The following is an 88,656-nucleotide window of genomic DNA, read 5'->3' on the forward strand; positions in this document are numbered from 1 at the left end:
CTGAAAAGCACCATGAACAACAAATAAGAGATAAAACGCACCCGCTCAGCGAAAGAACCTGTGATCAGTGCGGGAGTAATAACGGCAAATTTCATCTGAAAAAGGGCAAAAAGGACGAAAGGAATGGTGGAAGCCATCATTTTGTGAGGTAACACTCCTACATGGCTGAAGAATGGATAGCTTAAGGGATTTCCAATGATTCCGTAATGTATACCATTGATCTCAAAACCTAATGAATCCCCAAACGATAAGGAAAATCCTACAACGACCCATAAAATAGAAATAACCCCGAGCGCAATAAAGCTTTGCAGCATCGTGGAGATCACATTTTTCTTTCCTACCATGCCTCCATAAAAGAACGACAGTCCGGGTGTCATCAAGAGTACAAGCCCTGCTGCTGCAAGAATCCATGCTACATCTGCCCCTACGATTTTATCTTCACTGAGAAATTCTCCGGTATTGGGAAGATCAACAACCGGACTCCAAAATAATCCTCCGAATGCCACCAGGGTAATGACCGAGAATGAGACGATCCATTTTAAACCAATTTTCATACAATTTACATTTAACCCTATCAAAATTAAATATAAATTTTATAAAAACATATATTTTAATCAAATAACCCTTAAATATTACACCTAAATTAAAATGCAAGCAGTTTTAAATAAAAATCTCCTTTAATATTTTAGATACTTCTTTGTGTTTTGTAGCAGGAAAAAGATGGGTTCCTCCTTTGATCACATAATCCGGTTTTGAATATTTAATAGGAAAAACAATGTCTTTATCTCCCAATATCTGAATAACTTCCGGAGTTTCTTCAAATTTCCATTCCGAAACTTTTTCTACAGACCATTTGAGGTAATAGGGATCTCTGACTCTGAAATATTCAAGGATTTTAGGATTTTTAGGGTCGAAAAGTTTTCTGACTACAGAATACACATTGGCAGCTTTGTCATTAAACATCCCGACAGGAAGTATTCTTGGAATCTTTGTAATCTCACCGGTCCTGATAAATTTAGATTTTTCTTTATCTGATTTAATGCTTCCCATGATGACTACTTTTTGTGCAGGCTTCAGCTTATTGATCTCCTGCACCATAATGCCGCCAAAAGAATATCCAAGCAGGCAGAACGGCTCAGAATCATCTACTTTTTCTGCCATTCTTTGGACATAGGAATGAAAAGGCTCGTTTTTTTCGGGAATGAGCCAGTCTATAAAAATTAATTCACAGTTCTCGGGAAATTCCAGTCTTTCCAATACTTTAAAATCGGCCCCGAGACCGCTTACTACATAAATTTTCATAGTACTAATTTATGAAAAATGGAGGAAAAGACAGTGATTAAATTTTGTTTGTGCATTATTGGAACCATTAAGTTTATTGAGGGTTTTTAGAATGTCAGATTTGGTACATATGAAGTTTTTAACGTGAAGCCTTTATTCATCCTTTTATTTAAGAGAGGCAAAGGATCGTGCCTACGCCACTGAATAAACGGTCGAATTGCAAACCGAATTAAAGAATAATTAATCTCGACACCCTGTTTATACCACCAAAAAAGGGCAGTTTATAAAAACCGCCCTTTTTAATATTTGAAGTATATTGTACTTATTTCTTTTTCTTTACAGGAACCCTGTTTTCGTTATCAAGCTTTTCTGTAGAAACCCTGAACTGGATATCCATTTCGTTCTTGATGAAGTAATCTTTCAGCGAAGACTGGTAGAATACTTTAAAATCTCTTCTGTTCAGAGAGAACTTGGCAGACTCTACCACTACTGTAAACTGGGTTACATATACATTGGCAGGGAAAGTAATTGTTTTTCTTACTCCTTTGATGGTAACATCACCATAAACTGTTGAATTGTACTCACTGTTTGCTAAAGGAATGATTTTAGTCAAGTGAAATTTTGCGATCGGGAATTTTTTAACTTCAAAGAAATTGGTGCTTTTCAGATCATTGGTAAGCTTAATCTGATCTTCATCGGAAACATCTCCCGCCATTATGCTTCTCATATCTATAATGAACTCTCCATCTACAAGGACTGTTTTATCAAAATTGAATTTCCCGCTTTTCAGCTTTACCGTCCCTGAATGCGAAGAAGCTTCAGTTTTTACAACTTTATATCCCCACCACCTGATCTCTGATGAAGTCACTTTTGAAACCTTATCAAATTTCTTCTGTGCAGAAACAAATGATATGCTCACACACATCATAGCAAACAATAGTAATCTTTTCATTCTTTTTTATTTACAATTCAACAAAAATAAAAAAAAGTGTAGAACTTCTACACTTTTAATAATCTTTTTTTGATTAAATTATTTAGCAGTCACCTTTACAAGCATTTCGATGTCATCTTTCACAAAAACATCCTGCATTGTAGATTTGTAAGCCACATCAAATTTCTGTCTGTCGAAAGAGAATTTTTCAGAAACCAGACTTACCACTCCTTTGCTGTAAGCAATTTTTGCAGGGAAAGTAATAGGATTTGTCTTTCCTTTAACGGTAAGGTTTCCAGTTACTAAAGAATTATAGATCTTATCGCTGTTTTTCTTTACAGAAGTGATTTTGAAAGAAGCAGTTGGGAATTTTTCAACCTCAAAAAAGTCACCGTTCTTAAGATGTCCGTTTAATTTCTGCTGGTATTCTCCGGTAAGGTCGGTTGAGTTGATGGAAGTCATATCCAGTACAAAGCTTCCTCCTACAAGGTTATTCCCCTTCATGATCATGTCTCCGGATTTTACTTTCACTGTACCGTCATGAGAACTTGCCTCAGATTTTGCTACTTTGTATCCCCACCAGTGAACATCAGATGCCACTACTTTTTTTGACTGTCCTAATGCAAGGCCACCAGCTAAAACCGCTAATAAGAATATTTTTTTCATTTTGAATAAGTTATTTACTTGTTTAATGGTGCAAATGTAGCCAACTTATCTGATAGATTTCATTGATGTATATCAATAAAATCAATTATTTTTATGAATAATATCAGTCCATAAAAAACTCCGAAAGTTTCGGAGTTTTGTATGTTAATTTTGATAGTAGGCAGTGTACAGAGCGGCTCCTTTTAATGCCGTATGATTCTGTTTAATCAGATAAATGGGTGTGCTTTTCAGTAATGCTTCCATCTTGTCGCTGATCTTGAACTTATCATAGAATTTACCCTTGTCGATATATTCTCTGATCACCTGCGGGATATCTCCTGCGATCAGAAGTCCTCCGGTAGCCTTAAGTTTCAGTACAAGGTTATTGGCTTCTCTTGCAAGGAATTCCACGAAGGTGTCTAAAGCAATTTTACAAATCAGCACATCATCTTCCACCGCAGCTTTGTAAATTTCCTCTACAAAGTTTCCTCCGTTAAGACGTTCTGCAAGCCATTCCGGTTCCGGATGTCTTTTTACGTCTCTCAAGAATCTGTAGATATTGAAAAGACCGGTTTTAGAGAGTACATTTTCCCAGCTTACAATACCATAGATATTATTTAAGAACTGATAAAATTCTACCTCAACATTTGTTCTTGGTGAGAATTCTGAGTGTCCTCCTTCTGTTGCAAAAGGTCTCAGGTTTTTTCCGTCAAAGAAATATCCGGCTTCACCCAGTCCGTTTCCGGGAGCAAGGATCGCTACATTTCCTTTTTCAAGATGTCCGCCGGTATAAATAGGATCCAGATCGCTGTCCTCAAGAAGTCCCATTCCATAGGCTGACGCTTCAAGGTCATTCAGCATATCCCCTTTCTCGAATCCGAAATCTCTGGTATATTCTTCAATATCCAGATCCCAGCCCAATCGTGCAGGGCTACTTTTGCCATTAATTACAGGTCCCGGTACAGCCACTGCCAGACGCTTCACATTGTCCAGTTGGTTATCTTGTATGAATTTTCTTAGTATGTCAGAAAATGAAGTGTAATCTTTAGTGTTATACTCATTCTGAATTTTAATCTCAAGGCCTCCGTTACTGGAAACAAAATAGCCTAAGATTGTTATATCTTCACGGAGACTTGCTCCAATGATAGTGACATTATCATTATTACTGTTCTCTACTCCTGGTAAATAAAGCGGAAATTTTGGATTCAAAATCATAACCTCAAATTTTATCAAATATAATAATAGTTTTCGTAAATCTTGCAGGGAAGCAAAAAACCTTTTCATTTTCATAAAAAGGTTTTGGCTAATAATTGTTTATATAAAAATCTAACTACTTTCCTAATGGAATATTGTATCCGAATCCTACTCCGATATTCCCCACATTATAATCCTGTCCTGCAATATCTCCTTTATCTCCTACAAAAACCTTCTGATACTGTACGAAGAAATTCCAGTCTCTGTTGTGGTATCCGATCTCCGGCTTGATGTAAAAACCTCCGTCCGGTCTGTCAGCAGAACTGTTGGAAGCTACTTTATCATCTCCTACAAGAAAACCATATCCTAAGTCTGTTCCAAAATAGAAACCAGTCTGTTTAGGATAAATTCTTATTAAAGCTCCTACAGGAATTACTCCTACATCGTTGTTATCATAACCGTTGTTGCTTTTTCCGAAATAGTGAGTATACCCTGTTGCAATACCTAATCCAAATCCTGGAGTGATCAAATTCTGGTAAGATACATCTACACCTGCTGCTGCAGATAGATTATCCGCAGGCACTGCTAAACCAACATTCGCACCTACTTTGATCATATTATTCATCTTTGAGTTCTGTGCGCTTGCGATACCTGCTGTTAAGATTCCAGCCAGTACTATTGCTTGTTTTAACATTTTCATAACTCTAATTTTAATTTTACTATTCCAATAAGCTGTAAAAATCATGCCAAGGGAGGCCTTTTTTTCGACTTTAACACTCAATCGCATTACAATATAATGATTATCAATATGTTAATTTATAATAAATTCAAATGATTGTTTAAATTAAATCTTAAAAAAAGATAATATTAAGAAATCTTAACCGTTATTATTTTAACCTTTTCCGTTCTATTTAATCAAAAAATTAAATCTCCACCATGCCCGATTCATTATTACATAATAAACATCTTCTCTGGCGTGCCGGTTTCGGAGTCGGAATCAACCAGATCGGTGATCTTAAAAACAAGAGCATAAAAGTGCTGACTGATGATTTATTTAAAGAAGAAAACTTTACAGAAGTTAATTATGATACTCCTGACACTTTTATTCAAGAGGATATGATGGTCGCTAAAACCCCTGCAGAACAAAGAAAAGAAATGCAGCGCATCAGCAGGCAGCAAAATAATGAACTGAACCTTAATTTTCTGGACAGAATGGTGAACAGCAGGGAGCAGATGAGAGAAAAAATGTCATTTTTCTGGCATGGACATTTTGCAGCAAGAATCAATAATTCAAAATTCAATAAACAGCTCCTTAATACGATCAGGAAGAATGCGTTGGGCAATTTTAAAGATCTTCTCTTTGAAGTAAGCCAGTCGCCGGCAATGCTGAATTTCCTCAACAATCAGCAAAACAAGAAAGGCCACCCGAACGAAAACTTTGCCCGTGAAGTGATGGAATTATTTACCATGGGAAGGGGAAATTACACTGAAAAAGATATCAGGGAAGGCGCAAGAGCATTTACAGGATGGGGTTATGACAAAGAAGGCTATTTTAAAGAAAGAAAAAACCTGCATGATGAAGGTTCTAAAATATTTTTAGGGAAAACCGGAAATTTCACCGGAACTGACATTTTAAATATTATCCTTGAACAGAAAGCCACAGCCAGATTTATTACCACAAAAATATATAAGTTCTTCGTTAATGAAAATGTAGACAGTCCTATTGTGGATCAGTTAAGTGCAGACTTTTACAATTCCGGATATGATATCAAAAAGCTTATGACTGAAATTTTCTCAAGTTCATGGTTCTACGCGCAAAAGAATATCGGAAACAGAATAAAATCTCCCGTAGAACTGATGGCCGGAATAATGCGGATGCTTCCCATGAACATTCAGAATCCGGAAAATCTCATCGTTTACCAGAAATTGCTGGGGCAAATGCTACTCTACCCTCCCAACGTAGCCGGATGGCCCAGCGGAAGGTCATGGATAGACAGCTCTACCCTGATGCTGAGATTGCAGATTCCACAGATATGGTCCGGATTGCGCCCTTTAGAATACAGCCCCCGACAGGATGACGATATTGACATGGGCATGAAATCCCGTGAAACCGCTTTGAACAAATCATTTAAGAATCCCAACATCACGATAGACTGGAACAGGCTGGAAAAAGTATTTGCTGATAAAAAATGTGAAGATTATCTGATTCAGAATGCCCAAACACTGGATATGGATTCTGTGAAAAACTTTTCTGATAAAAGTATAAAAATGAATATCATCAATCTGATGTCTACCCCGGAATACCAATTATGTTAAGTGTAGATAGTAGGTTGCAGATAAAAGGTTGCAGTAATAGTAACCGCCGTTTGGCTCTGCAGCCTTTGATTTATTATTTGTCACTTTAAAATATTAATAAAGCTTCCAATATTAGTAAAATCAAGATTCAGTCCTGCTACCCGTCATCTATTATCTGCTACCTTTTACCTAAAAAAACAAAATTATGTTAATCAAGAGAAGAGAATTCCTCAAAATAAGTTCATTAGCTACCGCATCGTTCATGATGCCCAATTTTCTGAAAGCAATGGCGCTGGATGAAGCCTTAGTGACTAATCAGAAGATTCTTGTGGTGCTGCAGTTTACGGGCGGAAATGATGGACTGAATACAATCATTCCTATAAAAAACGATGTTTATTTTAAAGAAAGAAACAGTATCGCCATCAAAGATTCTTTACCGCTTAATGATGAAACGGGAATCAATCCGGCACTGTCCTTTTTTAAAGAACTTTTCGATAACGGTGAGTTGTCGGTGATGAATAATGTAGGATACCCGGATCCTGACAAATCGCATTTCAGAAGTATGGATATCTGGCACTCTGCCAGCCGCAGCGACGAATTCCTGGAAACAGGCTGGCTGGGTCGTTTTCTGGATGAAGAATGCTACCGCTGCGAACATCCCACACAAGCTCTTGAAGTTGATGATATGCTGAGTCTTGCATTGAAAGGGGAAAACAATAAAGCATTTGCTTTCAAAGACCCGAAAAGACTTTACCAAACAAGCCAGGAGAAGTATTTTAAATCTCTCTACGATCATCATCATGAAGATGAAACAGTTTCTTATTTATATCAGACTTTGGGTTCTACCATTAATAATGCTGATTATATTTTTGAAAAAAGTAAGTCTAAAAAAACAGAGCAGACTTATCCAAACTCCCAGCTGGGAAAGGATTTTAAAACTGTCGCCTCCTTGATTAAATCTGATATCAATACTCAGGTTTATTATCTTTCGGTAGGAAGCTTTGATACGCACGTCAATCAGAATGACAGGCAGAAAAAGCTCTTCAGCGACATCAATGAAGCAGTAAAATCTTTTGTAACCGACCTGAAAAGCAATGGAATTTTTGAAAATGTGCTGTTAATGACTTTTTCAGAATTTGGAAGAAGGGTTGCCCAAAATGCCAGCAATGGAACCGATCACGGGACAGCTAACCAAATGTTTTTTATAAGCGGAGGTCTTAAAAAGAAAGGCCTTCTGAACGCACTTCCTGATCTGCAAAAGCTGAATGAAGGCGATCTGATCTATACCGAAGACTTCAGAAAAGTTTATGCTACTGTTCTTAAAAACTGGCTTAAAGCAGATTCTTCAAAAGTTCTGGGCTGGAAGAACGGGATCTATGATTTTATATAATTGAATCTAAATAAAACGGCCACCCTGATTGTATTAATCAAAATGGCAGTTGATTAAATTTTACAGGTTTTTATGTCTGTAAAATTTGAACATCGTAATGTTTTTTTTATTATTTTGAAATCTCTCGCAGATTTTGCTGATGCCGCAGATGTTTACGCTTTATTTTATATCTATTTAAAAATCTTTATGAAGCTATCTTTTTCAAGCGTTTCCAGTGAGAAATCGAAATCAGCTTCCGCTTTTTCTGTTGTAATCTCTGCTCCAAGCTCTTTTACAAGCTCATTGAAAGACATGGCTTCGTACCATTGCTGATACAATGCAGTTGTTGCCATCGTGGAAACCTGATTATTTCCTGAAACATGAGAATGTCCGGCTCCGAAATTCAACAGTACGAAACATTGCTTTTCGTTTTTTGCCACCAGCATTCCCAGAATCATTTGCTTCTGAACAGAGTTACATCTGGCTTCAGCAAAGAGATTGTTAGGATTCATCATATAATCGTAGGAAATGTTGTCTCCTTTTCCGACAACGATTTTATATCCGCAATCTGCATTTCCGCTGAAAACATTATTCATAACAAGTGTTGGAGTACACAGTCCTTTATTGGCATAAAGATATTCAACGGCACCGTTAGGAGCGGAAGTCATATCTCCTGAATACATCAATTGTCCGTCACCATGATTATAAGCGGCATTCCAACCTATTTTCCCGGAGATATTTAATCCTGAAAGATCAAGGTCACGGGCACCCCATAGATCTTCCCAATAAATACCTACAGCCAGTCTGTCGCCATAAAAACGGGTTCCGGTAGGAATATTTCCAACAAACATTTTTTCAGAAGTGGGTAATGCAAATTCTACATTCTCCGGGAAATAGAATTTCTTTCCGGATAAGTTATCATATTTCAGTTTCAGATAATCCAGAATAAAATCATAGTTGAATTGATTCACATAAGTTTCCTTACCTTTTTTCACCCAGGATTTTCCGTTTCGGACTCTGTAAACAAAAGTATCCTGGCCATACATTCTAGAATAACATGCTGACAATGCTTTGAATAGTGCAAACGGTGTTGCATTTTCCAGCCAGTGCCAATCACTGTTTTCCAGCATTGTATTCGTAGCATCATTCAAAGGATTTGAAATCAATGGTTTATGATGTACTTTAGACAGCTTCGAAATTTTATTGATGGCTTTCGGAGCTCTGTTTTTATAGGCAAGAAATAACGGCTTGAACCTGTTAAAAATTTCCGCCAGTTTTTCCAGCCCGAAGCTTTCAAACAGATAACTTGGATTGAATTTACTTTGCTTGATTAAATCCATAAGATCATCACTTTTGATTAAAAGCGTAGTATTGGTCGTTTTATAAATAACATAACGGAAAAACTCAACAGGATTTTCAGGATATACATCATACAGATCGGCTATTTTTATAACAGCTTCCTTATTTCTGATGTTTTCTTTTCCCGTAAAATCATATTCCAGCTCCGTATGTAAAATATAAAGCAATTCATCAATAGTTTCTTCTTTTAAAGCAATTCCTGATCTCAAAAGAGAAAGGCACTTTTCCTGCATCTCTTCTACAGTATAGGCTTTGATTACTTTAAAAACCAGCTTCATATCCGGAACATTCAGTATTTCAGCAGGAATATAGATTTCATTCTGGAAATCGCTTCCATATGTTGAAATATAATGTTGAATCTGTTCAAAAAACAAATCAATTCTGGAGGTATTTTTTATTTTCTCCCAGGATTTATGAAAGGTTTTATTCAAATCATTTCCATTTAATTTTTCCTTTGCATAATAAGAAATGATCTCATTTTTTGCCCATAGTGCATCAGGTTCAATGATAAAACCGTCATTGGAAACAAATAGCTCTGCATTCGATTCCTTAGCTAATACTGCATTGAATAATTTTAGTGTTTTCATTGTTTTTAATTTTAAAAATAAGTGAGGAGTAGGTTCATTAAAAGTGAAGTGTATAGGAACTCCTTTTACCTATAGTTTATAAAAAGCGGGGAGTAATTTACCGAAAATATAGGAACTCCCTTTGCCTTATAATTTGTAAAAAGGCGGAAAGTAATTCTAACTTATAGGAACTTTCTTTGCCTTATTTTTTATTTTGAGGAGCAGACAGGACTCGAACCTGTGACCCACAAACCTGGTGATTTATAGGAACTTTATGTGCCTGCAGCGAAAAGTAATTTTTGTTGCTCTACCATCTGAGCTACTGCCCCTGCCTTATGAAAAAAGTTTTCATTAACCTTACAGGCTTTTATACCCGCAAGGTTTGGTTATTAGTTCTTATAAACCTTATAGGTTTTGAAAACCTATAAGGTTTGAATATTATATTAATAATTATGCTTTTCTGAATTTCTTTTTTTTCTTCCACGGCGCATTTTTTCCTACATCACCTGCCATGATACATCCGTAAGGCGTCACCTCATCCAGAACTTCGCAAAGTCCATATTCTTCAATCTGAGCTCTTACGTTTTTGGCACTTTTATAAGCGCTTGGCAGCTCAGAAATATCAATTTCATTGGAGAAAAAACGGATATCTAATCCTTGAGTTTCCTCATCGAAGATTTCTTCAACCGTTTTATGGGCTAATGATCTTTTATGCTGTGTTCTGCTGAAATTTCTTCCGGCTCCGTGAGGGGCAAAACCCAGATTTCTCTCGTTAGTTTTTCCCTGAACAATTAAAACTGGTTCTGACATATTCAAAGGAATCAGTCTTGGTCCTGTGATATCCGGCATAAATTTATCATCCAGCGGAGTGGCTCCTTTAGCATGATAAAACAGATCACCGTCTCTGAAAACAAAATTATGTTCGTTCCAGTATCTATCCTGTTTTTCTCTCCCGAGCTTATTTAAAACCGCATCATGAATATTCGTATGATTTTCCTTCGTCCATGTTCTGATCAACTGTAGAGCTTCCCAATAGGCTTGCCCTTCTTCCGTATCGAAAGGAATCCATGCATTTTCTCTCAATGTTTCAGGGGAAATATCCTGTCTGAAACGGTTGGCCACCTTCATTCCTTTATCGTAAAGTGCCGCACCCGGAGCTCTTGATCCGTGATGGGTAACCAGCATGGTATTTCCTGTATTTTTGGACTTCCCGACAAACAGGAAATGGTTTCCGTCTCCCTGGGTTCCCATATGAGAACGGGCAATGCTGATTAATTTTTCATCATTTAGGAAATAGTTTTCTCTGAACGCATCCATCAGTTCCTGGGACATCGGCATCTGCTCACCTCTTGGTCTTCCTCCGTATCCGAAATGCGTCACTGAATGGGCAGCATCCAACACTTCTTTAGGATCGGCATCACCAAAATCTGTCAGCATTACAGAACAACAGATATCTGCGCTATGAAATCCAGGGTGGATGGCATTTTTGGCGACCACCACTCCCCCTACCGGGATCAACCCTTCAGGTCCTGTAGGACATGCATCGGGCATCAATGCTCCGGCAGTAAGCGTAGGTGTTTTCATCAGAACTTTCATTGTGTTGATCACTTTCTCTACATTGTCATTTTCACTTTCATGCTCTGCTCTGATGTTGATGATAAAATCTTTAGCCGTTTCATGAAGAGGGATAATATCCGGCCGTTTGAACTGATCCAGATATTCTCTGATCTGAACTTCATCCAGATTGTTTTCGTTGATATGTGTAATGGCATCTTTAAACCATTTGGCTGGTCTGTATCCTAATTCAATTAAGTGATTTCCGTTAAATTCCATTTGTCTTTTGATTTTGATAGTGCAAAGTAAGACCACAAGTGCGCAATAATTCTGCGCAGATAAAAATATTTTAATTATTTTTGTAAAAAAGGTCAAAAGACCTGTTTATTTTCATTTGATTAAAATTTAGAATATGTTATTAGAACAATTAAAAAACAATCCTGAAACCATTCAGTTCAAAGAAGTTATTGCTTATATTGATGAGCATCACGATTTTATACCTACTTCTTTTAAAAACGGCAATACCGTCAATGAAGCTGGTCAGAATAATGATTCGTGCAAAGTTTTCAGTTTTGCAAAACTTCAGGGATTGTCAAAGGAGCAGACACTTCCTCTTTTTGGAGAATTTTACAGGGAAGATGTATTAAAAAACCCGGAAGGAACAGATCACCAGAACATCAGAAACTTTATGAAATACGGATGGGAAGGGATTTCCTTTGAAGGGGAAGCGTTGAAACAGAAGTAATTATACGGGTCAATTGTGAATTTTGCTTCGCAAGTGAATCATTTTATAAGTCAATGGTCAATTTTGCCTTGCAAGTGAATGATTAGTTTGAAAAAAAGAATTGACACATTAAAAATTGAATTGCGAAGCAAAAATTGACCTTTCACCATTCACCTTTTCACTCTCTCTATAAAAAATCACAAAAAATGTCATCCAATAAAAATGCCCTGATCCGTTACAAAACATTAGATAAATGTCTTAAAAACAAGTACCGGAAGTATACACTGGACGATCTTATCGATGCCTGCTCGGACGCCCTTTTTGAATTTGAAGGAAAGGAATCCTTTGTAAGCAGACGTACCGTCCAGCTGGATCTGCAGAATATGCGAAGTGAAAAATTCGGGTATGAAGCACCCATTGAAGTATACGATAGAAAATACTACCGCTACAGCGATCCTGAGTACAGCATCCATAATATTTCTGTGAATGAGAGCGACCTGAAAGCGATGAATAATGCGGTTCAGATCCTGAAACAGTTTAAGGATTTTTCTATGTTCAAAGAGATGAACGGAGTCATTCAGAAGCTGGAGGATTCCATCCATTCTACCGGACAAAAATCCATTATTCATCTGGATAAAAATGAACAGCTGAAAGGGCTAGAATATATTGATGTCCTTTATGAAAGCATATCCAACAAAAAGGTACTGAATATTCTGTACCGCAGCTTTACCGCCAGGGAATCCAGCAATTATGTGGTTCATCCGCAACTTCTGAAGGAATTTAATAACAGGTGGTTCCTGATCTGTCAACATAAAGGTAAAATGTACAATTTAGCCCTGGATAGAATGGAAAAGATTGATGTGGAGGAAAGCATACAGTATATCGACAAAGATCTGGACGGCGATGAATATTTTAAAGATATTGTAGGGGTTACAGTTTCCGATACGATGGCTCCCAGAAATGTTGTTTTCTTTGTAGATTCTTCCAATGCGCCTTATGTAAAAACAAAACCACTTCATAGAAGCCAGGAAATTATAAGCGAAACGGAAGATGGCACATTATTTAAGATCTGTGTACAAATTAATTTTGAACTCGAAAGGCTTCTGCTGGGTTTTGGAGAATGCCTGGTTGTCCATCAGCCTAAAAAACTAAGGCTGAAGCTTCAGGACAAATTTAAAGCAGGATTAAAAAACTATGAGAATTTAGTAATTCCTGATGAGAACTGATCTTTTTCAACCATAAAAGCTGCAAATTTTTTTGAACACTTTAGTTATTTTTAAGCTTAATAATGTTGAAAAAAAGATCACTTAAGTTTTGTGAAAATCTTTGATTTTCATGATGATTAAATTCGTAGGATCAGAATTCCCCTCCTCTGGAGGGGTGGCAAGTCCAAGATTTGACGGGGTGGTAAATAATCACTCCATACCCTCTACAATATTGATCAATCCCGACATTTTTAAAATGGCTCAGAAATTGTATTAATTTACACATTAAAAAATCTTACTATGAAATCAAGAATATTTAAAGCATTGATTGCCATTATAGCACCTATTGCGATAGAGTATATCGTAAAAAAAATATCTGAGAAATTAGATAAAAAAGAAGAAGATAAAGGAAAAGGACCTAAGCAGATTACTGCTTAAACGTAGAAGTAGTTAGAATTTAATTTTATTGAAAAGAGACTGTACATGATTAATGACAGTCTCTTTTTTTGTTCAACAGCTTCAAAATAAAACTTCCAGCGGAAAATCTACGCAAAAACACTGCGCACTACTGCTTTTACTTTGCTTTAAAATTGAATACAATGACACCAAAAATACTAGAGAAAATAAAAGAAATAGAGAAAACACACGGTGTAGAAGTCCTTTTGGCCGTAGAATCCGGAAGCCGGGCATGGGGTTTTGCCTCTCCGGACAGTGATTATGATATACGCTTTATCTACCGTCATGAAAAAGACTGGTATCTTTCTCCCTGGGATAAGGATGAAACGATAGAGTTTATGACGGAGGACGATCTGGACGGTTCCGGATGGGATTTACGAAAGACTTTTCATTTGTTACTGAAGTCGAATGCAGCTTTACTGAGCTGGTTTTATTCTCCCATCGTTTACAAAAAGGACGACAAGTTTGTGGAGCTGTTCAGGCCTTTGGCTGATGTCTGCTTTTCACCGATAGCGGTTTCCTATCACTATTTGAGCATGAGCAAAAAGTATCTGGAAGCCTGCAGAAACGAAGAAATAAAACTGAAAAGATATTTTTACTGCTTAAGAACTGCACTGACCGGTAAATGGATCATAGAAAAAGGAACGGTTCCTCCAGTTTTATTCAGCGAATTGTTAGTTTTGGTTGATGATTATACCCGAAAAAAGATAGAAGACCTTATCGCATTAAAAGCTACTAAAGGAGAATCCTATTACCACCCGAATGACTGGGAGCTTTTTGGGTTTTTAGAGAAAACAATACTCGATAATGAAGAAAGAGCAAAGAGTTTGACCGGAGGAAAATCTGATAAAAATGAAATGGAAAGGGTTTTTAGGGAGATATTAAAGGCCTAGAAACTACTACAATGTTTAACTTTAAAGAAAAGGAAGAAACTCATGTATCCAAAGAAAAAAAACAAATTATGACTATTGAATTTCTAAAAACTAATAACTTCATCCTCTTTGAAGCCATCTCCGGAAGCCGCTCTTTCGGGCTGGCCACTGAAAACTCTGACACAGATATCCGTGGGATATATTATCTACCAAAAGAAGACTTCTTCGGTCTGAACTATATTCCTCAGATCTCCAATGAAACGAATGATATCATTTATTATGAGATAGGGAGATTTGTAGAGCTTCTTCAAAAGAATAATCCCAATATTATGGAAGTTCTGGCAAGCCCGGAAGACTGTATTCTGCAAAAACATCCGCTGATGGATCTTCTCCGTCCGGAAGATTTTCTTTCCAAATTGTGTAAGGACACTTTTGCCGGTTATGCCGTTTCTCAGATTAAAAAAGCAAAGGGACTGAATAAAAAAATCCTCAATCCTGTAGAAAAGGAAAGAAAGTCTATTCTTGATTTCTGCTATATCCTTCAGAACGATACTTCTGTTCCATTGAAAAAATGGCTTTCAGATAACGGAAAAATTCAGGAAAAATGTGGATTGGTAAGCATTGATCATACAAAAGGCATGTTTGCTCTTTTTTATGATGAATCGGGAAGTTCAGGTTACAGAGGAATTATTCAGAATGAAGAAGCCAATCAGGTATCCGTATCTTCAATCCCGAAAGGAGAACAGTCTGTTGCCTATTTATTTTGCAATCTGGATGCCTATTCTACGTACTGTAAAGATTACAGGGAATACTGGAAATGGGTTTCCGAACGCAATGAAGACCGTTATAACGTTAATCAGGAACACGGCCAGAATTATGACAGTAAGAATATGATGCACACCATCCGTTTATTACAGTCCTGCGAGCATATATTCAAAACAAATTCGTTAAATATCCGTGTAGACAACAGAGAGGAATTGCTTGATATCAAAGCCGGAAACTGGTCCTATGAAGCAGTTATGCAAAAAGCAGAAGATCTGATAAAGTCTATAGAACGTCATCACACAGTTTCTACTCTTCCTGATTACCCGGATGTAAAAAAGACGGAGAAAATCTTAATAGAAATACGCGAAAACTTATACGTTTAAATCTTAATATTCTTAACAACTAAACTTTACCTTAATGGTTAAATTTTAAAATGTCAGGAATATTAAGGTTATTTTTTCTTTGAAGCTTTGGCTATCGAATTATACTCCAGGCATATTTTAATCCAGTATTCAAAATCATCAGGTTTTTGAAAACCTGCAGGTTCCACGTAACAATATCCTTTAAGCTGCTTTCCTTTCATCATCATCGGAAGAAAGCCGGTTCTTTCCGAAACCTCCTCTTCCAGATCAGGATGATAACGGCACATCAGATTATCATGGCTTACATTAATGCACATTTTACCATTCACCAAAAATGATAATCCACTGAACATTTTCTTTTCGCTGACCTCAATTTCGGCCACTTCAGAAAGCCTTTCCCGGATTCTGTCTGCAAGATCTGTACTGTAAGCCATAAAATAATTTTTAGAATTAAATTTAGCAAAAAACGCCTTAAGAAGGCTTATTTTCATTGTTAATAAACTTAATCAGATCTATATAAATAAAATTTTATTTAAAATAATTATTGTTTTACGATAATTAATTATACATTTGCAATAGTTAAATAATTATTGCCATGAACCAGACCAAAATTATTTCGAAGGTACTTTACTATATCTGCATCCTATTGTCTGCAGGGTATCTGATCACTTTAGCCTACTCGGTTTTTTGCCTGACTACAGGTTTTGCTGTTACACCTTACAAGAATGATCAGTATCTTCATATCAACTACCCTTTTACAGAAAATCCGTTTATGAATATTGAAAATAATAATTCGTATATCATCTTCTCTTTTTTGTTGGTTTTAGTTTCTTACGGAATTTTTTTCTGGCTTTCAGCTTTAGTTTTCAGAGTATTTTTTCAGTCAAAACTGTTTACAAAGGAAAATATACTTCACCTTAAGAGATTTTACATGTATAATATTTTTATACCACTGCCTGTGGTCATTACGGCAAGCTTTTTTGTGGAGGTCGAAAGTATTGTCTGGGGATTGGTTTTTATCCATTTCATGTTGGGAATTTTCTGTCTGTTTCTTGCAAATATCTTTAAGCAAGGACTACATTTGCAAAACGAACAAGATCTATTTATATAAAATGCCAATTATAGTCAACTTAGATGTCATGCTGGCCAAACGAAAAATGCAGAGTAAGGAATTGGCAGAAAAACTGGGAATCACCCCCGTTAATCTTTCCATTCTTAAAACCGGCAAGGCAAAAGGGGTCCGTTTTGATACCCTGGAAGCCATCTGCAAAATTCTGGAATGCCAACCCGGCGATATTCTTGAGTACCGGGAATAGGGTTCGAGTTGCGAGGTTTGAGAGTAAAAAAGTCTTAAATAATCTCTTAATCTTAAAAAAAATCTTGATTCTTGGCTCTTGATTCTTGGCTCTTGATTCTTGACTCTTGACTCTTGATTCTTGACTCTCTCGATAACGTCCCCCTCCATCTTCCTTTTTCATCTTTTTAAGCAACCGTACAGGTCTGCTCTACCCTTCTTTTATCTAAACCTTAACCTATGAATACCTTAACAATCAACAATCTAAGCCTTATCTACAAAAATGGGTATCAGGCAGTTAAAAACCTATCGCTTGAAATATCAAACGGAATGTTCGGTCTGCTTGGACCCAATGGCGCCGGAAAATCATCTTTGATGAAAGCTATTGTAGGATTGCAAAAACCTACTTCCGGAAATATTATTTTTAATGGGACGGATGTTTTAAAAGATCCTGATCATATTAAGCGAAATCTGGGTTTCCTTCCACAGGATTTTGGGGTTTATCCAAAAGTGTCAGCTTATGATCTCCTGGAACATATTGCCATATTAAAGGGAATCACGAACAGTGCAGAACGTAAAAAACAGATCCTGAGCCTGCTTGAAAAAGTTAACCTTTCAGAATTCAGGAAGAAGGAGGTCCATACTTTTTCCGGAGGCATGAAGCAGCGTTTCGGGGTGGCCCAGGCTCTATTGGGAAATCCGAAGATTATTATCGTGGATGAACCTACCGCTGGTCTAGATCCTGAGGAGCGCAACCGTTTCAATGCTCTACTGAATGAAATCAGCCAGGATGTTATTGTAATTCTTTCCACCCATTTGGTGGAGGACGTCAGAAACCTCTGCTCGGAGATGGCAGTCATGAACAAAGGTCAGATTCTCCGGAAAGGAAAACCGGCAGTATTGATTTCCGAACTGGAAAACAGGATCTGGTCGAAACCGATCAGCAAAGATGAGCTGGAAAGTTACTATTCCAGCCATGAGATCATCAGCAGGCAGCTGATTGAAAGAGAACTCCACATCACCATATTTTCAGAAGAAAAACCTGAAGATTTTGATCCCGTAAATCCACTACTGGAACACGTTTACTTCCATACCCTTACCCAAAAACCTTAACTATGAATGCTTTATTTTTATTCGAAGCCGGACGCATTTCCAAGCACTGGCCAGCCTATCTTATAGCCCTGATCCTGGTAAGTACAGGTATATTCTGCGGTAACAAATTCAACCTTACCGTTGGAGACGGGATATACCTGAATTCACCCTATACCATCGGTTTTATGACAGGAATGCTGAGCCTATCCATCCTGTTTATGGCTGTAATTTATGCTGTTCAGTTTCTTTTTAAGGATTATGATTCAAAATTTGATCTTGTATTATTTTCATTTCCTTTTTCCAGATGGACTTATCTGAGTGGAAAATTCTTTGTCTATTTTCTGCAGACTTTCCTTAGTTTTTCTTTTTTAATGACAGGCTTTCTCATAGGCCAGGTTATGCGGACCGGAAGTGAGATGCAGACTTACTTTAATATAGGATATTATCTTTACCCCATGCTGATTTTCGGGTTTATCAACTGTTTTTTTGTATGCAGCTTTCTGTTTTTTGTTTCATTTGCGGCTAAGAAAAAACTGCTGGTCGTTGTAGGCGGACTGCTTTTATATGTACTGTATATGGTTGTTTTGGTCTTTTCCAATTCTCCGTTTATGGCAGGAAGCCTACCCCAGTCAATAGAAACACAACATCTTTCATCCATTTTGGACCCATTCGGATTATCGTCTTATTTCTTTGAAGCAGGAACATTCTCTTTTCATCAGAAAAACACGTTAATTGTTCCTCTTTCGGGATATTTATTACTTAACAGGGTAATTTACCTGATCACTTCTGCAGTATTTCTTTTGCTCACTTACCGTTTATTTTCTTTCTCAGATCATTCAAAACAAAAAGTAAAAAAAGCATTACCGGAATCCGAAATCACAAACAGGCCAACATTTTCTTATATGACATCGCAAACAGATTTCGGCCGGAAAAACGCTCTCAGATCGATGCTGTCCTTTGCAAAGATTGATCTGCTCTACCTTTTCAGAGGCATTATCATTCCTTCTGCCTCCATACTTCTGCTTTTCTTTATCGGGATGGAAATGTATGCTGAGATTGAAAAGGGCATCCGCCTTCCACAGAAATATGCCGGATCAGGTCTTATGGCAACAACCATTTCAGAAAATTTTCCTCTGTTCGGCTTTCTCCTTGCAGCTTATTTTATCAATGATTTGTACTGGAGAAGTCACTCATCAGGTTTTTCACCCATCGAAAACACAACATTTTTTTCGGAAAGCAAACTTATGGGCCATTTTATTTCCATGAGTATTCTTCTTTTTTTCTTTACCGGAATCTTAATAACCGAAGGCATCTTATTCCAGACATCGTATCATTACCTTCATATCGATTGGAATGCCTATCTGTGTGTTTTTCTTTTTAATACTTTTCCGTTAATGCTTTTTTCAGGATTGATCCTTTTGGTTAATGCTTGTATCAGAAATAAGTTTATTGCTTTGGGTGTTTCCGTTTTAGCAGTATTCCTTCTGACCGGTCCCGTTTCCGGTAAAATACTTCCTTATCCTCTTTTCAGAATATTTTCAGATTTTAAAGGGACTTACAGTGATTTTAACGGATATGGACCTTACGTTCTTGCTTTTGTAGAAAGACTTTTATTCGGTGCCGGAGTTATTGCATTTCTTTGGATGATCAATAGAATTTTCAGGACTAAAAAGCTCAGCGCTATTGTTCTTATTGCCAGTATTCTATTGCTTTCGTCAGGGATTTTTTCCGGTATATTTTTCATGAAAGGTTATATTCCGGAAAATGAAGAAAAAGCATTAACAGAATCTATCCGGTACGAAAAAGCGTTTAAGAAATATGAAAACCTGCCACAGCCTGAAATTTCAGATGTCATCACCGAAATCAGGTTGTATCCTTCAGAAAATGCATACGAGATCATTGGAAAATATACTTTGGTCAACTTTACCGATCAGCAGATCAATAAAATCCTCATCAATTTTAACCCTGATCTCAAATTAGAATCCGCTGTTTTTCAATCCGGATCCGAATCTCTGAGAATTAATAAAAATATATCGGAAGTTGAATTAAACCAACCAATGAAACCCAATGGAACCGCCCATCTTGAATTCAAACTATCTTATAAATGGTATGCCGTAAACGGGCATCAGTCTTTCAATGCAATCATAGGTAACGGTTCTTTTATGAGGATCAGCAGATATTATCCGATGATCGGATACCAGAAATCAGAGGAAATTCAGGATGAAAAGCTAAGAAAAGAAAATCATCTCGGAAAACTGGAAGCATTGAAAAAACCAGAAGCCCCTGAAGTCTTTAAAAAGGATTTTATTAATTTAAATATGATCATTTCTACAGAAGGAAGCCAGACCGCAATAGGCACAGGAGATCTGGTTAGAAAATGGACAAAATCAGGACGCAGCTATTTTCAGTACAAAGCAGAAAATATTCCGTTCCGGTTTGCCGTCTCTTCGGCAGATTATAACATGAAAAGTGTTTTATACAAAGGAATTACAGTGAATATATTTTATCAGAAAAACCATTTTGAAAATACAGATCATCTCCTTGAAAATGCAAAAATTACGTTGGATTACTGTACAAAGAACTTTGGAAAATATCCGTTCAAAACAGTCAGTTTTGCTGAAATTTCATCTTTTACCAGAGGATTTGCAGCTACCGCTTATCCGTCTGCTGTTTTTATGCCTGAGGATATGATTTTCCATGCTAATATTCATGCAGATAAGAAGCAGGATGTGATCAACGAACTTGCCGGGCACGAGCTTTCCCATCTGTGGTGGGGAAATAACCAGATTGATCCTGATGACAGGGAAGGCGCAGTAATGCTTACCGAAACACTCGCTATGTACACCGAAATGATGCTCTACAAAAAAATGCACGGCAGAGAAAAAATGTTGGAAAGAATAAAAATGCACCAGCAGATCTACGACAGTGAAAAAGGTTTTTCTGAAAATATTCCGATTTATAAAGTAACGGGAGACGCCACTCATATATCTTATTCAAAAGGGGCTGTGGCCATGGTAAAATTAAGTGAACTGATCGGGGAAGAAAAAGTAAATAAAGCGTTAAAGAATTTTCTACAGAACAATCAGTACCCTAAAAAGCCTTCTTCTCTGGATCTACTCAATGAATTTTATAAGGTCTGCCCTGATGAAGCCACAAGAAAGCAGGTTGACCTATTATTTAAAACCATATAAATCATTCACCAACAAAACTTTACACAAACATCTGCTTAATCTGCGAGAGATTAAAATATTTTTTCGCAGATTGAGCAGATTTCTTTTTTCTACTATTCAAACTGTATGACTTCAAGTTTCTTCAACCTAAATTTTTTCAATCAGGGAATATCAACTGAAGAAAAATAGAACAATTCAGCTCCGCTCCGCCGAGCGAAATCCTCATTAATTAATCGTAGGAATATGAGTTGTAATGATATACGTGTAATGCAAAAAAAATCCCTCAAAAAATTGAGGGATTCATTATATATAAGATTTAGTCTTAAGCTTCAGAAGAAGGATTTTGATCTCCGGCAGGTTTTTCCCCTTCCGGTCTTGTATTCTCTTCTCTTCTTGCCGGTCTGTCAGGTCTACCCTGTCCTTCCGGTCTTCTGTCACCTTGTGGTCTGTCCTGTCCTTCTGGTCTTGGTTTAGATTCAGGTCTTGCAGGTCTTGGTAAAAGAACTTTTCTTGAAAGTTTCATTTTCTTACGGTCATCGTAACCCATGAACTTCACTTCTACTTCGTCACCTTCGTTATAAGGTACCTTATCCAGACGAGCCCACTCAATTTCAGAAATATGAAGAAGTCCTTCAGTTCCTTTTGCAATGGCTACGAAAGCTCCGAAATCCATTACTTTTACCACTTTTCCTTGGTACACTTCACCTACTACAGGTACAAATGTAATCTCGTTGATTCTTGCGATTGCCGCATTGATTTTCTCTCTGCTTACACCAGAAATCTCAATTCTTCCGATTTCTCCTACTTCTTCAATAGCAATAACAGTATCTGTATCTTTTTGAAGTTGTTGAATGATTTTTCCACCAGGTCCGATCACAGCACCAATGAAATCTTTAGAGATCTCAAGCATTACCATTTTCGGAGCGTGTGGTTTCACATCTTCTCTTGGAGCAGAAATAGTTTCATTTAATTTATCTAAGATATGAAGTCTTCCGTTTCTTGCCTGTAGAAGAGCTTTTTCCATGATATCCATAGAAAGCCCCTGGATCTTGATATCCATCTGACAAGCCGTGATACCGTCTGCAGTACCTGTAACTTTAAAGTCCATGTCTCCCAGGTGATCTTCATCTCCTAAGATATCAGAAAGAACAGTGAATTTTCCGGTTTTAACGTCTGTTACCAATCCCATTGCAATCCCGGAAACAGGTTTTGCAATCTGAATACCAGCATCCATCAATGCTAAAGTTCCTGCACAAACAGTTGCCATAGAAGATGAACCGTTTGATTCTAAAATATCAGAAACGATACGGATCGTGTAAGGATTTTCTTCAGGGATCATGTTTGCTAAAGCTCTCTGAGCCAGGTTTCCATGTCCTACTTCTCTTCTTGAAGTTCCTCTTAAAGGTCTTGCTTCACCTGTTGAGAACGGCGGGAAGTTATAATGTAAGAAAAATCTTTCGTCATAGTTTACCATCACGCTGTCTACCATGTTCGCATCTTTCACTGAACCTAACGTTACCGCTGTTAAAGACTGAGTTTCACCTCTTGTAAAGATTGCAGAACCGTGAGCTCCCGGTAAATAATCAATTTCGCTCCAGATTGGACGAATCGTTTCAGGATCACGACCATCAAGACGGATTTTATCATTCAAAATCATCTGACGCATCGCTTCTTTTTCCACATCGTGGTAATATACTTTAGCGAAAGGTGTTACTCTTTCTAATTCTTCAGCATTATCAACATATTGAGCTAAAAATTCATCCAGAACAGCTTTGAATTTTTCACCTCTTTCTTCTTTTCCTGAAGGAGTTTTCGCTACCTCGTATACTTTATCATATGTTTCTTTCCACACTTTCTCACGGATAGCTTCATCGTGATTTTCGTGGCTGTATTCTCTTTTTGGGAATGATTTACCTACCTTTTCAGCTAATCTTTCCTGAGCTTCAACTTGTTTTTTGATTTCTACGTGAGCGAATTGGATAGCTTCAAGCATTTCCTGCTCAGAGATTTCTTTCATTTCCCCTTCTACCATTACGATAGAATCTTTAGTTGCTCCCACCATGATGTCAAGGTCAGCAATTTTAAGATCTTCAAATTTAGGGTTGATAGAAAGCTCACCGTTGATTCTTACGACTCTTACTTCAGACATTGGCCCGTTGAAAGGGATATCTGTAATAGCAATCGCTGCAGATGCCGCAAGACCTGCTAAATCGTCAGGAATCGACTGTCCGTCATAAGAAATTAATGAAATCATTACCTGAACTTCAGCATGGAAATCTTCTGGGAATAATGGTCTAAGAACTCTGTCTACCAAACGCATTGTTAAGATCTCCTGATCTGACGGTCTGGCCTCTCTTCTAAAAAAGTTTCCAGGAATTTTTCCTCCTGCGTAGAATTTTTCTCTGTAATCTACAGTTAAGGGTAGAAAATCTACTCCGTCTTTTGCTTCTTTACTGGCTACAACAGTTGCTAAAAGCATTGTTCCACCCATTTTTACGACTACAGAACCATCAGCCTGTTTTGCTAATTTTCCTGTTTCAATTGTGATTTCTCTGCCGTCTGCAAGAATAATCGTTTCTGTAATTGCTTGAGGTATACTCATAAATTGTTTTGTGTTGCACTCCGTATTGAGTGCTTTAATTATTGATATTTCGTCTAAATTTTCGTGTGCAAATATACCATATAATAATGAGATATTAAATTTTCAGTCTCAGAAATACAACTCAGAATCGTAAGATTTCCCTTCCTTTTTTGTCAAAGATGTAAAAATTACTGACAGTATATTGAACCTATTCATGATTCAGAATGATAAAAAATGTTTTTTTAAAGAAAATTGATTATTAAATCCTGTTGTTTTCGTATTATTGTCTCAAAAAGTGTAAATAATATTTTCATATCGGAAAAGTTGATTTATTTACATAAAAAACATTGAAAAAGTTGCAGAAAAACACTTTGCTAGCTTATATTTGTCCTGCTTCTCAAATATAGATGTACGAGGAAAATCAACTGAGAGAATTTAATTCTTTTCAAATTAAATAAATGTTTATGATCAATAAAGAAGTAAAAACACAGAGCAGGAATTACACCATTCCTTTAATTACAATTACTTTGCTCTTTTTTATGTGGGGATTCATTACCTGTATGAATGATATCCTGATCCCCTATCTGAAACAGCTTTTCAAGCTCACCTTTTTCGAATCGATGCTGGTACAGTTCTGTTTTTTCGGAGCGTATTTTATTGGTTCTCTGATCTATTTTCTAATCTCCATTTCAAAGGGAGACCCTATTAATAAAGCAGGCTACAAGAAAGGAATCATGTTCGGTATTTTTCTGGCCGCCTTTGGATGTGTCTTATTTTATCCGGCTGCGACTTTTTCTTATTATCCTTTATTTCTTGGAGCTTTATTTATTCTGGGACTAGGCTTTACCGTGCTTCAGATCACGGCTAATGCTTATGTTTCGTTACTCGGCAGCGAAGAATCTGCTTCCAGCCGACTGAATATGACCCAGGCTTTCAATGCTTTCGGAACCACGATTGCACCGGTACTTGGGGGCCATCTGATCTTTGAATTTTTCTCGGCTCCGGACGGCTCATTCAGTGCTGTGGCGACAAGAATTCCTTACCTGATCTTTGCAGGAATCCTGTTATTGGTCGCATTACTGATTTCCCGAGTGAAGCTGCCTTCTTTCCAGACCCAGGAAGAAGAGATCGTAAAAGGCTGGGGTGCTCTTCAGTTCAGCCATCTGAAATTCGGAGTTTTTGCCATGTTCTGCTATGTAGGGGGAGAAGTAGCAGTGGGAAGCTTTATCATCAGCTTTCTGGAACAGCCTCAGATCATGGGCTTTAATGAGATCATCAGCAAAAATTATCTTTCTCTTTATTGGGGCGGAGCGATGATCGGGCGTTTTCTAGGGGCAATTTCTTTAAATCAATCATTAAGCCAGGGGAAAAAAGCAGTCTATATGCTGGGTGCAGCTGCTGCTGTTTTCCTGGTTATTTTCAGTATTGTGGACCTAAGCTTTGCACAAATCAGCTTTTTCCTTGTATTTATTATACTTAACTTTATTGCTTTCTTTATTGGTAAAGCAGCTCCGGCAAGGACATTATCTATTTTTGCCGGCATTAATGTCATTCTTCTTATCTCTGCAATGGTTAATCATGGTGAATTGGCAATGTACAGCATTTTGGGAATCGGGATCTTTAACTCAATTATGTTTTCCAATATTTATACTCTGGCTATTTCAGGTTTGGGTAAATATACCAGCCAGGGATCATCTTTGGTGGTAATGGCTATATTGGGTGGTGCTATCGTTCCTATTTTCCAGGGCTACCTTGCCGATCAGTTGGGAGTGCAGCATTCATTTATCATTCCGGTATTCTGTTATCTGGTAATTCTTGTATTTGGGGCTTATTGCAGCAAATATTTAGGGCATGTGGAAAGCACTGAAGCAAAATCGGGACATTAAACAATTTTTTTATACAGAATTTTAATTCATAATTTAAAGTGAGATGTTTAAAAACGTCTCACTTTTGTTTTTAAATACAATTTAAGCTGTAACTTTTACATTGAATCAGACACCTATCAAATAATCAATATTTTTGTCATGAGGATTCAATTACAGCTGGAATATTTTGCTTTTTTAATGCTGGGAATATTTGCTTTTAGCCTGACTGGCCTTTCCTGGTGGTGGTTTGCCGGACTATTCCTGGCTCCGGACATTTCCATGCTGGGATATACTGTAAACAATAAAATTGGTGCTTTTTGCTATAATCTTTTCCATCATTTGGGTGTTGCTCTTATGGTATACCTTGTGGGAACAGCATTAACACTTCCCTATTTGCAGATGATTGGGGCTATTTTATTTGCGCATTCAGCCTTCGACAGAATATTAGGCTATGGACTGAAGTATCCTGACAGTTTCCAAAATACACATTTGGGAAAAATCGGAAAAGACAAAAAATAAGAACACAAAAAAGCAACTCCTTTCGAAGTTGCTTTTATTTGAAAATCTCTGTAGATTATTTTCTTAAACCTAGTTCAGCAATGATAGCTCTGTATCTTGTAATATCCTTTTTCTTAAGATAATCCAATAAGCTTTTTCTTTTACCTACCAATTTCACTAGAGATCTCTCTGTGTTGAAATCGTGACGGTTAGCTTTTAGGTGCTGAGATAAGTGGTTGATTCTGAAAGTGAAAAGAGCTACTTGTCCTTCAGCACTTCCTGTGTCCTGTGCAGATTTTCCATGTTTTGCGAAAATTTCTGCTTTTTTTTCTGTTGTTAAGTACATTCCAATATTGTTTAATGATTATTATGTAACGGGTGCAAAATTACGACTATTTTTTGATTCTGCAAACATTATCGATTTCATTTATTGAATTTGATAGAAAAAAATGTTAAAAATTTCTTAATAAATTGTATGTCATCCGGTGAAAAGGCAGTAATTTTGCATACGAATTACACAATGAGAAAATTTATATTCTTTACAGCTCTTGGAACTTTTTTATTGGTCGGTGTTATTTCGGTAAAAGCGCAGAAAAATGCTGACAACAAGACAAAAAAAATCCTATACTTCAATCCCGAGGTAGAACCTGATATTGAGGAAATCAAAGAGCCTACAAACCTGGCGTTCTTCAGTGCTGTTTCCGATAATTTCAGCGGGAGAAAGAATAAAGTACTCAGAGCCGAGGTGCAGATCCCTTTTGACAGCGTTGAAAAACAAACCATCACCGATTACTGTGTCAATAACGACGCTGATTTTGCTATTGTTCCTAAAGTAAGGTATTTCAAAGTAGGCATCGGTAAATATGTGTTTTCCAACCAGGTTGTAGTAAGCATGAAGCTTTTTGATGCAGGAGGAAATCTGGTTACAGAAACCGATTATGACACTTACCGGAAGAATATGCGCCTTCTAGGTTCTACCGAAAATTCTATTAAAATAGGAACTGATGGTGCGATCAAGGGGATTTTGAAAAAACTCAGAAAACTTAAATCCGGGGCTGGAGCAGAGCTTTAAAGTGAATGGTGAATTTTGCTTCACAAGTCAATTGTTAATGGATAAGCTAAGCAGTTGAATTTCACCATTGACGATTCACTATTCACAAATCAATCACTATTTTTAATGGTCATTGGTCAATTTGCTCCGCTATCAATTTTTAGCACATAATTAATTTCAGAACTAACGATTCATTTGCACAGCAAAACTCACCATTCACCATTCACTTCCCCAACGTTTTTTTCTATTTACATTTTTTAATAAAAACTGAGAAACATCCAGAACAAACTGATTACTAGATAAATATTTTCACCAATAGATGAATAATTAAATATTTTTTACTATTTTAGTTTTACAAATTAAAACTTATATAATATGAAAAATTTAAAGAAGCTCAACAGAGAGCAACAAAAACAAATTAATGGAGGAGCTATTAACAGATGTAACAATACCAACAGACCCTGCTCCATAGGATGGTGCTGCAACGGAGTATGCTCACCTTATGCATGTATTGATCCTGAGCTATAAGTATTAGATCTTTTATCTTAATGATTAAATCTATTGATATGAAAAATCTAAAGAAATTAAACAGAGAGCAGCAAAGCCAGATCAATGGCGGGACTATCGCAAGATGCAGTTTAACCAGACCATGCACCGTTGGATGGTGTTGTGATGGAGTATGTAGCCCACAGGCATGTATTGAATTCTAAAAGCCTTATCTTTTATTGAACTAAAAAATATTTATCATGAAAAATTTAAAGAAACTCAACAGAGAACAGCAAAGAAAAATCAACGGAGGAGCTATTGAAAGATGCAGCGCAACCAGACCATGTTTTATTGGTTTCTGCTGCCGGGGAGTGTGCATGGAATACGACTGTATTGAAGAATAAATCCGTTTTTTACTTAATACAAGATATCCATGAAGAATATAAAAAAGCTCACCAGAAAAGAACAGCTGACGATCAACGGCAGCGGACTGGGCAAAAAATGCCAGGACCACACTCAGTGTGGATTTGGGGAATGCTGTGACGGAGGCATGTGTATGCCTTCTCCATACCCTTTATGCGGACCTATTCTTGAATAATATAGGTATTTATGAATTAAATTTAATTTTTGAACATCCGCTCCGGCGGGTGTTTTTTGTTTCTAAAAAACATTCTAATTCATTTTAAGCTTTAATTAATCCTTAATTTTGCAGCTTTCCTTCATAGTCTTAAATTTTTGAATTATTTTTGCATATCCAAAAAATTCACGTTTTGAATTCCAGAGACGAACTTATCTTTAATCCTGCCGATATCGCCGAAACTCTCAGCAACCTTCCTGCTGACGAGAGGCTTTTGGCATTTTTAAAAGTTCCGAAAGAATATAAAGCGGAAGTTTTTTCCCATCTTGATCCTGATTTCCAGGAAGAAACGATCAGAAGTATCGGAAGCGAAGAAGTTTCAGAAATCCTGAACGGAATGACTCCGGATGACAGAACCTCTCTTTTTGAGGACTTTCCGGATGAGCTGATCAAGTACTCCATCAATCACCTTAATCCCCAGGAAAGAAGGATTGCCCTGAAGCTTCTTGGCTATGACTCAGACTCTATCGCCCGTCTGATGACCCCTTATTACATCCAGATCCGTAAAGAATGGACGGTAAAAAGATGTCTTCAGCAGATTAAAAAGGTCGGTAAAAGAGTGGAAACCATGAACCATCTGTATGTAGTGGATGAAAGAAACCGACTGATTGATGATATTGCTTTAGGAAGCCTTCTTTTGGCTGAGGAAGACACTTTGATCTCGGACTTGACCGACAATCATTTCGTTGCGATAACTACCGTTACTTCGAAAGAAGATGCGGTAACGTATTTTGAAAAATATGACCGGACTGCTCTTCCCATCATTACAGAAGCCGGCGTTCTCGTAGGTATTGTAACGATTGATGATATCCTCGACCAGATCGAACAGCAGAATACGGAAGATATCCAGAAATTCGGGGGTCTTGAAGCTTTGGATGATCCTTATACGCAAACTTCTCTGGTGGAGATGATCAAAAAAAGAGGAACGTGGCTGATCATTCTTTTCTTCTCAGAAATGCTGACTGCTTCTGCGATGGGTTATTTTGAGGATGAGATTCAGAAAGCTGTTGTATTGGCTTTATTTGTTCCGCTAATTATTTCCAGTGGAGGAAATTCCGGCTCTCAGGCAGCAACTCTTATTATCCGGGCTATGGCTCTTCAGGAAATAGGTCTGAAAGACTGGTGGTATGTCATGAAAAAAGAAATCTTTACAGGGCTCGCTCTGGGTGGTATTCTTGGTGTGATCGGCTTTTTAAGGATTATGGTGTGGCATGAAGCAGGATTCTTCAATTATGGAATGTATTGGCCATACGTAGGTTTAAGTGTTGGTGTTTCTCTCGTGATGATTGTTCTTTGGGGAACACTCTCAGGATCTATGGTTCCTTTTATCCTGAAAAAGCTGAACCTAGACCCCGCTACTTCTTCCGCTCCATTTGTCGCCACTCTGGTAGATGTTACCGGGCTTATTATTTATTTTTCTGTAGCCGGGCTTTTCCTGACAGGAAAACTTTTGTAATTTAGGCAGAGAAAGTCTGAATATGAAAGTTGTTTCTTTAGTTCCCTCTATTACAGAGGCATTATTTGATCTTGGTCTTAGTGAAAATGAAGTGATCGGGAGAACAAAATTCTGTATCCACCCTGAAAAAAAAGTAAAAAATGTTCCGGTTATTGGCGGAACAAAAAATATCAATATTGATAAGATCAGGGCATTGCAGCCGGATCTCATCCTGGCCAATAAAGAGGAAAATATCAAAGAGCAGGTAGAAGCACTGATGGACGATTTTAAAGTCATCGTGACTAATGTGGAGACCATTGAAGATAATTATTACCTTCTTAAAACACTCGGGAATCTTTTTAATAAAGAAGAAAGGGCACAACAGTTCAATCTTAAGATTTATGAGGTCCTGGAACAAGCAAAACTCAATTCAACAATAAAAGCAGCTTATCTTATCTGGAAAAATCCTTATATGACCATTGGTTCGGATACTTTTATACACAGAATTCTGTCAGAGATTGGTTTTGAAAATATTTTTAAGAACAGAACCCGTTATCCTGAGATTCAAATGGAAAATCTTGCCGAAGCGGAAGTCATTATGCTTTCTTCGGAACCTTTCCCTTTCAAAGAAAAACATATTGAGGAGATGAAGGCTTTTTATCCTGACAAAAAGATCATGATCGTGGATGGAGAGGCATTTTCATGGTACGGAACACATATTGCAAAATGCGGGGATTATTTTAAAGAATTACTAGCTGAAATCCATGCAATGCAGCGTTAATTTTAACCACAAAAGGGGTAAAAGTTTTAAACACTTAAGTTTTTTATAAGTTGTAATAAAAGCTGCATAGAAGAGCACTTAAGTTCTCTGAAAATCTTGATTTTCATACGGGGCGAAAATTCGTCTGAGGGTTCAGAATTCCCCTACTCTGGAGGGGTGGCGAAAATTCAAATAATTTTTGACGGGTGGTCAAAAAGAATATCCACATTTCTCAGCAATCTCTTGAACCAATCGATTTGATGGCTTCGGGAACCTCAGCCACCAATTGTATTTAAATGCAACAAAAAAGCCCCAATTTACACCGGAGCTTGTATTTTATCTGTAGAATTGAAATTTCAATTACAAAATCTTTGACACCTCATTACAAAGCCATTCCAAAAGTTCACGGTCCTGAGCAGTAAATGGGTCTACAGTATGGGAATCGATATCAATCTGACCCACATTCTGACCATCTTTGAAAATCGGTACCACAATCTCAGCTTTCGTATCAATAGAGCAGCTCAGATAATTGCTTTCCTGATGAACATCCGGAACTACGAATGTCTCATTGGAAACAGCAACCTGTCCGCAGATCCCTTTTCCGTAAGGAATGATAGTATGATCGGTAGGTGCTCCTACGTAAGGACCGAGTTTTAGCTCATCTTTATCCCCGTTTTTAAAGTAGAATCCTGTCCAGTTGAAGTAGGAGATTTCCTGATCCAGCAGGTGACATACCTTCTCAAGCTTTTCTTCTGTATTATGTTTTGGACTTTCAAGAATGGAAGAAAGTCTTTTCTTTATTTCTGACATTTTATTTTGTTTTAGGAGAATTGTTTGAAGGAAAGCTCTTCTTTATAGCCGAACATTCCGCGTTCTTTTATCATTTCTGCCACACCATCAGGAACCTGGTTTTCCCAGCCTTTAACACAGCATGCAATTTTTCTTAATATTTCTCTGGAATAAATCTCCAGGAACTCCGGATTATGATTTGTAATATCTACAATACGGTTATTGTGCTTGAAATATTTGTAAAGCTCTTTTAAATTTTCTTCTACTTTAAGATTTGAAGAATCCAGCAATTCATGAGTTTCGGGGTCTTTGTAAGGATAAAGGTACACCCTCATTCCGTTTCTGAAGAACTTCCCGAATGCTTCAAGAATTCCACCTGAAAGATCTTTGTAATATTTCTCGTCAAATACCATCAGAAGGTTATTCACACCCATTGCAACACCAATATCTCCGCTCGTATAGGAAGCAAAATAATCGATCAGCCTATAGTATTCCGAGAAGTTGGAAATAATAACGGTATATCCCAGTTTACCGAGAATATCCACCCTGTCCATAAAATCTCTCTCATCAATATCACCATCTGCCCGAAGGTTTGAAATGGTGATCTCAATAAGGACTTCTGTTTCTTCATGGGTACAGGTTGCATCTTTCTGGAACATCTCAAGGCCGTTTTTAAGCATATCAATGTTCACTTTCGTTACGGGCCTGAAGCTTCCTCTTACCGCGAATATATTTTTCTTGTATAAAACATCGGCAGGCAGCATATTGCTCCCCTGGGAATTGAAAATCACCGCATCTGTCATTCCGTGCTTCACAAGCTGCAATGACATTAGCCTGTTATCAACATAGTCAAAGGCAGGACCACTGAAATCGATCATATCAATTTCAAGACCATCTTTTGCAATGTCATCGTATAAAGATTCGATTAAATTTCTTGGATTGTCGTAATAATGGAAAGCTCCGAAAATAAGGTTTACTCCCAGGTTTCCTAAAGTTTCCTGCTGTAAGGTAGCATCATTTTCCTTAAATTTTACGTGGATCACGATCTCATTATAATCTTCGTTTTCCTTTGTCTGGAATCGGATTCCAACCCAGCCGTGGCCTTTAAGTGTTTTATCGAAATTAATGGTAGTTACCGTGTTTGCATAAGAGAAAAATTTTCTGTTGGGGTTATTTTCCCTTGAAATCCTTTCTTCAATTAACGCAACTTCATAACGGAGCATTTTACGAAGTCTGTTCTGAGTAACATACCTGTTTTTTGCTTCTTTTCCGTAAATGGCATCACTAAAATCTTTGTCATAAGCAGACATCGCCTTAGCAATTGTACCCGAAGCCCCTCCTGCTCTAAAAAAGTGACGAACAGTCTCCTGCCCTGCTCCAATCTCTGCGAAAGTACCATAAATAGTAGGATCTAGATTAATTGTTAATGCTTTTTGTTTAGGAGTTAGTTTCTGATACATTAGGACGTGAAATTTTTCGTAAATTTACCAAAATTAAACCAACCTCAAAAGAAAATGAAGTTGAAATTTTTAGGAACCGGTACTTCCCAGGGTGTGCCCGTTATAGGCTGTACATGCGAGGTATGTACTTCCAAAAATCCCAAAGACAGGCGTTTCCGCTCTTCAGTAATGATTACTACTGAGGAAAGTAAAAAAATACTCATCGACTGCGGTCCGGATTTCAGGGAACAGATGCTTCTCAACCACGAAAACACTGTAGATATTGCTCTTCTTACCCATGAACATAATGACCATGTGATCGGGCTTGATGATATGCGTCCGCTGATCTTTAAAAGCGGAAAAAACATGCCTATTTACTGCTTCCACAGAGTTGGACATGAGATTAAAAACCGTTTTCCTTATGCCTTCGCTGATATAAGATATCCGGGAGCGCCGGCTTTTGATCTCCACGAAATTGAAAATAAACCTTTCCACGTTTTAGATACCGAAATCACGCCTGTTGAAGTAATTCATTATGAAATTACGGTCTTCGGATATAAATTTAAAAACCTTGCCTACATTACGGATGCCAATTTTATTTCGGATATAGAAAAGGAGAAACTGCAGAATCTGGATGTGCTGGTTTTAAATTGCATCAGAAAATTCGATCCGCATCCAGCTCATTTTATCCTTCCTGACGTCATTGCCCTGTTTAAGGAGCTTAAGCCTAAAAAATTATTTTTAACTCACATCAGCCATCATCTTGGGCTGCATGATATTGAAGATAAGGATCTTCCGGAGGGAATGCATCTGGCCTATGATGGTTTGGAAATAGAATTTTAAAATTTTTCTCTTAAAAAGCTTTTGAACATTAAAAAAAGTTTCTATATTTGCACACCAATTTAACACTTGCCCAGGTGGCGGAATTGGTAGACGCGCTGGTCTCAAACACCAGTTCTTAGGAGTACCGGTTCGATCCCGGTCCTGGGTACAAAAAACCCCTGAAATCATTTGATTTTCAGGGGTTTTTTTTTATTAAGTTTTAATAATAAACTCTTTCAGGAGCTACCATTTTATTTTCGGCAGTACTTTTTTTATTTCTTTTGCAATATTATTTCCTGCTTTTCCCAGCTCGTTTCCGACATTGGTAAAGACCTTTACCGCTTCATGGTTTTTACCCGGACCATACTGAATGTCGTGGACAGTATTGTTCCATGTTTTCACGATGTCATTATTAGGACCAAATTGATTCTGTAGCTCTAAACCAATTTTATTCAAACCTTTTACAATGTCATTATTTTTACCAAAGCAACCGGAATCTCCGCCTACTCCATTGGTAAGGCATTTATCCAGCTCTCTTGACATCAGCTGCCCACCGGCACAACCGGCAAAAACATAAGGCTGCCCGCCTGACGTTACAGCACACTGCACTACGATCTGAGATTCTGTATTCATATTAAGCCTGCTGGCTCCATAACACATGGCTGTATTCATAAAGTTCACCTGTCCAAAACTGCCCTGCTGCTGCACGCAGGAAAGAAGCTTTTGAAGCTCAGGATCCGAGGATTCATCTGCCAGGCATAGCGGATATTTACTATAGTCGTTTCCATACTGCTTATAACATTTCAGCAGAGAGCCAGATATTCTTCTTTCATTTGTACCTCCCATAGTACCAACAAGACATAAAGCCTGCTCTTCCGGTGTTGAAGCATTTTTAACACAGTTATAAATTTCATTCTCCTTTTTTCCGGCCATATTTTCAATCATGCAATCGCCAAATTTCTGTTGGTCCAGGGTACCATTAAAACTAACTGACCGGTCGTAACAGTTTTTAGCAGTCTGCTCGTTTGTGATCATCAGATTACCATACGGATTGTTGATGTCTATAATCTGCTCCGGTAAAGGCTGGAAACCGTTCGCTGTCTGAATACCGACATTAGGGTTGTATACCGGCGGAACGTAATTAATCATCGGATTGGGTGGTGGCTGAATGTCTGAATAACCAATAATCCTGGCCCCCTGGATATAATCAATCTCAATAACATTCCTGTTGTAATCCAGGAAAAATGCTTTTTGGTACGGATTGGCAGCCGGCAGTCTTAAATACATCATTCCGGACGGATCACGATACGCCATGCCTCTATTCATGGGATTGCCATCTTGCACCGTCATTCCGTCACTATATAAAACAAAGCTCTGCTGGTGCGCCTGGTCATAAATACGGCCAACAGGAGCCGGCTGTGAATACAGGCTGGTAAACAGAACAAGCAAGAAAAAGCTCACGAGAATCTTCAGACTTTTTAAATGTAGTGTTTTCATGGTAATTTTGTTTTTATTAGCAGTAATTATTTACAGACTCAAATTTCTACAGTAGAGTTTCCGGCTCTAATGCCTCAGTTCACTATTTTATTACTTATTAATTTCACAGTAAAACTGGTGATAAAAACAAAATAAATCAATTACACTTTTGGGTACTTTTATCACTGACAGGAAGTACTTTTCTTATAACGAACATTTAAGTTGAAATAAATTATATGGTTATTGACCTCTTGTTAATCACAGGAGGTTTTAATTAAAGCCATTGATAAGGAATTTTGGTAATATTTTTGAGGAAATACAGAAGTTAATTATCCTGTCTTTTATCAATTTTCAGCTCTCTTTCTACTTCATCTATGTTCGGTAAAGGAAGATCGTAGCTTTCTTCAATATATTTCACAACTTCTTCTTCTGTTTTTTCATTTATTTTCCTGATGAAAAGGTGGTTCGTAGCTTTCAGAAAAAGAATAAGCTCATCTGGTGTCTGTTTCTTACCGAATATTGGTTTTTCTATGACGGCTCTTTTATCATCATTTACAATAAGATCGTTAAAAGAAGTATTCATAAGAACAGTCTGGAAAAATGATTCTGCGGGCAGAAATGTATGAAGGTAATAATCTTCAAAATTCATTACTCTTTTATTATTGGCAAGAAAAGCACAGGTATCTCTGGTAAAAATAACCCACTTCCCTCCTATATAAGGCGTAACTCCTTTCATAAATTCTCTTTTGTACATAAGAGACGAAATCTTATAAGAAAGCTCCGTAAAATGGTTCTGTATTCTCTTAAGAGTATCCGGACGGTAAAACTTCTGATCATAATAGAAAAGATAATTCCTTCCATTATTCGCTGTAAGGAACTTCCTGATGATATTCTGAGATTTCAAAGGGTAATCTTCACCGCTCAGATTAACAAAATAATCCCATTCCTGGTTGACGTTAAGCAGAAATTCCATGGCATCAAGTTCAGCCTGGATCATACTGAAGCCTCCGGAAACAATATTGATGCTTTCCAGAATATAAACATTGGGAAACTTGATGAGATACATCTGGATCTCATCGGTAAACTCCTCCTTAGCTTTACGGTCTATGTGGATGAGGTAAAATTGATCTCTTGTATAGATCTTCTGAAACATTGCTTTGAATACTTCCGGCTTATGATGAAGCATAATGAAGTATGCAATTCTCACATGCTGGTCTGTGTGGGATTGTAAAGTTTGGGGTTGGGGGCTGGTTGTAGGAACAGAGGTCTGCATAAGTACGGATTTAAAATCATCCGCTTGGGTGCAAACAATTCAGTTAACGTGCGAAAGCTACGAATAATTTTTTGATAATCAATCATTTAAATCAATTAATATTCAATTTCTTTATTGTAGCTTTGCAAAGCATTTATAAAAACAGGTCTCTGCCTTTTGCTATTCTGTAATAGTTTAAAATCTTCATTTTTCTCTTTCAGTTTTGCTTTTTCAGCTGCCCAATTAAAACTTATTTTTAAATAATTTTTAATACTGCTTCCTTGGTTTTCAGGTTAGAAGTAGTTATAAAGCTCAGAACGGTACGGATTTAAAATCTTGCCCCTGAGAATAAGAACGATATGATATTGCAAAGCTCAGCAAATATATTCCCAACTGAATTTATTGTCAAAGTTAATGCAAAGTAAATAATAATTAAAAATAGTGCTTTATCAGAGCTGATATTCATTATTTTGATACAAGACAACAATTCAGATCTTAACCGATTTGGCCACTCAGAACCGGATGTTCCGGTAGAATATGATGAGTTTTAAAAATTTAAATTTAATAAATCCTATAGTCCGTGCCGTTACAGAAGCCGGATATTCCAAACCTACAGAGATACAGTATACTGCTGTTCCCCATATTTTAGCAGGAAGGGATATTATAGGCTATGCCCATTCCGGCACTGGAAAAACGGCGGCATTTGCCATGCCCATTCTCCAGTTATTAAAAAGAAACACACCAGATCATAAAGAAATACGAACTTTAATCTTAACACCAACCCGGGAATTAGTCCTGCAGCTGGAAGAAAGTTTTAAAGTCTACAGTAAATATTTACCATTATCACAGCTTTCCATTTTTGGAGGTGTATTATCCGGAAGCCAGCTTGCTGCTCTCAGAAAAAGAGTGGATATTCTTATTGCCACTCCCGAAAGGCTACTGGATTTGGTAAGCCAACGATATATTGATCTCTCTAAAATTGAAATACTGGTCCTTGATGAAGCTGACAGAATGCTTGATATGGGATTTGCAGAGGATGTAAAAAAGATCCTGAAACTGGTTTCACAAAAACGACAGACCTTGTTCTTTTCTGCAACTTTACCGCCGGAAGTCCAAAAATTTGCAGATGCCATGCTGAAGAACCCTGTAGAAATTACAGTAAATCCGGTTCCATCATCAATGCATACCATTAACCAGTCCGTTTATTTCGTTGAAAAGACCCAAAAAGCTGATCTGCTTATCAATATACTGCAGGATGTATCTATTTTACGTTCACTGGTTTTTACACGTACCAAGCAGGGAGCCGACAGACTCGTGAAACAATTGGAGCGTACAGGAATTTTTGCAGCAGCGATCCATGGAAACAAATCTCAGATGGCAAGACAACAGGCCGTGGAAGATTTCAGAAACAGTAAGATCCGTGTTCTGGTTGCCACTGATATTGCCGCCAGAGGAATTGACATTGAGGAACTTCCTTATGTAGTTAACTATGAACTTCCGGATGTACCAGAGACTTATGTTAACCGTATTGGAAAAACAGGAAGAGCAGGAACCCAGGGAACAGCCGTTTCTTTCTGTGATGAAGGACAACGTTCCGACTTAACGAATATTCAGAAGCTGATAGGATTTATCATGCCTGTTGAAAAATTCCAATATATACATTAAATCACAATAAAATAGATGGATGGTTTCCCTAAGAAATTTAAGAAAAAAATCCTCAAAATAATTAATACAACAATTTTTAATACCCATTACAATGCAAGAAGGCACAGTAAAATTTTTCAATGAAGCAAAAGGCTTCGGATTTATTTCTCCATCAGATGGAGGTAAGGACATTTTTGTACACTCTTCAGGTTTAGATTCAAGATCTATCCGTGAAAACGATAAAGTAGTTTTCGAAGTACAAAAAAGCGACAAAGGTTTAAATGCAGTTAACGTAAAGTTAGCATAATTTGAATATAACGTTTAAACGAACATTGACTGATAAGTAGCAATACTTTTATTTGATGTCCGTTAAAACCTCTTACTTAATGTGAGAGGTTTTTTTGTATCCTTAAAAACATGATATATTCCCCCAAAATATCCTAAAGTCTCACTTATGTTCCTTAAAAACGGCTATATCCTGCTATATTTGTCCCCTAAAAAATAATTTCACAACCATCATCAATGAATTTGCTATACGTTAACTGGGATGTAAGTCCTGAAATCTTCAATATTTCCGGATTTCCCCTTAAATATTATGGGGTGCTATTTCTGGCTGGACTTGTTCTGTGCTACACAATCCTAAAAACCATTTATAAAAAAGAAAATCTAAGTCAGCAGGCACATGAAGCACTTTTCTCTTATGCATTTATAGGAATTTTAGTAGGTGCCAGATTAGGGCACTGTCTGTTTTATGATTTTGATTATTACTCCCAGCATCCTATTGAGATATTCCTGCCGATCCAAAAAGGAGCTGACGGAGCCTACCATTTCTCAGGATATGCAGGATTGGCAAGCCACGGCGGCGGAATTGGACTTATAATTATGCTTCTCATCTATGCAAGAAAATTTTCCATTAAGTTTATGACTGTTCTGGATGTAATCGCTATTGCTACTCCTCTGGCTGGAGCATTTATCCGGTTGGGCAATCTGATGAACTCTGAAATTATAGGTACGCCTTCCAATGCACCATGGGCTTTTATATTCAAACAGATAGATAACATTCCGAGACATCCTGCACAGCTGTATGAGGCGGTCTGCTATCTGATGATCTTCCTTCTGGTGTATTTCATTTATACCAAAAATATCTTTAAGGTCGGGAAGGGCTTTTATTTCGGCATCACTACTCTACTCATCTTTATCGTGAGGTTCTTTGTAGAATTTATAAAAGTAGACCAGGTTGATTTTGAAAAAGGAATGAGCCTGAATATGGGACAAATTTTAAGCATTCCGTTTCTGTTCCTGGGGCTTTTCTTTATTATTAAAAGTATCCGGGACAAAAAAGAAATGAAAGTTTCATAGTCCTTAAAATATAACCAAAACCTCCGTTACCAATTGTAATACCGGAGGTTTTTTTTCGGATCATTCCAAATAAAAAATTGGCCTAATATAATTAAGCCAATCCGTATTCCTCAGAATACTAACATCCACATATATTCTAATTATTGCAATCGGTTTTCCTCTTAAAATCTTTATTTACTGCTATTTAACAGTTCAAAGTTGCTCAAAATAAAAGTAAAAGAAAAGAAACAGCTATCAAATAAAGCTTTAAGTCTATGAAGGCTTATAACTCAATGGAAGGCTTGTATGTCCTACCAATCGGAAGTTTTTTGCCCATCACCTGTATCATGCTGGCAGAACGTACCTCAATTTTAGACTTGGAAATAATGTAAGATTTGTGAATCCTCACGAATATTTTAGGATCCAGATTTTCTTCTATCCTGCTGATCGGCATTTTCACTGTGATCGTTCCTGCTTTGGTGTGAATGTGAATATATTCCCGTAGGCTTTCAATAAAAAAGATGTCATGAAGAACAATTTTAATTTGCTTTTTTCCACTACTGATAAAAATATGTTCCCGGTCCGCTGCCTCCAATAAAGCTTCCTCAGCATTCATCAGGTATTTAAACTTTTCAATTGCTTTGGTAAACCTCTCGTAAGGAACAGGCTTCATCAGATAATCTACAATATCAAGCTCATAGCCTTCTACCGCATATTGGTGATAAGCAGTAGTCACGATAACAAGAGGCGGATTTTTTAGTTTTTTCAGGAAATCAAAGCCTTTTACCACCGGAAGATGAAGGTCCAGAAACATCAGATCAATATCATGCCTGTTTAAAAGGGTTCCGGCATAAACAGCATCGGAACATTTTGCCACCAGCTGAAATTCTTCATCCCTTGAAACAAAATTTTCCAGAATTTCTGCGGCTATCGGCTCATCTTCCACGATGAGGCAGCTGTATTTTTTAGAAGCGGAATGTATCATTAAGGTCAATAATTAAGGTTACAATAAAGCGTTCACTGGTGCTTTCAACAGTGAGAATGTGCTTTGGATAAAGCAGTTCAAGCTGTCTTCGGATATTTTTCAGTCCTATTTTTGTAGAATTTCCGTGGGGTTTTTCTTCTTTTGAATTTTCAATATGATAATGAAGAACACCATTGTTCAGCTGGATATCAATATGAATAAAGCTCTTTCCAAGGGTTTCTGAAACACCATGCTTAAAAGCATTTTCAACGAACTGGATCAAAATAAGCGGCGAAATCTCCTGGGAAGGATTATCTACATTCTCATTAAAACGGATGACAAGGCCATGGTGCCGGATCTTCTGGATCTGGAGGAAATCTTTGATATTCTCTACATCTTTTTCTATAGAAATATACCGTTCAGCTGCTTCATAAATATTATACCGCATCACTTTGGAAAGCTGTAAGATCACATCAGGTGTTTCATCAGCTTTTTTAAGGGCCATTCCGTAAATATTATTCAGTGTATTGAACAAAAAATGGGGATTGATCTGGGCCTTCAGCATGGTAAGTTCCTGATCCAGCTTTTCTGATTTCAGCTTTGAGATTTGTTCTTTCAGCAGATTCTTCTGCCTTGTAATTTCAACGCCGAATATAAGGCCTGCCATAAAGATCAGATCCATAAAGGAGTTAAAAGCCACGAGTCCGTTGATAAATCCTGAAGGCTGTTTGCCATCCAATGTTTCAACAATTCCATAAATATGGGGATAAATGATATAATGGGTAAAAAACCTGTGGGCAAGAACCGCCGCAATAAGAATAATAACAGAGAGAATGCAGGCAAGAAATCTTTTGAGACCGGTTCTTTCGTACACATACAGAAGAGCATAACCCAACGGAATTTTAATCAGAAGATATCCAAGTTCCAGAATAATAGTATTCTGAAGCCTTATCTGCCATTTTGCATCAGGAAACTGGTATCTTGACCAGTAAAAGTCCAGATAAACTTCCAGAATATAGTACAGTATCCAAAAGAGTAAATGGATATATAATTTTGATTTTCTGCCTGGCATTGAGTGTGATAGGATTTACTATGCAAAATACCATCTTTCAGCGGAAAATAAAAATTTAAACATTTAACCCACAGCAATGGTCTATGAACTGCAGTTTTCTTCCTTTCTGGTAAAAATAAGCTGTAAAAAACAGCAAATTAAAAGAATATTGAACTCAATTCCATTGGTTCCGCCGCCTACAACATACCACCCATTTTGCCAATGCACAAAATAAATTCCAAAAATCAGGATAATCATATTGCAAATAGAAACTGCCTTTACATAACGTTCCGACCAGATCAGAAATACTGAGAAAAGATGGATCAGCTTCACAGCCCAAGCCAGATAAAGTCCAAAAGGACTGAAGCCTATGGTATCAAGGTAAAGACGTCCAAAATTATTAACATCGCCACTGAAAATAGATACTACACTGTGCATCAGTAAAATAACCGACAAAGCTGCGCGGAGATAGAAGTTTTTTTTCATGAATCTAAATTAAAAAAGCACAAAAAACAATGATGAACATCAGGTACCAACAGCTTAAAAGTGCATATAAAAGTTAGATTAGACAATGAATTCCGAATTTACCATATCTAATGCATTATACATGAATTATTAAAAATATTACTCATGTAAAGGATATATCACATTACATACCAACCGGATACGCTCTTCAACTGCTCTAAAATTGAGCTTCCACACAAAAAAAATCCAAAATATGTGATTTTTAGGCACAACATTTGCTGCTGTATGAACATATTATACACCACTTCATTTTTATAATATATTATTTTCCACAATCCTCAGCATGCTGAGGATTTTTATTGCTACTCAATAGTGCAATCAGTTCTCGTTTTTAAATGAGAAAATACATTTTTGATAATCAATGATTTAAAATAGGTTTATTCAGTTAATTATCGTATATTTGTATATTAATTAATAGGCCGCTGCCTTTGCCCTCTGTTACAGTATAGAAATTCTTTCTTTTCAGTTCCCGCTTTTCAGATGCCTCATTTTTTAAAAATCACTTCTTTTACTGATGAACGCCCAAACAAACTGCTTTCGACGTTTCGTTTCATAAAGAAGAACAGACGGACGACTGCAGCTTTATAAGACTTGGCAGATCAGGTAAACAAATACAATATAAAATTTAAATACTAGAATAATTTATGGCAGACTCTTTTTCTAAAAAAGAAAATTTCAAGAAAAAAATTCAAAAGCAAAAAGAAAAAGCGCTGAGACGCGAAGATCGTAAAACGAATAACAACAAGGGTGCAGAAGATGTTTTCATGTATGTAGATGAATTCGGAAGACTTACCTCTACACCTCCTGAAGACAGAGAAAGACAGGAAGTAAACATTGATGAGATCCAGCTTGGTGCCGCTCCTATTATGGCAGAAGAAATCAGAAAAACTGGGATCATCACTTTCCACAGTGAGAAAGGCTATGGCTTCATTACTGAAGACAACAGCAAAGAAAATGTTTTCTTTCACAACAACAGCTGTGCACATCCAGTAAAAAAGGGGAACAAAGTATCTTTCGAGAAAGAAAAATCTCCAAAAGGATTCTCTGCTGTTAATATCGAATTGGTTAAATAAATAACATTCTGCTTTATCTGCAGATGTTGTCAGATAATAATAAAAGCCGCTCCACAGAGCGGCTTTTATCATATTTTACACTTTATTGAACATTTTTTCCAGGACTTCGTAGCGGTAGTCGAAAATATGTTCCAGTTTCTTTTTAACGAAAAGTGGATGGGCTATTTCACCCAAAAACCCCATTGGAAGTTCATAATCAATGGTATCTTTCATGAGTACGCCCTTTTCGTTGGAAATGAATTCATGATGATGGTGCCATAGCTTATAGGGTCCTTTTTTCTGAAAGTCTATAAAGCTTTTCTGAAAATCAACTTTAATAATTTCTGTCTGCCATTTCATTTTTATTCCGAATAAAGGTGAAACGTAATAATCGATGAGCATTCCTTCATAAATTTCATCATTTTCCATTGTAGTCAGGACGATAAAATTCATGTCTTTCGGTGTGATCTCGGAAAGATTATTAGCTGAGGAAAAAAATCCCCAGGCGGTTTCTATATTGCAGTTGAGCTGCTGTTCCCGGACAAGGCGGTGCTTCATAATTTTCCTGTATATTATTGATAGATCCACATCAGAACCGGTTCCCCGGTCTTTTGAATCATAGGATCTATTTCTTTCATTGCGTTGTTAGAAACAGTAGGACACCCCCAGCCTTCGGGAGAACCTTTTGGAAAAACTTCGTCGTCGCTCATCTGATCCCATGAATGGAAAACGATATATCTTTTTAAAGCATTAGTATTTGTTTCTTCCAGACCGTGCATCAGATACTTGATATTGATTCCCCAATCACTATATCCTCTTCCCTGTACCTTATATTTTCCAAAAGATGAAAGATGGCTTCCGTCTTCGTTGCTGAACTGTGGACTGTCTTTTGAACCATCTGCACTCCAGAGATTTGAGCCACAGCCATGACCCACAAGATATTTCCTGGCCACTGATTTCGTTTTAAAATCCCAGACAAAAAATCTTTTAATTCCCGAATGAAGGCTCATATCGATTAGGATACAAAAATCTGTATTTAACTTTTTTGAAACACAGAATTTCAAAGCTTCTTCAGCCTTTGCTGTAATTTTAGACAGATCCGCTTCCGTGTTGTCTTCTTTAATGAAAGAATTTGCTATAACGGAATAGTCTCTTTTAGATTCATTAGTACATGAAAATATAAGATGTAAAACAAAAATTACAGCAAAAATCTTCATTGAAAAATTATTTATAGTGTCTAAAAATTCCAAAATCGGAAGGTGTCCATAGGGCAGCCTTCTGTCCTGCGGCTTTCAGTGCATCATTTGCCCAGGTATTACAGGTATTCAGGAAGCTGTACTTTCCTTTGGCATCATAAAAAGCATCGTTTACATCATAAACAGCATTGGTAGGAATCAGGATAAAGTTTCCGTTCTGATCCCTGTCAAATTTTTCTTCTATAAATTTGACCAGATTCGTATATTGATTTCTGCTGATCATGATCTTTTTGCAGTCTTCGCCTTCTTTCATGCTGTTGTAATAGGAACAGTGCATGGCTGAATCGCTGAGCCAGAAGGCAGCTTTAAAAGCAGTGGAAAACTTCAGATCTGCCCACGTCGGAGTATCCAGATAAAATCCTTTGTCTCCCCATCCTATTCCTATATAATTGTAATCTGTTCTTTTCGATTTTGTATTGGAAAACGGAACTTTTGCGCTCCAATCCTGAAGGTCATTTTTTACAGGCATTACAATATCTGTATGCACACCGTTGGTATAAATATAAATCGGAATATCTTTCGGTTGTCCGTCATTATCTGCAGAAACTTCTATAAGCGGAAGTAAAAGGCCCAGAATAACATACAAAGCAACAATTCCTAAAATAATTCCTATGGTTTTCAGGACATACAGCAATACAATTTTCACACTCATGTTTTAATAAAATTTAATCTTCAATTTTCTGTAAAAGTATTTGTTTTAATCGAAAAAATGATTAAATTTAGTTACGAAATATTCACAAATATGCGTAAAAATACAAAATCACAAAAAAGATTTAAAGTACGGGTAAAAACAGCTCCAAAAAGAGTACAAAAAAAGCGTTGATTTTCTGTGGGACATTGGTCTCCTGAAAGTCAATTTTCTTTTTAGGAAAAGTTTTTCAGAGATTCTTACTGAATTAAATCTTAACCTCCTTAAGACCGGCAGCTTAAGGGATGGTCATTTATCCTCCTCAACTTTGGGACCCAAAATTCCAGACCAGGATCTGTCACCAAAAATTTATCCTAAAGTTTATCTGAAGAACGTTCCAAAAATTCAATATTCCGCTTCAGGCCGGCAAATTTGGTTCTCTTTACAGGGGATTTTCTGAAGATCTCAGAGAATATTTCCTGGGTAATTTCTCTCCACTCTTCTTTTTTGAAATTTTTCAGGGATTCATTCGGAGCAAAACGACTCTGAAGGTTAGGTGAAGAAAATCTATTCCAGGGACATACATCCTGGCAGATATCACATCCGAACATCCAGTCTTCCATTTTATCTTTAAAATGATCGGGAATTTCGTTTTTGAGCTCTATAGTTGCGTAAGAGATGCAGCGGCTTCCGTCAATAATTTTTTCTGAAACAATAGCATCCGTAGGACATGCATCAATACACTTCCTGCAGGTACCGCAATGATCTGTAGTGGCATGATCGGGGATTAATTCAAGATCACAGATGATTTCCGCCAAAAAATAGAAGGAGCCATTTTGCTTTGTGATGAGGTTGGCATTTTTCCCTACCCAGCCTATTCCTGACTTTCTGGCCCAGCTTCTTTCCAAAACGGGTGCAGAATCCACAAAAACACGGAACCCGAACTCTCCTATCTCCTGCTGCAGTTCTGAAACCATCTCGCGGAGAATTTCTTTTACCACTTCATGATAATCTTCTGCGTAAGCATATTTTGAGATCTTATAATTTTCCAGGGTAGAGATTTCTTCTTTTGGAAAGTAATTGTAAGAAAGTGAAATAACAGATTTTGAGCCTTCTACAAGCAGCCTGGGATCCAATCTTTTATCAAAATGGTTTTCCATGTACTTCATTTCGCCATGAAAATTGTTTTTAAGCCATTTTTCAAGGTTCGGAGCATCTTCTTCTAAGAAATCCGCCTTTGAGATCCCGCAACTCTGAAATCCAAAACGTTCTGCTTTAGATTTTATAAGTTGGGAATATTTTTCGGCACCGCCATTCAGGATTTCCATTCTGCAAAATTAAGCTTAATTTATGAATCTTACGGTCTTTGGTAAGAAGTGAATGAGCCTTAAGTTTTAAGCATTTTTGGGAAAATTTAAGTTTAGATAAAGAGTTTTTTCAGGAAAAAATTGCGTATTTTCGTTCTTATTTTTAATCTTAAATTACACAGTTATGTCTTTAATAGAAGTTATACAGTCTGGAAATTATGAATTAATTGATGTTCGTGAGCCTATGGAGCTTGAAATGGACGGAAATATAGACGGAGCCCAAAATATCCCTCTTGGTGAAGTAGAAGACAGAAAGGAAGAGATCTTATCTATCGAAAAACCTGTGATCTTATTTTGCAGAAGCGGAAACAGAAGCGGAAAAGCATTGGAATATCTTAATGGGCAGGGCCTGAAGGATGGTTATAACGGCGGAGGCTGGGCTGATCTGAAAGCAGTGTTGGAAGCAAATCAGGGAACTTTTTAAAGTTCCTTTTTTTATACTCATTCATCATGCATCTGAAAGGAAACTTCACAGATCTTTGTCTTCATTTTACAGAAGACAGGAGTCTTATTGAAAATCTGTGGCAAGAAATTGAAACCCAATATTCCGGAAAAGGCAGGTATTATCATGATCTTTTTCACCTTGAGAATATGTTCATAGAACTGGAAAGTGTAAAAAAACTTATTGATGATTTTTCTACTGTTTCATTTTCCGTTTTTTACCATGATGTTATTTATGATGCTTCTTCAAAGTCCAATGAAGAAAAAAGTGCATCGTATGCTGCAGAACGGCTTCATAAAATGGGATTGCCTCAAACTATAATTTTAAAAACAGAAAATCATATCTTAGCTACAAAATCCCATCAAAAGTCTGATGATGCGGATACAAACTATCTTCTGGATGCAGACCTTTCTATCTTGGGAAAAGATTCTGCAATATATTTTGATTATACCCGGAAGATCCGGAAGGAATATGCTCTTTATCCTGACCTTCTGTACAAACCGGGAAGAAAGAAGGTATTGAAACATTTCCTGGAACTGGAAAGTATTTTTAAAACAGAGCATTTCAGGGACAAATATGAGCAGCAGGCAAGAGAAAATATAGCTGCAGAAATTCGGCTTCTATAACTGTAATAATAAAGGAGATGCGGCTTTGCCGCATCTCCTTTATTAAACCACTCATTCAAACACAACTCATCAATTTGTACAGAAAATATAAATAGACAATTTAAATCAGATATTGTTTAATTACATGACTGAAAATAAAAAGCACCTTGTACCACAAGATGCTCTTATTACTGATTATGCTTACAGCTATATTTTTTCTATAAATTCTGATACCTTAGCCAAAACAAGCTCTGGATTTTCTTTATGCGGCGTATGCCCTATTCCCGAAATAATATATTTTTCTGCAGAACCGCTTACCTGAGAAACTGTTTTTTCAACCTGATCCAGGGTGCCATATTCATCAGCATCCCCCTGAATAAAAAGTAAAGGGCATTGAATATCTTTTAAAAGGTATTCAATATTCCAGTTTCTATAATCTTCACGGGTCCATGTTTCCGTCCAGGCCCTGAAAAGCATTTCCACTTTTTCTCCATGGTATTTGGCAAGACGTTCGGCAAGATTGGTCGTTTTATAAGCGTCCCAGGCTTCGTAAATTCCTTTTAAAGTAACTTCTTCTACAAAAATATGTCCTGCTTCACAGATTATGCCTTTTATTCTTTCGGGATATTTTGCAGCTGTAATGAGGGCAATGGTTCCTCCGTCGCTGTGCCCGAATAGGATGGCATTGTTGATATTAAGCTCTGTCAGCAGCTCATTCAGTAAATCTGCTTCCAGTTCCATATAATTAACCGGCCTTTCGTGGGTCGGCATAGGTCCGGATTTCCCATAGCCTAGTCTGTCATACATAAGAATATTACAGTCCGCAATTTCAAACAGTTTTGTCGGAAGATCTCTCCAAAGTTGTGCGCAACCCAAGGAATCGTGAAGAAAAATAATAACAGGTTTTTCTTCGACTATGTTATTGTATGTGATATAAAGTTTCTGACTTCTTACTTCTATTATCCTCTCTTCCATTCATTCGGTTCTATAAGCCTGGAACTTTTGCTGCTTCAAATTCCTTTAGTAAATTACTGAAAACGGTTTCTACCGGTAATATATCGTTGATCAAAGCAGAAACCTGTCCAATCTCCAGCTCACCGTCTTCCATATCTCCTTCGAACATTCCACGCTTTGCTCTTGCACGTCCCAATGAAGCTATTAAAGCTTCTTTATTTCTTCCTGACTGGTAGATGTCTTCCAGCTCACCAAAGAACTTATTTTTCACCATCCTTACAGGCGCCAGTTCTTTTAAAGTAAGGTGGGTATCGCCTTCATTCAGTTCTGTAATTTTCTTTTTCCAGTTTTCGTGAGCACTTGCTTCAACGGTAGCAGCGAACCGGGAACCGATTTGTACACCGTCTGCACCGAGGATCATGGCAGCTTTCATCTGAGAGCCCAATGCAATTCCTCCGGCAGCAATCAATGGTTTGGAAATATGTTTCTTTACATTCGGGATCAGACAGAAAGTGGTGGTCTCGTCTCTTCCGTTGTGTCCTCCTGCTTCAAAACCTTCGGCCACTACAGCATCTACTCCTGCTTCTTCGCATTTTACAGCAAATTTAGTAGATGAAACAACGTGGGCAACTTTTATTCCTTCTTTTTGAAGCGTTTCCGTATAAGTTTTAGGATTCCCGGCTGAAGTAAAAACAATCTTCACATCCTCTTCCAGAATGATCTGGATGATCTCTTCAAGGTTAGGATACAGCATAGGCACATTAACACCAAAAGGCTTATCTGTAGCCAATTTACATTTCTGAATATTTTCTCTCAGGATATCAGGGTACATGCTTCCCGCTCCTATGATTCCCAAACCTCCACAGTTGGAAACCGCCGAAGCCAGCCTCCATCCTGAATGCCAGATCATCCCAGCCTGAATAATAGGATATTGTATGTTAAAAAGCCTTGTAATTCTATTTTGATCTGCCTTCATTTCCTGAAGTTTTTTTGCTGAATTGAAATCTATAAAATTGCTCATGCGTAAAAATAATAAAAAACGTGGGTTCTAAAGGAAATATCCTGACTTTTTGGTATAAAAAAACCTTCAGAATTTCTGAAGGTTATATTTTATTTTTTGATCGATTCTTTTTTCCAGTTGGCTTTGAATTTACAGTTATCATAGCGTCCGTCAATTGATATAAAGGTTGTCGGTAATTTAGAGTTGACAAACTTCTCAATCATTTCGTTACGCTTCTTGTTGAGCGCCATCTGCTTGATTCTGTTATAATCTGTTTCCAGTGTGATCTGGTGGGCAGGAATAACATCTTCTAATTTGATGATCTTCACTACTTTTCTTTTATTGTCTTCATCCTCGAAAGCAGAAGTAATATCTCCTTTGTTCAGACCTGCCAATTCATAAGTGATAGATCCGGGAATACTTTCTCTTTCAATTTTATCAGAACCGTCTGCACCTGAAATAATTCCGGCATTGAATTTCGTTCTTTTATCATCTGAAAATTTAAAAGCAGCATCTTTAAATGTTATTTTCCCATCAAGAACAAGTTTTTTGATACTGTCCAGTTTTGCTTTTGCTGTCTTTATTTCATCGTCTGTAGGAGTTGCTTTCAATAAGATATGTCTTGCGTCGTATACTTTTCCTGATTTTTTGATCAGCTGTATGATATGGTATCCAAACTCGGATTCAATGGGATCTGAGATCTCATTTTCCTGAAGGTTCAGTGCAGCCGCTTCAAACGGTTTTACCATTTGTCCTTTGTTTATATTTTTATAAAGTCCTCCATTCGCAGCAGATCCTTCATCTTCAGAATAAATTCTTGCCTGGCTTTCAAAAGTCTCTCCGGCGGCAATATCCTGCTTAATTTTATTTAATCTTTTGATAAGATCTTCTTTATGCGCATCGGTCAGTTTAGGGTATATCATGATCTGTGCTAAAGAGATTTCATCCTTTACTTCCGGAAGCTGCATTTTGTACAGGTTATAGAAGTCTGTAACCTCATTTGGGGTTACGTCTGCCTTTTCAGTGATACGCTGATATTTTGCCTGCCCGTAATATTGGTCTACATCTATCTTTTCAATAGCGTTTTTCATTTCATACCCATTTCTGAATTTATATGCAGCAAGCATCGTTTTTTCGTCAGGGAACTGAGAAAGCAATTGACGGTATTTTGCATTGGCCTGCTCTTTAATGGCAGCAGAACGGTTTTCAATTAATGTATCTTTTTTGGCTTCGTATACAAGAAGCTTGTTGCTGATCAGGTTTTCAAGGAAGTCACATTTGTCAGTCTCAGAGGCTCCCTGTTGTTTGGCATAGTTCATCTGCTCATTCACATCCGATTCCAAAACAATTTCATCACCGATAACAGCAGCAATACCATCCACTAGTTCTCCCGGTTTTAGCTGAGCATTCATGTTTGAAGAGAATATCATCATGAAAATCCCAAGAAGAAAAGTGATTTTTAGTTTATTTGTCATTTTACTATTTTAAACAAGTTGCAAATTTAGAATACTTAACGAATTAGTCTAAATTTTTTATTATAAATATTTCTTAAAAAGACTTATTTATTGCAGTTCAACATCGAATGTCGTTAATTCTTTGAATTGTCTTAATCTGCTGAACATATCCGCTTCATTTACTTCCTGGATTCTTTCTGTTCCGAATTTCTCAACCGTGAAGGAAGCCATAGCCGAACCTACGATTAAAGCAGACTTCATGGTCTCAAAATCAAACTTACCTTTTTTGGCAAGATAAGCTGCAAAACCTCCTGCAAAAGTATCTCCTGCCCCGGTTGGATCAAAAACCTCTTCTAATGGAAGTGCAGGGATAGCGAATACTTTATTGTCGTGGAAAAGTAAAGCTCCGTGCTCTCCTTTTTTAATGATTACATAGTCAGGACCCATGGTGTGGATCTTTTTAGCTGCTTTTACTAAAGAATATTCTCCTGAAAGCTGTCTTGCCTCTTCATCATTGATGGTAATAACATCTGTTTTAGCAATCATATCCATCAGGATATCCCATGCTGAATCCATCCAAAAGTTCATAGTATCAAGGATAACAAGTTTTGGACGTTTGTTCATTTTTTCCAGTACGGACAGCTGAACACCAGGGTGCAGGTTACCAAGCAGAAGAATCTCTGCATCTTGCATAGAATCTGGAATTTTAGGATCAAAATTCTCCAAAACATTCACTTCTGTAGCCAAAGTATCTCTGGTATTCAGATCATTATGATATTTCCCGGACCAGAAGAATGTTTTTCCTTCTTTTACGATCTCAATTCCTTCAATATTTACATCTCTGTCTGTGAACATATCAAGGTGCTCCTGTGGGAAATCTCCTCCAACAACGGAAACAATACCAGATTTAACGCCTAAAACGGATGAAGTGATGCTGATATAAGTAGCTGCCCCTCCTAAAATTTTATCAGTTTTACCAAATGGCGTTTCGATTGCATCAAATGCAACGCTTCCTACAACTAAAAGTTTCATATATTTTTCAATGTATTTTAAAGTCAATTATTTTTTCCATTCAAAAGTGTCCAGCAGATGCTTCATATCATCTTTGATATAGTTCACTGCCGGGGCCAAAGAATCAGGTTTTGGCCTTGTATTAAAGTATAAATAAGCAGTCACAAAATGTTTTGTGCTGTCTGTAATGTAAAATTGAAGATTAGAAGCGCTCTGCCCCTTAAGCTCATAGAAGTTTCCGTACACTTTTTTGTCCGGGTATTCAAATGATTTGGTATCGATGGAACTTGCTTTAATGGTATGCTCATAAACCATTTTCTCAGCTTCTTTGATATGATCTGCAAAATCATTCTGTATCGGATAATAGGTCACAAAGACCTTGGCTTTCATTTTTGGGTAATTTATATAATACCAGCAAGGCTTTTTAGCATCAGAAATCGATGCAAAGTCTGAATATTCAAAAGTATAGGCACAGTTATTCTCAAATTTCTGATATTTGGGTGCCGGATACTCCAGGCGGAGTTCCCCGTAAGGTTTTGGAACATGATCTTTTCCGCAAGAAATTAAAAGCAGTGATACAAAAATAAAAATGACGTTTTTTATCATTTTGCAAAAGTACAAATTAGATTTTAGATTTTGGGAGACAAATTTCAGTCTTTCAGTGAGTTTTGGATGTAGTTTTCCAAAGGTTTGGGAAAAGATTTGTCGTGAGAAGCTTCAAAGTCTGTAATGAGGTACTGATTTTCGGCTATAAAACTATCCCAAACCGCTTCTGAATCGACCTCAACATTAGAAATTTCAATGGTGAGATTCTTATGGGTAAGCTTATGGGTAATGGTTTTTACATTCCTGATAAACGGTTCCAAATCGGCAGAAATTACCGGTGGAAACTCAAATAATTTCTTCCAGATGAAATCGTCTTTTCTCTGCCGGATCAGAAACTGTCCGTTTCTGTGCACAAAATAATATTTCAGGGCAAGATCTTCTGTTTTTATCTTTTTTGTCTTGACAGGGTACTCTGATGTTTTCTGCATAGAAAATGCAAGACAGTCATCATTTACCGGACATTCGCCACAGAGAGGATTTTTAGGCTTACAGATTTCTGAACCGAGATCCATCATAGCCTGATTAAAATCGCCTACATTCTCTGGCATGACCAATGTTGCCAATTGAGAAAAATAGGAAAAGGCCTTTGAATTGGAAATATCAAAGTCATCGGCAAAAATACGGCTCAAAACCCTGTAAAAATTACCATCAACAGCCGGCATTCTACCTCCAAAACAGATGCTTGAAATTGCCGCAGCGGTATATTTCCCGACTCCTTTTAATTTTAAAATCTCTTCATAATCAGCAGGAAAAACACCCTGATAATCATTCATGATCTGCTGTGAAGCTTTATGGATATTAATGGCTCTTGAATAATATCCAAGCCCTTTCCAATAGAGCAGCACTTCATTTTCGTCAGCTTCAGCCAGTGTCTTTACATCTGGAAATCTTTTAATGAAATTATTGTAATGATTGAGCCCCTGACTGATCCTCGTCTGCTGAAAAACAATTTCGCAGATCCAGATTTTATAAGGATCTTTTGTCTGTCTGAAAGGCAGATCTCTTGCATTTTTCCCGTACCAGCTCAGTAATTTATTTCCAACATGGAGAAATTCTGAACTTTTATTATTTTTTTCCAAAAACCTTTGTCTGTTTAAATGATTTGAGGGAATTCTTAACTGCAACTATTTTTATGATGCTTCGACTTCGCTCAGCGTGACACCTCTAATGCCATATAGCTGCAGATTGTCATGCTGAGCAGAGTCGAAGCATATTTTGCAACCTCTTTTTTAAAAAGCTTAAAATGCTGTCGGTTCCCGTTCTGCAAAGATAAAATTATTTATCCTTTTTAATGGAATATACGGGAGCAGCTTTCAGCCATTGATATTTGAGATTTCTTTCTGCAGCAATAAACCGGTAGCCTTCAAGTTTTTTCAGGTAAAGGTAGATTGAATCTGGCTTAAGCTTCAGTCTTTGATCAGAAAGAAACATGAACGGATAATCCATCACTGAATCTCTTATTGTTTTCAGTACTTTTCCGGATCTTACTTTGTAAAGAAAGAATGTTTTCCCTCTTCCTTTTGAACTGTCAGTCAGTTTCACATTGGAACTTGCAATAACCAGCTCGCTACCGTCAAAGCATTCTTCTTCGTTCATAATATAGGCTTTTCCCTGCTGCCGTTCGTCTTTAAAAAGATCTACTGCATAATGGTCCGGCGCCTGGTATTTTTTCTCACATCCCGACAATATAATCAGCAGGAGTACAGGCAGAAAGAGGCTTAAACTATTTTTGATCACATTAATTTTCATATGAATTGGCAGTAAAAAACCGATGTAAAAATGCATCGGTTTTGTTATTAAAATTGGGTTGTTGTTATTCCTGAGTATATTGTGCATCCCACTCGTTACCATCATCTCCTTTATGCCCGTCCAATTTAATAACGAAACTTTTTGTAGGGAAATAAGGGGTCATACGGATATCAAGCCATACTCTGTCTTTATTGACTCTGTCCTGCTCGAAACGAACAATTTTGAACTTTTCAATCAATTTGTCAGGACCTTTGATATTGTCAAGGAAGGTTACAATCTGCCTTCTCAAATCGTCTTCGTTCTTTGCATTCCAGTTTTCGAAGGCTCTTCTGTTCAGGAAGTCAAGTAAAACTTTAGTTACGTAGTCGAATACACGTACTACTGAATAGGTCTGAAGACCGATGTTATCTCCTGTAAACAGTGTTTTAGCAGAGAATGCCATGATCTTACCATATTCGTTCACCATTGGAACAAGACCCATTTTTTCTAACTGAGAAATTTCACTTTTCTTCAATTCGAATTTTACGGCATCTACTTCGTTGATATTACCATGCTTTTTACCTGCTGCCACCTGAGACATCAAAGTTTTGTGGATTTTTCCAGCTAATGAAGTGGAAGGCGGAAGCTCTACATTCTCTTCTTCTCCTACTTCTTCAGCTCTTCCTCTGCCCACAAGCCAGTTGCACGTCATAATAACGTTACTTCTGTGAAGCTCGCCTCCCGTAAGGTTTGCAGAGTGGAATAAGTCGACTACGTCATCCGGTTTATCCAGATTGGCAAAGTCGGTGACCATCATTACTTTGTTTTCATTACAGATCTTTGCCCATTTTTCAATGACTTTGTTTGAGCCTAAATATCCAGGTATTGCCAGGATAGAATAGTTGTCTCTAAGATCTAAACGGTCGTAATAGTTTTTAAATTCTTCGGAAATAGCATCAATGAATAAAGGATTATCCAGATCTGAAACCTGCTCAAGGCTTGCATTAACGATGCTTACATTATCCACTTTATCCAGTTCTGTATTTTTATAGAACTGAGCTACAGTTCTGTAGTTGGTTTCCAACAGACGTACTGCATCAAGTGTATTTTTCAGGTTGGTCTTTAGATTCTGATCTGCTGCCTGCGCTTTGGTTTTGCAGGTATCTGCCATTTTATCTGCAGACTCATTTCCTTCTAAAAGACTCACCCAAAGGTTTATTTTTTGAAGAAGCTCTTTTCTTTCGTCTGATTTATTGGTGTCCGTCAGGAAAATTTCTTTCCTGGCTTTTCTTGTAGGGTTCATATTGGCGATACCGTCTACAACGGATTCAACAAAGCCAAAACCTCCTATTTTATTAAGCTCCGCAAGCGGGTTACCTTTCGGCTGCCCTGAGTGCTGCTGCTGACTCTGCTGTTGGCTTTCTTGTGCCTGTAATTTGCTATCCATGATTTGATTTAGTGTAAATAATTATTTTTCAAGTTCTTGTGCCACATCTTTCAATACTTCGATGAATGCAGCTCTGGTCTGTTCATTCTCAAGCATATTACGCAGAATCTTATTGGTCTTCAGCTGGCGTACGATTTTATTGTACTGCTCCTGTTCCATGCTAAGCTGCTGTAAATAGTCTGATTTCTGAGTAAGATTTCTAGGGGTAAAGTCTGCAAGATTCTGAAAACGGAATTCCTCCTCTACTACTCCACCATCTTCCGTCTCGTGCTGTACAGCTACGGATGGTTGAAAATGTCTGAAGACGTCGTCTACAGTTTTTAATCCTGTTACGATTTCAGGGGTATAAGATTCTTCTGTAGTAAGCTGGCTCACTATCAGCGATTTGTTTTCCTGTATTTCCTGAATAGCTTCATTAGCGTCTACTTTTACCTCGTTGCCGCCAACACCATAATTAAACATTGCCATATTATTGTTATTTTGAGATTTCTGATTTTGGTTTGGATCTGTCTTTGAGTAATTTACTGATGAATCAAATAAATTACCAATCCAATGTTTAAATTTAAAAAAAAACTGTAACATACAAAATTTTGTAAAGATTTTTCTTGAAATATTTAATTTAAGCTAATTTATATTTAACGTAAAATCATGACTTTACGATATCACTAAACTATGAAAAATAAATAAAATAAGCTGTGGGAAAATAAAAATAAATCTTTGTATGCTTTGCATTTATAAAAAAGCATCAACCACGTATTAAAATAGGAATTCTTCCGGTATGAGGAAAAAAATTCTTTATATTTAAACAAAGTAACAGAGTCATGAAAGATGTAAAGATCGCGTTTAGAAAACCAATATATCCTGTTTCAGAAGCATTAAATCAGTATTTGGAAAGACATAACAGAACGACTAAGATCCAGTTTTTATATGAAGATCTGCTGAGATTCAGCGACAGTGTAAATATTCTGGATAAGGAGGGCAAAGATACTTTGTGGCTTGGTGTATTGTATTCTGAGCATGAATTTAAAGAAATAGAGGCTAATTTAAATAAGATTTACACCCTTCTTCATTCCGATGGAGACGAGGCAACCTTGCCTTATCTGAAAGTGGATACGATCGACTTTTGCACTTTCGGAAACTCTAAGCCTTTTCGGATTCGGGTGAGAAATATTCTCAATGACAATCATACTAATTTTTATATTAAACAGGCTGATGCTTCCCGTATCTATGGGCTGGAAATTGAAGATCTGCTTTCTCCCAACCGAATTAATTTCCTTATCCACAAAAATACCCTGATCGAAGAACACATCTTAGGAATTCCCGGAGATATTTTTATCCAGAAACATTTACAGAACTGTACAGAACTGGAAAAAGCCCAGATTTCCAAGGAGTTTGTAAAATTCAATGAACGTTGCCTCATAGGACTGCTGGGTGACATGCGCTCTTATAATTATGTTATTATTCCCATTCACGATTTCGACCAGGTTATTTACAAGATTCGCCCCATCGATTTTGACCAGCAAAGCTATGAAGGGAATTTGAAAGTTTATCTTCCCCAATATTTTAAAGAAAACAACGCGATGGTTAGCATGGTACTGGAAAAACTGAAGCCTAATTCTATAGAGCAGTATCGTAAAGAAGTACGTTCACAAATTGTAAAAAGAGTGACCAGCAGCAAAAGCAGATTCAATGAACTTATTGCCATTATGAAAAAAGAAGATATTGCGCCGGAAGCCAATGTTACAGAGCTGAAAACAGCTTTGCAAAAACTTACCTACGACGTCAACTTCAAGTATTGTAAAACCATGGGGGACATTATTGAAACCGGAATAAATTTTGTCCTCCGGAATTATAAGAAAGCATATTAAAAAAAGAATCCATCTCACATTTAATGGGGATGGATTCTTTCTTTTCTAACAATTTTTGGTTATTCTACCAAATTTTTATTCTGTCCTGAGGTGCTTTATACATTTTGTCCCCAGGTTTAATATCAAATGCTTTGTTGAATGCGTCCTGATTGACCAGCGGCCCGAATGCCCTGAACACTCCCGGAGAGTGCGGATCGGTCTTCACCTGGTTAATCATATACTGATCGGTAGATTTTGTTCTCCATACGGTTGCCCAGCTCATGAAGAATCTCTGATCCTGTGTAAATCCACTGATTTTCCCAGGATTTCCTTTGTCTTTCAGATACATCTGAAGAGCATCATAGGCTACTGCTACTCCACCAAGGTCACCAATGTTTTCACCACTTGTAAATTTACCGTTTACAAAGCTTCCTTTTACCGGTTCGTAGGCGCTGTACTGAGCCGCCAGCTGTGCTACTTTCGCATCAAAATTCTTACGGTCTTCATCCGTCCACCAGTTGTTGAGGTTTCCGTCCCCGTCGAAACGTGAACCACTGTCATCGAATCCATGAGAGATCTCGTGTCCGATAACAGCACCGATTCCTCCGAAGTTTACGGCAGCATCAGCTTTAGGGTTATAGAAAGGAGGCTGAAGAATGGCCGCCGGGAAAACAATCTCATTGTTTGATCCGCTGTAGTAAGCATTTACAGTTTGCGGAGACATTCCCCATTCTGTTTTATCAACCGGTTTTCCTACTTTATCAAGGCTTCTCTGATATTGCCACGCAGCTACGTTCTGAAGATTGGAGTATAGTGTTGCACCCTGTTTTGGAGATTCCACCTTTAACTGGGTATAATCTTTCCATTTGTCGGGATAAGCAATTTTCACAGTAAATTTAGACAGTTTTTCCTGAGCTTTCACTTTAGTGGCCGGAGACATCCAGTCCATATCGTTGATATGTGTTTTGAATGATTTTAAAATATAGTCAATATACATCTCCATCTGAGCTTTTGCTTCAGGAGTAAAATATTTTTCAACGTATAATTTTCCGAAAGCTTCACCAAGAACTCCATTCACAAGACTAAGCCCTCTTTTGTCCATCGGGCGCTGCTCTTTCTGGCCCTGAAGATACTTTGAATAGAAATCGAATCTGATCTGCTCAAGCTTATCATCAAGATTGCTGGCATTCCCGTTAATTAAATGGTATTTCAGATAATCTTTTAACAGAGGAAGATTTTTTTCAGTGATGAACTGATCCATATTCTGATAATATTTCAGTTCTCCGATGATTACTTTGTCGGTATTTACACCTGCATCCTTCAGATATTTAGCCAGGTTGACATTTTTAACCAGTCCTGGAAGTTCAGCTACATTTTTAGGGTTATATCTCAGGTTGGCATCTCTGTTCTGCTCCAGAGTCAACAGGTAGTTGGCTAGCTGCTTTTCAAATGCCACTACATTCTGCGCAGCCTGTGCTGAATTTTTATTTCCTAAAACATCGAATAATTTCCCGACATACATCTGGTATTCTGCTAAGGTTTTAGTATTGGCATCATTTACTTTCTGATAGTAATCTCTTCCTAATCCAAGATCCGGACCGCCAAGATATACTGCATTCATTTTAGAGTTCTTCATGTCTGCGCTTACCCTCCAGCCGTAAAAGGAATTGTCTCCTAACTTTGTGGCTTCAAGAAGGTATTTCTGCAGGTCATTAAGGTTTTTGATCGCCTCAATTTTTGATAAATCTCCTTTGATTGGAGCCAATCCATCTGCATTCCTTTTGTTTACATCCATGAAAGATGCGTATAGATTCTGAATTTTCTGGCCTTCTGAACCTTCAGAATATGTTTCGGATAAAATTTTATTCAGAATATCCAGAGAAGCATCATCTACATTTTCTCTCAATGCATTGAAAGAACCCCAGCTCGCTTTATCGGAAGGAATCTGGGTAGTCTTCACCCAATTTCCGTTCACATAGCTAAAAAAGTCATCCTGCGGGCGGACGCTTTTATCCATATAAGATAAATTGATTCCTTCTTCTTTTAATTCATCTTTCACAGGCTCTGCAACAGCAACCGTAGTTTCAGTTTTTGTAGCAGCAGTTTTAGCCGTTCCGCATGAGTTTAAAAATACAATGCCGGAAAGAGCAAGTATTCCAATATTTAGCTTTTTCATTAAAGATAATTTTTGATTTAACACAAACTTACCAAATATACAAACTTTAATGATAGCTAATTAATGATAATCGATAAATGATGAGAAGTTGGTGATTTGGGTTGTGATTCGAGTTGCTGGGTACGGGTGAGAGTTTGAGAGTATCAGTGACAGTGTTTTAGAGTGGAGATTATTGTTAAAAATGATATTTTTATGATGTTATCTGTAACCTGAAAAAAAATAATCCATTATAATGCGAAATCAAAAATTTGCAACTCTCACTCGGAGCTTGAACCCTACCCCACAAATCAACCAAACAAAAACCGCTCATTGCTGAGCGGCTTGTTATTTTACCAGATTTTGATTCTGTCTTCCGGAGTTTTGTATAGTTTGTCTCCTTTTTTCACATCAAATGCTTTATAGAAAGCATCAACGTTGATGAGTGGACCGAAACTTCTGAAGTATCCCGGAGAGTGCGGGTCAGTTTTTACCTGGTTCACCATATATTTTTCACTGGATAGAGTTCTCCAAACGGTTGCCCAGCTTAGGAAGAATCTCTGATCCTGGTTGAATCCACTGATCTTCCCTGGATTTCCTTTATCTTTCAGGTACATTTGAAGCGCATCGTAAGCAATATTTACTCCTCCTAAGTCAGCGATATTTTCACCGTTTGTGAAGGTACCGTTTACGAAAGTTCCTTTTACAGGCTCGTATTTGTCATACTGAGCAGCAAGAGCTTTAGTTGCTTTCTCGAAGTTGGCCTTATCTTCCGGCGTCCACCAGTCTACCAGGTTTCCGTCTGCATCAAACTGGGCTCCTGAATCATCAAATCCATGACTCATTTCGTGTCCGATAACAGCACCGATTCCTCCGAAGTTTACGGCAGCATCAGCTTTAGGATTGAAGAAAGGCGGCTGAAGAATTGCAGCAGGGAAAACGATTTCGTTATTTACCGGGTTATAGTAAGCATTTACCGTTTGCGGCGTCATCCCCCATTCTGTTTTGTCCACAGCTTTACCGATTTTTGCAAGATCTTTATTGTACTGCCATTCGGAAATATTCTGAAGATTGCTGTATAGATTTCCACCTTTAGCTTCAGAAACGATATCTAATTTTGAATAGTCTTTCCATTTGTCCGGGTAAGCAACTTTTACTGTAAACTTGTTCAGTTTGTTCATTGCTTTTTCTTTCGTTGTAGAAGACATCCACGCTAAATTGTTGATATGAACTGCAAAGCTTTTCTTTAAATAATCGATCAGTTCCACCATCTGTGCTTTCGCTTCAGCAGGGAAGTATTTTTCAACGTATAATTTTCCGAAAGCTTCACCAAGTGTACCATTGATCAGTTCAAAACCTCTCTTGTTCAATGCTCTCTGCTCCTGCTGACCTCTCAGGTATTTACCATAGAAGTCAAATCTCATATTCCCCAATTTCTCACTCAGGTAAGATGAACTTCCGTGAATCATGTGGAATTTTAAATAATCCTTGATCACAGGAAGGTTCTGAGCAGACACCAATTTATCGAATTCTTTGTAGTATCCAATTTCTCCGATGATCACTTTATCTGTAGTTACTCCTACTTTTTTAAGGTAAGCAGGGATATCAACACCTTTTACCAATGTTGAAAGCTCAGCCATTGTTTTAGGGTTGTACTGCAGTGTATTGTCACGGCTCTGTTCGTTGGTAAGATATGTTTTTGCAATGCTTTTTTCGTAATCAACGATTCCTTTTGCCGCTGCATCAGCATTTTTGTAGCCTAATTCTTTAAGCATGGAAGCTACATATTTCTGATATTCAGCAAGAGCTTCAGTATTTTTTTCGTTTACTTTCTGATAATAATCTCTTCCTAATCCCAAAGAAGCATTTCCTAAGTACACGGCATTCATTTTAGAATCTTTAAGATCTGCATCAACACCCCATCCGTACAAAGTATTTTCTCCGTCTTTTGTTACAGATATCAAATAGTTCTGAAGATCAGCCAGATTTTTAATCGCATCAATTTTATTCAGGTTAGCCTGAATAGGTTTGATTCCGTCTGCATTTCTCTTCTGCATATTCATATAAGTAGCATACAGATCCTGGATTTTCTTCCCCTCGCTTCCATCTTCAAATTTATCTTTCAGAAGAGAGTTCAGAATAGTCATTGAGTTATTATCTGTATCTTCTGCCAGTTTGTTGAAACTTCCCCAGGTCGGCTTATCGGATGGAATTTTAGCGGTTTTCATCCAAGTCCCGCTTACGTAGTTATAAAAATCATCCTGCGGACGTACAGAAGTGTCCATAAGGCTAATATCCAAGCCTTTATCTGTGCTGTTAACTGCTGTTTTCACGGCTTTTGCCTGTCCGTTCACTGTATTAAGTGAGCAAACTCCTGCCAGTAAAAACAAAGAAAGCGTTAGTTTTTTCATTATGATAGCAAATTTATAGTATATGTCTGTCTTTTTTATAATCTGTTACAATTCTTTTCAATAAAAAATTAACAATTATAATTTTTTATTATTTTAGTAAAAAACTACTCCGAAATCAATAAGCCTACCAGATCCTGAATGATCTTCTGGGAAACGAAATTCATAAAATCAAGTCTGTCCAGATGAGGCATGTACAGTTTTGAAGTGACTTCTTTGTCTTTGATCCGTATGGTATAAAAAACGGTTCCCACTTCTTTACCGTCCTCGCCTTTACCAGGGCCCGCAACACCTGTTGTGGACATGGAAATATCGGAGTCAAATAATTTCTGGCATCCTTTTGCCATTTCGCTGGCCACCTGCTCGCTTACCACTGTAAATTCATCTACAGTCTGCTGGGAGACTTTTAAAATTTCTATTTTCTTTTCTGTGGCGTAAGGTACAATTCCCCCTACAAAATATTTTGAGCTTCCTGAATTGGATGTGATCATTCTTGCCAGCTCACCTCCGGTACAGCTTTCTGCAGTGGAAATAGTCAGTTTTCTATCGTTAAGCATCTCTGCCAGAATTTTTTCTATTTTGTCTTCCGACACGGCGATAACATGATCACCTACCAAAGGAAGAAGCTTCTGGATTTCATCTTCTGCCTGCTGTTTCAGAGCAGCTTCGTTATCTCCTGAAGCAGTCAGCCTCAATTTCACACGTGTTCCTACCGGAAGATAAGACAATGCAAGATTTTCAGGAAGGGCAAGCTCCCATTCTTCAATAATATCTGCGAGAATACTTTCGGGAATGCCTACTACAGAAACTATCCTGGTATGGATATAGTAAAGATTGAATTTTTCTTTTAAATAAGGAATAATCTGATCCCTGATCAGCGGTTTCACCTCATAAGGAACCCCGGGAAGGCTGAAACATAATTTTCCGTCCTGATTCATCATCATACATGGTGCGGTTCCGAAATGATTTTGAAAAACAACCGATTTTGTAGGAACAAAAGCCTGTTCTCTGTTTCTTTCAAGGATATCCAGGCGGCCTCGTCTTTCCATATAGTTTTTAAGATGGTTGAAGGTTGCCTCATCCAGTGCAATTTCATCATTAAAATATTCAGCCAGTGCTTTTTTGGTTTTATCATCTCTTGTCGGGCCCAAGCCGCCTGTTGTAATGACAAGGTCTCCGATTTCAAAAGCAGTTTTTAAAGTATTTTTAATAATGGCAATCTCGTCTGAAATTGTAAAAATCTGTGTAACCTGTATGCCTATGCTTTTAAGTTCTGCGGCAATAAAATTAGAATTGGTATCAATGGTGTTCCCGGAAAGGATTTCATCACCTATAGTAATCAGAACAGCTTTTTCCATATATAAATTCTTGAAAGAAAATGTCCTGCAAATGACGTAAAAATCTGCGGCTATGACAACATAAAATGATTTTTTTTATCTTTGGCTGATACTGTTTAAAACTATAACTATTTCGCGATGGCGAAGGTATGGGTCTGAGTGCTATAAGATTTTTAAAGCAAATTTGAGTTATGAATTTTCATGTTTTGGATTCGAGCTTTTTGGTTAAAAAGTCTGGGCATGTTAATAATCCTCTAAACCCTAACCTCAGTCTGGGATCTTGGCTCTAAAAAGTTCACACTTGCAAAGCAAAATTCACAATTGGTATTTTCTCTAAAATAGTGATTTCTAAATTACTGATTATGCCTTACCCAAATAAGCTCATCGGTATTATATCCTAATCTTTTCGCTTTTTCGAGAAAACGCTGTCTTATGCTTTCAGGAATAGAGGTTGTCCTGGATAGAATCCAAAGGTATTTTACGCTGCTTCCTGCTATCAAGGCGTATTGATAATCTTCATCGATATCAATCACATTATAACCAGCCCAGATTGGTTTGAAGAATGAAACCTTAAGGCGGGCTTCGGTTTTATCTTTTACAAACCTGGCTTCTCCGATGGATTCTTTCCATTCTTTTTTAACATAATCATAGCCTTTATTGCGGACACTGATGGAACCGTTTGGATTTTCGGAATATTCGGCGGTGATGTTGTCCATATGTTTCTCAAACCTGTAATCGAAACGGGCAATTTCGTACCATCTTCCAAGATATTTTTTAACATCAAAGTTATTGACGGCAACAGCTCCTTTTGTAATTCCGGGAGAACAGGAATTGTAAACAACCAGCCCCAGAAGACCTAATGTAACCGGAACCGCAATTTTCTGAAGAGTTTTCATAATTGGATATTTTGCGTGATTGCGGTGAAAACTTCAAAAATAATGCCTTTAAGCTGTTAAGGAAAGAAATTCTAGGAAAAGACTTTCAGGAAATTATCTTTAAAACTGCCTGAAACCTCAATTTCCGTATCATCTGAAAGCATTACAGTTCCACTTTTATGGTAAGATTTTACAAATCCTGCATTGATGATATGGGAGCGGTGAACTCTTACAAAAGGATTTTCCAGCAGGTCATCGAAATGTTTCAGGAAACGGCAGACCATCTTTTTTGAGCCGTCGGTAAGGTAAACCTGTGTGAAATTTCCGTCTGCCTGCAGCCTTAGGATATCTTCAGTTTTTACAACATCAAATCCCTGAAGTGTAGGAAGAATGAGCTGTTGTTTTTCAGGTTTCAATTTTAAATTTTCGAGAAGTATTTTATTACGGTTGAGCTCTTCTTTACTTTCAAGGCTTTCTGCTACTTTATTTACTGCAAGAATGAGTTCCTGAATATCTATCGGTTTTAGAATATAATAACTGGCCGATTTATTAAGTGCCTGTAGTGAATATTGAGAAAATGCTGTAATGAAGATAGTTTCGTAGGAAAATTCTTTGGTAGCTTCCAACACATCAAAGGCATTTCCGAAAGGCATTTCTACATCCAGGAAGACCAATTGCGGCTGTTTTTCAGCAATCAGGGGAACGGCTTCTTTGATATTTTCTGCCTCTCCTACAATTTCTACCTGCGGGCAGTATTTCGTGATATAATTTCTGAGAACTTCTCTTGCAATGATCTCATCGTCTACGATTATGGATTGTATTTTCATTTTTTCAGGTTAGAGGTTACAGATATTAGATAACAGGTCTTAAGTGGTGAATGGATTTACTGATATTTTCCGTTTTTGAATTCAGGATCTGACAGGAAGTTTTTTTAAGGCTTTCATTGTTTTAAATAAGATTAATTTTTAAGGTAACCAAAACGCCACTACTATTTTCTTTGTCTTTTACAAAGCAGGCAATATCTTTTTTATACAAATCATTCAGGAGCTGAATTCTTTCAAGTGTATTTTTCATTCCGCGGCCTTCTCTTGCTTTCTGGTGTTCGGTTTTTTGCTTTTTGCTTTCTTCAATACCTATTCCGTTGTCTTCAATGGTGATTTTTAAATGCTGGTCTTCTTTTTCAAAGCTTAATTTCAAAAATCCTTTTTCACTTCTGTAGCGCAGTCCGTGCCAGACCGCATTTTCAAGGAACGGCTGGACAAGCATTCCTGGAATTTTCAGGCTTTGCATATTCAGGCTTTCGTCTACCCTAATTTCATAATCAAATTTATCGACAAAACGTGTCTTTTCGAGAGCAAGATAATTCTGAAGCAAATCCAGCTCCTGCTGAAGAGGAATGAAATCTTCGGTGGAATTTTCCATGACGCCACGCATTAATTTAGAGAATTTCGTAAGATACTGGTTAGCTTCCAGTTCGTTATTTGTCGCGATAAAATGATTGACGCTGTTTAAGCTGTTAAAGATAAAATGCGGATTCATTTCACGCCGTAATGACTGCAGGGCGATTTTTTTATTTTTAATCTGAACTTTCTTCAGCGTTCTGAAGATAAAGATAATCAGTCCGGTTAACAGGATCAGAACTCCGATCAGGCTGTAATTAAAGACATTTTTCTTACGGATCAGCTGATCTTTCAGCTCTTTTTCCTTTTCAAGCTGTGAAATTCTCTGCTCAGTATCTTCCAGAATTTTATTATCTACCAGGCTTCTGTCTTTGGACACAATATCCGGAAGTTTCCCAAGGAAATCGCGATACAGCGACACTGAGGCATCCGTATTTCCTGTTATACTGTATAGGCTGTCCAGTCGTTTTACGCTTTTCTGAGCTTCAAGTGTATGCCCTTTCTCCAGAGCGATTCCGTAAGCATTTTTTAATAATACCACAGCCTCTTCCGGATCATTCTTCTTTATATAAATATCAGCCAGCTCCTGGATCTGATTGACCTTTTCCTGTGAATTTTCTTTGACAAAATCTTCTTTCAGGACTTTCTTTTTGGCCTCAATGGCTTTTTCAAAATTTCTGTTTTCAACATAGAAATTGGTCAGTCTCTGATTAATTTCCAATGCCTGCTGAGGAGCTTCTTTTTTAGAAAGAACATAAGCATTGTTGAGGTTTTCTTCTGCTTTAGGAATATCTTTCTGCTGTATATTAACATCTGCCATTTGGCTGTAACTTGCTGCCAGATCGCCTTTATCTTTTGTTTTAAGACCTATATTGATATTATCCTGAATGGCCTCTACCTTCTGTTCAGCGTTGGGAGAAGAAAGCCTTGCCGCATCATTGGTATTGACCGCTCTGCTTTTTTCATTGTAACTCATCTCGGCCGCCATGCTGTAATTGCTGATGGCCGGAGTTATTTTGTTTTGCTTTTCCTGTGACTGGGCAATTTTCCGGGTGACAGATTCCAGATTTTTCTTATCGTTAAGGTTTTTGTAAATGGTTCTGGCTTTAACTAAAAACTCTTCGCTCTTGGCATAATTCCCCTGATTGTAGTAATTATTGGCAATTCCTACATAGGTATCGGCAACACCTTTGTTATCGTTATTGTCCACTGCTTTTCTGAGTCTGACCGCAGATTTGTAGGCCTGAGTAACCTGCATGGAATCCTGTGCTGTACAAAAATTTCCTACAGCAAGCATGAAGATAAACAGTATTTTAAAAACTAATTTCACAGATTTCAGATCTTGCATGCAAAGTAAGTAAAACTTTAGGTATCCTTTCCTATTCTTTACCAAGTCAAAACTTCATTTCACCCAGTTTGCCCAATTAAAAATCAATCTTTCCTCTTTACATGCTCCTTAAAATTCTGTAACAGAGGGCAGTGCGTCTTTTCTTATATTTGTATTGTTACTTTATCCCAAACTCATGAGCAAAAAATTCCAGATCGCATTGGCAACCTTTTTCTGTATGAGCATTTTTCATGCGCAGATTTATATTGAAAATGTAACTGTTGTAGATGTTATTCACAAAAAACTGATTCCTGCCCAGACTGTTGTCTTTTCAGGAAGGCCAATTACAGCAATAAAACCCAGCAGACAGATCAAAATTCCGAAGAATTCCCATGTTATTGATGGTAAAGGTAAATACCTAATGCCTGGAATGACGGATGCACACGTCCATTTTTTCCAGAGCGGCGGTCTGTATACAAGGCCGGATGCCCTTGATCTCAGAAAACATGTTCCTTATGAAAAAGAGATCAGCTGGAGCCATCATAATATGGAAGGTCTTCTGCAGCGTTATCTTAAAATGGGAATGACGTCAGTGATTGATCCCGGGGCAACGTGTAATTTGCTAAAACTCAGGGATTCTTTGAAAGAGAATGTACGCCTGCCTTCAGTGTATATGTCGGGACCACTCATTACTACTTATGAACCTGAAGTTTTTAAAAATCTTAATAAAGATGAGCCTTTCAGACTGCTTTCGTCTGTTGATGAGGCTAAAAAACTGGTTCAGGAACAGATCCCTTATCAACCTGATTTTATTAAGATATGGTATATTGTAACGGGAGATGCGCAGAAAAAGAAAGAACAGGCAAAGGAATTGGAACCTGCTATAAAAGCAGTTATTGACGAAGCTCATAAAAATAATTTAAAGGTTGCCATTCATGCAACAGAACGCTTCACCGCAGAAACAGCCGTACAAAACGGTGCCGATTTCCTGGTACACAATATAGAGGATGAATTGATTTCTGATGATTTTATAAAGCTTTTAAAATCAAAAAAGGTTATTGTATGCCCTACCCTTACGGTAATGGATAATTATTATGATACTTACGGACAAAAGAAGACCTACAATACTTATGAGCTGGAAAATTCCCATCCTGAAAGCATTGGCTCTATGTACGACCTGAAGCACCTTATACAAACGTCAGACTCTGTTATGCTTAATAAGCGTAAAGCAAGGTTTAGCGAGCCGAAGACCAAAGCTTATATTTCAAAAACGGACTCCATCAGAGCTGTCAATCTCAAAAAAATGGCTGAAGGAGGTGTAACAATCGCTGCTGGTACGGACGCCGGAAATATCGGAACACAACATGCATCATCATTTATCACAGAACTTAAGGCCATGAAGGAAAGCGGGATGGATGAATGGCAGATTCTTCAGTCGGCAACCATTAATCCTGCGAAAATCCTTAATAAAGAAAAGGAGTCCGGCAGCATTGAAGTGGGAAAAGCAGCGGATCTTGTTTTACTGAATTCAAATCCTGTTGAAAATCTGGACCATCTTACTGATATTGATACGGTTATAAAAAGCGGACTTCCTATAGACCGGGAAAAAATTGTAAAAGTGACACCGGAATCTCTGGCTCAGCAGCAGGTGAATGCTTATAATGCAAGAAATATTGAAGCATTTCTGGAGCCTTATGCAGAGGACGTAGAACTGTATTTGTTTCCCGGAAAGCTGATCAGCAAAGGAAAGGAAGCCATGAGAAAATCCTATTCCAATCTGTTTGATAAATCTCCGGATCTGCATTGCGAAATCAAGCAGAGGATTGTGAATCTTAATTCCGTTATTGATAAAGAGAGCGTTTCGGGCCTGAGACCTGGTGTAAAGACTGAAGCAACAGCTATTTATGAAATTAAAAACGATAAAATCTCGAAGGTTTACTTTATCTATTAATCATTTTTGAACCATTCCGGATAGTTTAAATCACATTTAAAAAATTTGAAAAGACGATTCTCACAGGGATCGTCTTTTTTTGTGACCATCCACCAAGTGAAAACCTCATTTCACCAAGTCTCTCCATTTTCGGTTTCAGATCGCAGTAATTTTACTTCAGAATTTAAAACAAGAAATTATGAAATTGAGACATTTTTTATTGATCGGAATCTTTACCCTGGGAACTTTTGCAAATGCACAGGAGATAAAGAAAAATGCAATTGAAGTTACAGGTATTGCAGAAATGGAAGTGGAACCGGATGAGATCATCTTCAGCATCGGCATCAAAGCGGATAACAAGAATGAGTTGGCAGACAATGAAAAGAAGCTGTTTGAAACATTAAAGAAATACGGCGTGAAGAATGAAGACATCAAATTTAAATCCATGTACCAGAATGTATATGTTAAAAATGGAAAATTCACGAAGAGCTACCAGTTCAAAGCCAATACAAAATCGGATATCAACAAAATATTTGAAGACCTCAACCAGAAATGGGTAAGCAATCTGAATGTGGCCGAAGTGAAGAACACTAAAATTTCTGATTTTAAGAAAACCGTTAAGATCAATGCTCTAAAAGCAGCAAAAGAAAAGGCAGATTACCTGTTGGAGAGTATGGGCAAAAAGACAGGAGCTCCTCTTGAGATTATCGAAATTGAAGATTACACCAGCGATACGGTTCTTCCTGTAGCCTATAAAAGCAGCATCAGAAATGTACAGCTGGAAGCGGCAGATACTGCGGTAGATTTTTCTTTTGACAATATCGAAAATATCAAGCTGAAATACAGCATCAAAACGAGATACGAAATCCTTTAGAATTAACAGATTTAAAAGACAGTCCGGAAGGGCTGTTTTTTTGTCTTAAACAGTTTTTAAAGTTCACCAAGTGAAAGTCTCATTTCACCAAGTCTCCCAATTTTCAGCCTTAAATACAGATAATTTTACTTCAGGAATTAAAACAATAAACCTGCAACGACATTTATTACTGAAGCATACAGAAACATCGACAGTTAAAGTTCGGCCCGAAAAAATGGGTTCAATATTATAACAGATAACCAATAAAAATAGAATTATGACAACTTTAAAAATCTTAGCATTAACAGCTGGTAGCGCATTTTTAAGCTCAGGCAGTTTTTCAGACATCCGCTGCTCAAACAGCAATACATCAGGTCGGGAAGCATTTATACAAAATGCTTCAGTAGTACAGCCTGCAGTAACATCAAAGGATAATAAAATCCAGGTTGCCCTTCTGCTGGATACTTCCAACAGTATGGACGGGCTGATCGATCAGGCCAAATCAAGGCTTTGGAATATTGTGAATACTTTAACCACCCTAAAGTATAACGGACAGGCTCCACAGGTTGAAATTGCCCTTTATGAATATGGGAATGACGGGATCCGCGATGAAAATTATATCCGCCAGGTTACTCCTCTTACGCAGGATCTGGATCTGGTTTCCGAGAAATTATTTGCCTTAAGAACTAATGGGGGAAGTGAATATTGCGGTGCTGTGATCCGCGATGCCTCGATGAATCTGAACTGGGATGGCAACGAAAAAAGCATGAAACTGATTTATATCGCCGGCAATGAGCCGTTTGATCAGGGAAAAGTAAATTACAAGGAAGTCATTTCCAAAGCTAAAAACAAAAACATTTATACCAATACTATTTTCTGCGGGAATAGAGAAGAAGGGACGCAAACCTTCTGGCAGAACGGAGCAGTAGTGGGCGGCGGCAAGTACTTCAATATTGACAGTGACAGAAAGGTGATTTATATTGAAACGCCTTATGATGTAAAAATCTCAGAATGCAATACAAAGCTGAATGATACCTATATTTATTATGGAAGTCATGGCTCTGAATATAAGCTTAAGCAGGTTACCCAGGACAGGAATGCAGAAGTTCAGTCGGCTTCCAATTACGTAGAAAGAACCGTAGCCAAGTCTAAAAAAAATGCTTATAAAAACGACCACTGGGACCTGGTGGACAAAGCTGAAAGTGATGCAGGATTTATTGCTACTGTGAAGGATGATGCGCTGCCAGCTGAATTAAAAGGCAAAAGCAAGGAAGAAATTAAAAAAGCAGTTGCTGTAAAATCTGCAGAGCGTGAGAAAATCCAGAAGGAGATTGAAGAGCTGTCCAGAAAACGCCAGGAATATATTGATACCGAAATGAAAAAACGGGGCAATGCAGATTCTGATGATCTTGGGAAAGCAATTGAAAGATCTATTCTGGAGCAGGCAAAAACGAATGGATATACTTCGAAATAATAGGAATGGTGGCTTCGCAGTCACCATTTTTTTATTGCACTTTTCTTAATACCCGCTTACACTGGCGACAAAGGTTCCAGAAGCTACCAGTTTTATCTCCCGAATTGAAAATATTCAGACAACAGGTGTTTTTTATTTTTCATAAACTGTGAAGCCATTTCCATCCCTGTCACAGAAAAAGTGATCCCATTCCCCCCGAAGCCCAGGACAAAATAAGAGTTCTTAAATTTTTTATGCTCCCCAATATAAGGCAGCCCGTCTTTGGTTTCCCCAAAAGTTCCGGCCCATACAAAATCTGTATAAAAATGATAATCGGGTTTTATTTTTTTCAGGTTTTTCAGAATCTCTTTTTCTTTTTTATCGAGAAGAGCATCACGTTTTTCAGCATCGTTGAAATCTTCATCTCCACCACCGATCAGGAGTCTTCCATCATCTGTTGTACGCATGTAAATATAAGGATCATCAGTATTCCAGACCAGCGTACTTCCCATATTTTTGAATTTGTCGACATCGATTTCTGAAACGATGGCGAACGTACTTTTTAAATCAACAAAGTTTTCTTTGATCAGGTTTTTGCTTTCATATCCTATACAGTAGATCACTTTTTTAGCTTTGATCTGAAAACCGCTGTCTACTGTTACCAGATTAAAACCTTTATGATATTCCACCTTTATCATTTCAGTCTTATCAAATATTTCTAACCCTTTTCTTACATTATGTTTAAATAGTTCATGAGCAAACTTAAAAGCATCAATACTGGCTCCCTGTCTGGACACAATTCCCCCATATGTATTTTCAAGTCCAAACTTTTCTACAATTTGATCTGCTTCCAGCCATTTTATATCAAAACCGGAATTTTTTCTTGCAGCATATTCATCCTTAAGCCAACTGACATCTTTCTTTTTTGATGCGAAATACAGAGATTTCTTTCGTTTAAATCCCGCATCAGACCTGATCTGTTTTGAGAGTTTTTCGAGACTATCTATTGCATCAGAACAGGCTTTGTAGCTCTCTACAGCTCCTTTCTTACCAATAAGCTCCTCAAGCTCAAAAAGAGGAACATCTATTTCATACTGCAGCATGGAAGTAGTTGCTGAAGTACTGCCATTACAGAGTTCACGTTTATCAATCAGGATCGTTTTAAAGCCGTCACTAATCATTTGATGGGCAATAAGGCTTCCGGTAATGCCGCCTCCTATAATTAATACATCACAATCTTTATTTGATTTCAGAGACGGATAAGAAGTTATTAGTCCATTTTTTAAAAGCCAGAAAGGTTCGTTTGATTTTAGATCCATAATTGAATATTACATTTAAAACAATAACATTTATAAGTATTTTAACGATTTTTTATCAATTTATGGTGCAATTATTGTACCCAGTTTTAAAATCCAACCATTTAAAATAATTAGTATGATAACGATTATTCCAGAAGCTCCGGAAAATGTTGCAGCGTTCAGTGCAACCGGAGATGTGACGAAAAAAGATTTTGAAAACCTTGTCATTCCTCATGTAAAAGAAAAAGTAGATCAGTTTGGTGAGCTGAATTACTTATTGTATTTGGATACTGATCTGGATAATTTTACCATGGGCGCATGGCTTGAAGACGCATTTTTAGGATTAAAAAATCTTACAAAATGGAACCGTACAGCTATTGTTACAGATAAAGAAGGAGTACAGAACTTCACGGATATTTTCAGTGTTCTGATGCCGGGAGAATTCAAATCCTTTCCTAAGGAAAACTTATATAATGCACTTTACTGGTGTAAAAACGGTAATGAAGTAGAAGTTTAGCATTATACTATAAAGAGAAAGAGGCTTTGTTCTGTCGTTGAACAAAGCCTCTTTTGTATGTATACAGCTGGTTATAAGCCTTTAAGCTGTCTTATAAAATAATTAACTCATCTACATTTTTTGACAAAATTTAGAAATTGATTTGAACTTAGTCTCAGCTTTACAATTACTTATCACAAGGCACACATTCTACCGCTGTTTCATTATCAGGAGCTTGTTTGCCGTACAAATATCTATATCTTAAACTTATTGCCAGACCGATGAATGTCATCCCCACTCCTACTAACGAAGGATATTTGAAGGAAAAACCATATTCCAAAGGAATTCCGCCCAGAAATGCTCCCATTGCATTAGCAATATTAAATGCGGCCTGCATAAATGCCGCAGCCATCATTTCACTTTTTGGAGCTGCTTTCATCATCATGATATTAATAGGTGCTGCAACGGACATCGACAGTGCTCCGCAAACAAATGTCAGTATGAGTGCCATATTCTGGTTATCTGCAAAGAAAAACACTCCTGCCAGAGAAATCATCATCAGAAAGATCAATAATGCACATGTTTTTTCGGGCCCCAGCCTGTCAGAAATAAATCCTCCGGCAAGGTTTCCAACAACCATTCCGGCACCGGCAAGGATCATCACATACGCCATCTGGTTGCTTTGGATTCTCGCTACGATCGTCATTAAAGGAGTAATATAGCTGAGCCATGTGAAAAGTCCTCCAAACCCAATCGCTGTAATTCCTAAAACCAGCCATGATTGCTTATTTTTAAGAAATTTCAATTCCTCCAGGAAATGGGTATCCTGGTTGGATTCTACGGCCGGAAGCCATAATTTCAGGAACAATATGGCGAAAAGGCCGATCAGTGCTACAATTGCAAAGTAAAGTTTCCAGTGGTAAGCATGTCCGATATAGGTAACCAGTGGAACCATGATCAGATTCGCTACCGTAAGCCCTGTAAACATTAAGGATATATAAAATGCCTCCTTCCCTTTTCCAGCCATACGGGATGCTACTACTGTTCCTACTCCAAAGAACGCACCGTGAGGAAGTCCGGACATAAATCTGATAATCAGCATACTTGTATAATCAGGAGCTACCGCAGAAAGCCCGTTGAATAGTGTGAAAAGGATCATTAGAACCATCAGCACTTTTTTAGGCGGAAATTTTACGGAATACCCAATCAGTATCGGAGCTCCGATCACTACTCCCATGGCGTAAGCTGAGATGAGATGTCCTGCTTCAGGAATGGTAATTTTTAAAGTGTTGGCAATATCAGGAAGCAGTCCCATTACGGTAAATTCCGTAGTCCCTATTCCCAGACCACCTATGGCTAACGGTATTATTCTTTTATCAATCTTCATTATGAGTAAACTTCTTTTTCGAATTAATTTTAAGTGATTTTTATAAAAAATAAAAACAGAATCCCATCTTTACTTTGAAAGTGCAAAATTCGAGAGAAATATCGGTTTTTACTTCTCCTGAAATGATAAAAATTTGCTCCATATTAACCTTTTTATGTAAATTTAAAATCAGAATCAATCAAATCAGAACAGAATGAGAATCCAGAAAGAAGTCATAGAGTTTGAAAGCGGAAAGTCTTTCAAGCTTTTTTCACCGTCTTTAAAGAACTGTTTTTTCTGGCATCATCACCCGGAAATAGAGCTTGTTTATGTAGAAGCCATCAACGGAATCCGCCATGTAGGCCGGGATATTTCTGTTTTTACAGAAAGCGATCTGCTTCTGATAGGATCCAATGTTCCTCATCTTAATTTTGATTATGGTATCCAGACGGAATGCAGACAATTAGTGCTTCAGATGCGGGAGAATTTCCTTCAGGATATTATTGTTCCCGTTCCTGAGTTTGAAAACATTAAAAAGCTCCTGGAAAAGTCTTATTTAGGGCTTTCATTTTCAGGAGAAACAAAAAAGCAGGTTGTCGAAAAACTTCATGAAATCAAGGATAAAAACTCTTTTGATTCTCTGATAGGATTAATTGAAATTCTGCAGATTCTCGCCGCCTCAGATGAAGTAAGAGAACTGAATAAGGAAGACACCAGGATAAAATGGTTCCTGAATGACAAGATCAGAATGGGAACCATCTACGATTACATCCATGGAAATTATGATAAGAAGCCTAATGTCAACGAAATTGCAAAGATTGTAAGCCTTAGTACGCCTGCTTTCTGCCGTTATTTTAAAAAGCAGACCAATATGACGTTCACGGATTTTGTTAATAATTACAGGATCAATCAGGCTAAGATATTTCTGCTTAAAGATTATTCTGTGACGGAGGTTTGCTTTCAGGTAGGTTTCGAGAGCCTATCCTATTTTAATAAACTTTTCAAGCAGCATACGGGTGAAACGCCTTCAGAGTTCAGGAAAAAGCATTTGAAGAATATTGAGGTTCGGAATTGATTATTTTTTTAACCACCCCATCAAAAATTCTTTGAATTTTTGCCACCCATTCCTTGGAGGGGAATATGATCCGACAGATTTTGTCAGGAGGAAAGTGATCAATTTTTTAATTTAAGAGATATCTCTCATCACCGAGTTCATTACTCAAAATATTAAGTGTTTAAAATAAAAAAACCGCTCCAATTGAAGCGGTTATATTATTAGTGAATATGTTTTTCAGCATGGTAGGAACTTCTTACCAACGGTGAGCTTTCTACGTGTCTGAAACCTAAGCTTCTTGCAAAATCTCCCAATTCATCAAACTCTTCCGGCGTAATGAATCTTTTTACCGGCAGATGTTTTTTAGTAGGCTGAAGATACTGTCCAAGCGTGATTACATCTACATTGGCATTTCTGATATCCTCAATGGTCTGGAAAACCTCATCTTTAGTTTCACCCAAACCAAGCATTACCCCGGTTTTGGTTCTTCTCTGGCCAGCTTCTTTTAGGTATCTCAGAACTTCTAAGCTTCTTTCATATTTAGCCTGGATCCTTACTTCTCTTGTCAGACGTTTTACGGTTTCCATATTGTGAGAGATCACTTCCGGAGCCACTTCTACCAGCCTGTCGATATGTTTGGTAAGCCCTTGAAAATCCGGAATAAGAGTTTCCATCGTCGTTCCCGGAGAAATTCTTCTTACCGCATTTACAGTCTCAGCCCAAAGGATGGAGCCCATATCTTTTAAATCATCACGGTCCACAGAGGTAAGAACAGCATGCTTGATCTTCATTAATTTAATAGAACGGGCCACTTTTTCAGGCTCATCCCAATTAACATCAAGTGGTTTTCCTGTTTTTACACCACAGAATCCGCAGCTTCTTGTACAGATATTTCCTAAGATCATGAACGTTGCCGTCCCTTCTCCCCAGCATTCACCCATATTCGGACAGCTTCCGCTCTGGCATATGGTATTTAATTTATATTTGTCGACCAAAGTCCTAAGCTCTCTGTAATTCTTTCCGGTAGGAAGTTTTACGCGGATCCACTTTGGTTTTTGAACGGTAGTATCTTGAACTAAATTCTCCATTTATTTCTCAAATTGAGCTTCAAAGTTAGTGATTTTTTTATCGAAACAATCAAAGACAAACATTGATGAAACATATAATTTAGTAATTTTAAACCACCAAAATTAAATTATGAAGAAGATCTTTTTTACCCTATCCCTTATTATCAGTACATTTTGCTTTGCCCAGAAAGAACTTCAGCCGGCAGGTTCAGAAATCATTGATACTGTGGAAGGCGATCTGGATGGTGATAAAATTCCTGAAAGAGTGGTTATTTATACTACAGCAGATGAAGGTGAACTGGGTAAAATCCGTGAGATCCAGATTCAGAAAAAAAGTGGCGGAACATGGATGATCCTGAGTAAATCAAGGAATGCTATTCTTGAAAGTGCCGGCGGAGGGATGATGGGCGATCCCTACCAGGAAACAACTATTGAAAAAGGAATCCTGAATATCACCCAGGCAGGCGGTAGCAGCTGGAAATGGAGCTACACGGATAAATACAGGTTTCAAAACGGCCATTTTGAACTGATCGGCCATTCTTCAACGTATGGCAGACCCGGAGATTATTGGGCAGACATAGACTTTAATCTTTCCACAGGACAGCTCAATTATAAAAAAGAAGTTGAAAATACTTCTGAATATGGTAAATCCAAGCAGGAAACCTATATTAAAAAAGGATTGAAAATAGATCTGCAAAACAGGAATCAGAAGGAGCCGAGGAAAATTGTTCTTCCTAAGACAAAAGAGGAAGTGTATTTGTGAAAATTTTGAATCATTAAGATTCTATTAAGCCTTTAAGATTATTAAGGTAAGCTTTGCTTTTAAGACTGAATGAAACTGATTATCTTACTTAATCATTTAATTATCATCAAATTCATTATTTTTTAGCAGCTCGGCAAGGACTTTCTTAGCACGCATCACCCTTACTTTAGTATTGGCGACGGAAATTCCAAGCTCTTCTGCAATTTCCTTGATGCTTTTTTCTTCAAAAAAACGTAGTTTAATAATATCCTGGTAATTGGCATCCAGCGATTCGATAGTCTTGATGATCTTTTTCTGCTCTTCATTGGAGATCATCAGCTCTTCCGGAGATTTTGCGAACTGGTTTTTAACCTCATCCAGGTTTTCGGTAGGATCCTGGTTTTCGCGGCTTCTTTTCCGCCAGAAATCAATGACTGTATTCTGGGCAATAGTTAATACCCAGGTTTTAAACTGAAAATGCGGATCGTACATATCCAGTTTCGACAGCACTTTGGAAAAAACATTCACCGTAATCTCATCTGCATCATTTTCATCTTTTACTTTTTTCATGACAAAAGAGAAAACATCCACCCAAAAAATATTGATGAGCTTGGTCTGGGCCTTCTGGTCCTTTTCTTTTGCCTTTTGAATAAGCAGAAATAGCTGTTCTTCGTTCATTATTAACAAATATAATTTTTTTAAGTGAAAGCACAAAGGTGCAGACAGGCCTTTTTATCCTTTGATTTTTTTACCTTCTGACATCTCTTCTCTATACTCCTGAATTTACTATCTTTGCATCGTAAAATTTTAAAGAAAATTATAGATGAATTCCTTTATAGAAGAACTAAAATGGCGTGGTCTTTTTGCCGATATGATGCCAGGAACCGATGAACAACTGAATAAAGAGGTAACTACTGCATATATTGGTTTTGACCCGACTGCTGATTCTTTGCATATCGGAAGTCTTATCCAGATCAAAATTTTAGCACATTTCCAGCAGCACGGACACAAACCGATTGCTTTGGTAGGTGGTGCTACAGGAATGATCGGAGATCCCTCAGGAAAATCTGCCGAGAGAAACCTGCTGGATGAAGCCACTCTTCTTCATTATGTAGACTGTTTAAAGAACCAACTTTCAAGGTTTTTGGATTTTGACGGAAATGGTCCTAACAAGGCTGAATTAGTCAACAATTATGACTGGATGAAAAATATTTCTTTCCTTGATTTTGCTAAGAACGTAGGGAAGAACATCACCGTTAATTATATGATGGCTAAAGATTCTGTGAAAAAGAGATTTTCCGGGGAAAGCGGTGCAGACGGGATGAGTTTTACGGAATTCACTTACCAGCTAATCCAGGGATATGATTTCCTTCATCTGTACCAAAATAACAATGTAAAGCTTCAGATGGGAGGTTCCGACCAGTGGGGAAATATCACTACAGGTACTGAACTGATCCGCAGAAAGGCCCAGGGAGAAGCATTTGCATTAACAGTTCCTTTGATTACTAAAGCCGACGGTTCTAAATTCGGGAAGTCTGAAAGCGGAGAAAATTACTGGCTGGACAAAAAGAAGACATCCCCGTACAAATTCTACCAGTTCTGGCTGAATGCTACCGATGAAGATGCTGAAAGATTCATTAAATTCTACACATTCATTGGAAAAGAAGAAATTGAAGCCTTAATTGAAGAGCACAAAGCAGCTCCACATGAAAGAAAACTTCAAAAGAGACTGGCTGAGGAAGTAACGGTATGGGTACACGGCAGAGACGAATATGAAAAGGCAGTAAAAGCTTCGGAAATTCTGTTCGGACGCTCTACAGCTGAAGATCTGGTAAGTCTGGATGAAGAAACTTTCCTTGAGGTTTTTGACGGTGTTCCGCAAAAAGAAGTTGCCAAAGCTGATGTCCTGGGAATTAGTATTGTTGATCTTCTTTCTGAAAAATCAGGATTTTTAAAGTCTAAAAGTGAAGCTCAAAGGGAGATCAAAGGAAATGCAATTTCCGTCAACAAAGAAAAGGTAAACGATACTTATACCGCCAATGAAAGTGATCTTATCGACGGTAAATTTTTACTGCTTCAAAAGGGTAAGAAAAGCTACTTTATTGTGAAGGTACTGTAAAAATTTTCAATAATATTATTCAAAAAAGAGAGACTCAGGTTACAGAGTCTCTCTTTTTTAATACAAAATTTAACCTGAAAAGTTACTCCATCTTTGAAGAGAGTTAGAGATAAAATTATTAAAGCTTTCCTGTATATAAATAATCATTTAATTGAATGAATAATGCTTCGTAAAATCGGCCCCGTTGGTTGTTAAATTAATATTTTCATCAACTACTGCGGTTCCGTTTTTTTCTATTTTATAAGTTCCCGTAATAGAAGAGTTAAAGTTCACCACCTGAATGGAAGCTGACAAGCCTGCAATAGGGGAATTGGTCTCAATAATATAGGTTTTGGTAGAACCGGTAAAACTATTGTCGTTTAATCCTACAGCTGTTTGTCCGTTTTGAATGGTCCCATTAATTTTCCATATGGAAGTGCTGTTTTGATGATCACTTCCTGAAGCAACTACCGAAACATAATCATCGGTAGAATTTACCCCGTTCAAAGTAACTGTTATTTTATAATTGGCGCCTCCACCTACAACTTCTCCCCCTGCATCAACATCGTCATCATCTTTGCTGCATGAAGATACAAAGCCTAAGAGAAGCGCTGTCATCAAAAAAGCAACTGCATTTTTGAATGTTCTGTGTAAATTGATTTTTTTCATAATTCTCATATTTTAATTTTTAAACTAATTCTTATCTGCATTTATTTCTATGTTTTTTCATCAAACCTTTCAATGTCTTTATTATTCATGCTTTAAAGTTGATTCAGATATGTATCACAAAACTATTCTGTATGTCCGGAAGGAACAATACATAAAAAACAGTATTTACATCTACCTATTTTTAGGTATTTCATGCTTATCTCCAAGTAGCTATCTTAAGAAAATGAAGTACACTACAGGTGCATATTGTTTTTTTTAATAAATTCATAATATAAATCATGATTACACAGAAAGCATGAGAAAAGAATTGCTTGCATTATTAATCTCGTTTTTCGGCATACTCAATATTGAGGCACAATCTCTTTATTTCTATTCTTTAGAGAAAAAGAATAGTAATTTTGACAGTCTGGTTCTGGCTGCCAACAATGAAGCTGTGGATACGGTAAAAGCCATTAAGTCTTACCAGATTGCTGCAACCTATTTTACCAAGCAGGATATTGAAAATTATCAGAAGTACCTGAAACAAGGTCTGGAAAGCTCTTCCAACAGTCCGGTGTACAGAGATATAGGACTTTATTATCAGTCCATTATAAACTATACAAAGACAGATGCCGTTAATCTTCTGGAAAAAGATTTCACAAACATTGAATCGCTTTTGAAAAAATACAACAGTAATGAAGCCAAAAAAATAAGGATCATCATGTTCCAGAATAAAGCGTTATTCAAGATCATTCAGAATAAGGAAGTAGAGTCTATGAACATCATCACGAATAAAGCAATACCCCTGGCCAAATCCCTGAAAGATTATGAGCTTACAGGAGCTTTATATAAAAGTATCGGAGTCTTGTTCTATAACTCCAAGGACTATCCCAAAGCAATAGAATACATGAACTTGGCTGAAAATTCTATCAACAAACTGAAAAGACAAACAGCACAGTCCAAAGCTATTAAGGGAGAAGCTGTTTTGTTTAAGGCAGATGCTCTGATGAGAGAAAACAAAATGCCGCAGGCAAATACAGAATTAGAGAAAACCTATTCCATCATCAAAGATTATCCTGAATCCAATTTTTATTCACTCTATTACTGCACTTTAGGATATTATCATATGAAGCAAAAAAATTACCCGGAAGCGGTAAAGCTTTTTGCCAAAGGGTTGAGCAATGCAGAAAAATATAAAAATACAGTTATTGCAGAAAGAATAAAGCTGTTTGAAGGGCAGCTCAACAGTGAGCTGAAAGACTATGGAAAATCCAATAAGATTTTTAAAGAAGTTTATGCCAGCACTCCCTATCAAAAAAACAGGCAGGAAGTTTTAAAAGAACTTTCTAAAAATTACACCGCACTTAAGGATACAACTAAAGCCAACCTGTATGCTGAACGATATATAGATTCTTTTGACAGCCTGAATACGGTTTCTATCCATAAAAACATTGCCATTCTTGAAGCAAAATACAGAAAATCCGAAAGAGATAAAGAATTAGTACAAAAGCAGCTGGAAATCAGCAAGAAAAACAAATACATGTGGATTCTGGGACTTGCCTCCCTGTTATCAGCCGGCTTTATCATTTTAGGTCTTTTAAATTTTAAAAAGAACAAAAAAATTTCGGAACAGCGCGAAATAAATCTTCAACAGGAAATAAAAGAAATTCAGCAAAGAGAAGAACTGGCCCTTACAAAAGCTATTCTGGAAGGAGAAGAAAGAGAAAGAGCCCGTATTGCCAAAGATCTTCATGACGGCTTGGGCGGAATGCTTGCCGGAGTTAAAATAAATTTTTCTACCTGGTCTTCAACCCACCTTGAAGCAGGCCGGCATAAAGATTTCTACAAAATCCTAAACCAACTGGATAATTCAGTTACCGAACTGCGACATGTGGCTAGAAACCTGATGCCGGAATCCCTTTTGAGCTTCGGACTGGAAACCGCTCTTAAAGATCTGTGCGAGTTCTATATCCGAAAAGATCTTAAGGTAGACTTTCAGCCTATTAACATTAGCAAAAGTACTCCTTTATCCATACAGCTTAATATTTACAGAATTGCACAGGAATTATTGGCCAACTCCGTTAAACATTCGGAAGCAACCAATATACTGCTTCAATGCTCACAATCTGATGAAAACTTCATGATCACTGTAGAAGATAACGGAAAAGGATTTAAAGAAGAGGATTACAGGAAGTCTCAAAGTATGGGCCTTCATAATCTTAAAAACAGAGTAGATTATCTTAAAGGCAAAATGGAGATCAATTCGGATAACGAAGGAACAACTATTAATATTGAATTAAATACCCATGCAGTCTCATAAAATAAATATCGTTATCGTAGATGACCACCCTATCGTTATAGAAGGATTAAAAATGATGCTGAAAAGCCAATCATTTCTTACTGTTTCGGAAACTTTTACATCCGGTTCGGACCTCATCAGTTTTCTCCGGTCCAATGAAATAGATATAGTTCTTCTGGATATCACACTGCCGGATGCCAACGGAATAGAACTTTGCCTGGAAATCAAAAAAATATCGCCAAAAACTTCCGTGATCATGTTCAGCAACCGTTCGGAACGAAGCATTATCATGCAGGCTATCCAGAATGGGGCCAGCGGATATATCCTTAAAAACACATCAATAGATGAACTGGTAATGTGCATCAAAGGGGCTCTTTCGGGAAATATTGTTTTTTGTGAGGAAACAAAGCAGATCATCAGCAGACCTTCACAGAACGATCTTCCTGTGCCAAGGATTACAAAACGGGAAAAACAGATCCTCCGGATGGTAGCGGAAGGAAAAACAAGTGCCATGATTGCCGAAGAACTTTTCCTCAGCCCTCTTACTGTAGATACACATCGTAAAAATTTATTACAAAAATTTCAAGCAAAAAATTCTACGGAGCTTATTAACCGTGCCATACAGCTCCAATTAATCGAGGAATAAATGCTGATAAAATTTTAATGAAAACTTTTGAACAGAAAAATCAATTTATAAAACAAAAAAACCGCTTTTATAAAAGCGGTTTTTTTATATATAAGTAAGTTATTCTATAATTCTAAGAAGCTGTAATCAATAGAAGCTACCATAGGCCCTGCTCCTTTTTTCTTATCGGTTCTTACGATCTCGCCGTCTATCCAAAGATTAATGACCAATTCTGAATCGGCATCCGGAAGATCGGCTTTCGCATCAAGGTTTAACTGCGCCTGGCTGGAATTCACAAAAAATTCGCCACTTGTCCAAACAGTTCCTACAGGATCGAAAATATCAGTTTTAGATGTTCCTACCTGTGTTACGATAGCTCTGATAACTCCTCCGGTAGTTGTTTTCACTTCAAACTGAACAACATGATCTGCGAATTCTTCTTCGTCGTTATCCTTTTTACAAGAATTCACCACAGTAATTACCGAAAATAATAAAACGAATAAAAAAGAAAGTCTAAGTAAACTTTTTGATTTGTAAAATTGCTTCATTTCTCCAAATAGATTTTTAATGTTTCAAATATAAGTTTTTTATTAATATAAAAATAACTTTTATGAAAAATTTCCAATAAAGTTTTCTAAATAATATCAAATCAATAAAAAAGCACAAGTACAGCAGCAGCCTATATTTGAGCGTGTGCTTCCCTAAATTATTAAGTATAAAAACCAGGTTTGTATTTTAGATTTACAATATGATTTATTAATTATATTTGCTGTATGAATTTAGATTATATAGTAAGAGAACCGGAACATATCACCTCAAATACTACCGTCCTTTTCATGCTTCATGGCTATGGCAGCAATGAGCAGGATCTTTTCAGTTTCAGGGAAACTCTTCCCGCCGACTGGCTTATTGTAAGCTTCAGGGCACCCAGAGATACCCAGTTTGAAGGATATTCCTGGTTTGATATTGATTTTAACAATCCTGAAAACTTCATTGACATTTCCCAGGCCAAGGAATCTTTAAATGCAGTGCTAGAAAATATTCTGAAAATTGTGAATCATTACGGACTTATTGAAGGTAAGGTACATTTGTGCGGCTTCAGCCAGGGCGGAATACTTTGTTACGCTTTAGCTTTAAAGCACCCTGATCTTTTCAATTATGTGGCATGTTTAAGCAGCTATCCTGAGGAAAAGCTTCTGGATGGCATCGTAAAAGACAAAAAGAAGCTGGAAAGACTCCGTTTCTTCGTATCTCACGGAACAGATGATGCTGTTATCCCAATGGAATGGGGAAGAAAAGCCGCAGACCTTCTGTATGACCTGAGCTGTTATTTTACGTTCAGAGAGTATATGAGCGGACATGGTGTGAATCAGAAGAACTATATGGACCTGATGGATTTTTTCTCAAAATAAAACCCAACCCATTTCATTTTTCTTCAACTAATATTACTTCTTCATTGAAGTTTATATAAACATTCCTGTTTTTGGAATGTTTTTTTATAGATAGTAAGGATAATTTCAGTAAATTCAGTAAATGAAACTTCTGCTTTCTTTACTGACATTATTCTTAAGCATTTTTATAAGTGCACAGAATACTTTTGAACTGGTTAAAGTTAAAAAAGCGGTTATTCCTTTTAAGCTTATCAATAACCTTATCTTCATTCCCATCAATGTTAATGGTGCAGAGCTTACCTTTATGCTTGATACCGGAGTTGCGGAAACCATTCTTTTCAGCCTGGACAATAAAGAGATCAGGCTGCAGAATATTGAAAAGATCAAATTTTCAGGGCTTGGAGGAAATGTAAGTATAGACGGTCTTAAATCTGATCGTAATACTGCAAAAATAGGTGATAATATCATCAATTCTTCTATGCTTCTGTATATTGTCATTGATGAAGAATTCAATATTTCACCTCATATAGGAATTCCTGTGAACGGAGTAATCGGGTATCATTTTTTTAAGAATAATCCTATTTTGATAGATTATACAACCAAAAAAATAACGGTCTATCAGGATACAGATGCATTCAAAAAGAAAGTCCGAAAGTTTGATGAGTTTCCTATGAGTGTGGAAAAGGACAAACCTTACATTAATGCTGATATAGAAATGACCAGGGAAAAGAAAAGCTCAAAACTGCTCATAGATCTCGGTAACAGTGATGCTATTTGGCTATTCCCTACCCTTATTAAAGATTTTGTGTACAACAGACCCAACATTGATGATTATCTGGGCCGTGGCTTCAATGGAGATATTTACGGTAAAAGAAGCCGTATCCATAATTTCTATCTCGGAGATTTTAAATTTGAAAAACCGCTCACAGCAATGCCTGACGAGTATTCTATTCAGCATGTTAATCTGGTAAAGGATAGAAAGGGATCCGTCGGGGCTGAAATAATGCGTAGATTTTCTGTCGTTTTCGATTATAAAGGTGAGAAATTGTATCTTAGAAAAAACAGGAATTTTGATGAGCCTTTTCATTTCAATATGAGCGGACTGGATTTTAAACAGGACGGATTGGAATGGCAGGAAGACCGGGTAAAAATAGAACCAAAAAAAATATCGGAAGCAAGCAGTGAGATTTCCGTGGTCAATAATTTTCAGTATAAGTTTACATTGAAACCTATTTTTTCCGTTGCTGGAGTAAGAAAAGATTCACCGGCATTTATAGCAGGGCTCAAAAAAGATGACCGCATAATCACGATCAACGGAAGCCGGACTTCCGATATGACCATGGAAAAGATTATGGAGCTGATGAAATCTGATGAAGGAAAAAATATCACAATGGTGATTCAGAGAAAAAATAAGGAAATGACATTTAGTTTTGTGTTAGAAGACCCTATACCCTATCAAGATTAAAATATGAAAACCGAAGAAAGCACAATAGATAAAATAAGAACCCGCCCAAGATTCAAGATGTTTACGCATCTTACCAAAGAAGAATATGCGGAAAATCTGAAAAAGTATCTTGCCGACCATAAGAATGAATTTTCCGGAAATATCAACAAGGAAATGGCCACGATCTGCGTTGAAACTGAATATGACAATTACTGGAAACCCAGGCTGTCTTTACGGATAGAAATTGAAGATGACGAAACTGTCATACGGGGAGTATTCGGCCCCAGCTCTGCTGTATGGACTTTCTTTATGTTCCTCTATTTTTTCTTTTCTATCCTGTGGATGACTTTCTTTACAATGTATTACGTGGAAAATCAGATAAAAAGCGCTGAGTTCCCGTGGGCCCTGAGCGCTTCATTTGTTATGTTGTTCTGCATCTTTCTTACCTATGCAGCTGCCAGATTCGGGCAATACAAAGGCAAAGAAGAAATGCTTAAGCTTAGAAGGTTTGCGGAAGAATCTACTTCACAGTTTGAAAAGAAAATCAGTTAGCAGGAACTTCTGCAGGTTTTTCTTCCTGGATTGGAGCTGCCATAGCTTTAGCTGTTTTAATGGAATCTGATACTTTTTCTCTGTTGTCCTGTTCCTTGATCATTTTATCAATATGAGGCTCCAGTAGCTTAGTCATTTCTTCCACTGAAATATTATTGGCATTGGGATCATCCAGAAGCTTTCTCCACGGCTTTCTGCCACCCCATTTGTAATCTCCGAATACCATTACGGGTGTTCCTTTTGCTTTGGTTGTGGCACCTCCGGGATTCAGAATCCAGGTATCTGCATAAGAATACAGCCACTGGGCATCTTTCATCAATAAACGTAAGCATGAATGCGATGCCGGATAACCGGGAAGATCATACTGGTGCCATCCAATACCTCCGACATTGTGAATATTAAAATTATAAGGAAGTTTCCACTCACTGCTTACCGTTGAAATCGAAAGTTTCTTTTTCCAGTTGGCAAAAGTAAGTCCACGTGTTGTCTGCGCAGCTTTTTTCCCCATACTTGTTGGACCCCATTTGACAAGGCTACCATTGGAATAAACACCGTAAGCCTGTATTGGATAGGAAAAGATGACGAATTTTTTCACCCCGCTCAATATATCAAGCTGCATTGGAAAAGGTGAATATTCCATAAGTGTCGTGTCTATTTTTGCAGGAACGACCAACGTATCGGCATTCCATCTATTTTTAGAATCAAGTCTGTTTAATGCAAGAATCGCATAACGCTCCTTCTCACTGTATTTTTTACTGAATTCTGCATAGATGGAATCTCTTAGCTTTTTATCTTTGGGAAGTACTAGGGCATTATAAAAACCGTTTTCCTGCATTGCCGGTGGTACAGATTCTTTTTTTACAACAGAATCTTTCTTAATGGAATCTTTTTCTACAGCAGAAGTTTCTGACGAAGAAACCGTATCTTTAAAAGTATCGCTTATTTTTTCAATTTCTTTCTTACAAGAAATCAGCATTGCAGCACAAAAAAGAGCATATAAAAATGATTTTTTCACAGATATGTTTTTCATAAATAAAACAGGTCATTTAGTTGGGTTACCCATTGCAAATATCAGACCTTAATTTGAATCCCAAAAGACATTATAAAAAATACCGTAAAAAAACGGTATTAAAGTATATTATTTACAATAGCTTATTGGTTTTAGCATAAATAAGAGCTTAGCGATTATATTTTTGACGGTTACACTCAGAAAATAATCTGTATCCGGTTTGTTTTCATCTTTGATTTAAGAATAAAGCGTTGTTTCTATATATTTTTTGGAGGATCTCATATTCGTTATTATGAAATTTACGGACATGATCAGGGGTAATATCTTTAAATGCATTTTCTTTGCGACATGGAATATGTTTAATTTGTGCCTGATAAATCAATTTCAAACAAACTGAGTTCAGCGTTATGATAATGCCCGGGAAGGCCATCAGTATCTTTAAGTTGTACCAATCCTAGAAAAGCAAAGCCGCATTTTTTATAATGATTGATCAGAGGAGTATTCTCTCCAACCGTATCCATCCTTATGAACTGTTTATTATGCTCTTTCGAATATTTTTTTGCCCAGTCTACTATCTCAACTACCAGATTTTGACCTCTAAATTCCGGATTGGTAGCGATACGATGAATATACATTGCCGGGTCAGCATTTTTTTCTGACCAAATCTGCGGGTCACTGAAAGCAACTGCCCAAATACAGGCTATTTCATTATTTATTACAATCTTCCATTGTCTTTTTTCATCAATTTCAGTTTCTATCAGACTTCTCTCAAATTCCGGCCACAGAACAATATTTTTTGTTCTTTGGAAATCAGTTGCCAAACGATATAGCCTGAAAATCTCTTCAATATCCTGTCGGTTGCTATTCTCTATGATCATATTTTGAGCTTGATGGGTTATCTAACAAAAATAGGGATAAAAAATAAATTTTTCAATGTCTGTACCCATTCTTAAAGTCATTAATATCCAACCGATATGCGGGATACATTGAAAACTTTTATCTAGATTTGTTTTCAATTACAAACAACAGAATCTTATGAAAAAAATAGGCTTGGTAGGCGGAATTAGCTGGGTATCTACGTTGGACTATTATAAATTCATCAATGAAGGAGTCAATGCCAGACTGGGAGGGCTGAATGCTGCCGAATGTATGATATATTCCTTAAATTTCGGAGACATTCAGGCAAAAGGATGGACCAATTCCTTTGAATTATTACGGAAAGCCTGTGAACACCTTAAAAACACCGGAGCAGACAGCATTGTTCTATGTGCAAATACAGCCCACTTATTTGCAGACGAGCTTCAGGATACCGTACAACTGCCCATTCTCCATATTGGGACAGAAACGGCAAAAGCAATACGTAAAGCCGGATTTACAAAGGTCGGACTGTTGGGAACAAAATTTACCATGGAAATGGATTTTTACAAAAATAAACTTCAGGAATATGGGCTTGAAGTACTGATCCCGGAAAACCAGGAAACAAGAGATTATATTCAGCATACGGTCAAGGAAGAACTGGGAGTAGGATTTATTAATCCTGAAACCAAGACCAATTATATTTCCATTGTAGAAGACCTTATCAGCTGTGGAGCAGAATGTATTATTCTCGGCTTGGAGTTGCTACCTTTGTTAGGACAAGATTCTTATACTCTTTAACTTTAATATTATGAAAAAAGTTAGAAAACATT

87 protein-coding genes and 2 tRNA genes (1 of these 89 cut by a window edge) are annotated in these 88,656 nt (G+C 37.3%); 43 read left to right on the top strand and 46 right to left on the bottom strand.

All coding sequences use genetic code 11. From position 1 onward, the window contains the following. From V6R96_RS20210 to V6R96_RS20235, 6 genes are all read right to left on the bottom strand, one after another. Positions 1-554: the 5' end (the start) of an ammonium transporter gene (locus V6R96_RS20210; protein ID WP_111956126.1), read on the bottom strand. It extends 790 nt beyond the left edge of the window; only the first 554 of its 1,344 coding nucleotides appear in the window; it begins with the start codon at positions 552-554; its stop codon lies beyond the left edge, outside the window. A 106-nt stretch (positions 555-660) separates the two neighbouring features. Beyond that, positions 661-1,302, bottom strand: coding sequence for an alpha/beta hydrolase (locus V6R96_RS20215; RefSeq protein ID WP_336380048.1), 642 nt, complete (start codon positions 1,300-1,302; stop codon positions 661-663). A gap of 301 nt (positions 1,303-1,603) precedes the next feature. Beyond that, positions 1,604-2,233 carry a YceI family protein gene (locus tag V6R96_RS20220; RefSeq protein WP_111956122.1) on the bottom strand — a complete coding sequence of 210 codons (630 nt, stop codon included), beginning with the start codon at positions 2,231-2,233 and terminating at the stop codon, positions 1,604-1,606. A 78-nt stretch (positions 2,234-2,311) separates the two neighbouring features. Further along, on the bottom strand, positions 2,312-2,878 hold the full coding sequence (locus tag V6R96_RS20225; protein ID WP_336380049.1) for a YceI family protein: 567 nt from the start codon (positions 2,876-2,878) through the stop codon (positions 2,312-2,314). Positions 2,879-3,022: 144 nt separating this feature from the next. Next, positions 3,023-4,072, bottom strand: coding sequence for a glucokinase (locus tag V6R96_RS20230; RefSeq protein ID WP_111956255.1), 1,050 nt, complete (start codon positions 4,070-4,072; stop codon positions 3,023-3,025). A 115-nt stretch (positions 4,073-4,187) separates the two neighbouring features. Continuing rightward, on the bottom strand, positions 4,188-4,751 hold the full coding sequence (locus V6R96_RS20235; protein ID WP_223558637.1) for a hypothetical protein: 564 nt from the start codon (positions 4,749-4,751) through the stop codon (positions 4,188-4,190). A gap of 236 nt (positions 4,752-4,987) precedes the next feature. Between V6R96_RS20235 and V6R96_RS20240 the strand changes: the two genes are divergently transcribed. Both V6R96_RS20240 and V6R96_RS20245 read left to right on the top strand, forming a co-directional pair. After that, positions 4,988-6,367, top strand: a complete 1,380-nt coding sequence (locus V6R96_RS20240) for a DUF1800 domain-containing protein (RefSeq protein WP_336380050.1) — start codon at positions 4,988-4,990, stop codon at positions 6,365-6,367. A gap of 184 nt (positions 6,368-6,551) precedes the next feature. Then, positions 6,552-7,736: a DUF1501 domain-containing protein gene (locus V6R96_RS20245; protein ID WP_336380051.1), complete on the top strand. Its 1,185-nt coding sequence runs from the start codon at positions 6,552-6,554 to the stop codon at positions 7,734-7,736. 170 nt (positions 7,737-7,906) lie between these two features. On the opposite strand, the gene V6R96_RS20250 is transcribed toward V6R96_RS20245, so the two are convergent. From V6R96_RS20250 to V6R96_RS20810, 3 genes are all read right to left on the bottom strand, one after another. Further along, positions 7,907-9,661, bottom strand: coding sequence for a hypothetical protein (locus tag V6R96_RS20250; RefSeq protein WP_336380052.1), 1,755 nt, complete (start codon positions 9,659-9,661; stop codon positions 7,907-7,909). A gap of 196 nt (positions 9,662-9,857) precedes the next feature. Next, positions 9,858-9,969: transfer RNA gene (locus V6R96_RS20255), tRNA-OTHER, on the bottom strand. A 121-nt stretch (positions 9,970-10,090) separates the two neighbouring features. Continuing rightward, positions 10,091-10,891, bottom strand: a complete 801-nt coding sequence (locus tag V6R96_RS20810) for an RtcB family protein (protein ID WP_407934766.1) — start codon at positions 10,889-10,891, stop codon at positions 10,091-10,093. 715 nt (positions 10,892-11,606) lie between these two features. On the opposite strand from V6R96_RS20810, the gene V6R96_RS20265 reads away from it, so the two are divergent. From V6R96_RS20265 to V6R96_RS20290, 6 genes are all read left to right on the top strand, one after another. Further along, positions 11,607-11,939: a HopJ type III effector protein gene (locus tag V6R96_RS20265; protein WP_336380054.1), complete on the top strand. Its 333-nt coding sequence runs from the start codon at positions 11,607-11,609 to the stop codon at positions 11,937-11,939. A 185-nt stretch (positions 11,940-12,124) separates the two neighbouring features. Beyond that, positions 12,125-13,144 carry a WYL domain-containing protein gene (locus V6R96_RS20270; RefSeq protein ID WP_336380055.1) on the top strand — a complete coding sequence of 340 codons (1,020 nt, stop codon included), beginning with the start codon at positions 12,125-12,127 and terminating at the stop codon, positions 13,142-13,144. Between the two features lie 109 nt (positions 13,145-13,253). Continuing rightward, on the top strand, positions 13,254-13,400 hold the full coding sequence (locus V6R96_RS20275) for a hypothetical protein (RefSeq protein ID WP_336380204.1): 147 nt from the start codon (positions 13,254-13,256) through the stop codon (positions 13,398-13,400). 23 nt (positions 13,401-13,423) lie between these two features. Then, positions 13,424-13,561: a hypothetical protein gene (locus V6R96_RS20280; RefSeq protein ID WP_165570718.1), complete on the top strand. Its 138-nt coding sequence runs from the start codon at positions 13,424-13,426 to the stop codon at positions 13,559-13,561. 161 nt (positions 13,562-13,722) lie between these two features. Further along, a complete protein-coding gene (locus V6R96_RS20285; protein ID WP_336380056.1) occupies positions 13,723-14,472 on the top strand; it encodes a nucleotidyltransferase domain-containing protein in 750 nt (249 codons plus the stop codon). A 68-nt stretch (positions 14,473-14,540) separates the two neighbouring features. After that, on the top strand, positions 14,541-15,599 hold the full coding sequence (locus tag V6R96_RS20290; protein WP_336380057.1) for a DNA polymerase beta superfamily protein: 1,059 nt from the start codon (positions 14,541-14,543) through the stop codon (positions 15,597-15,599). Positions 15,600-15,667: 68 nt separating this feature from the next. On the opposite strand, the gene V6R96_RS20295 is transcribed toward V6R96_RS20290, so the two are convergent. Continuing rightward, positions 15,668-16,012: a TfoX/Sxy family protein gene (locus V6R96_RS20295; RefSeq protein WP_336380058.1), complete on the bottom strand. Its 345-nt coding sequence runs from the start codon at positions 16,010-16,012 to the stop codon at positions 15,668-15,670. A 161-nt stretch (positions 16,013-16,173) separates the two neighbouring features. Between V6R96_RS20295 and V6R96_RS20300 the strand changes: the two genes are divergently transcribed. The 4 genes from V6R96_RS20300 to V6R96_RS20315 all read left to right on the top strand — a co-directional run bounded on the left by V6R96_RS20300 (position 16,174) and on the right by V6R96_RS20315 (position 21,155). After that, on the top strand, positions 16,174-16,689 hold the full coding sequence (locus V6R96_RS20300; RefSeq protein WP_336380059.1) for a DUF2975 domain-containing protein: 516 nt from the start codon (positions 16,174-16,176) through the stop codon (positions 16,687-16,689). Between the two features lies 1 nt (position 16,690). Further along, a complete protein-coding gene (locus tag V6R96_RS20305; RefSeq protein WP_040995723.1) occupies positions 16,691-16,894 on the top strand; it encodes a helix-turn-helix transcriptional regulator in 204 nt (67 codons plus the stop codon). Positions 16,895-17,112: 218 nt separating this feature from the next. Then, positions 17,113-17,985 carry an ABC transporter ATP-binding protein gene (locus V6R96_RS20310; RefSeq protein ID WP_336380060.1) on the top strand — a complete coding sequence of 291 codons (873 nt, stop codon included), beginning with the start codon at positions 17,113-17,115 and terminating at the stop codon, positions 17,983-17,985. 2 nt (positions 17,986-17,987) lie between these two features. Beyond that, positions 17,988-21,155, top strand: a complete 3,168-nt coding sequence (locus V6R96_RS20315; RefSeq protein ID WP_336380061.1) for a M1 family aminopeptidase — start codon at positions 17,988-17,990, stop codon at positions 21,153-21,155. A gap of 301 nt (positions 21,156-21,456) precedes the next feature. Here V6R96_RS20315 and V6R96_RS20320 read toward each other — a convergent pair whose 3' ends face one another. Then, complete coding sequence (locus V6R96_RS20320; RefSeq protein ID WP_111956100.1) at positions 21,457-23,736, bottom strand: polyribonucleotide nucleotidyltransferase; 2,280 nt, start codon at positions 23,734-23,736, stop codon at positions 21,457-21,459. 443 nt (positions 23,737-24,179) lie between these two features. Between V6R96_RS20320 and V6R96_RS20325 the strand changes: the two genes are divergently transcribed. Both V6R96_RS20325 and V6R96_RS20330 read left to right on the top strand, forming a co-directional pair. Then, positions 24,180-25,601, top strand: coding sequence for a sugar MFS transporter (locus V6R96_RS20325; protein WP_336380062.1), 1,422 nt, complete (start codon positions 24,180-24,182; stop codon positions 25,599-25,601). Between the two features lie 138 nt (positions 25,602-25,739). Further along, positions 25,740-26,099 (top strand): DUF4260 domain-containing protein, encoded by a 360-nt coding sequence (locus V6R96_RS20330; RefSeq protein ID WP_336380063.1) that lies wholly within the window; start codon positions 25,740-25,742, stop codon positions 26,097-26,099. A gap of 55 nt (positions 26,100-26,154) precedes the next feature. Here the strand turns inward: V6R96_RS20330 and rpsO are convergent, their stop codons facing one another. Then, positions 26,155-26,424, bottom strand: a complete 270-nt coding sequence (rpsO, locus tag V6R96_RS20335) for a 30S ribosomal protein S15 (RefSeq protein ID WP_034704056.1) — start codon at positions 26,422-26,424, stop codon at positions 26,155-26,157. Between the two features lie 174 nt (positions 26,425-26,598). Here rpsO and V6R96_RS20340 point away from each other — a divergent pair, with 174 nt between their 5' ends. From V6R96_RS20340 to V6R96_RS20370, 7 genes are all read left to right on the top strand, one after another. Beyond that, complete coding sequence (locus tag V6R96_RS20340) at positions 26,599-27,150, top strand: pyruvate decarboxylase (RefSeq protein WP_111956245.1); 552 nt, start codon at positions 26,599-26,601, stop codon at positions 27,148-27,150. Between the two features lie 354 nt (positions 27,151-27,504). Further along, positions 27,505-27,657: a bacteriocin-like protein gene (locus V6R96_RS20345; protein ID WP_156122694.1), complete on the top strand. Its 153-nt coding sequence runs from the start codon at positions 27,505-27,507 to the stop codon at positions 27,655-27,657. A gap of 38 nt (positions 27,658-27,695) precedes the next feature. Next, positions 27,696-27,839: a bacteriocin-like protein gene (locus tag V6R96_RS20350; protein ID WP_157963374.1), complete on the top strand. Its 144-nt coding sequence runs from the start codon at positions 27,696-27,698 to the stop codon at positions 27,837-27,839. A gap of 36 nt (positions 27,840-27,875) precedes the next feature. Continuing rightward, a complete protein-coding gene (locus V6R96_RS20355) occupies positions 27,876-28,019 on the top strand; it encodes a bacteriocin-like protein (protein WP_157963373.1) in 144 nt (47 codons plus the stop codon). Between the two features lie 29 nt (positions 28,020-28,048). Next, positions 28,049-28,213, top strand: coding sequence for a hypothetical protein (locus V6R96_RS20360; protein ID WP_157963372.1), 165 nt, complete (start codon positions 28,049-28,051; stop codon positions 28,211-28,213). Between the two features lie 172 nt (positions 28,214-28,385). Continuing rightward, the gene (mgtE, locus tag V6R96_RS20365) at positions 28,386-29,708 is read left to right on the top strand and encodes a magnesium transporter (RefSeq protein WP_111956094.1); all 1,323 of its coding nucleotides are present in this window, start codon (positions 28,386-28,388) and stop codon (positions 29,706-29,708) included. Positions 29,709-29,730: 22 nt separating this feature from the next. Next, entirely contained in the window at positions 29,731-30,468 is a 738-nt protein-coding gene (locus V6R96_RS20370; RefSeq protein ID WP_336380064.1) for a helical backbone metal receptor, read from the top strand. A 339-nt stretch (positions 30,469-30,807) separates the two neighbouring features. On the opposite strand, the gene V6R96_RS20375 is transcribed toward V6R96_RS20370, so the two are convergent. Together V6R96_RS20375 and V6R96_RS20380 are read right to left on the bottom strand one after the other, a co-directional pair. Next, entirely contained in the window at positions 30,808-31,257 is a 450-nt protein-coding gene (locus tag V6R96_RS20375) for a GAF domain-containing protein (RefSeq protein WP_111956090.1), read from the bottom strand. A gap of 11 nt (positions 31,258-31,268) precedes the next feature. After that, a complete protein-coding gene (locus V6R96_RS20380; protein WP_336380065.1) occupies positions 31,269-32,696 on the bottom strand; it encodes a TonB-dependent receptor in 1,428 nt (475 codons plus the stop codon). Positions 32,697-32,750: 54 nt separating this feature from the next. Between V6R96_RS20380 and V6R96_RS20385 the strand changes: the two genes are divergently transcribed. Together V6R96_RS20385 and V6R96_RS20390 are read left to right on the top strand one after the other, a co-directional pair. Then, the gene (locus V6R96_RS20385) at positions 32,751-33,518 is read left to right on the top strand and encodes an MBL fold metallo-hydrolase (RefSeq protein ID WP_111956086.1); all 768 of its coding nucleotides are present in this window, start codon (positions 32,751-32,753) and stop codon (positions 33,516-33,518) included. 68 nt (positions 33,519-33,586) lie between these two features. Continuing rightward, positions 33,587-33,666 (top strand) — tRNA-Leu (locus V6R96_RS20390). A 74-nt stretch (positions 33,667-33,740) separates the two neighbouring features. Here V6R96_RS20390 and V6R96_RS20395 read toward each other — a convergent pair. Beyond that, positions 33,741-34,994 carry a hypothetical protein gene (locus tag V6R96_RS20395; protein ID WP_336380066.1) on the bottom strand — a complete coding sequence of 418 codons (1,254 nt, stop codon included), beginning with the start codon at positions 34,992-34,994 and terminating at the stop codon, positions 33,741-33,743. Positions 34,995-35,298: 304 nt separating this feature from the next. Then, positions 35,299-36,246, bottom strand: a complete 948-nt coding sequence (locus V6R96_RS20400) for a beta-1,6-N-acetylglucosaminyltransferase (RefSeq protein WP_111956078.1) — start codon at positions 36,244-36,246, stop codon at positions 35,299-35,301. A 519-nt stretch (positions 36,247-36,765) separates the two neighbouring features. Here V6R96_RS20400 and V6R96_RS20405 point away from each other — a divergent pair. From V6R96_RS20405 to lgt, 3 genes are all read left to right on the top strand, one after another. After that, entirely contained in the window at positions 36,766-37,890 is a 1,125-nt protein-coding gene (locus V6R96_RS20405; protein WP_336380094.1) for a DEAD/DEAH box helicase, read from the top strand. Between the two features lie 91 nt (positions 37,891-37,981). Further along, a complete protein-coding gene (locus V6R96_RS20410) occupies positions 37,982-38,176 on the top strand; it encodes a cold-shock protein (RefSeq protein WP_034704100.1) in 195 nt (64 codons plus the stop codon). Positions 38,177-38,391: 215 nt separating this feature from the next. Then, on the top strand, positions 38,392-39,228 hold the full coding sequence (gene lgt / locus V6R96_RS20415) for a prolipoprotein diacylglyceryl transferase (RefSeq protein ID WP_111956076.1): 837 nt from the start codon (positions 38,392-38,394) through the stop codon (positions 39,226-39,228). Between the two features lie 262 nt (positions 39,229-39,490). Here the strand turns inward: lgt and V6R96_RS20420 are convergent, their stop codons facing one another. The 3 genes from V6R96_RS20420 to V6R96_RS20430 all read right to left on the bottom strand — a co-directional run bounded on the left by V6R96_RS20420 (position 39,491) and on the right by V6R96_RS20430 (position 41,708). Further along, positions 39,491-40,192, bottom strand: a complete 702-nt coding sequence (locus V6R96_RS20420; protein WP_174772294.1) for a LytTR family DNA-binding domain-containing protein — start codon at positions 40,190-40,192, stop codon at positions 39,491-39,493. After that, the gene (locus V6R96_RS20425; protein ID WP_111956074.1) at positions 40,173-41,243 is read right to left on the bottom strand and encodes a sensor histidine kinase; all 1,071 of its coding nucleotides are present in this window, start codon (positions 41,241-41,243) and stop codon (positions 40,173-40,175) included. The genes V6R96_RS20420 and V6R96_RS20425 overlap by 20 nt, the downstream gene beginning before the upstream one ends. Before the next feature lie 81 nt (positions 41,244-41,324). Beyond that, the gene (locus tag V6R96_RS20430; RefSeq protein WP_111956072.1) at positions 41,325-41,708 is read right to left on the bottom strand and encodes a DoxX family protein; all 384 of its coding nucleotides are present in this window, start codon (positions 41,706-41,708) and stop codon (positions 41,325-41,327) included. 683 nt (positions 41,709-42,391) lie between these two features. Here V6R96_RS20430 and V6R96_RS20435 point away from each other — a divergent pair. Next, complete coding sequence (locus V6R96_RS20435; RefSeq protein WP_111956070.1) at positions 42,392-42,820, top strand: cold-shock protein; 429 nt, start codon at positions 42,392-42,394, stop codon at positions 42,818-42,820. Positions 42,821-42,895: 75 nt separating this feature from the next. Here the strand turns inward: V6R96_RS20435 and V6R96_RS20440 are convergent, their stop codons facing one another. From V6R96_RS20440 to queG, 4 genes are all read right to left on the bottom strand, one after another. Beyond that, on the bottom strand, positions 42,896-43,357 hold the full coding sequence (locus tag V6R96_RS20440; protein WP_336380067.1) for an SRPBCC family protein: 462 nt from the start codon (positions 43,355-43,357) through the stop codon (positions 42,896-42,898). Positions 43,358-43,371: 14 nt separating this feature from the next. After that, positions 43,372-44,016 carry a murein L,D-transpeptidase catalytic domain-containing protein gene (locus V6R96_RS20445; RefSeq protein WP_336380068.1) on the bottom strand — a complete coding sequence of 215 codons (645 nt, stop codon included), beginning with the start codon at positions 44,014-44,016 and terminating at the stop codon, positions 43,372-43,374. A 7-nt stretch (positions 44,017-44,023) separates the two neighbouring features. Beyond that, on the bottom strand, positions 44,024-44,701 hold the full coding sequence (locus V6R96_RS20450; protein ID WP_407934767.1) for a TIGR02117 family protein: 678 nt from the start codon (positions 44,699-44,701) through the stop codon (positions 44,024-44,026). A 356-nt stretch (positions 44,702-45,057) separates the two neighbouring features. After that, positions 45,058-46,011 carry a tRNA epoxyqueuosine(34) reductase QueG gene (gene queG / locus V6R96_RS20455; RefSeq protein ID WP_336380070.1) on the bottom strand — a complete coding sequence of 318 codons (954 nt, stop codon included), beginning with the start codon at positions 46,009-46,011 and terminating at the stop codon, positions 45,058-45,060. Positions 46,012-46,174: 163 nt separating this feature from the next. On the opposite strand from queG, the gene V6R96_RS20460 reads away from it, so the two are divergent. Both V6R96_RS20460 and V6R96_RS20465 read left to right on the top strand, forming a co-directional pair. Beyond that, positions 46,175-46,474 (top strand): rhodanese-like domain-containing protein, encoded by a 300-nt coding sequence (locus V6R96_RS20460; protein ID WP_111956060.1) that lies wholly within the window; start codon positions 46,175-46,177, stop codon positions 46,472-46,474. Between the two features lie 26 nt (positions 46,475-46,500). Beyond that, the gene (locus tag V6R96_RS20465) at positions 46,501-47,118 is read left to right on the top strand and encodes a hypothetical protein (protein ID WP_336380071.1); all 618 of its coding nucleotides are present in this window, start codon (positions 46,501-46,503) and stop codon (positions 47,116-47,118) included. Between the two features lie 186 nt (positions 47,119-47,304). On the opposite strand, the gene V6R96_RS20470 is transcribed toward V6R96_RS20465, so the two are convergent. The 9 genes from V6R96_RS20470 to V6R96_RS20510 form a co-directional block, all read right to left on the bottom strand. Beyond that, on the bottom strand, positions 47,305-48,072 hold the full coding sequence (locus tag V6R96_RS20470; RefSeq protein WP_336380072.1) for an alpha/beta hydrolase: 768 nt from the start codon (positions 48,070-48,072) through the stop codon (positions 47,305-47,307). Between the two features lie 10 nt (positions 48,073-48,082). Continuing rightward, entirely contained in the window at positions 48,083-49,072 is a 990-nt protein-coding gene (locus V6R96_RS20475) for a nitronate monooxygenase family protein (RefSeq protein ID WP_223558610.1), read from the bottom strand. An 89-nt stretch (positions 49,073-49,161) separates the two neighbouring features. Further along, positions 49,162-50,526, bottom strand: coding sequence for a peptidylprolyl isomerase (locus V6R96_RS20480; protein ID WP_111956054.1), 1,365 nt, complete (start codon positions 50,524-50,526; stop codon positions 49,162-49,164). An 87-nt stretch (positions 50,527-50,613) separates the two neighbouring features. Next, the gene (locus V6R96_RS20485) at positions 50,614-51,537 is read right to left on the bottom strand and encodes a PfkB family carbohydrate kinase (protein ID WP_223558609.1); all 924 of its coding nucleotides are present in this window, start codon (positions 51,535-51,537) and stop codon (positions 50,614-50,616) included. 27 nt (positions 51,538-51,564) lie between these two features. Further along, positions 51,565-52,122: a gliding motility lipoprotein GldD gene (gene gldD / locus V6R96_RS20490; RefSeq protein ID WP_111956052.1), complete on the bottom strand. Its 558-nt coding sequence runs from the start codon at positions 52,120-52,122 to the stop codon at positions 51,565-51,567. Between the two features lie 44 nt (positions 52,123-52,166). Beyond that, positions 52,167-53,201: an A/G-specific adenine glycosylase gene (gene mutY, locus V6R96_RS20495; protein ID WP_336380073.1), complete on the bottom strand. Its 1,035-nt coding sequence runs from the start codon at positions 53,199-53,201 to the stop codon at positions 52,167-52,169. Positions 53,202-53,397: 196 nt separating this feature from the next. Next, the gene (locus V6R96_RS20500; protein WP_228452498.1) at positions 53,398-53,871 is read right to left on the bottom strand and encodes a hypothetical protein; all 474 of its coding nucleotides are present in this window, start codon (positions 53,869-53,871) and stop codon (positions 53,398-53,400) included. A gap of 64 nt (positions 53,872-53,935) precedes the next feature. After that, complete coding sequence (locus V6R96_RS20505; protein ID WP_111956046.1) at positions 53,936-55,297, bottom strand: DUF5458 family protein; 1,362 nt, start codon at positions 55,295-55,297, stop codon at positions 53,936-53,938. 21 nt (positions 55,298-55,318) lie between these two features. Next, positions 55,319-55,765, bottom strand: coding sequence for a type VI secretion system contractile sheath small subunit (locus V6R96_RS20510; RefSeq protein ID WP_223558606.1), 447 nt, complete (start codon positions 55,763-55,765; stop codon positions 55,319-55,321). A 353-nt stretch (positions 55,766-56,118) separates the two neighbouring features. On the opposite strand from V6R96_RS20510, the gene V6R96_RS20515 reads away from it, so the two are divergent. Next, complete coding sequence (locus V6R96_RS20515; RefSeq protein WP_223558605.1) at positions 56,119-57,165, top strand: hypothetical protein; 1,047 nt, start codon at positions 56,119-56,121, stop codon at positions 57,163-57,165. Positions 57,166-57,229: 64 nt separating this feature from the next. Here the strand turns inward: V6R96_RS20515 and V6R96_RS20520 are convergent, their stop codons facing one another. The 6 genes from V6R96_RS20520 to V6R96_RS20545 form a co-directional block, all read right to left on the bottom strand. Beyond that, a complete protein-coding gene (locus V6R96_RS20520) occupies positions 57,230-59,320 on the bottom strand; it encodes a M13 family metallopeptidase (RefSeq protein WP_336380074.1) in 2,091 nt (696 codons plus the stop codon). A 329-nt stretch (positions 59,321-59,649) separates the two neighbouring features. After that, the gene (locus V6R96_RS20525; RefSeq protein WP_336380075.1) at positions 59,650-61,707 is read right to left on the bottom strand and encodes a M13 family metallopeptidase; all 2,058 of its coding nucleotides are present in this window, start codon (positions 61,705-61,707) and stop codon (positions 59,650-59,652) included. Between the two features lie 104 nt (positions 61,708-61,811). After that, a complete protein-coding gene (locus tag V6R96_RS20530) occupies positions 61,812-63,062 on the bottom strand; it encodes a CinA family nicotinamide mononucleotide deamidase-related protein (RefSeq protein WP_336380076.1) in 1,251 nt (416 codons plus the stop codon). A gap of 332 nt (positions 63,063-63,394) precedes the next feature. Next, complete coding sequence (locus V6R96_RS20535; RefSeq protein WP_336380077.1) at positions 63,395-63,937, bottom strand: lipocalin family protein; 543 nt, start codon at positions 63,935-63,937, stop codon at positions 63,395-63,397. A gap of 71 nt (positions 63,938-64,008) precedes the next feature. Continuing rightward, the gene (locus tag V6R96_RS20540) at positions 64,009-64,743 is read right to left on the bottom strand and encodes a LytTR family DNA-binding domain-containing protein (protein ID WP_111956030.1); all 735 of its coding nucleotides are present in this window, start codon (positions 64,741-64,743) and stop codon (positions 64,009-64,011) included. A 121-nt stretch (positions 64,744-64,864) separates the two neighbouring features. Continuing rightward, complete coding sequence (locus V6R96_RS20545; protein ID WP_336380078.1) at positions 64,865-66,646, bottom strand: histidine kinase; 1,782 nt, start codon at positions 66,644-66,646, stop codon at positions 64,865-64,867. 193 nt (positions 66,647-66,839) lie between these two features. Here V6R96_RS20545 and V6R96_RS20550 point away from each other — a divergent pair, with 193 nt between their 5' ends. The 3 genes from V6R96_RS20550 (at position 66,840) to V6R96_RS20560 (ending at position 70,900) form a co-directional block, all read left to right on the top strand. Next, on the top strand, positions 66,840-68,594 hold the full coding sequence (locus V6R96_RS20550; RefSeq protein ID WP_336380079.1) for an amidohydrolase family protein: 1,755 nt from the start codon (positions 66,840-66,842) through the stop codon (positions 68,592-68,594). 178 nt (positions 68,595-68,772) lie between these two features. Beyond that, positions 68,773-69,447: an SIMPL domain-containing protein gene (locus V6R96_RS20555; RefSeq protein WP_336380080.1), complete on the top strand. Its 675-nt coding sequence runs from the start codon at positions 68,773-68,775 to the stop codon at positions 69,445-69,447. A gap of 256 nt (positions 69,448-69,703) precedes the next feature. Continuing rightward, positions 69,704-70,900 (top strand): vWA domain-containing protein, encoded by a 1,197-nt coding sequence (locus tag V6R96_RS20560; RefSeq protein WP_336380081.1) that lies wholly within the window; start codon positions 69,704-69,706, stop codon positions 70,898-70,900. Positions 70,901-70,992: 92 nt separating this feature from the next. Here the strand turns inward: V6R96_RS20560 and V6R96_RS20565 are convergent, their stop codons facing one another. Next, positions 70,993-72,198, bottom strand: coding sequence for an FAD-binding oxidoreductase (locus tag V6R96_RS20565; RefSeq protein ID WP_336380082.1), 1,206 nt, complete (start codon positions 72,196-72,198; stop codon positions 70,993-70,995). Between the two features lie 115 nt (positions 72,199-72,313). Between V6R96_RS20565 and V6R96_RS20570 the strand changes: the two genes are divergently transcribed. Beyond that, on the top strand, positions 72,314-72,694 hold the full coding sequence (locus tag V6R96_RS20570) for an STAS/SEC14 domain-containing protein (protein ID WP_111956020.1): 381 nt from the start codon (positions 72,314-72,316) through the stop codon (positions 72,692-72,694). Between the two features lie 166 nt (positions 72,695-72,860). Here V6R96_RS20570 and V6R96_RS20575 read toward each other — a convergent pair whose 3' ends face one another. After that, positions 72,861-74,060 (bottom strand): MFS transporter, encoded by a 1,200-nt coding sequence (locus V6R96_RS20575; protein WP_336380083.1) that lies wholly within the window; start codon positions 74,058-74,060, stop codon positions 72,861-72,863. A 193-nt stretch (positions 74,061-74,253) separates the two neighbouring features. On the opposite strand from V6R96_RS20575, the gene V6R96_RS20580 reads away from it, so the two are divergent. Next, positions 74,254-75,114, top strand: a complete 861-nt coding sequence (locus tag V6R96_RS20580; protein WP_336380084.1) for an AraC family transcriptional regulator — start codon at positions 74,254-74,256, stop codon at positions 75,112-75,114. Positions 75,115-75,314: 200 nt separating this feature from the next. Here the strand turns inward: V6R96_RS20580 and lipA are convergent, their stop codons facing one another. Beyond that, a complete protein-coding gene (lipA, locus tag V6R96_RS20585) occupies positions 75,315-76,181 on the bottom strand; it encodes a lipoyl synthase (protein ID WP_111956014.1) in 867 nt (288 codons plus the stop codon). A 109-nt stretch (positions 76,182-76,290) separates the two neighbouring features. On the opposite strand from lipA, the gene V6R96_RS20590 reads away from it, so the two are divergent. Further along, entirely contained in the window at positions 76,291-76,923 is a 633-nt protein-coding gene (locus tag V6R96_RS20590; protein WP_336380085.1) for a hypothetical protein, read from the top strand. Positions 76,924-77,019: 96 nt separating this feature from the next. On the opposite strand, the gene V6R96_RS20595 is transcribed toward V6R96_RS20590, so the two are convergent. Next, positions 77,020-77,580 (bottom strand): RNA polymerase sigma factor, encoded by a 561-nt coding sequence (locus V6R96_RS20595; RefSeq protein WP_111956010.1) that lies wholly within the window; start codon positions 77,578-77,580, stop codon positions 77,020-77,022. A gap of 145 nt (positions 77,581-77,725) precedes the next feature. On the opposite strand from V6R96_RS20595, the gene tyrS reads away from it, so the two are divergent. Next, on the top strand, positions 77,726-79,021 hold the full coding sequence (tyrS, locus tag V6R96_RS20600) for a tyrosine--tRNA ligase (RefSeq protein ID WP_111956008.1): 1,296 nt from the start codon (positions 77,726-77,728) through the stop codon (positions 79,019-79,021). 147 nt (positions 79,022-79,168) lie between these two features. Here tyrS and V6R96_RS20605 read toward each other — a convergent pair whose 3' ends face one another. Then, a complete protein-coding gene (locus tag V6R96_RS20605; RefSeq protein WP_336380086.1) occupies positions 79,169-79,669 on the bottom strand; it encodes a hypothetical protein in 501 nt (166 codons plus the stop codon). 295 nt (positions 79,670-79,964) lie between these two features. On the opposite strand from V6R96_RS20605, the gene V6R96_RS20610 reads away from it, so the two are divergent. Next, a complete protein-coding gene (locus V6R96_RS20610; protein WP_336380087.1) occupies positions 79,965-81,968 on the top strand; it encodes an ATP-binding protein in 2,004 nt (667 codons plus the stop codon). Beyond that, on the top strand, positions 81,955-82,593 hold the full coding sequence (locus V6R96_RS20615) for a response regulator transcription factor (RefSeq protein ID WP_111956002.1): 639 nt from the start codon (positions 81,955-81,957) through the stop codon (positions 82,591-82,593). Before V6R96_RS20610 ends, V6R96_RS20615 begins: the two co-directional genes overlap by 14 nt. 104 nt (positions 82,594-82,697) lie before the next feature. On the opposite strand, the gene V6R96_RS20620 is transcribed toward V6R96_RS20615, so the two are convergent. Beyond that, positions 82,698-83,042 (bottom strand): hypothetical protein, encoded by a 345-nt coding sequence (locus tag V6R96_RS20620; protein ID WP_336380088.1) that lies wholly within the window; start codon positions 83,040-83,042, stop codon positions 82,698-82,700. A 303-nt stretch (positions 83,043-83,345) separates the two neighbouring features. On the opposite strand from V6R96_RS20620, the gene V6R96_RS20625 reads away from it, so the two are divergent. The 3 genes from V6R96_RS20625 (at position 83,346) to V6R96_RS20635 (ending at position 85,959) form a co-directional block, all read left to right on the top strand. Beyond that, entirely contained in the window at positions 83,346-83,984 is a 639-nt protein-coding gene (locus tag V6R96_RS20625) for an alpha/beta hydrolase (RefSeq protein ID WP_111955998.1), read from the top strand. A gap of 121 nt (positions 83,985-84,105) precedes the next feature. Then, positions 84,106-85,428 (top strand): PDZ domain-containing protein, encoded by a 1,323-nt coding sequence (locus V6R96_RS20630; protein WP_336380089.1) that lies wholly within the window; start codon positions 84,106-84,108, stop codon positions 85,426-85,428. Positions 85,429-85,431: 3 nt separating this feature from the next. Beyond that, positions 85,432-85,959, top strand: a complete 528-nt coding sequence (locus V6R96_RS20635; RefSeq protein ID WP_336380090.1) for a hypothetical protein — start codon at positions 85,432-85,434, stop codon at positions 85,957-85,959. Here V6R96_RS20635 and V6R96_RS20640 read toward each other — a convergent pair. Both V6R96_RS20640 and V6R96_RS20645 read right to left on the bottom strand, forming a co-directional pair. Next, on the bottom strand, positions 85,952-86,989 hold the full coding sequence (locus tag V6R96_RS20640; protein WP_336380205.1) for a L,D-transpeptidase: 1,038 nt from the start codon (positions 86,987-86,989) through the stop codon (positions 85,952-85,954). The genes V6R96_RS20635 and V6R96_RS20640 overlap by 8 nt on opposite strands. Positions 86,990-87,327: 338 nt before the next feature. Then, entirely contained in the window at positions 87,328-87,846 is a 519-nt protein-coding gene (locus tag V6R96_RS20645; RefSeq protein ID WP_336380091.1) for a GNAT family N-acetyltransferase, read from the bottom strand. A gap of 157 nt (positions 87,847-88,003) precedes the next feature. Between V6R96_RS20645 and V6R96_RS20650 the strand changes: the two genes are divergently transcribed. After that, on the top strand, positions 88,004-88,624 hold the full coding sequence (locus V6R96_RS20650) for an amino acid racemase (protein ID WP_336380092.1): 621 nt from the start codon (positions 88,004-88,006) through the stop codon (positions 88,622-88,624). The last annotated feature ends 32 nt before the right edge of the window (positions 88,625-88,656 follow it).

This window comes from Chryseobacterium sp. CCNWLW53 (genome assembly GCF_037083525.1).
In the GTDB taxonomy this organism is placed as follows: domain Bacteria; phylum Bacteroidota; class Bacteroidia; order Flavobacteriales; family Weeksellaceae; genus Chryseobacterium; species Chryseobacterium lathyri.

Excerpts from the sequence above, each read along its gene's own strand:
- V6R96_RS20220 (WP_111956122.1), bottom strand. The coding sequence starts at position 2,233 with ATGAAAAGATTACTATTGTTTGCTATGATGTGTGTGAGCATATCATTT.
- V6R96_RS20560 (WP_336380081.1), top strand. The coding sequence starts at position 69,704 with ATGACAACTTTAAAAATCTTAGCATTAACAGCTGGTAGCGCATTTTTA.
- V6R96_RS20460 (WP_111956060.1), top strand. The coding sequence starts at position 46,175 with ATGTCTTTAATAGAAGTTATACAGTCTGGAAATTATGAATTAATTGAT.
- V6R96_RS20395 (WP_336380066.1), bottom strand. The coding sequence starts at position 34,994 with ATGAAAACACTACATTTAAAAAGTCTGAAGATTCTCGTGAGCTTTTTC.
- V6R96_RS20530 (WP_336380076.1), bottom strand. The coding sequence starts at position 63,062 with ATGGAAAAAGCTGTTCTGATTACTATAGGTGATGAAATCCTTTCCGGG.
- V6R96_RS20475 (WP_223558610.1), bottom strand. The coding sequence starts at position 49,072 with ATGAGCAATTTTATAGATTTCAATTCAGCAAAAAAACTTCAGGAAATG.
- V6R96_RS20230 (WP_111956255.1), bottom strand. The coding sequence starts at position 4,072 with ATGATTTTGAATCCAAAATTTCCGCTTTATTTACCAGGAGTAGAGAAC.
- V6R96_RS20305 (WP_040995723.1), top strand. The coding sequence starts at position 16,691 with ATGCCAATTATAGTCAACTTAGATGTCATGCTGGCCAAACGAAAAATG.
- V6R96_RS20565 (WP_336380082.1), bottom strand. The coding sequence starts at position 72,198 with ATGGATCTAAAATCAAACGAACCTTTCTGGCTTTTAAAAAATGGACTA.
- V6R96_RS20250 (WP_336380052.1), bottom strand. The coding sequence starts at position 9,661 with ATGAAAACACTAAAATTATTCAATGCAGTATTAGCTAAGGAATCGAAT.
- V6R96_RS20650 (WP_336380092.1), top strand. The coding sequence starts at position 88,004 with ATGAAAAAAATAGGCTTGGTAGGCGGAATTAGCTGGGTATCTACGTTG.
- V6R96_RS20595 (WP_111956010.1), bottom strand. The coding sequence starts at position 77,580 with ATGAACGAAGAACAGCTATTTCTGCTTATTCAAAAGGCAAAAGAAAAG.
- V6R96_RS20615 (WP_111956002.1), top strand. The coding sequence starts at position 81,955 with ATGCAGTCTCATAAAATAAATATCGTTATCGTAGATGACCACCCTATC.
- V6R96_RS20420 (WP_174772294.1), bottom strand. The coding sequence starts at position 40,192 with ATGATACATTCCGCTTCTAAAAAATACAGCTGCCTCATCGTGGAAGAT.
- V6R96_RS20435 (WP_111956070.1), top strand. The coding sequence starts at position 42,392 with ATGGCAGACTCTTTTTCTAAAAAAGAAAATTTCAAGAAAAAAATTCAA.
- V6R96_RS20590 (WP_336380085.1), top strand. The coding sequence starts at position 76,291 with ATGAAGAAGATCTTTTTTACCCTATCCCTTATTATCAGTACATTTTGC.
- V6R96_RS20520 (WP_336380074.1), bottom strand. The coding sequence starts at position 59,320 with ATGAAAAAGCTAAATATTGGAATACTTGCTCTTTCCGGCATTGTATTT.
- V6R96_RS20225 (WP_336380049.1), bottom strand. The coding sequence starts at position 2,878 with ATGAAAAAAATATTCTTATTAGCGGTTTTAGCTGGTGGCCTTGCATTA.
- V6R96_RS20300 (WP_336380059.1), top strand. The coding sequence starts at position 16,174 with ATGAACCAGACCAAAATTATTTCGAAGGTACTTTACTATATCTGCATC.
- V6R96_RS20630 (WP_336380089.1), top strand. The coding sequence starts at position 84,106 with ATGAAACTTCTGCTTTCTTTACTGACATTATTCTTAAGCATTTTTATA.
- lipA (WP_111956014.1), bottom strand. The coding sequence starts at position 76,181 with ATGGAGAATTTAGTTCAAGATACTACCGTTCAAAAACCAAAGTGGATC.
- tyrS (WP_111956008.1), top strand. The coding sequence starts at position 77,726 with ATGAATTCCTTTATAGAAGAACTAAAATGGCGTGGTCTTTTTGCCGAT.
- V6R96_RS20635 (WP_336380090.1), top strand. The coding sequence starts at position 85,432 with ATGAAAACCGAAGAAAGCACAATAGATAAAATAAGAACCCGCCCAAGA.
- V6R96_RS20345 (WP_156122694.1), top strand. The coding sequence starts at position 27,505 with ATGAAAAATTTAAAGAAGCTCAACAGAGAGCAACAAAAACAAATTAAT.
- V6R96_RS20320 (WP_111956100.1), bottom strand. The coding sequence starts at position 23,736 with ATGAGTATACCTCAAGCAATTACAGAAACGATTATTCTTGCAGACGGC.
- V6R96_RS20500 (WP_228452498.1), bottom strand. The coding sequence starts at position 53,871 with ATGAAAATTAATGTGATCAAAAATAGTTTAAGCCTCTTTCTGCCTGTA.
- V6R96_RS20290 (WP_336380057.1), top strand. The coding sequence starts at position 14,541 with ATGACTATTGAATTTCTAAAAACTAATAACTTCATCCTCTTTGAAGCC.
- V6R96_RS20570 (WP_111956020.1), top strand. The coding sequence starts at position 72,314 with ATGATAACGATTATTCCAGAAGCTCCGGAAAATGTTGCAGCGTTCAGT.
- V6R96_RS20555 (WP_336380080.1), top strand. The coding sequence starts at position 68,773 with ATGAAATTGAGACATTTTTTATTGATCGGAATCTTTACCCTGGGAACT.
- V6R96_RS20360 (WP_157963372.1), top strand. The coding sequence starts at position 28,049 with ATGAAGAATATAAAAAAGCTCACCAGAAAAGAACAGCTGACGATCAAC.
- V6R96_RS20480 (WP_111956054.1), bottom strand. The coding sequence starts at position 50,526 with ATGACAAATAAACTAAAAATCACTTTTCTTCTTGGGATTTTCATGATG.
- V6R96_RS20330 (WP_336380063.1), top strand. The coding sequence starts at position 25,740 with ATGAGGATTCAATTACAGCTGGAATATTTTGCTTTTTTAATGCTGGGA.
- lgt (WP_111956076.1), top strand. The coding sequence starts at position 38,392 with ATGAATTTGCTATACGTTAACTGGGATGTAAGTCCTGAAATCTTCAAT.
- queG (WP_336380070.1), bottom strand. The coding sequence starts at position 46,011 with ATGGAAATCCTGAATGGCGGTGCCGAAAAATATTCCCAACTTATAAAA.
- V6R96_RS20315 (WP_336380061.1), top strand. The coding sequence starts at position 17,988 with ATGAATGCTTTATTTTTATTCGAAGCCGGACGCATTTCCAAGCACTGG.
- V6R96_RS20240 (WP_336380050.1), top strand. The coding sequence starts at position 4,988 with ATGCCCGATTCATTATTACATAATAAACATCTTCTCTGGCGTGCCGGT.
- V6R96_RS20410 (WP_034704100.1), top strand. The coding sequence starts at position 37,982 with ATGCAAGAAGGCACAGTAAAATTTTTCAATGAAGCAAAAGGCTTCGGA.
- V6R96_RS20245 (WP_336380051.1), top strand. The coding sequence starts at position 6,552 with ATGTTAATCAAGAGAAGAGAATTCCTCAAAATAAGTTCATTAGCTACC.
- V6R96_RS20625 (WP_111955998.1), top strand. The coding sequence starts at position 83,346 with ATGAATTTAGATTATATAGTAAGAGAACCGGAACATATCACCTCAAAT.
- V6R96_RS20610 (WP_336380087.1), top strand. The coding sequence starts at position 79,965 with ATGAGAAAAGAATTGCTTGCATTATTAATCTCGTTTTTCGGCATACTC.
- V6R96_RS20370 (WP_336380064.1), top strand. The coding sequence starts at position 29,731 with ATGAAAGTTGTTTCTTTAGTTCCCTCTATTACAGAGGCATTATTTGAT.
- V6R96_RS20470 (WP_336380072.1), bottom strand. The coding sequence starts at position 48,072 with ATGGAAGAGAGGATAATAGAAGTAAGAAGTCAGAAACTTTATATCACA.
- V6R96_RS20425 (WP_111956074.1), bottom strand. The coding sequence starts at position 41,243 with ATGCCAGGCAGAAAATCAAAATTATATATCCATTTACTCTTTTGGATA.
- V6R96_RS20440 (WP_336380067.1), bottom strand. The coding sequence starts at position 43,357 with ATGAAGCACCGCCTTGTCCGGGAACAGCAGCTCAACTGCAATATAGAA.
- V6R96_RS20325 (WP_336380062.1), top strand. The coding sequence starts at position 24,180 with ATGATCAATAAAGAAGTAAAAACACAGAGCAGGAATTACACCATTCCT.
- V6R96_RS20310 (WP_336380060.1), top strand. The coding sequence starts at position 17,113 with ATGAATACCTTAACAATCAACAATCTAAGCCTTATCTACAAAAATGGG.
- V6R96_RS20295 (WP_336380058.1), bottom strand. The coding sequence starts at position 16,012 with ATGGCTTACAGTACAGATCTTGCAGACAGAATCCGGGAAAGGCTTTCT.
- V6R96_RS20350 (WP_157963374.1), top strand. The coding sequence starts at position 27,696 with ATGAAAAATCTAAAGAAATTAAACAGAGAGCAGCAAAGCCAGATCAAT.
- V6R96_RS20430 (WP_111956072.1), bottom strand. The coding sequence starts at position 41,708 with ATGAAAAAAAACTTCTATCTCCGCGCAGCTTTGTCGGTTATTTTACTG.
- gldD (WP_111956052.1), bottom strand. The coding sequence starts at position 52,122 with ATGATAAAAAACGTCATTTTTATTTTTGTATCACTGCTTTTAATTTCT.
- V6R96_RS20445 (WP_336380068.1), bottom strand. The coding sequence starts at position 44,016 with ATGAAGATTTTTGCTGTAATTTTTGTTTTACATCTTATATTTTCATGT.
- V6R96_RS20400 (WP_111956078.1), bottom strand. The coding sequence starts at position 36,246 with ATGCAGACCTCTGTTCCTACAACCAGCCCCCAACCCCAAACTTTACAA.
- V6R96_RS20575 (WP_336380083.1), bottom strand. The coding sequence starts at position 74,060 with ATGAAGATTGATAAAAGAATAATACCGTTAGCCATAGGTGGTCTGGGA.
- V6R96_RS20485 (WP_223558609.1), bottom strand. The coding sequence starts at position 51,537 with ATGAAACTTTTAGTTGTAGGAAGCGTTGCATTTGATGCAATCGAAACG.
- V6R96_RS20535 (WP_336380077.1), bottom strand. The coding sequence starts at position 63,937 with ATGAAAACTCTTCAGAAAATTGCGGTTCCGGTTACATTAGGTCTTCTG.
- V6R96_RS20340 (WP_111956245.1), top strand. The coding sequence starts at position 26,599 with ATGAGAAAATTTATATTCTTTACAGCTCTTGGAACTTTTTTATTGGTC.
- V6R96_RS20275 (WP_336380204.1), top strand. The coding sequence starts at position 13,254 with ATGATGATTAAATTCGTAGGATCAGAATTCCCCTCCTCTGGAGGGGTG.
- V6R96_RS20550 (WP_336380079.1), top strand. The coding sequence starts at position 66,840 with ATGAGCAAAAAATTCCAGATCGCATTGGCAACCTTTTTCTGTATGAGC.
- V6R96_RS20235 (WP_223558637.1), bottom strand. The coding sequence starts at position 4,751 with ATGAAAATGTTAAAACAAGCAATAGTACTGGCTGGAATCTTAACAGCA.
- V6R96_RS20640 (WP_336380205.1), bottom strand. The coding sequence starts at position 86,989 with ATGAAAAACATATCTGTGAAAAAATCATTTTTATATGCTCTTTTTTGT.
- V6R96_RS20285 (WP_336380056.1), top strand. The coding sequence starts at position 13,723 with ATGACACCAAAAATACTAGAGAAAATAAAAGAAATAGAGAAAACACAC.
- V6R96_RS20605 (WP_336380086.1), bottom strand. The coding sequence starts at position 79,669 with ATGAAAAAAATCAATTTACACAGAACATTCAAAAATGCAGTTGCTTTT.
- V6R96_RS20580 (WP_336380084.1), top strand. The coding sequence starts at position 74,254 with ATGAGAATCCAGAAAGAAGTCATAGAGTTTGAAAGCGGAAAGTCTTTC.
- V6R96_RS20465 (WP_336380071.1), top strand. The coding sequence starts at position 46,501 with ATGCATCTGAAAGGAAACTTCACAGATCTTTGTCTTCATTTTACAGAA.
- V6R96_RS20270 (WP_336380055.1), top strand. The coding sequence starts at position 12,125 with ATGTCATCCAATAAAAATGCCCTGATCCGTTACAAAACATTAGATAAA.
- V6R96_RS20510 (WP_223558606.1), bottom strand. The coding sequence starts at position 55,765 with ATGGCAATGTTTAATTATGGTGTTGGCGGCAACGAGGTAAAAGTAGAC.
- V6R96_RS20405 (WP_336380094.1), top strand. The coding sequence starts at position 36,766 with ATGAGTTTTAAAAATTTAAATTTAATAAATCCTATAGTCCGTGCCGTT.
- V6R96_RS20375 (WP_111956090.1), bottom strand. The coding sequence starts at position 31,257 with ATGTCAGAAATAAAGAAAAGACTTTCTTCCATTCTTGAAAGTCCAAAA.
- V6R96_RS20265 (WP_336380054.1), top strand. The coding sequence starts at position 11,607 with ATGTTATTAGAACAATTAAAAAACAATCCTGAAACCATTCAGTTCAAA.
- V6R96_RS20355 (WP_157963373.1), top strand. The coding sequence starts at position 27,876 with ATGAAAAATTTAAAGAAACTCAACAGAGAACAGCAAAGAAAAATCAAC.
- V6R96_RS20525 (WP_336380075.1), bottom strand. The coding sequence starts at position 61,707 with ATGAAAAAACTAACGCTTTCTTTGTTTTTACTGGCAGGAGTTTGCTCA.
- V6R96_RS20380 (WP_336380065.1), bottom strand. The coding sequence starts at position 32,696 with ATGTATCAGAAACTAACTCCTAAACAAAAAGCATTAACAATTAATCTA.
- V6R96_RS20215 (WP_336380048.1), bottom strand. The coding sequence starts at position 1,302 with ATGAAAATTTATGTAGTAAGCGGTCTCGGGGCCGATTTTAAAGTATTG.
- V6R96_RS20540 (WP_111956030.1), bottom strand. The coding sequence starts at position 64,743 with ATGAAAATACAATCCATAATCGTAGACGATGAGATCATTGCAAGAGAA.
- V6R96_RS20385 (WP_111956086.1), top strand. The coding sequence starts at position 32,751 with ATGAAGTTGAAATTTTTAGGAACCGGTACTTCCCAGGGTGTGCCCGTT.
- rpsO (WP_034704056.1), bottom strand. The coding sequence starts at position 26,424 with ATGTACTTAACAACAGAAAAAAAAGCAGAAATTTTCGCAAAACATGGA.
- V6R96_RS20505 (WP_111956046.1), bottom strand. The coding sequence starts at position 55,297 with ATGGATAGCAAATTACAGGCACAAGAAAGCCAACAGCAGAGTCAGCAG.
- V6R96_RS20515 (WP_223558605.1), top strand. The coding sequence starts at position 56,119 with ATGAAAGATGTAAAGATCGCGTTTAGAAAACCAATATATCCTGTTTCA.
- V6R96_RS20280 (WP_165570718.1), top strand. The coding sequence starts at position 13,424 with ATGAAATCAAGAATATTTAAAGCATTGATTGCCATTATAGCACCTATT.
- V6R96_RS20810 (WP_407934766.1), bottom strand. The coding sequence starts at position 10,891 with ATGGGAACCCAGGGAGACGGAAACCATTTCCTGTTTGTCGGGAAGTCC.
- V6R96_RS20645 (WP_336380091.1), bottom strand. The coding sequence starts at position 87,846 with ATGATCATAGAGAATAGCAACCGACAGGATATTGAAGAGATTTTCAGG.